We start from the raw sequence: 85,213 nt of genomic DNA on the forward strand, positions 1-85,213 counted from the left end.
TCCTTCCTGGTCACCGGGGCACCCCGGCCTACATCACCCCCGCCACGCCGCCCACCACCGGTGGATCAGGGCTCAGCGGGCCCGCGCTGCGCGGCGAGGACGCCCGGGTCGTCACGGCCGTCGCCGTCCAGGTCGGCACCGTCGTCGAGCGGGACCGCCTGCGCGAGAGCGCGCGCCAGACCCGGCGCGAGCGGGAGCTGACGAAGGTGCGCACCGCCCTGCTCGCCGCCGTCTCCCACGACCTGCGGACGCCCCTCGCCGGGGTCAAGGCGGGGGTCAGCGCCCTGCGCCTGGAGGACGTCGAGCTCGGCCCCGAGGACCAGGCGGCGCTGCTCGCCGACGTCGAGGCCTCCGCCGACCGGCTGCAGCAGCTCGTCGACGACCTGCTCGACATGAGCCGCCTCGACGCCGGCGCGCTGGCGCTGCGACGACGGCCGACGGCGCTCGACGAGCTCGTGCCCCGCGCCGCCTCCGGCCTGCCCGCGGAGCGGGATCCGGCTCGACGTGCCCGAGGACCTGCCGCTGCTCGACGTCGACGCGGGCCTCCTCGTGCGCGCCCTCGGCAACGTGCTCGAGAACGCCGTCCGGCACGCGCCGTCGTCCGCGCCGGTCGTCGTCACCGCCGGGCGGGCGGGCGGGCACCTCGTCGTCCGCGTCGTCGACCGCGGCCCCGGCGTGCCGGAGGACCAGGTGGACGCCGTCTTCACCGCCTTCCACCGCCTCGACGACAGCCGCAGCGAGGAGGGCAGCGGGCTCGGGCTCGCCGTCGCCCGCGGGTTCGTCGAGGCCCACGACGGCACCCTCGAGGCCGAGGGCACGCCCGGCGGCGGCCTCACCGTCGTGCTCCGGCTGCCCCTGACCACGGCCGCGCCGGGCCCCGCCGCCGACGCTGCGACGGTCGACGAGGCCCGTGCGCCCGCGGGGAGCGCCCCGTGACGCGCGCGCTCGTCGTCGAGGACGACCGCGCCCTCGCGCGCGCCCTGGCCATCACCCTGCGGGCGTCGGGGTACGAGGTCGTGACGGCGGCGACGGGCGCGGAGGGCGTGGCCGCGGCGGCTACCGCGCACCCGGACGTCGTCGTCCTCGACCTCGGCCTGCCGGACATGGACGGCCTCGACGTGCTCGCCGCCGTGCGGGGCTGGTCGGCCGTGCCCGTCCTCGTGCTCACCGCGCGCTCGACGGGCGACGACGCCGTCGAGGCGCTCGACGCCGGCGCCGACGACGTCGTCACCAAGCCCTTCGGGATGGACGTGCTGCTCGCCCGGCTGCGCGCCGCCGTGCGCCGCGGCCCGTCGGAGGTCGCCGAGCCGGTGGTGCGCACGGCCTCCTTCGACGTCGACCTCGCCCGACGGCTCGTCCTGCGCGACGGGGCGCCCGTGCGCCTGACGCCCACGGAGTGGCACCTGCTCGAGCTGCTGGCCCGCGCGCCGGGCCGCGTCGTCCCCCAGCAGCTGCTGCTCGCCGAGCTCCGCGGCCCGCACCTGCGGGGCGACGGGCACTACCTGCGGGTCTACGTCGCGCAGCTGCGCCGCAAGCTCGAGCGGGACCCGAGCCGGCCGCGGCACCTGCTCACCGAGCCGGGCGTGGGCTACCGGCTCGAGGTCTGAGCGGCGCCGAGCGCGACGGCGTCGTCCGTGCTCCTGGACGACGGGCCCGGCGCGGAGGTCGTGCGCTCGTCGAGCCAGCAGCCGAAGGCGGCGGCGTCGAGGGGGCGGCTGTGGAGGTAGCCCTGCGTCTCGTCGACGCCGAGGTCGTGGAGCGCCCGGAGCGTCGCGTCGTCCTCGACGCCCTCGGCGACCAGGCGCAGGCCGAGCCGGTGGGCGAGGTCGACGGTCGTGCGCACGATGGCGGCGGTCCGCTCCCGCCGGCCGAGGCGGGCGGTGAAGGCGCGGTCGAGCTTGAGCTCGGTGGCCGGCAGGTCGTCGAGGTAGCCCATGGACGCGTAGCCGGTGCCGTAGTCGTCGATGCTCAGCCCGACGCCCCGCTCGGCGAGGCGGCGGGCCGTCGGCAGGGCCCGCTCCGGGTCCCGCATGAGCATCGTCTCGGTGATCTCGAGCACGAGGTCGGACGCCGCGAGCGGGGTGCGGGCCAGCACCTCCTCGACGAGGGGCATGAGGCCGGGGTCGACGAGGACGCTCGTCGAGACGTTGACGGAGACCCGCAGGCGGTGGCCCCGCCGCGCCCACCCGGCCGCGTCCGCGGCCGCGCGGCGGAGCACGCGCGCCGTGAGAGCGCCCATAAGGCGGTGCTCCTCGGCGAGGTCGAGGAAGGCCGCCGGCGCCAGCAGGCCCCGGTCGGGGTGCCGCCAGCGCACCAGCGCCTCGGCGCCCACGACGACGCCGGACGCCGCCACCTGCGGCTGGTAGTGCACCACGAGCTCCCCGGCGCCCGCCGCGCCCGACAGCACCGCGCGCAGGCCCTCGAGGGTCTCCCGGCGCTCGCGGCGCTCGGCGTCGGCGGCCTCGTCGTAGACCCCCCACGCGCCCCTGGCGCCGTCCCGGGGCCCCCCGCCGTCGGGGGCGTCCCCCCGGCCCGCGCGCTTGGCGACGAACATCGCGGCGTCCGCGCGGCGCAGCAGCTCCTCGGCCGCGACGGACCGCCCGCTCGCGTCGGGCGTCGTCGCCACGCCGACGCTGGCGCCGACGGCCGGCCCTCCCGCGTCCGGTCCTGCCCCGGAGACCGACGCCGCTCCCACCGCGGCGACGACCGCGCGCGCGGCCTCGGAGGCCGCGCCGACGTCCGCGCCGGGCAGCAGGACGGCGAACTCGTCACCGCCGAGGCGCGCCACGAGGGCCGCGCGGGGCACCACGTCCCGCAGCGCCGTCGACGTGCGGCGCAGCAGCGCGTCACCCGCCGCGTGGCCGTGGCGGTCGTTGACCTCCTTGAACCGGTCCAGGTCCACGAGCAGCAGGCCCGCCCGCCGGCCGTCCCCGGCGGCGGCCAGCGCCCCGTCGAAGGCGCGGCGGTTCGCCAGACCGGTGAGGTCGTCGGTGAGCGCCTGCTGGCGGCTGCCCGCGAGCCGCACGACCTCGCGGATGACCACGAGGAGCTTGGCCCCCACGAGCAGGAGGGTCAGCAGCACGAGGCCGACGGCCGTCGGCCGCAGGGGCCGCACCTGGTCGAGCGCCAGGAGGGCGACGCAGAGGACGAGCGCGAGCACCGAGGTGACGACCGCGCCGAGGGTGTCGACGCGGGCGCCCGTGGGTCGGCCCGGCCGGGTGGCCGCGGCCGCGGCGGCGACGCCGAGGGCGACGAGCCGTCCGACGTCGACGCCCGCCCCGACGACCGGCCCGCCGACGACGCCCGCCACGTGCAGCGCGCCCGCGGCGTCGCTGGCGGCCAGGACGGCGAAGGCGAGCACCAGCATCGGCAGCCGCGGGTCCGCCCTCCAGCCGGAGAGCCCCCACGTGGAGGCGGCGAGGGCGACCAGGAGGAGGTCGAGCAGCGGGCGCGCCGTGAGCAGCACGGCGCCGAGCGGCTCCAGGCCCAGGGTGCGCCCCGCGGCGGGGACGAGGAACGCCCAGCTGGCCGCCGCCAGGAGGGAGGCGGCCGCGAGCACGTCGAGCCACGAGCTCGGCAGGATCCGGCTCACCCGCTGGCGCAGCAGCACGAGCTGGCCGGCGAGCAGCAGCGGGTAGCCGACGAGGCCGACGGCGAAGGCGCCGGGACGCTCCGCCAGGCCGCTCAGCCACACCTCGGGGGTGCGCTCGGGGGCGTAGTCGTCGACGAGCCACATGAGCGAGAGCTGGCCCGAGACGAGGACGGCCGCCCCCACGGCCAGCAGGACCCACGGCGCCCGGCCCGCCGGCTGGCGCCGCGCGGAGGCCGCGAGCACGACGAGGCCGACGACCGCGAGGACGGAGTAGGCGACGGAGCCGGCGAGCCCCCACCCCGCCGCGGCGAGCACCGACAGCAGCGCGACGACGCCCACGGCGGCCACGGCGGCCACCGCCCGGACGAGGCGCCGCGCGTCCCACACGGAGGCGGGGCTGATGGGGCGCACGGGACCTCCTCGGCACGTCGGGCACCGACCTTGAGCCCTCGGACCCCCGCAGGTGCCCCGGCCCTCGGACGGGGGCCCGCTCCTGGCACCGGCGGTGCGCCGGGCCAGAGCATCGGGCCGCATCTGCGGGCCGGGAGACCGGACCGGAGAGACCGGGCCGGACCGCTGGCACGGGCCCTCAGACGAGCACGCGCCCGCTGACGCCCACGACCGTGCCGCCGCCGACCCACACGTCCTCGCCCACGCGCTGCACGTGGACCCGGCCTCGGCGCCCCAGCGCCGTGCCCTGCGCGGCGGTGTAGGCCGCCGGCACCCGGCCGCTCGCCTGGAGCCACTGCGCCAGGCCGGCGTTGAGGCTGCCCGTCACCGGGTCCTCCGCGGCGACGGACGCCATCGCGAAGGCGCGGACCTCGACGGTCGCCGGACCGCCGTCGGGGTGGGGGCCGACGAGGCCGACGTCGAGGCCGTCGAGGGCCGACCAGTCGGGCCGCACCGCGAGGACGGCGTCGGCGTCGCGCAGGAGCAGCGACACCCAGCCGGGGCCGTTGTCGGTCCAGGCGGCGTCCACGACGTCGTCCGCCGACAGGCCGAGGCCGCGGTGGAGCCGGTCCAGCAGGTCAGCGTCCACAGGACCGCTGCGCACGAGCGGTGGGGCGGCGAAGGCCAGCCGCCCGGCGACGTCGGGGTCGCGCCGCACCCGGACGAGGCCGGCGCCGCACTCCTGCACGACGTGCTCGCCGCGCGGCCGCCCGCCCGCCTCGAGCCAGGCGCGCGCGGAGCCGAGCGTCGGGTGGCCGGCGAACGGCAGCTCGCGCGCGGCGGTGAAGATCCGCAGCCGGTAGTCGGCGGACGGGTCCTCCGGCGGGAGGAGGAAGGTCGTCTCGGAGAGGTTGGTCCACCGCGCGAAGCGCTGCATCGCCGCGTCGTCGAGGCCCGCGGCGTCGTGGACGACGGCGACGGGGTTGCCGAGCCCGGGCGCGGGCTCGTCGGTGAAGACGTCGACCTGGGTGAAGGGGCGCACGCCCCCAGCCTGCCCCCACCGGCCCCCTCCCGAGGGCGAGTCGTCGCCGGCTCGCCCTCCGCGGCCCCCTCACGAGGGCGAGTCGTCGCCGGCTCGCCCTCCCCGACCCCCTCACGAGGGCGAGTCGTCGCCGGCTCGCCCGGCGGCGTCCTCCCCGAGGGGGACGTGCAGAGCCGTACCGGGGGATGACGACGCCGGGCGGCCGCGCGCGGTCGGATGGGTCCTGCGCGGGCGAGGGGCCCGCGCCCCGACGAGGCACCCGGAGGACGCCGTGCGCGCAGCAGCCCCGAGCCGGACGACGGAGGCCCCGCCGGTCCGCGTGCACCTGCCGCCGGAGGGGCGGGGCCCCGCGATGGCCGCGTGCGTGCGGAGCATCCGGCTCGCCCTGGCGCGCGGCGGCGTCGTCGTCGACGTGCGCCCCGCGCGGGCGTGGCCGCCGGGGTCGCGCCTCGTGCTCGAGCACCTGCGCACCACGGCCGAGCGCCGGGGCCTGCCCTGGGAGGAGCGGCCGCTCGCCTGACGTCGCGGCGCGTCGGCCCCGGTCCCCACCTCGGCCCCTGCCCGGGTCGAGGGGTCAGTCGAGCGCGCGGCGCAGGAAGCCCTTGAGCCCCGTCGCCGTGAACAGCGCGAGGAAGCCGACGAGGGCCAGCGCGCACACCCAGGCGGGGATGTGCGGCGTCGACGGCAGCAGCGAGCCCCGCAGCCCCTCGGAGACGTAGGTCAGCGGGTTGAAGGCCGTGACGACCTGGAACCAGCGCAGCACGTCGAGCGAGGCCCACGGGTACTGCGAGGCGCCGGTGAAGAGCAGCGGCGTCAGGACGAGCGCGAAGACGATGTTGATCTTGCTCGGCGGCACGAGCGTGCCGAGGGGGAGGCCGGCCGCGGCCCCCGTGAGCGACCCGAGGACGACGAAGAGGACCACCCAGCCGAGCGCCTCGGTGCGCCAGGGGATGTCGCCGAGGATCCAGACGCCGAGCGGGAACATCGCCGCCGAGGCGACGAGGGCGCGCAGCGACGAGAAGACGATCTTCTCGAGCGCGACGGCGGTCGTCGGCGTCGGCGCGAGCAGCCGGTCCTCGATCTCCTTGCTGAAGGAGAAGTCGATGACGAGCGGGAGCGCCGTGTTCTGCAGCGCGGTGAGGAAGGCCGTCAGCGCGACGATGCCCGGGAAGAGCAGCGCGGCGTAGCCCTCCTGCAGGAAGCCCAGCGAGCCGAGCACCTGGCCGAAGACGAAGAGCAGGAAGACCGGCTGCAGCAGCACCTGCGCGAGGAAGGCGGGCAGCTCGCGCCACGTGACGAAGAGGTCGCGGCGCAGGATCGCCAGCGCCGGGGCGAGGTGGCCGACCGACCGCCGCGCGCCGTCGCCGTCCGGGCGCCGCTGCGCGCCGCCCTCGTCGGCGCGGAGGCCGTCGCTCGTCGTGCTGCTCACCGCAGCTCCCTTCCGGTCAGGCTGATGAAGACGTCCTCGAGGTCGGGCCGGCCGAGCCGGACGTCGGTGACGACGGCGCCGGTCGACGCCACGGCCTCGGCCACGGGCGCGAGCAGGGCCGCGGGGTCGCCCGCCACGGTGGCCCGCACGCGCGCCGCCGGTCGCTCCGCGGGCATCTCGTCGGTCCCGCGGACGCCGTCGACCCTCTCGAGGGCCTGCCGCACCGCTCCCGCGACGTCGTCCACCCCCTCGGGGGGCGTGACGACGACCTCGACGGTGCCGCCGTCGCTGTGCCGCGCGACGAGCGCCGCCGGGGTGTCGAGGTCGAGCAGGCGCCCGTGGTCGACGATGCCGACGCGGTCGCACAGCTCCTGCGCCTCGTCCATGTCGTGCGTCGTCAGCAGGACGGTGGTTCCGCGCTCGCGGAGGTCGCGCACCCGCTCCCACACGAAGAGCCGGGCCTGCGGGTCGAGGCCGGTGCTGGGCTCGTCGAGGAAGAGGACCTGCGGGTCGTGCATGAGCGCCCGGGCGATCATCAACCGCTGCGCCTGGCCCCCGGACACCTCGTCCACCTTCGAGTCCGCGCGCTCCCCGAGCCCGAAGCGCTCCAGCAGGTCGTCCGCCCGCCGGACCCGCTCGCCCTTCCCGACGCCGTGGTAGGCCGCGTGGAAGAGGAGGTTCTGCCGGGCCGTCAGCGACTGGTCGAGGTTGGGCCGCTGCGGCACGACGGCGAGCCGCGCCCGGGCCGCGGGCGGGTCCGCGGCGACGTCGGCGCCCGCCACGACGGCGCGGCCGCTCGTGGCGCGCACGCGCGTGGTGAGGACGCCGACGGTCGTCGTCTTGCCCGCCCCGTTGGGGCCGAGGAGGCCGAAGACCTCGCCGCGGCGGACCGCGAAGCTCACGCCGTCGACGGCGTTGCTGCCGCGCTTCGGGTAGCGCTTGACGAGGTCGACGACCTCGACGGCCGGGGCGGTGGAGGTCACGCGCCCCATCGTGGCCGCGGGCACCGGCCCTCGCAGCCCGGCGACCGGGGACGCGGAGCCGTGCGGATCCTCCTCTCCCGCACGGCTGCGCGTCCCCGGTCGGCGGCCTCAGCCGCGCCGGCGGACGACGACGAGCGTGTCGACGACCTCGCCGACCTGCCCCTCGGGGCCGGTCGCCTCCCGCACCGGGGCGTCGACGCGCACGGCCTCGAAGTGCTCCGGCGGCAGGGCGAGCCCGTCGAGCAGCTCCTGCGCCGTCGGGAAGTCGTGGCCGCCGTGCCAGCTCCACGACGGCGCCGAGCCGTGGTCGACGAGGACGAGGTGGCCCCCCGGCGCCAGGAGGCCAGCCGCCCGGCGGAGGACGGCGGCCCGGTCCCAGTCCACCGGCGACTGGAGGAAGAAGGCGCTCACGAGGTCGAAGGGCCCCTCGGGCAGCGAGCGCTCGAGGTCGTGCTGCTCCGTGGTGACCGCGACGCCGGCCGCCGCGGCCGCCTCGCGGGTGCGGGCGAGCGCCGTCGGCGCGACGTCGACCGACACCACCGCCCAGCCGCGCGCGGCCAGCCACACCGAGTCGCCGCCCTCCCCGCACCCGAGGTCGAGCGCCCGCCCGGGCGCCAGCGGCTCCGCCACCTCGACGAGCAGGGCGTTGGGCCGACCGCTCCAGATGCGGCCCCGGGCGACGTAGAAGCCCTCCCACCGCTCCTCGACGCCGAGCGCGTCGTCCTCGAGGACGGCGCGGCCGGCGTCGGTGGTGCCGGCCGCGCGATGCCCCTCGTCGTGGCCGTGCCCGTGCTGCCCGTGCTGCTGGTCCTGCTCACGCGCGCTCACGCCGGCACCCTCTCGCGGCCGGCCCCGAGGGCGCCGCGGTGGGCGGCGACCGCGACGGCCGTGTCGTCGTCGACGAGGTCCTTGGTGATCATCGATCCCGCGGTCATGCCGGCGCTCGCGGCGGTGAGCACCGGCGCCATGGGCGCGGTGACGTTGCCCGCCACCCAGACGCCGGGCACGGACGTGGCGCCCGTCGGGTCGGCCGGCACGTGCTCGCCGAGCACGAGCTCCCCCATGGCGAGCTCGGCGGTGGCCACGCCGAGGTCGGCGAGGAGCCCGCCGCGGGCGACGGCCAGCGACACGGTGACCAGCGCGTCGACGGCGACGGCGCGCCCGTCCGCCAGGCGCACGCCGCGGAGCGCGTCGTCCGCGACGTCCAGCGCCGCGACCTCGCCCTCGACGACCTCCACGCCCCGCGCGACGAGCTTCTCGGCCTGCTCGGCGGACGGCGCCGCGCCGGTGTGCTGCAGGAGCACCACCCGCTCGCTCCACCCGCGCCACATCAGCGCCTGGTCGGGGCCGTGCGCGTTGACGGACAGGACGCCGACGACGCGGTCGGCGACCTCCCGGCCGTGGCAGAACGGGCAGTGCAGGAGGTCGCGGCCCCAGCGCTCGGCGAGGCCCGGGAGGTCGGGGAGGACGTCCTCCACACCCGTCGTCACGAGCAGCCGGCGGGCGAGGACGCTGCGCCCGTCCTCCAGGCGGACGCGGAAGCGCGGCGCGCCGGGGCCGCCGTCCTCGAGGCGCTCGGCCGTGGCGGCCGTGCCCCGGACCACCTGGCCCCCGTACGCCTCGACCTCGGCCCGGCCGAGGGCCACGAGCTCGCGCGGGCCCGTGCCCTCGCGGCCCAGGTAGTTGTGCACGCCGTCGGCGGGCGCGTTGCGCGGCTCGCCGGCGTCGACGACGAGGGTGCTGCGCAGCGCCCGCGCCGTCGTCAGCGCCCCCGCGAGGCCGGCCGCACCGCCGCCGACCACGACGACGTCGTACTGCTCGCGCAGGTCCTCGCGCTCCCCCACGGGCTGCCCGCCCACGTCGCTCGTCCCGCTCACAGGTCCTCCTCGCGTCCGTGCGGCCGTCCTCCGACCGCGTCCCGGAGAGCGTGCGCGCGCGAGGGCCGGGTGGCAACGATCCTTGCCGGAACGGCAAGATGCGGGGTGTGGCCGACGACGACCTCTCCCCCGTGCTCGACGCCGTGGGCCCCCGCCTGCGGGCCCTGCGCCAGCGCCGCGACCGCACGCTCGCGGACCTGGCCGCGGAGACGGGCATCTCCGTCAGCACGCTCTCGCGCCTCGAGGCGGGGCAGCGCCGGCCCACGCTCGAGCTGCTCCTGCCGCTGGCGCGAGCGCACCAGGTGGCGCTGGACGACCTGGTCGACGCCCCCGAGACGGGTGACCCCCGCGTCCGTGCCCGCCCCGTCGAGCGCGGCGGCATGACCGTCGTCCCCCTCACGCGCCGCCCCGGGGGCATCCAGGCGATGAAGCTGCTGCTGCCGGTGGGCTACGGCGTCGGGGCCGAGCAGCGCACGCACGAGGGCTACGAGTGGCTCTACGTCCTCGACGGCCGGCTGCGCCTGCGGCTCGGGCTGCACGACATGGTGCTCGTGCCCGGCGAGGCGGCCGAGTTCGACACCCGGACGCCGCACGCCATGGCGAACGCGGGTGACGACGTCTGCGAGGCGCTCGGGCTCATGGGGCCGCAGGGCGAGCGCGCGCACCTGCGCGCCCGGCCGGCGCGCGCGAGGGGCGAGAGCTGAGGGACGGCCTCGGACGTGCGCGACGCTCGTGACCGGTGCTCGTGACGGGTGCTCGTGACCGGGCACGGGTCACCGGCGTCGGACGGGTCGTCCTCCCGGGTCAGCCGTCGCCCCGCGGCGCCCGCCCACCGGCCGTCGGCGGCACCGGGTCGGCGCCCAGACCCCCGGGGGCGGGCACCGCGGAGCCGTCCGCGGCCGGCGGGGCGCCGTCGAGCGGGTGCGCGAGCTCGTCGGCGCGCAGGCGGGCGAGGACGATCGCCGCCACGGCCAGCCCCGTCGGGGCCAGGCCGGCCACGAGGAACACGGGGGTGAGGCCGACCGCCGCGCTCACCGGGCCGGCGAGGGCCATGGAGACCGGCATGAGCGCCAGCGACACGAAGAAGTCGAGGCTCGAGACGCGTCCCAGCAGGGACGGCGGGACGCGGCGCTGCAGCAGCGTGCCCCAGATGACGGTGGCCGCCTGGAACGTCGCGCCGACGAGGGCGGCGCCCACGACCATCACCCCCACGCTCGTGGCGACGCCGAAGAGGGCCAGCGGGGCGCACCCGGCGCCCCACAGCAGGATCATCACGCTGAGGTACCGGCGCGGCAGGCGCCGCGAGGCGACGACGAGCGAGGCCACCGCGCCCGCGACGCCGAAGGCCGCCAGCACGAGGGCGTGGTCCTGCGGCCCGCCGCCGGCGCGGTCGCGGATGGCGAAGGGCGTGAGCACCTCCAGCGGTCCGATGACGAGCAGCACCATGACGCAGGCGAAGAGCAGGGTCGAGAGCAGCCACGGCGTGCGCCGCAGGTAGGCGAAGCCCTCGGCGACGTCGGCCAGCACCGCTCGTACGGCCGTGCGGCCGGAGGCCGCCGTCTCGACGGACCGGCCCGAGGCCGACGCCTCGGCGGCGAGGTCGCGGCGCAGCGGCGTGCTCGGCAGGCGGAGGAGGAGGCCGACCGCCCCCGCCGAGGCGACCGCCGCCGCCAGCAGGGCCGCCGACGGCGCGAAGGCGGCCACGAGGGCGCCCGCGAGCGCCGGCCCCCCGGCGTTGACGAGCAGCGGGCGCAGGAAGCCCTCGAGGCCGTTGGCCGGGAGCAGCTGCTCGGCCGGCAGCAGCGAGGGCAGGAGCGCCGAGTAGGCGGGGTAGTACAGGCCCTGGCCGACGCCGATGACCACCGAGGCGGCCACGAGGTGCGGCACCTCCACGAGCCCCGCGAGCGAGAGCGCGGCGGTGGCCGCGGTGGCGGCGAGCTCGGCCGCGGCGACGGCGAGGAGGATGCGGCGCTGGGGCACGCGGTCCGCGAGGACGCCGCCGAGCAGCGCGGTGGCGAGCATGCCGACGGCGAAGCCGGCGCTCACCGCCGAGACGGCCGTGGCGCCGCCGCCGAGCGCGATGACCTGCCAGACGACGGCGAGGGTCCACAGCCCGCCGGCCGCCAGGGCGCACACGAGGGCGCCCGCCAGCCAGCGGTAGGCGGGCACCCCCAGCGGCGCCAGCGCGCGGGGCAGCCCGCGCCCGACCGTCCTCACGTCGTCCCCGTCCTGCGCCCGAGCGTCGCGCGCGGGAGCAGTCGACCGTGGCGACGACCTCCGGAGCAAGCGGCTTCCCCGGCGACCTCCCCGCGGGGCGGTCGCCCGGGGCGGCCGGCGCGCGCCCTCCTGCGCCGCCGGCGCCTCAGCGCCGTCGCGGTCCGGGGACGGACGGGCGGCCGCCGGCGGGCCGGCCGCCGGACGCGGGCGGCTCGTCCGACGCGGGCAGGGCCGCCGCCGGGTGCGCGCCGCGGGCCGCGGGCCGCACGGCCGGCCCCGCCGTGGCCGTCGCCGTCGCCACGGCCGAGAGGGACGTCGACGGGACGGGCGGGGGCACGAGGTCGTCGGCGTGCCGGGCGGTGTCGCGACCCGCCGACTTGGCGGCGTAGAGCGCGGCGTCCGCGGCGGCGAGCAGCGCGGTGGCCGACAGGTCCGCGCCGAGGCCCGACCCGCCGCGCCCGAGGGTTCGCGCCCCCGCACCCGGGTGCCCTGCGCCGGGCCACGTCGCCGCCCCGACGCTGATGGTCACGCGGCCCCCGGCGCCCGGGCCGCCGTGCGGCAGCTGGGCGGCGCGGACGGCCTCCACGAGGCGCCGGGCCACGACGGTCGCGCCCGCGGCGTCGGTGTCGTCGAGCACGACGGCGAACTCCTCGCCGCCGTAGCGGGCCACGAGGTCCCCCCCGCGCTCGGCGGCGTCGGCGAGGACGTCGGCCACGCGGCGCAGGCACGCGTCGCCGGCGAGGTGGCCGTGCGTGTCGTTGTAGGTCTTGAAGTGGTCGACGTCGACCATGAGGACGGACAGCGGAGTCCCCCGCCGGGCGTGCGCGCTCCACTGGCGCGCGAGGTGGTCGTCGAGGCAGGGGCGGTTGGCGAGGCGGGTGAGCCCGTCGACGAGCAGCAGCCGCTGGAGCTCGGTGTTGGCCGCGGCGAGCTGGTCCTGGGCGGCGCGCCGGCTCGCGACCTCGCGCTCGAGGAGCGCCCCGCGCTCGCGCACCTGCTGGTGCGCCTCCTCGACGAGGCGCCGCCGGGCGCGGTCGGCCGTCACGTCGGCCATGACGACGACGGCGCCCAGCGCCGTCCCGTCGGCGCGGTGCAGCGCGCGCCCGGACACCGAGACCGTCCTCGCCGGCTGGCCCGCCGGGGCGATGACGATCTCGGCGCCCGCCACCTCGACGTCCTCGCGGAGGGCGCGCACGAGGGGGATCCGCTCGGCGACGAGCGGCGTCGTCCCGTCGGCCTCGAACAGCGCGTAGCGGTCGGCCAGCTGCTCAGGGTCGACGGCGGTGTCCACGTCCATCCCGTGCCACTGCCGCGCCGTGCGGTTGAAGAGGGTGAGCCGCCCGTCGGGGCCGCAGGCGACGACCGCGACGTCGACCGTGGCGAGGACGGCCTCGATGAGCTCCGAGCGCTCCTCGATGTCCTCGCTGCGCGCGGCGAGCTCGCCGATGACGAGCTCGGCGAGGTCGCGCTGCTCGTCGGCCTCCTGCGCGAGGCGGGCGCTGACCTGCGCCTCCCGGCGCCGCTCGAGCAGCGCCGTCACCGCGAGCGCGAGGTCCTCGAGCCGCGCCAGCTGCGGGGCCGTCAGGTGCCGCGGTTCGTCGTCGAAGACGCAGAGCGTGCCCAGCGGCGCGCCGCCGGCCGTCGGGACGAGCGGCACCGAGGCGTAGAGGCGGACGCGGGCCCAGCGACCGTCGACCCACGGGACGCCCGCGTAGTCGGGGTCGGCCGCGGCGTCGGGCACGTGCACCGTGCGCCTCTCGGCGATGCGGACGACGCACATCGAGTCGGCGACCGGCGTGACGCCGAGGACGGCCTCGTGCGCGGCGAGCTCGCACTGCTCGCTGCCGTCGAGGAGGTTGACCGACGCGGACGTCGCGCCGGTCACCGCGGCGGCCACGCGGACGAGCGCCGCGAGCTCGGGGTCGCCCGCGGCGGAGCGCCACGCCGCCGCGCTCGTCTCCCCCGGGGTCCTCGGCGCCGACGCCTCGGGGCGGCCGGGGGAGGAGCCGGGGGGACGGCTGGTCGCGAGCGGGAGCCCCGTGGGGGGCGCGGGCCGGCGTGCGTCGTCCATGGCCCGGGCATCGGCCGGGGGCCCGGCCAGCCGCACCGCGATGATCACCGCGGACGGGTCTCCTCGCCCGATCGGAGCAGCGGGACCACCGGACCGGCCCCGCGGCGGAGGGGCCGTCCGGGTGGGCGCGCCGCCGTCGCCCGGGAGGTGCTGGCGCGCAGGGCGACCGGCGCCGGTCCCGGCCGGGAGCGCCCCTCAGGCGCCCCAGAGGTCGGCGGGGAGCCCGTACAGGGCGACGTCCTCGCGCCCCCCGCGCAGCGGCATCGCGGCCGGCAGCACGCCGTCGAGGCGCAGCCCGAGACGCTCGGCGACGGCGCGGCTGCGCGTGTTGGCGACGACGCACCGCGCCTCCACGCGGCCGACGCCGCGGTCGCGCACGAGGTGGTCCACGAGCGCCCGGCAGGACCGGGTCACGACGCCGTGCCCCTGCGCGTCGGCCGCCACCCAGTACCCGAGCTCGGCCGTCCCCGTCCACGTGTCGACCGAGGCGCCCACCGCCCCGACGAGCCGACCGCGCCAGCGCACGGCGGTCGGGACGGCGCGGCCCTCGAGCCACGCCGCGAGCTGGGCGCGCGTGAAGGCGGTGAGGCCCTCGAGGGTCTGCTCGCCCTGCGCCCACGGCTCCCACGCCCGCAGGTGCTCGAGGTTCGCCCCGATCACCTCGGCGAGCGGCACCGCCGTCCACGCCTCGCGCAGGACGAGCTCGAGGTCGTCGTCGACGCGCAGGGCGAAGGCGGGCGCCGGCGGAGGACTCACCACGGGGCGCAGGATAGGACCACGCTGCCCCCGGGAGCCGCTGCGCGCGACGACGAGGGCAGCGGTGGACGCACGGCGCGGCGGACGGCGTCCACCGCTGCGACCCCACCACCCCGCTCCCTCCCCGCCGAGGCCTCACACGCCGACGAGCGCCGTCTCGCCGCTCCCGCGGAAGGTCCGCCGGTAGGCCTGCGGCGAGGTGCCGAGGCGCCGCGTGAAGTGCTGGCGCAGCGTCGTCGCCGCGCCGAAGCCGCACCGGCGGGCCACCTCCTCGACGGGGAGGTCGGTCGTCTCGAGGAGCTCCTGGGCGAGGGCCACCCGCTGCGCGAGGAGCCACGCGAGCGGCGTCGTCCCGGTGAGCACGCGGAAGTGGCGGGCGAAGCTGCGCGGGGACTGCAGCGCCCGGGCCGCGAGGCGCTCCACCGGGAGGGGCTCGTCGAGCCGCTCGGAGGCCCACACGAGGACGTCGCGGAGGCGCTGGCCGTCGTCCGGCGGCAGCGCCGGGCCCTCGACGAACTGCGCCTGGCCGCCCTCGCGGTGGGGCGGCACGACGAGGCGGCGCGCCACCGCCGCCGCCACGGCGGCGCCGTGCTCGCGCCGCAGGAGGTGCACGCACGTGTCGATCCCGGCCGCCGAGCCGGCGCTGGAGAAGAGCGGGTCGTCGTCGACGTAGAGCACGTCGCTGTCGACCCGCACGGCCGGGTACCGGCGCGCGAGGGCGTCCGCGTAGCGCCAGTGCGTCGCGAGCACCCGCCCGTCGGCCACGCCGGACGCGGCGACGACGAAGGCCCCGGTGCACTGGCTCATGACGCGGGCGCCCCGGGCGACGGCGTCCCGGAGCACCTGCCCGTACGCCTCCGGCGGGTCGACGTCGCCGTGCTCCCAGCCGAGGGCGATGACGAGGTCGGCGCGAGCGGCCCGCTCGAGGCCGTGCTCGACGTGCACCTCGAGCCCCGTGTCGGTGCGCACCCGCCCCGGGTGCTCGGTGACGACGGCGAAGTCGTACGTCGGCAGCCCCTCCGACCCGCGGTCGAACCCGAACACCTCCGACGCGACGCCCAGGCCGAAGGTGCCCACGCCGTCGTAGGCCAGGGCGACGACGTCCCTCAGCACGGCTGCGTCCCGCTCATCGTCCGAGGGTGCCACGAGCGTGGCAGGAAGTCATCGGTCGGCGTCGTTCCTGCCACTCGTCGTCCGCCGACGTGCCCGCGAGGCTCGTCGCACCAGCCAGCAGCCCACCACCCAGCAGCCCACCACCCAGCAACCGGGCGCTCGACGCGCCCCTCCCCCGGAGCCGGCCATGACGACGACCCCCTGCCCGACACGTCCCCTCGACCGCTCCCGCCCGCTCACGACCGGTCACCCGTCCGGCCCCGGCCGCGGGACCACGGGCGCGCCGCCCACCCTCCGCCAGCAGGACCTGGACGACCTCGCCGACGCCGCCGCCGGCGCCGAGGGCCACCTCGGCGCCGAGGTGCTCGCAGGGGCCGTCGCCCGGCTCGAGGCGCTGGCCGGGGCGCCGCTCGGCCCGGTGGCGGGCGAGCCGCTCGTCGTCCTCCAGCGGCGCGCCGGCCGGGCGCTGCGGCTGCTCGCCGGCCGTGCGCCCGCCGTCGACGCCGGGAGGCTGGCGGGCCTGGCGACCGACCTGCGCGAGCCCGCCGCCGCCCTGCTGCGCGCGTCGGCCGCCACCGGCTCGGCGGGGGGCCCGCGATGAGCGCGCTGGCCGCCGTCCTCGTCGTGGCGGGCGTCCTCGCCTGGGCCGTCGCGCTCGGGCGGCAGGCCCTGCCGCGCCCGCTGCGCTCGCCCCTCTGGCGCGGCACGGCGCGCGAGCTCGGACGCGACGCGGCCCGCGGCGGTCGCGAGCTCGTGCGGCTCCACTCCGGCCGCTGGCCGGACCGGTCTCCTCAGACGAAGCCGAGGCGCGCGAGCGGCTCGACGAGCTCGCGCTCCTCGTAGGCCAGGTGGCTGAGGAGCACGTCGGAGAGCAGGTCGACGGCGGCGCGCACCTCGGCGACCCCAGCCGGGCCGGGCGCGGCGACCGACGCGACGAGCGCCCGGTCCACCCGCTCGAGCACGTCGTGGATGGCGTGGTGCTCCTCCTCGAGCCGGTCCACGACCGGCCCGAGCCGCGGGTCCTGCGCGCGCAGGCGCGGGAACATCGACTGGTCCTCGATGGTGTGGTGCGTCGTCACCACGCGGCAGTAGCTCTGGCAGTACGTGCCGAGCGTCCAGGCGTTCTGGCGCAGCGTCATGGTGGCGATGTGGCTGCGCGCGACGCCGGGCGGCACGGAGCCCGCCGCCACCTGGTCCACGAGGTCGTGGAGCTCGGCGAGCTCCGAGCGCAGGTGGTCGTGGACGTCGACGAGGTGGCGCCCCTGCGTGGCCTCGTCCTCGGTGTAGGTGCGCCCGGCGTCCGGCTCGGGGCCGCGGGGGCGGGCCGCCTCGTCCCACACCCGCTCGGCGCTGCGGCGGACGCCGTCGTCCGGGGTCGGGACCACGGGCAGCCCGGGCGCCGCGAAGCCGGCGCTGGTCGCGGTGGCGGGTGTCCGCTCGGGCACGGGTCCTCCTGGTCCTGCCGTCCTCGGGCCGGAGGCGGCGCTCAGGTCCAGTACAGCAGCCGGGTGGCGGGCAGCCGCTCGGCCAGCGCGGACTCGAACCACGTCCGCAGCTCGGCCATCACCGGCGCCGGGTAGACGTGCTTGACCGCCCCGTACTTCCCGCGCTTCTGGCGCCGGGCGTCCTCGTCCATCTCCAGGGCGGTGCGCGGGTACCAGCCCTGCAGCACCTCCTTGCTGCGCGGGGTGAAGCGGTGGGTGATGAGCTCGGTGGTGAGGTCGAGGCCGGGGACGTCGGCGGTCGCCGCGGCCACGGCGTCGAGGAGGGCGCCGTACTGCTCGCGCCACCCCTCGACCGGCATGATCGGCGCCATCGTCAGGCCGACGGGGTAGCCGGCGAGCGCCAGCCGGCGCAGCGCGCCCACCCGCTCGGGCATCCGCGCGGTCCCGCCCTCGAAGCGCTGCACGCCGAGGGCGTTGACGGACAGGCGCACCCGCGTCCGCCCGCCGTGCGGGAGGCCCAGCAGCGGCTCGACGTCGTCGAACTTCGTCGTGAACCGCATCTGCACCGGGCCGCCGAAGTCGGTCGTCCCGACGTGCGTGATCGCCTGCGACAGCGAGCCGGTGACGTGCTCGAGCGCGAGCGGGTCGGTGTAGCAGGAGGTCTCGAACGTCGTGCCCTCGGCGCGGCGGTCCTCGCTCGCGCTCGTCACGCCGCCGGTGCCGACGAGCGGGGCCACGCCGTCGAGCACCTCCTCGAGGTTGGCGTAGACGCGGGTGATCGGCGGCCCGCCGAGGGAGCCGGCGAGGTAGCAGTACTGGCAGTGGGCCGGGCAGCCCTCGGCGAGGTCGACGCGCCAGTCGGCGCTCGGCGGGATCGGCTGCGGGCGCCGCTTGCTCGGCGGGGCCACGACGACGGCCAGCGTCTGCTTCGCGAGCGCGTACGTGGAGCGCTCGTCCTCGCCGCGCAGCGGCGGCAGCCGGTCGCCCTTCAGCAGCTCGACGTCCTGGACCCCGGCCGCCTCGACGCGCCGCAGGATCCGCTGCCCGTGGGGCAGCTCGGCCGCCGAGCGCGTCACCAGGACGCGCTTCGGCACCCAGCGCCGCGGCGCGCGCGGCGCGGGGGCGGCCAGGGGAGCGGTCACGGTCATACCGGCACAACACCCGCGACCTCGGCGACCATCCGACGAGGGGCGCCTCTCTGCCGCCGCCGGGGAGGACGAAGGCGGCCTCCGCGCAGCATCCGCGCCTCTGACCTGGAACGACGCCCGGGCGGGAGAGCTTCGTCCTCCTCGGCGGCGACCAACGCGGTCTCAGCCGGCGGCCTCCTCGCGCTCGACGTGCTGCACCGTGCGCTGCAGCAGGCACAGCTCGTTGCCCTCGGGGTCCGCGAGCACGACCCACGTGACGTCGTCGCCCTGCCCGACGTCGACGCGGCGGGCCCCGAGCGCCTCGAGCCGGGCCAGCTCCTCGGCCGTGGTCGACCCGTCGGCCCGCAGGTCGAGGTGCAGGCGGTTCTTCACCGTCTTGGCCTCGGGGACCCGCAGGACGTCGATCGTCAGCCCGGCGGCGGCGGCCCCGCCCGGCGGGCCGATGCTGATGCCGTCGGCGTCCTCGTCGACCTGCTGCCAGCCGAGGACGGCGCACCAGAAGTCGGCGACGGGGCGCGGGTCCACGGCGTCGAGGGCGATGGCGGCGATGCGGCTCGTCATGTCCGGCAGCATGGCCCCGCAGGCGCCGCTGCGGCGCCGTGCGCGACGACGGAGGTGCCCGCTGGTGGTCGAGGAGCTCGAGCCCCACGAGGAGGACACGGCCGAGGGGCCCGCGACCCCGGCGCAGGCGCCGGAGGACCCCCTGCTCAGCGCTCCCCCGACCCCCGCCCCGCTCGTGGGCACGTGGGAGGCGTCCGGCGAGGTGCTCGACGAGGACGGCGTGACGGTCGTCGGCGCCGTCACCGGGATCGACGTCTACCGGTGGCTCGGGCCGACCGTCGTCCACGAGGTCGACGTCGAGGTCGCCGGGCGGCGCACCCGGGCGCTCGAGGTCCTCGAGCCCTTCGACCCCGCGCTCGGCGCCTTCCCGACGCGGGCCTACGACGACGCGGGCGGCGTCGCGTCGTCGACGGCGTCCGTCGACGCGGGCGGCACGTGGGCCTTCCGGGCGCCGGGGGCGCGCGCCACCCTGCGCGTCGCCGAGGACGGCACCGCCATGAGCGCCGAGTGGGTCCGGGAGACGCCGGGCGGCGACGTCCCCTGGATGCGGCTGACCTGGCGTCGCACCTCCTGAGGCCCCACCCCCGCGCGGGCGCCGGGCCCGTCGGCCTCGGCACCGCCGGGGCTCGGGCCGTCAGCCCCCGAGCCCGGCGAGCAGCGAGAGCGCCAGCGCCGTCATGACGACGGCGATGAGCGCGTCGAGCACCCGCCAGGCCCCGGGCCGCGCGAAGAGCGGCCTCAGGAGGCGGGCCCCGAAGCCCAGGGCGAGGAACCAGGCGGCGCTCGCCGCGACCGCCCCGACGGCGAAGGACCACCGGTCGTCGCCGTGGGTGCCGGCGATGGAGCCGAGCAGCACGACCGTGTCGAGGTAGACGTGCGGGTTGAGCCACGTCAGGGCGAGCGCGGTGGTGAGCGCCCCGGCGAGGGTCCCGCGCTCGGGGGCGGTGCGGGCGTCGAGCGCCGCGTCGGCCAGGCGCACGGCCCGCCGCAGCGCGTGGGCGGCGTAGCCGAGGAGGAAGGCCGCGCCGCCGACGCGCACGACGACGAGCGCCCACTCGGCCTGCTGCACGAGCGCGCCGACGCCCGCGACGCCCGCGGTGATGAGGACGACGTCCGAGGCGGCGCAGACCGCGACGACGGCGCCGACGTGCTCCCCGCGAAGCCCCTGGCGCAGCACGAAGGCGTTCTGCGCGCCGATGGCGACGATGAGCGAGAGGCCGAGCCCGAGGCCGGCGAGCAGGGCGTGCGCGTCCACGGGCGCGACGCTAGGGGCCGCCCGTCCGCGCGGCCGCCCTCCCCGGTCCTCCGGCGCCGAGCTCGTCGCGCACCGGGCCGGCTCCACCCCGGCCCGGGCCGGGGACGTCAGGGGGCGAAGAGGTCACCCGACATCTGCCCGCCGCTGCTGGCGAGACTGACGACGAAGGCGACGATCACGCCGACGTAGGCGAGGACGACGAGCAGCAGGAGCGCGCCGAGGACGACGCCGGTGATCGCGAAGCCCTTGCCGCCCTCGCCGGTCCGCTTGATCTCCCGCAGCGCGAGGACGCCGAAGACGAGGCCGACGAGGGGCGCGGCGAAGCCGAGGCAGATGGCGACGATCGCCTTGCTGTTCGTCGCCGCGGTCGACGTCGGCGACGGACGGCCGCCGTAGGGCTCGGCCTGGCCGTACGGCGCGGGCTGCCCGTACGTGGGCTGCCCGTAGGGGGCCGGCTGCTGGCGGTACGGGTCGTCGCTCACGGGCTGCTCCTGCGTCGGTCGGTGGGACCGCAGCCTGCCGCGCGAGCGGGTCCGGCGCCCGCGGCACGCCCGGACGGGGCGCACGACCGCCCGTCCGGGTGCGAGCCCAGGGCGGTCCGAGGGCCGCACCCGACGACGGGCCGCTCAGCGGGCGAGGGAGGGGAAGCTCCACGCGATCGGCGTCCCGGCGGTCACGGTCCGGCCGCAGGGGAAGCTGGCGTTGACGCCGGACTGGCGCACGTTGTCGAGGCGCACCTCGAAGTGGAGGTGGCTGCCGTAGCTGTTGCCGGTGCTGCCGACGTAGCCGATGACCTGCCCCTCCTTCACGGTCTGGCCCGGCGTGACGGCGAGCTTGCTGAGGTGCGCGTAGATGGTGCGGTAGCGCGTGCCGTGGTGGAGACGGACGAAGATGCCGTAGCTGGCGGAGTCCGCCCGTGTCCCGGCGATGCTGACGACACCGCTGTCGGCGGCCCGCACGGGCGTGCCCGTGGCCGCCGCGATGTCGACCCCCCCGTGCGCCGCGCCCGAGGAGCAGTACTTCCCGATGACGCCCGTCACCCGGCCGGTCGTCGGGACGGACATGGCGCCGGTCTCGGCGTGCGCGGGGACGAGCGACGCCGTCGTGGCGACGACGACGGCCGCGGCCACGCCGGCGAGGCGTCCGAGCCCGCGACGCAGGCCACGGGCGGTGGTCGGGCGGGTGCTGGTGGTCGTCATCGGAAGGTCCCCCCGGTGGCTCGTGCGCCGGCGCCGCCGGTGCTCCGGGCGGCGCGCTCTCCCCGGGGGCATCGGCGCGGCCGCCGCCATCCTTGACGCCCAGGTCTCGACCCGGTCACACCCCGGTCTCGTCCGGGTCACGCGCCCTCGGGTGGGCGACGACGCGGCCGAGGGCGTCAGCCGCTGCGCAGCAGGCGTCGGCCCGGGCCGGTGGACCGGGCGAGCAGGCCCAGCACCCGGGTCGACGCCCCCGGCACGAGGCGCTCCAGCAGCGCGGGCAGCCGCGCCGACCAGCCGACGAGCAGGCGCGGGCGCCGCCGCTCGACGGCGCGCAGGACCTGCTCGGCGACGTCGGCCGGGTCCATCGTCAGCAGGCGCTGGAAGGACGCGCGCCCCGCCGCCACGTCCTCGGCGGACAGGCTCGCGGCGCCGCGGGCGTCCTGCGCGATGCGGGTGCGCACGCCCCCCGGCATGACGCACGTGACGCCGACCCCGTCGGGGCGCAGCTCGGCGCGGAGGGCCTCCGTGAAGCCGCGGACGGCGAACTTGCTCGTGGCGTAGGCGCTCTGGCCGGGCGGCGCGACGACGCCGAAGATGCTCGCCACCGTGACGACGTGCGAGCCCGGCTGCTCCCGCAGCGCCGGGAGCAGCGCGCAGACCACCTGGACCGTGGCCCGGAGGTTCACCTCGACGACCCACCAGAACTCCTCGAGCGTGAGGTGGCGGAACAGGCCGCCGAGGGCCACCCCGGCGTTGCTCACGACGAGGGTCACGCGCGGGTGGTCGGCGCGGACGGCGTCGAGCGCGCGCGCCGTCGCGTCGCGGTCGGCGAGGTCGACGACGTAGGTCCGCACCGCGAGGCGGGGGTGCGCCGCCCGCAGGGACGAGGCCACGCCCTCGAGCCGCTCGGCGTCCCGGTCGAGCAGCGCGAGGTGGCTGCCGCGCGCGGCCAGCGCCCGCGCGAGCGCCTCGCCGATGCCGCTGGCGGCACCGGTGACGACGGCCGTGCCGCCCTCGACGACGTAGGGGCGCACCGAGCCCACCTCCCTGGGAGCCGACGCCGCCCCGGCCGGGCGGCGAGATCGCATCCTGCCCGGCGCGTCGCGCCCCCGCGCCCCGGCGGCGGTCGCGGACGAGCCGGGCGGATCGGGACGAGACGCGTCTTGACGACGCCCCACGACCGTGGTCCCCTTCCGGGGCACGACCTGGAAATCGTTTTAGTCGCAGCGAGGGCGCTGCGCACGAGGAGGAGCTCCATGGGACGACGACGTCTGGGAGCCGGGGCCCTGGCCCTCGGCGTGCTCGCACCGCTCGGCGTGGTGCTGGCACCGACCGCCGGCGCGGAGCCGGCGACGGTCTACGAGACGGGCTTCGAGGACGGCCCGTCGGGCTGGTTCGGCCGCGGCACCGCCGAGGTCGAGGTCAGCACCGCGCAGGCCCGGACCGGGGAGGCCAGCCTGCTCACCACCGGCCGGACCCAGGCCTGGAACGGCCCGGCGCTCGACGCGCTGGGCCTCATGCCCGCCGGCACGTACGAGGTCGAGGCGTGGGTGCGCCTCGTCGACGGCAGCGGTGAGGACGCGGTCACGATGAGCGTCGCGCGCACCCCGCAGGGCGGCGACGCGGCGTTCGACTCGGTGGCCTACCAGGTCCCGGTGACCGACAGCGGCTGGACGCGGGTCGGCGGGACCTACGAGCACGGCACGCAGAACAGCCAGCTCGAGCTGTACCTGGAGAGCCCCGACGCCACGCAGGCGTACTACGTCGACGACGTGAGCATCGTCGGCGAGGCCGCGCCGCCGCCGGGCGACAGCACGCGCAGCGACCTGCGCACCGACTTCGAGGACGGCCTGCAGGGCTGGGGCCCGCGCGGGGACGCCCAGGTCGCCCTGTCCACCGACGACGCCCACGGCGGCAGCGCGAGCCTGCTGACGACGAACCGCCTGCAGAGCTGGCAGGGCCCGGCCCTCGACGTCACGAGCGCCCTGGCGATCGGCCAGCGCGTGCAGGTCTCGATGTGGGTGCGCCTCGCCCCGGGGCAGGAGCCGACGGGCCTGAGCGCGACCGTCCAGCGCGACCGCGGCACCGCCACGAGCTACGACGGCGTCGCCGGGGCCAGCGGCCAGGTCACGGCCGACGCCTGGACCGAGCTGCGGGGCACCTACACCCTCGGCGCGCCGGTCGACACGGCCACCCTCTACGTCGAGGGGACCGCCGGCGTCGACTTCTACCTCGACGACGTCGCGGTCGTCGGCGTCGAGGAGACGCCGATCCAGGACGTGCCGGCCCTCCAGGACATCCTGGCGGCCGACGGCATCGAGCACACCGGCGTCGCGATCGACCCGCGCGAGACGGTCGGCCGCCCCTCGGAGCTCCTCCAGAAGCACTACAGCGCCTTCACGCCGGAGAACGACGGCAAGCCCGCCGAGATCCAGCCCGTCGAGGGGCAGTTCACCTTCGGCGACCTCGACGCGCTGCTCGACTACGCCGACGCGACCGGCACCGACGTCTACTACCACGTGCTCGTCTGGCACTCCCAGACGCCGGACTGGTTCTTCCTCGACGGCGACCGGCCCCTCACGAGCAGCCCCGAGGACCAGGCGCTGCTGCGCTCGCGCATGGAGGCGCACATCCGGGCGATCTCCGAGCACGTCGCGGAGCGCTACCCCGACGGCGACAGCCCGATCTGGGCGATGGACGTCGTCAACGAGGTCATCAACGACGGGCCGAACGGCAACCCGCACGACATGCGGGACAGCCGCTGGTTCCAGGTGCTCGGCGAGGGCTTCGTCGACGAGGCCTTCCGCCTCGCCGACCAGTACTTCCCCGGGGTCGAGCTCTTCATCAACGACTACAACACCGAGATCCCGTCCAAGCGCGAGGACTACCTCTCGCTCGTCGCCGCGCTGCAGGAGCGGGGCGTGCCGGTCGACGGCGTCGGGCACCAGGCGCACGTCGACTTCGCCCGGCCCGTGGAGTGGCTCGACGACACCATGGACGCCGTCACCGCGCTCGACCCGTCGCTGCTGCAGGCGATCACCGAGCTCGACGTCAACTCCTCCACGGAGAACCGCGGGGCCGACGTCGGCAGCGGGGGCACGTACGTGCCCGTCACGGAGGACAGGGAGAAGGCGGCGGCCGAGCTCGGGTACTACTACCGCGACCTCTTCGCCATGCTGCGCACGCACAGCGACTCCCTGGCGTCGGTGACCTTCTGGGGCATCAGCAACGCGCGCAGCTGGCTGCGCACGTGGCCCGGCCCGCGCCCGTGGGAGCAGCCGCTGCCCTTCGACGACGACCTGCAGGTGCTCCCCGCCTACTGGGGGGTCGTCGACCCGTCGCAGCTGCCGCCGCGGCCCGAGGACTTCCTCCCGCCGCGCTTCGAGGGCCCGCAGACCGTCGAGGTCGTGGCCACCGACCCCGACGGCACGCCGGTGGACTACGCGCTGCCAGCCGTCCGCGACACCCGTGACGGCGTCGTCACCCCGACGTGCGCTCCGGCGCCCGGCTCGGTCTTCGCCCTCGGCATGACCGAGGTCACGTGCACGGCGAGCGACAGCGCGGGCAACACCACCCCGGCGACGACCTTCGACGTCGTCGTCACCGCCCCGCCGACCCAGGCGGAGCTCACGACGGAGCTGCGGCGCGACGAGGTCCGGGCGAAGGTCGGGCAGAAGCTCACCGTGCCCGCGTCGGTGGAGAACACCGGCGCCGGGACGCTCGTGGGCGGCTCCCTCGCCACGACGTGCGTGCAGACGAACACCGGCGAGGCCGGGGCCGGGGCGGCGTCGCTCGCGCCGGTCGACGGCACCGCGGACCGCGTCGGACGCCGCGACTACGGCGCCGGCCAGGGCACGGCGCTCGTCCTGCGGGGCACCGCGACGGCGCCCGGCGTCGTCGAGATGACCTGCACGACGACGATGGCCGACGACTGGGGCACCGACCTCGAGGCCTCGGCCGACCTCGTGGTGGAGGTCCGCCGCTGACGAGACGGCGCTGACGAGAAGGCGCTGAGGCACGACGACGGGGCCCGTCCCCTCCCGGTGGGAGGGGGCGGGCCCCGTCGTCCGTGCTGGTGCCGTGGCGCGGGGCGGCCTCAGCCGGTGACGAGCACCCGCACGTCCCACGGGCCGAGCTCGAGCGCGGCGCCCTCGGCGAGCGCCTGGCCGCCGAGCACGTCGGTCGCGGCCGCGGGCAGGTGCGCGCGCGCCGAGTCCCACGACCAGTTGTGGACGACGTGCACCCGCCGCCCGTCGGCGGCGGTGGCGCCCATGACCGTCACCGACGGCCCGCCGCCCCAGCGCCGGTCCTCCCGCGGCGCGGCGCCGTCGAGGCCGGCGCACCAGTCGAGCAGCGCCGCGCCGGTGGCGGCGTCGGGCACGGTGCCGACCGTCGTCACCCGCCCGGCGCCGTGCCGGTGGGTCACCACCGCGGGCCACCGGCCGAGCTGCGGGTGCTCGTAGCGCGCGAGCACCTCAGCACCCTCGACCACCAGCGCGTCGGCCCACGTCGTCGCCGCCGCGTCGGCGGGCCAGAGCGCGGGCGGCTCGCCGTCCGCCCAGCGCACGGGGACGGGCTCCCCGAGGTTGGTGGACTCCTGGTACGAGGTGCCCGCCGCGCCGACGAGACGGCTGGGCTTGACCTCGCGGCGCGCCCGCGCCAGCGGGTCGGCGTACCCCGTGCGCGGGCCCAGCACGAGGTGGCCGCCCGCCGCGGCGTAGGCCGCGAGCCAGTCCAGCAGCGCGTCCTCGGCCACGTAGAGCCCCGCGACGACGAGCACCGGCAGCTCGGCGACGACGTCCCCCGGCTCCCGCACCACGGCGCCGGCCTGCACGAGCTGCCGGTCGTGGACGACGCGCACGCCGAGACCGGCGTCGAACGCCGCACGGGACCACGGCCCGGTGAGCCGCTCGTAGGCGGTCTCGTCGGGCGGCGAGTGCCCGGCGCCGCGCGGGCCGTCGTGGGGCTGGAAGGCCAGGCCCCACTTCGACGGCACGGAGAAGAGGAGGCCGACCTGCGCGTCGGGCCGCAAGCCCGCCACGAGGGAGCCCGCCGTCCCGAGCTCGGCGCCGAGCTGCGCGAGCTGCTCGTAGACCCGCCCCGGCCGCTGGTCGTGGGGCAGCACGCCGCCCCAGTACGTCTCGGTGCCGGCGTGCAGCGTGTGCCAGTGCCAGTACTCGACCATCCGCGCGCCGCGGGCGACCATCGCCCACGCCACCTGGCGCCACTGCCCGTCCCACGCCGGGAAGTTCGTCGACGACCCGCCGATGGGCCCGGCGTTGGTCTCCGTGACGAGGAAGGGCGCCTGCTTCGAGGCCCACATCCGGTCGGCGCTGTGCACCACCGACCACGTGCCCGCCGTCGTCCAGCCCTGCGGCACCGGGTGGGCGGGCGCCGGGACGGCGAGGGCGTCCTGCATCGCGTAGTAGGGGTTGCCGGCGGCGACGTCGAGGGCGCGGTCGACCTCGTACTCGTCGACGGCGGGGCGCGTGTAGGACACGCACGTCGTCACCCACTGGTCGGGCCGGGCGATCTCGCGCACGAGCCCCGCCTGCCACGCGATGAAGTCGGTGGTCAGGCGGGCCTGGTGCGCGCGCCACGCCTGGTCGTACTGCGGCTGCGCGTTGCCCCGCGGCTCCCACAGGTCCGCCCACGTCGAGAGCCGGTGCGACCAGTACGTGAGGCCCCACGCGTCGTTGAGCGCCTCGACGGTGCCGTACGTGCGGCGCAGCTCGTCGACGAAGCCCTGCACCACCGAGCGGTTGGAGAAGAGGTGCAGCCCGGGCTCGTTGTCGACCTGGAAGCCCACGACGGCCGGGTGCGCCGCGTACCGGCCGACCACCGCGCGGATGACCCGCTCGGCGTGGAAGAGGAAGGCCGGGTGGGTGTAGTCGACCTCCTGGCGCGCGCCCCACGCCCGCGGGTGGCCCGTCTCGTCGACCGCTGCGACCTCGGGGTGCTTGCGCACGAGCCACATCGGGACGGCGTACGTCGGCGTGCCGAGGACGACGGAGATGCCGCGCTCGTGGGCGCCGTCCAGGGCCTCCTCGAGCCAGTCGAGGTCGAAGACGCCGTCCTCGGGCTCCCACGTCGACCACACCGACTCCCCCACCCGCACCACGGTGAAGCCCGCCTCGACCATGAGGTCGAGGTCGGTCTTCACGCGCGGCTCGGGCGTGTACTCCGGGTAGTAGGCAGCGCCGAAGAGGACGCGGTCGGGCAGGGGCAGCGCCCCCGCCGGCCGCTCCGGCGGCGCCGGCGGCGCACCGGGCGGGCGCGTCAGCGGGGCGTCGCCCCAGCTGCGCCCGACGTCGTCGGGCGGCGCGCTCCCCTCTCCTCGGCCCTCTGCTGCAGCGGGACTCATCCCTTGACACCTCCGGTGGCGAGCCCCGCCTGCCAGTACTTCTGGAGGTAGAGGAACGCGATGACGAGCGGCACGATCGAGACGAGCGAGCCGGTGATGACGCTCGAGAACAGGGCCTGCGCCCCCGAGCCGCCCGCGGCCGTCGACTGCCACTGGGCGAGCCCGACGGTGAGCGGGAACTTGCTGGGCGTGCTCAGCATGATCAGCGGCAGGAAGTAGTTGTTCCACGTCGCGACGAGCTGGAAGAGCAGCACGGTGATGAAGCCCGGGGCGAGCAGCCGCAGCGCCACGGTGAAGAAGATGCGCATCTCCCCCGCGCCGTCCACGCGCGCCGCCTCCATGAGCTCGGTCGGCACGGCGTCCGCCGCGTAGACCCGCATGAGGTAGACGCCGAAGGGGCTGACGAGGCTGGGGAGGATGACGGCCCACCGCGTGTTCGTGAGGTCGACCTCGGCGAACAGCAGGTACGTGGGGATCGCCAGCGCCGTCGTCGGCACCATGATCGCGCCGAGCACGACCGAGAAGAGCAGGGTGCCCGCCGGGAACGCGTACTTGGCGAAGGCGTACCCCGCGGCCGTCGCGAGGAAGGCCGCGCCGACGCCGGCCACGCCGGCGTACAGCGCCGTGTTGCCCATCCACGACCAGAACACGCCGCCCTGCGCGGTGAAGACGTCGCGGAGGTTGTCCACGAGGTTCAAGTCCGCGAACCACAGCCCGAAGGAGGAGAAGAGGTCCGCGTTGTCCTTCGTCGACGCGACCACCAACCAGTACAGCGGCAGGAGGAAGTACGGCAGCGTCAGCAGGACGAGCACGGTGAGCAGCGGGCTCTTGCGCCCGGTCGAGCCCTTGGGCCGCGGCCGCGGCTGCGGCTCGACCTCCTCGACGGTGGGCGCCGGCGTCGTCGCGGTCATGAGCGGGCCCTCCGCTGGCTCGTGAGCTGGACGACGTAGGAGACGACCGCGATGCCCGCCGCGAGGAGGAAGGCGACGGCCGCCGCGTAGTTGAGGTCCTGGCTCGTGAAGGCGAGGTTGTAGGCGTAGAGGTTCGGCGTGTAGGCGCTGTCGATGACGTTGGGCGCCAGCGTCTGGAGGAGGTTCGGCTCGTTGAACAGCTGGTAGGAGCCGATGACCGAGAAGATGACGGTGAGCAGGATCGCCGAGCGGATGGCCGGGATCTTGATCGACCAGGCGATGCGCAGCTCGCCGGCGCCGTCCATGCGCGCCGCCTCGTAGAGGTCAGCGGGCACCGCGCGCAGCGCGGCGAACATGATGATCATGTTGTAGCCGATGAACTCCCACGTGAGGATGTTCATCAGCGAGCCGAGCATCCAGCTCGAGGACAGGAACGGCGGCGCGGGCAGCTGCAGGCCCTCCGCGATCTGGGTGAAGGGGCCGAAGTCCGGGCCGTAGAGGTAGCCCCACATGAGCGTCGCGACGACGCTGGGCACGGCGTACGGCAGGAAGATCGACAGGCGCACGAACCGCTGCGCGTAGAGCCGGCCGGAGTCGAGGGCCAGGGCGAAGAGCAGGGCGAGGCCCAGCATGATCGGCACCTGGATGACGAGGAACAGGGTCACCCGCAGGACGCCCTCGCCGAAGGCCGAGTCGCCGAGCGCGCGGGCGTAGTTGGCGAGGCCGACGAAGCTCCGGCCGCCGACGAGCTGCTCGCGGAAGAGCGAGAGGTAGGCCGCGTAGACGAGAGGCACGACGAGCATCGCCGCGAAGACGACCATGAACGGCGCGACGAGCAGGTACGCCGCGCGGTGCTGGCGGCGGACGGCGGGGCTGTGCCCGCGGCGGCGGGGGCCGGCCCGGCCGGGGGCGGTGGCGCCCCCGGCCGGGCCGGTCGTGGTGGGGGCCGTCACTGGACCGTGAAGCCCTGCTGCTCGGCGTAGGAGGTGATGTCGTCCTCCCACGCGGCGAGGCCGGCCTCCATGTCGCCGCCCTCGGCGATCGCCGTGCCGAGGGTGTCGTTGAAGGAGTTGTAGACGTAGTCCATGAAGGGCAGCCAGCCGAAGTCGGTGTCGACCTCCGTGGTGAGCTCGCTGTAGAGCTGGTTCACCTGCTGGCCGCCGAAGAACTCCGGCGCCGCGTCCAGGAACTCCTCGTTCTCGAGCACGACGTCGTGCGGCACGAAGAGGAACTGGTCGAGCGCCATCGTCAGCGCCGGCTCCGGGTCGGTGTTGAACCACTTGGCGAGCTGGGCCGCGGCGATGGGGTTCTCCGTCGAGGACAGGACGGCGTCGGTCGAGCCGCCCCAGTTGCCGGTGGCGGTGTCGCCCTCCTCCCACGCCGGGAGCGGCGAGGCGCGCCACAGGCCCGAGGTGTTGCCGGCCGTGCCCTGGAGGAAGACCGGGCCCCAGGCCGCCGTCTGCCAGGAGGCGTACTTGCCGTTGGCGAGCCCCTGGTACCACTGGTCGTTGAAGTCGGCGTCGGTCGAGACGAGGTCCTCGTCGATGAGGCCCTGCCAGTAGTCGACGACCTCGGTGACCTCCGGGGTGTCGAGGTCGATCGTGACGGTCTGGTCGCCGTCGAAGCCGAACGGCTTGGCGCCGTTCTGCCAGAGCAGGCCCACGAACTGGCCCGGGTCGTTGCCCGGCATGTTCGTCAGGTAGGTGCCCGGCACGGCCTCCTTCATCGTGCGCGCCGCCTCCTCGAACTCCGCCCACGTGGTGGGGGCCTCGATGCCGGCCTGGTCGAGGAGGTCCTGGCGGTACAGCGAGCCCATCGGGCCGATGTCCTGCGGGATGCCGTAGACGGCGTCGCCCTCGGTGATCTGCTCCCACACCCACTCGGGGTAGGAGTCCTGGAGCTCGGAGGCGCCGTAGGGGCCCAGGTCGAGCAGGTCGCCGCCGAGGGTGAAGGACGGCAGGTACTGGTACTCGATCTGCACGACGTCGGGGGCGCCCTCGCCGGCCCGGATCGCCGTGCGCAGCTTCGTGTACTGGTCGAGGCCCTGGCCGGCGTTGACGAGGTTCACCGAGATCTCGGGGAAGGCCGCCTCGAACTGGTCGACCTCCTTCTGCGCGTCGGGCAGCCAGGTCCAGAACGTCAGCTCGGTCGGCGTCGACATCGCCTCGTCGATCTGCTCCTGGGTCACGGGCTCGACGTCCGAGCCGGCGTCGCCGCCACCACCGCCGCCGTCGCCCCCACCGCCGCAGGCGGACAGGACGAGGGCGGTCCCGGCGAGCGCCGCGGCGAGCGCGCGGCCGCGGGAGCGGGAGCGGAGGGGGGTGCGGGGTGCGGTCATGGTCGGGCGACTCCTTCGTCGTCGTGCTGCGGTCGTGCGGTCGTGCGGTCGTGCGGCCCGGCGCTGCCGGGCCCGGCTCGTCACGTCGGCGGGCGACCACCTCCGGCGGCGCGGGGGGCCGGGCCCGTGCTGCTGCGGACCCGGAGCTCCACCGGGACGACGTCGAGGCGCGGCTCGTCGCCGCCTCCCGCCGGCGCCTGGCCCTCGACGAGCTCGACGAGGCTCGCCACGGCCCGCTCGCCGACGAGGGCGAGGTCCTGGCGCACCGTCGTCAGCGGCACGGGCAGGTACTCCGACTCCGGCACGTCGTCGAAGCCGACGAGCGAGACGTCGTCCGGCACGGAGAGCCCCGCCTCGGCGAGAGCGCGCATCGCCCCCACGGCCATGTGGTCGTTGGCGGCGACGAGGGCGGTCACCCGCCCGGCCGGCTCGCGGGCGAGGAGGTCGCGCGTCGCCTCGTACCCCGAGCGGGCGCTCCAGTCGCCGCGCACCGGCTCCACGACGGGCAGGCCGCGGGCCTCGAGGGCCGCACGCCAGGTGCGCTCGCGCACCAGCGCGCTGCGCCACGTGGCCGGCCCGGCCAGGTGCCCGATGCACCGGTGCCCGAGGGCGACGAGGTGCTCGACCGCCTCCTCGACCCCGCCCACCTGGTCGGCGTCGACCGTCCAGGTGCGCTGGCCCTCGTGCGCGGAGCGGGCCGCGGCGACGACGGGCGTGCCGGCGAGCGGGCCGCGCAGGGCGCGGGTGTCGAAGTACGGCTCGACGAGGACGACGCCCTCGGCGCCGAGCTCGAGCGCCCGCTCGACGCCGCGGAGCACCTCGTCGGCCTCCCCGGTCGCGGTCGAGACGACGACGACGCCGTAGCCGCTCGCCTGCGCCGCCCGCTCGAGGCCCATGACGTGCTGGGAGACCCCGTAGAGGGCCGACCGGAGGCCCACGACGCCGATGACGTGCGTGCGGCCGCGGACGAGGGCGCGGGCGGCGGCGTTGCGGCGGTAGCCGAGCTCGTCGACGGCGCGGCGGACCCTCTCCCGCACCTCGGGGCGCACGTGCGCCGAGCCGTTGAGCACGCGCGAGACCGTCTTCTGGCTCACGCCCGCGACGCGCGCGACGTCAGTCATGACGACCACGGGGGCGCGTCGCTCGCCGGAGGGCGGGTCGTCGACCACCGCGGGAGCCGGGGCTCCGGGGTCGGTCGTCGTCATCGTGCCGCCTCGGGTTGACTGCGCTGTCAGGGCCGTGCGCGGACGACGGTAAGGAGGTGCTGACTGCGTAGTCAACGGGTGGGTGCGTCACACTCCGGTCACGGCTGCCGAGGGCCCGGAGCGCACCGGGGCGCATCGGAGGCAGACCGGGACGGAACCGGCCCGGGGGCCCGGGCGACCGAGGGTCGGAGCCCTCCTCGCGCCCGAGGACTCAGGCCCCCCGGCGTCCCTCCCGCACGGCGAGGGGCCGGGAGGCGCGGCGCACGCGCTCCTCCCACCACGGCGTGGTCACGAAGCCGCGCTTGGCGACGAGGACCTCCATGGCGGCCGCCCACCCGAGCACCCCGGGCAGCGGGGCCAGCACCTGCGTCGTGAAGGAGAAGAGGTCCTCGGTCGACTCGGCGATGACCTCGCACAGCAGCGAGCTGCCGTCGAGGGTCGCGGCCAGGTAGCGGACCGACCGGTAGGAGGCGAGGGCCGCGGCCACCTCGCCGAGCCGGGAGGGCGTGACGCTGATGCGCAGGAGCGTCTCCGACTCCAGCCCCAGCGCCGCGGCCGGGACGAGGGTGACGACGGCGACGCACCCGCCGAGCTGCAGGCGCTCGAGCCGGCGGCGCACCGTCGACTCGTTGAGGCCGAGCTCCTGGGCGAGCGCCCGGAAGCTCGCCCGCCCGTCCTCGCGCAGCAGCGCGAGCATGGCGCGGTCGGTGTCGTCGAAGTGGGCCGGCTGGCAGTACGGGTGCGTCGCGGCGCTGGCGGCGTCGCCCTCGCCGAGGAGCTGGCGCGACCAGTCGTGGGCCACCTTGTAGACGTGCAGCAGGAGGTCGCTGCGGCACCGCTCGACCCCCTCCAGGCGCTGGACGGCGTCGACGAGGTGCTCGAAGAGGGAGGCGCCCCGCGGGATGACGCACTCGGCGACGATGTCGTCCTCGCCCGTGACGAGCGCGAGGAAGCGCACCTCGGGCATCGCGGCGAGCTCCTCCATCGCCCGCACCTGCCGCCCCGGGCGGCACGTCACCCGGAGCACGAAGGACTCCGACGGGCCGTCCGCCCCCACCTCGGGCATGACGGCGACGCGGATGGCCCCGTCGGCGAAGAGGCGCTCCGCCCGCCGCGCCACCGTCGGCACGGACGTCCCGCACCGCTCGGCGACGGCCGTCCAGCTCGCCCGGCCGTCCAGCTGCAGGGCGCTGACGATGCGCCGGTCCAGCCCGTCGAGCGGCCGGACCTCGGCGGGCCCTCCGGCGGCCGGGTCCAGGCCCGTCACGGTCCCCGTCCCCGCGCCCGCCCCGGGTGCCCCCCCGCCGCTCCCCCCGTGCACGCCCACCTCAGCCGCGGCCCGCGGGCGCGCCGGCGCCGACGACCTCGTCGAGGAAGCCGCGGACGCACGCCGTCCACGCCTCCGCCTCCTCCACCTGCGGGCTGTGCCCGGACTCCTCGAAGACCACGAGACGAGCATGCGGGACGAGCCGGGCGATCGTCTCGCTGCACGCGACCGGGGTGATCCAGTCGTCGCGCCCCACCGTCACGAGCACGGGGCAGGTGATGGAGGGCAGCCGGTCCTTGAGGTCGTAGCGCGGCATGTTCTCCGTGAAGGCCCAGTTGTGGGTCTCGTAGCGGTAGTGGGTCGCCTCGACCTTCTCCTCGACCTTCGCGGGGTCGTAGACGTGGTCGTAGAGCGGCAGGATCTCGCGCCAGCAGTCCTTGAGGTCGTCGTCGTCGCGCGTGCGCCCGTCCATGATCCGGCCGAACTTCTCGAGGTCGAGGTCGACCCGCTGGGTCGCCAGCGCGTTGGCGCGCGCCATGTCCTCGTTCGCGTTGTCCGGCGAGGTGTCCCGCAGCACGAGGGCGAGGACGCGGTCGGGGTGGCGCACGGCGTACTCCATGGCCATGAAGCCCCCGTAGGAGCCGCCCGCGAGCACGACGCGCTCGGCGCCGACCCACTCCCGCAGCCCCTCGACGTCGGCCGCCCACTGCTCGTGCGTGAAGGGGCCCTTCCCCTCGCTGACGCCCGAACCGCGGGCGTCGTAGACGAGGACGCGGTAGGAGTCGGCCAGGCGGCCGAAGCTGGCCCGGGGCTCGGCCCGCGAGCCGAGGCCCGGGGCGCCGTGGCAGGCGATGACCACCGGGGCGCCCTCGGGGCCGAGCAGCTCGACCTCGAGCTCGTTGTCGTTGACGGTGACGCGCACGCTGTCTCCTTCGGTGGTGGCCGGCGGGCGGCCGGGACGTCAGCGCCCGACGACGAGGTCGTCGAGCGCCCGCGGGTAGGTGGTGAGGGGGCGGGCGCCGTCGGCGGTCACGAGCATCGAGTCGCTCGTGCGGTAGCCGGCGTGGCCGGGCACGTACAGGCCGGGCTCGTCGGACAGGACGAAGCCCTCCTCGACGACCGTCGGGTCGCCGTCCTCGAGCCACGGCGGCTCGTGCATGCCGACGCCGATGCCGTGGCCCTGCCGGTGCAGCAGGTGCTGGGAGAGGCCGGCCTCGTGGACGACGGCGAGGCACGCGGCGTTGACGTCGCAGCACCGCGCCCCCGGCCGCAGCGCCGCGGCGCCCGCCTCCCGGGCCCGGCGGACGACGTCGTGGAGGCGGCGCTGGCGCTCGTCGGGCTCGCCGAGGACGAAGGTGCGCTCCCCCTCGACGTACCGGCCGCCGACGCAGGCGCCGAGGGAGAGCATGAAGGTCTCGCCCCGGCGCAGGCGCCGGCCCGAGGGGCGGGCGTGCGGGTGGGCGCTGCCGGGGCCGGAGTAGACGAGCCCGCCGGCGAGGAAGCCGGACTCGACGACGTCGTCGTGCTCGGCGCGCATGGTGCCGCTGCCGACCGCGGTGACGTGCTCGGCCACCTCGGCCTCGGTGGGCAGCTCCCCGCCCGCGCCCGCGGCCTCCTCGACGAGCCGGCGGCCCGCCGCGAGCATGAGGTCGGTGATGCGGCCCGCCTCCGCGTGGAGGGCGACCTCCTCGGGCAGCTTGCGGTAGCGGGCGACCCGGACGGCGTCCGTGGCCGCGAGCTCGACGGCGGGCAGGGCCCGCCGCAGGGCGTCCCCGAGGGCGCCGAGGCGCTCCCACGACGTCGTCGGCGCGTGCCCGACGGGCCGACCGGCGCCCACCGCCGCGCGGGCGGCGGCGTCCTCACCGAGCACGTCGGCGAGCACGGAGAAGGGCGGGACGACGCCGGGGAACTCGGGGTAGTCCACGAGCTCGGCGGTCGCGCCCTGGCTGGCCGCGTGCTCGCGCTCGAGCACGGGCAGCAGGAGCACGCACCGGCCGTCGGCGCCCAGCCACACCGCGACGGGCCGCTCGCACGGGTGGTGCCAGAAGCCCGTGAGGTAGGCGACGTCCTCGGGGTCGTCGGTGACGACGCCCGCCAGGCCCGCCGCGACGACGCGCTCGACGACCCGCGCGCGGACCCGGGCGAGCACGTCCGGGCCCAGGCGCTGGGAGAACCGCGCCCCCTCGCCCGGCCCGCCCGCCGCACCGGTCGCGGGCGGCCCCGCCACGGCGCTCACCGGCGCACCCGCGAGCGCGGGTCGCGGGCGTCGTTGAAGGCGATCGAGGCCAGCGTCGCCGCGAGGACGAGCGCGAGGATCGCCAGCGACGGGAAGAGGGTGAGCCACCAGGCGCTCGACATGGCCCCGGCCTGCTGGGCCTCGAAGAGCACCCGGCCCCACGACCACGAGCGCGGGTCCCCCAGGCCGAGGAAGGCCAGCCCGGCGGCGGAGAGCACGGCGCGGGACGCGGTGAGGACGACGGAGACGACGACCACCGGGGTCACGGCCGGCAGGAGGTGCCGCGTGATGATCCACGTCGCCGACGGCGTGAGCAGCCGCGCGGCGTCCATGTAGGGCAGGCGGACGACCGTGAGCGCGAGCGAGCGCACCACGCGGGTCACCTCCGGCCACGAGAACGCCGCGATGACGAGGACGATCGTCGTCGTTCTCGGCCCCACGAGGGCCGCGACGAGGATCATCAGCGGCAGCACGGGCAGGGAGAGGACGAGGTCGACCACGAGCCCGACGAGGGCGTCGAGCCGCGGCCACCACGCTCCGGCCACGGCCACCGCCGTGCCGAGCACGATGGCGAGCGCCGAGGCGCCCGCCGCCACGAGCAGGCTCGAGCGGGAGCCCCAGACCACCTGGGCGAAGACGTCGCGGCCCAGGTTGTCGGTGCCGAACCAGTGCTGGGCCGACGGCGGCGCGAGCACGGAGGAGCCGGTGCCCGAGGGGTAGTCCGCGAGGACCGGCGCCAGCACGGCCACCGCGACGAGCACCCCGAGCACCCCGAGGGAGAGGACGCCGAGGGGCTGGCGCCGGAAGGCCCGCCAGGTGTCGCGGGCCGCCGAGCCGCCGGCGGCGACCTGCTCGACGTCGGCGGGCGCGCCGGGCACGGCCGCGGCCTGGGCCCCCGGCACCCCCTCGACGGTCGCCCCCTCGGCGGCCGGGTCGACGGACGGCTCCGACGGCTGCTGCGCCGACGGCCGGGTGGGCGCGGCCATCAGGTGCGCACCCGCGGGTCGAGGAGCCCGTAGACGAGGTCGGTGAGCAGGTTCGCGACGACGACCGTGACGGCGAGGAGCACGAAGGCGCCCTGGAGCACGGGGAAGTCGAGCTGCGTGACGGCCTCGTAGATCCCGCGGCCGACGCCCGGGTAGGCGTAGACGGTCTCGGTGAGCACGGCGCCTCCGACGAGGAAGCCCAGCTGGAGCCCGACGAGCGTCGTCGTCGGCAGGAGGGCGTTGCGGAGCGCGTGCTTCCACAGCACGCGCCGGTAGGGGATGCCGCCCGCGCGGGCGAGCGCGCAGTAGTCCTCGCCCAGCGCCTCGATGAGCGTCGAGCGGAGGGTGATGACGTAGGCGCCGAGCTGGACGAGCGCCAGCGACAGCGCGGGCAGGGCGAGGTGGCGCAGGACGCTGAGGTACCACTCGCCCCCGTAGACGTCCCGGTCGTAGGCGCCGCCGATGGGGAACCACCCGAGCTGCAGGCCGAGCACGTAGAGCAGCAGCACGCCGACGCTGGGCACGAAGAGCGACTGCCCCGTGACGCCGAGCCCCTGGACGAGGCGGTCGAGCCCGCTGCCGGCCCGCGCCGCCGCCAGGACCCCGAGGGGGATGCCCACGAGGACCGTGACGACGAGCGCGGCGCCGGTCAGCAGGAGCGTCCAGGGCAGCCGCTCGAGGAGCACCGAGCTGACGGGCTGGCCCTGGGTGAAGGAGGTGCCGAGGTCGCCCTGCACGAGCGCCAGGAGGTAGCGCCCGTACTGGACGACCAGGGGGTCCGCCAGGCCGTACCGCTCGAGCACGGCCGCCCGCGTCTCCTCCGTCATCGTCGGGCTCGCGATGGCGAGGGCCGGGTCCCCGGGCAGCAGGCGCAGGAGGAGGAAGGTCACGGTGACGGCGAACCACACCGTGACGAGTCCCCGGGCGAGCCGTCGGAGGGTGAAGGAGGCGAGCGCGGGCACGGCGGGTCCCCTCAGCCGGCGGTCGTGGCGTTCGCCAGCGACACGGGGTTGACGACCGACAGGAGCTCGCTGGGCTGGACCACGAACCCGGACCACTCGTCGCTGTGGGCGATGTAGAGGTTCTGCGTGTACATGATGTTGTCGTACACCTGGTCCTTGACGATCTCCGCGGCCTCCTGCATCACGGGCACCTGGTCGGCGACCTCGAGCTGGCGCCCCGCCTCCTCGACGAGGGCCGTGAGGTCCGGGTCGTCGACGTGGGTGTAGTTGATGACCCCGCCCGGCAGGTAGGACAGCCGGAAGTTCGTCACCGGGTCGTCCATGATCGCGAAGTTGCCGAGGTAGACGTCGTAGTCGCCCGCGTCCGTCGCGGCGAGGTAGGCGTTGCGCTCGCGCCCGTCGAGCTCGAGCGTGATGCCGGCCTCCGCCGCCTGCTCCTCCATGAGCTGGGCCGCCTGCGCCATCACCGGGTCGGTGAGGTTGTAGAGCAGCCGGAAGGACGTGTCGTCGACCCCGGCGGACGCCATGAGGTCGCGCGCCGCCTGCGGGTCGAAGGCGTACTCCTCGGCGTCCTCGGGCGCGAACTGCGACAGGACCGGGATGAGCGGGTTGCTGCCCGCCGACACGGCCTGCCCCTGCAGGACGACCTCGCGGATCGTGTCGTAGTCGACGGCGGCGGCCAGCGCCCGGCGCACGTCGACCTGCGCGAGCCGGGGCTCGTCCATGTTGTAGACGAGGTGGGCGTAGCCCAGCCCCGGCACCTCGGCGACCTCGATGCCGTCCGCCGACTGCAGCCGCTCCACCTGCGAGGGCGGCAGCGCGTTGGCGACGAGGTCGACCTCGCCGCTCTCGAGCGCCAGGAGCTCGGTGTTGACGTCCGGGTAGACCCGGAAGACGACCTCCGAGGCGTTCGGGGCGCCGTCGTCGGCCAGCGGGTAGTCCTCGACCCGCTCCATCGTGTAGCTCTGACCGCGCTGGACCTCGGTGAGGGCGTACGGGCCGGCGCTGACCCAGGAGCCGTCGGCCTGCGGGGCGTCGTTGGCGAAGTCGGCGAGGCTGCCCTCTGGCTCGAAGACGTGCTGCGGCACGACGACCGCCCAGAACCCGACCTCGGGCACGACGACGGCGTCCGGCTCCGACAGGTGCAGCTCGACGCGGGTGTCGCTGACGGCCTCGACGGACTCGACGGCGCCCATCTGCCCGAGCAGCGTGCCGGCGGGCTGGTCGTCGAGGACGCTCTGCAGCGTCCAGGCGACGTCCTCGGCGGTGATCGGCTCGCCGTCGCTCCACGACATGTCGTCGCGGATCTCGAAGTAGCCCGTCAGGTCGTCGGAGTAGCCCCAGTCGGTGGCGAGGGCCGCCTCCTTCTCCCCGTCCTCGTTGATGTGGAGCAGCCGCGGGTACATGAGGTCGGTGACCCAGGAGTCCGTGCGGCTGTTGCCGATGAGCGGGTTGAAGTTGACGACGTCGGTCGTCGTGGCGACGACCAGCGGGCCGACGCCGGAGCCGGTGGCGCCGCCGTCGCCCGACCCCTCGCCCTCGGGGGCGCTCGGGGCGCACGCGGTGAGCGCGAGCGCGGCGGCGGCGACGACCGCCGCGGCCGCCCGCGAGCCGCGGCTCACGCCCACACCTGCTCGAGGACGCGCAGGGTGTTGCCGCCGACGACCTTGCGGACCTCGTCGTCGGAGTACCCGTGCTGGACCAGCCAGCCGATGATGTTGCCCATGCCCTCGGCGGGGTTCTCGAGCCCGTCGACGTACTCCACGCGCGGGTGGTCGACGTGGCCGTGCGCCTGGCTGATGGAGAGGTTGGCGGTGAAGGCGTCGTGCAGGCCCACGTGGTCGCCGAAGAGCGTGTCGGGGCCGAAGCTCACGTGGTCGATGCCGACGAGGTCCACGCAGTAGGTGAAGTGGTCCATGACCGACTCGAGGCTGTGGCGCGGGTGGGCCTCGGACAGCGTCGTGTGCGGCGCCGCCTCGATGCCGATGACGCCGCCCCGCTCGGCGCACGCGCGGATGACCTCGTCGGGCTTCATGCGGTTGGTCGGCCACACGCTGCGGGCCCCGGCGTGGGTGATGAAGACGGGGACGCGGGAGCGCTCGATGGTGTCGAGGCTCGTGCGGTCGCCGGAGTGGGAGACGTCGATGGCGATGCCGAGCTTGTTCATGCGGTCGACGGCGCGGTCGCCGAAGTAGGTGAGGCCGCCGTCGCCGCGCTCCTTGAGCCCGCTGCCGAGCGTGTTCGCCTCGGAGTAGGCGATGCCCATCTGCCGGACGCCGAAGCCGTAGAGGACGTCGAGCCGGTCGACCTCGTTCTCGATCATCGTGGCCGCCTCGAGGGCGAAGACGTGCGCGATCCGGCCGGTCGCGTGGGCCTCCTCGATGTCCGCGAGGGTCTCGCCCTTGACGACGAAGTCCTGGTGCGCCAGGTCGGCCATGCGCACGCCGAGGTCGAACAGGACGTCCTGGTACTTCCACCCCGCGTCGCTGCTGATGCAGCAGGTGCCGTCCATCCCGTTGTCGAAGACGGCGGTGAGCCCGGAGCGGGACAGGCCCTCGTAGCCGGTGGGCTCCCGGCCCTGGCGGATGTGCTCGCGCAGCTGGCCCATGTCCTCGGGGAAGACCTGCACGTGCTCGTGCAGGGAGATGACCTTCTCCGTCTCGAGCAGCCGGCGGGCGCGCTCGGCCTGCTCGGTGGTGAGGTCGAGGCCGGTGTAGGCCGGGACGCGGCCCAGCTGGGCGGCGTAGGCGAACTCGCGGTAGTCGGTGCCGGGCTCCAGGTACTCGTAGGCGGTGTACCCGGTGTAGCGCTTGGCGGGGTCGAGCACGGGGCGGCTCCTCGGTCGAGGGTGGCGGAGTCGGAAGATGCCGGGTCGGAGGGCTCGGGGTCGGGAACCCGGGGCCGGAGGCCGGGGCGGGCGCCCGAGCGCCGTCGGACCGGCGGCGTCCACGACGCCGATCCGGTGGGTGCGGGAGTAGTCCGCCACGATCGGGCGTCCGCGTCAAGGGTCGCGACACGATCCGGCACGGGGCTGGACGCATCGTTACTTCCCGGCAACACTCGTCGTGCACGATGGCGTGCGCCGGTGCGGACGCCGCCACCCCCGACGGCGGCGTCCGCACCTGCCGGACCCCGCGCCAGCTCCGCTCCGGCCGCCCGGTCCACCACCCCCGCACGACCAGCCCCCGCCCCCCCCGACCCAGGAGCAGCCATGACGGCCACGGCAGCAGCGGCGCCGGCCGCGACCCGCACCGACGCGCCCCTCCTGCGGGTGCGCGGCCTGCGCGTGCAGGTCGACGGGCACGGCGCGGGCGCGGAGCCCGTCGAGCTCGTGCGCGGCGTCGACCTCGACGTCGAGCGCGGCGAGCTCGTCGCCCTCCTCGGGGAGTCGGGCTCCGGCAAGTCCGTCACCGCCCGCGCCGTCCTGGGGCTGGACGCCCCGGGCATGCGGCGGACGGCCGACGAGCTGAGCCTCGCCGGCCTCGACCTGCGCGGGCTGTCCGAGCGCGAGCTGCGGCCGCTGCGCGGGGCGCGGATGGCGCTCGTCGTGCAGGACGCGCTCTCGGCCCTCAACCCCGTCCTCACCGTGGGGGACCAGATCGGCGAGCTCGTGCGCGTCCACACGGGCGCCTCGCGCCGCGCCGCGCGGGCCCGCGCCGTCGAGCTGCTCGGCCTCGTGGGCATCCCCGGCGCCGCGCAGCGCGTGCGCGACCACCCCCACCAGTTCTCGGGCGGCATGCGCCAGCGGATCCTCATCGCCATGGCCGTCGCGCTGGAGCCCGAGCTCCTCGTCGCCGACGAGCCGACGACGGCCCTCGACGTCACCGTGCAGGCCCAGGTGCTCGAGCTGCTCGACGGCCTGCGGCGCGAGCTCGGCATGGGCGTGCTCCTCATCACCCACGACCTCGGCGTCGTCAGCGAGGTGGCCGACCGCGTCGCCGTCATGTACGCGGGCCGCGTCGTCGAGTCCGGGCACGCCGACGACGTCCTGCCGGCTCCGGCGCACCCCTACACGCGCGCCCTGCTTGCCTCCGTGCCGCAGCCGGCCCGGGCGGCCGGGGGGCTCGCCACCATCCCGGGCTCGCCCCCCGTGCCGGCGCAGACGTTCCCCGGCTGCGCCTTCCACCCGCGCTGCGCGTGGGCCGTGGACCGCTGCGCGACCGAGGTTCCCGCGCCCCGGGCGCCCGGCCCGCCGCCGCCCACGGGGATGCCCCGGACGAGCGCGTGCCTGCGGGCCGAGGAGGTGCTCCGTGGCCGCTGACACGACGACGGGGACCGGGGCCGGCACCAGCACGGGGGCCGGGCCCGACGACGGCGCGCTGCTGCGCGCGCGGGGGCTCGTGCGCCGCTACCCCGCGGGGCGGGCGGGCCTGCGCCGCCGGAGCGTCTCGGCCGTCGACGGCGTCGACCTCGACCTGCGGGCCGGCGAGGTCCTCGGCGTCGTGGGCGAGTCCGGCTGCGGCAAGTCCACGCTCGCGCGGACGCTCGTCGGCCTCGAGCGCCCCGACGCCGGGACCCTCGCCTACCGCGGCACCGACGTGACGCGGATGCGGCGGGCCGAGCACGCCGTCATGCGCCGCGGCGTCCAGATGGTCTTCCAGGACCCGTACGCCTCCCTGGACCCGCGGATGACGGTGGAGCAGGTGGTGGCCGAGCCGCTCGCCGCCGCCCGCACCGGCACCCGGGCGGACCGCCGCCGGCGCGCCGGGGAGCTGCTCGAGCTCGTCGGGCTCTCGGCCGGGATGCTGGGCCGCTACCCCCACCAGTTCTCCGGCGGGCAGCGCCAGCGCATCGGCATCGCCCGCGGCCTGGCCCTCGAGCCGTCCGTCCTCGTCTGCGACGAGCCCGTCTCGGCGCTCGACGTCTCCGTGCAGGCCCAGGTGGTCAACCTCCTGGGGCGGCTGCGCGACGAGCTGGGGCTGGCGGTCGTCTTCATCGCCCACGACCTCTCGGTCGTGCGCCACGTCGCCGACCGGGTCGCCGTCATGTACCTCGGGCGCGTCGCCGAGGTCGGCGCGGCCGACCGGGTCTTCGACGCCCCCGCCCACCCCTACACGCGGGCGCTGCTGTCGGCCTCGCCGTCGGTCGACCGCGCCCAGCGGGGCCGCCTCGGGCGGCGCGAGGTGCTGCGCGGGGAGCCGCCCTCGCCGGCCGACCCGCCGAGCGGCTGCCGCTTCCGCACCCGCTGCGCGCTCGCCGTCGACAGGTGCGCGCACGAGCAGCCGCTGCTGCGCCTCGCCGCGGGGGACGACCCCGCGCGCACCGTCGCCTGCCACCGCGCGGAGGAGGTGCTCACCGGCTGACCGCGGCCGGGCGCCCCGCCTGCCGGCCGGCCCGGGACGGCGCCGGGCGACCTCGGGGTGGCGCCGCCGCACCGCCCCGGACCTGCCCCATGCTTGAAGGGTGGACGAGCGCTACCTGCCCATCGAGGAGCACGGCGTCATCGGCGACCTGCGCACGGTCGCGCTCGTCGGCACCGACGGCACGATCGACTGGTACTGCCCGTCGCGCTTCGACGCGCCGTCGCTGTTCGCCTCGCTGCTCGACGCCGACCGCGGAGGGTCCTTCCGCCTCTCCGCCCGCGCGGGCGCCCGACCCAAGCAGCTCTACCTGCCCGACACGAACATCCTGCTGACGCGCTACCTCACGCGGGACTCGGTCGGCGAGGTCGTCGACTTCATGGTCCCCGAGACCAGCGACGTCGCTGCCGCCCGCGACCTCGTCGTCCGGCGCGCGAGCGCGGTGCGCGGCATGACGACCTTCGACCTCGTGTGCCGCCCGGCCTTCGACTACGGCCGCGTGCCGCACGAGGTGCGGCTCGTCGACGACATCGGCGCGGTCTTCAGCTCCTCGGCCGGAGACTTCGTCCTGCGGACGTCGGCGCCCCTGCGCGTCACGGACGACGGGCGCGGCGTCGAGGCCGTCTTCGCCGTCGAGGAGGGCGAGCAGGTCGACGTCGTCCTCGAGTGGCGCGGCGTCGTGCGCCCCCTCGCGCTGCACGAGACCGACGACCTCTTCACGCGCACGAGCGACTACTGGCAGCGCTGGGTCTCCGGCTCGCGCTACCGGGGGCGCTGGCGCGAGATGGTCCAGCGCTCGGCGCTGACGCTCAAGCTGCTCGTCTACCACCCCACCGGCGCCCTCGTCGCGGCCCCGACGACGTCGCTGCCCGAGCAGCTCGGCGGCGCGCGCAACTGGGACTACCGCTACGCCTGGCTGCGGGACGCCGCCTTCACGGTCTACGGCCTCATGCGCCTGGGCTTCCTCGACGAGGCCGCGGCGTTCATGGACTGGATCAAGGAGCGGTGCGAGGCGGCGTCGCTCGAGCACGACGTCATGATCATGTACGGGGTCGACGGCAGCGAGGACCTGCCCGAGACGGTGCTCGAGCACTTCGAGGGCTACCGCGGCTCGCGGCCCGTGCGCATCGGCAACTCGGCCGTGACCCAGCGCCAGCTGGACGTCTACGGCGAGGTCATGGACTCCGTCTACCTCTACAACCGCCAGGTCCCCATCAGCTACGACCTGTGGACGACCCTCGGGCACCGCCTCGACTGGCTCGCCGAGCACTGGCAGGAGCCCGACGAGGGCGTGTGGGAGGTCCGCGGCCCCCGCCAGCGCTTCACGTACTCGGCGCTCATGACGTGGGTGGCCTACGACCGCGCCCTGCGCGTCGCGCGCGACCGCGGCCTCCCGGCGCCGACGGAGAAGTGGCGGAAGATCGCCAACAAGGCGCACCGGTTCGTGCAGGAGGAGTGCTGGGACCCCGACCTCGGGGCCTACGCCATGCACCCGGGCAGCCGGCTGCTCGACGCCTCCGTGCTCGTCATGCCGCTCGTGAAGTTCGCCGGGCCGACCGACCCGCGCTTCCTGTCGACGCTCGACCGCATCGGCGACGAGCTCGTCGCCGACTCCCTCGTGTACCGGTACGCCATCACCGGGCACGACGGGCTCGACGACGACGAGGGCACCTTCAACCTCTGCTCGTTCTGGTACGTCGAGGCGCTGACGCGCGCCGGCCGCCTCAAGGAGGCGCGCATCGTCTTCGAGAAGATGCTCACCTACTCCAACCACCTCGGGCTCTACGCCGAGGAGATCGGCCCGTCGGGCGAGGCGCTCGGCAACTTCCCGCAGGCTTTCACCCACCTCGCGCTCATCTCCGCCGCGGTCAACCTCGACGCCGCGCTCGACCGGCAGCGGGAGCGCTGACCGCGTGGCACCGCCGCCGGACGCCACCGACCGCACCACGGCGCCGGCCGTCCCGGTGCCCCCGCGGGGCACCCGCTGGGTGGGGACGAGCTGGAAGATGACCAAGACCCGGGCCGAGGGCCTGGCGTGGGCGCGCGGGCTCGTCGACGGCCTGGCCGCGCGCGGGCGCGCGGCCGACGCCGCGGCGGCGCCGGGCGCGCCGCAGGTCTTCGTCGTCCCGCCCGCGACGGCGCTGCCGGAGGTGTCCACGCTGCTCGCCGAGCGCGCCCCGCACGTGCTCGTCGGGGCGCAGGACGCCCACTGGGAGGACGCCGGGGCCTGGACGGGCGAGCTGTCCGTGCCGCAGGTGGCGGACGCGGGCGCCCGCCTCGTCGAGGTGGGCCACTCCGAGCGCCGCGAGCACTTCGGGGACACCGACGAGCGCGTCGCGCTCAAGGTCCGCGCGGTCCTGCGGCACGGCCTCGTGCCCCTGCTCTGCGTCGGGGAGACCACAGCGGTGCGCTCCTCGGGGCGGCACGCCGCGCACGTCGCCGACCAGGTGCGCAGCGCCCTCGACGCGCTCGAGCCGTCGGCCGCCGCCCGGGTCGTCGTCGCCTACGAGCCCGTGTGGGCCATCGGCGCCGGCGGTCGGCGGGCGGAGCCCGAGGAGGTCGCGGAGGTCGTCGAGCCGCTCGTCGCCGAGCTCGGCGACCGGGTGGCCGGCGTGCTCTTCGGCGGCTCGGTCGACGTCGGCGGCGCACCGGACCTGCTGTCGGTCCCGGGCGTCGACGGGCTCTTCGTCGGCCGCGCGGCGTGGGACGTCGAGGGCTTCCTGCGCCTCGTCGACGTCGTCACCGGCACCGCCGGCCGCTGAGGCGTCGTCCGGGCAGGCCCCGCGCGAGCCGGCGTCACCCGAGAAGGGCGGCCAGGCCGACCATGACGGGGACGGAGACCAGCGTGGTCGTCGAGATGGCGTCGCGCGCCGTGAGCAGCGCGCCGCCCGGGCCGGGGCCGGCGTCGTAGCGGGCCGCGACGACGAAGATGTTCTGGGCCGCCGGCAGCGCCGAGATGACGGCCGCGGCGAGGACGTCGCCCGGCGCCAGGCCCAGGACGGGCCCGGCCACGAGCAGGGCGACGCCGGGCTGCACGAGCGTCTTGAGCACCGTGATGACCGCCAGCTCGGGCGCCGACGTGCCGCGCCCGGGCAGCGGGCCGAGGCGCAGCGAGACCCCGAAGGCCAGGAGCATCGTCGGCACGGCCATGTCGGCCACGAGGCCCAGCGGAGCGCCCAGGGCGACGGGCAGGCGCAGCCCCGTGAGGTTGAGGGCGAGGCCGACGAGCGCGCCGACGGTGATGGGGTTGCGCAGCGGCGTCGTGAGGAGGCGGAGCACCGAGGGACGCCGCTCGGCGGCGGCGCGGTCGAGCAGGGCGAGCGCCAGGGGCTGCAGGACGAGCATCTGCAGCAGCAGCACGGGCGCCATGAGTGCGGCGTCGCCGAGGACGTACGCCGCCACCGGCAGGCCGAGGTTGCCCGCGTTGACGTACCCCGTGCACAGGACGCCGACGACGCCACCGGCGAGGTCGCGGCGGAAGACCCAGCGGGCGAGGCAGGCGTACGTGGTCGTCGTGACGAGCACCGCCGCGGCGATCGCGGCGACGTACCCGGTGAAGAGCCGCGAGACGTCGGCGTCGGCGAGGACGACCACCATGAGCGCGGGGCTCGCGACCGTGAAGGCCACGCGGGACAGGACGCGCTGCCCTCCCTCGTCGACGACGCGCAGGTGCGCCACGAGGGCGCCCGCGGCGATGACGAGCAGGATGGTCGCGAAGCCGTCGACGACGCCCTGCACCCGTGCTCCCCCGCTCGACGGCCGACCCGGTCGGGGAGCCTAGGGGCGCACCGGCGGCCGGTCTGGGAGGGTCGCCACCGGGGACGACCCGTCCGCACCCAGGTGGCCCCGCCCGCACGCCCGCCCGCCCGCCCGCCCGACGCACCGGAGGCACCGTGGCCCTGCAGCAGGCACGCACCACCCCGACCGGCCCCGAGGACTGGCCCATCGCCGCCGCGATGATCCAGTACCCGGGCACGCTGCCCGACGGCACCTCGGTGCAGGACCAGAGCGCCGAGGAGTGGGCGCTCGCGCTCGGCGACGTCGCCGACGCGGGCTTCGACTGCGTCGACCCGACGGAGTCCTGGCTCCGCATCGGCGACCTCAGCCCCGAGCGGCTGCAGGAGTTCACCGACGTCGTCGCCGACCTCGGCCTGCGCGTGCCGGCCGTGTCCTCGGCCCGCCGCAGCCCGGTGGACCCCGAGCACGGCGAGGAGCACATGGCGACCCTGCACCGCGGCATCGACGCCGCGGCCGCCGTGGGCGCCGAGGTCTTCAACGTCGGCTTCTTCCGGGCGCTCCTGCCCGCCCAGCAGCGCGCGCTGTGGTTCTGGACCGCGCAGGGCCCCGTGGACGCCGGGCCGGACGAGGACCCCGAGACCTACCGCCTCGCCGTCGACCGGGTGCGCGAGCTCGGCCGCCACGCGGCGGAGAACGGCCTCGTCCTGTCCCTGGAGATGTACGAGGACACCTACGTCGGCACCGCCGACGGCGCCGTCCGCCTCGTCACCGACGTCGACCTGCCCGAGGTGGGCCTCAACCCCGACCTCGGCAACCTCCAGCGCCTCCACCGGCCGGTCGAGCGCTGGACCGAGATGGCGGCGAAGGTGCTGCCGCACACGAACTTCTGGCACGCGAAGAACTACCTGCGCACCGAGGACGAGACCACCGGCGCCATCAGCACCGCCCCGGCGCCGCTCGAGACCGGCGTCATGAGCTACCGGCAGATGCTGGCCGACGCCGTCGCGCTCGGCTTCCGCGGCCCCATCACGTGCGAGCACTACGGCGGTGACGGCCTGTCGGTCAGCGCCCGCAACCGCGACTACCTGCGCGGGCTCCTCGGCACGCGGCGCATCCGGGGGATGCTCGCGGGAGGCTGAGCCCGCTCTCCCGGTCTGCACGACGGGTGAGGCGGCGTGTGAGGCGCAGCAGCACCACCGGAGCCCGGGACGACGACGCGGGGGCGCCGTCTCCAGCGTCGCCCGGCCCGCTGGGCGACGTCTGCGCCGCCTGACGCCCGACACCTGACGCCTCGCGCCCGACGCCGCAGGAGTCGGCCGGGCGGTAGCCGTGGGTCCGCCGAGCCGGCCGCAGCGACGTCCCGACGCGCCGGGCCGTTCACCCGCTCAGGTGAACGGCCTGGCGTGCCGATGCGCCCGGTATGAGCCGTGCCACCCGCTCCTCCGTCGCGTCCGCGCCGTCGCGGCGGCCGTGCACCTTCTCCCCGCTCCTCGTCGCGCCGGGCGACGAGGAGCGGTGGGCCGTGGGCCGGTCATGTCCCGATCTCGCCCTCCCGCCCGTCGAGGCCCTGGCCCCGCTCGAGGCGCCCGAGACCCGGGCCCTCCTCCCGGAGGTGGCGCACCGTGCGGTGCCCCCGGAAGGGCCAGCGACCGGGTGCCCCACGGGCGGGCCGTCCGCGAGCGCGCCGTCCACGGGCGAGAGTCCCGCGCCGGTGCCCTCGCCGCGCCGGCCCGAGCCGGCCGCCACCGCTCCCGCGGCGGAGCCCGACGGCGGCCCGCGCCCCTTCGGCGCCCCCGGCACGCGCGAGCAGCGTCGCGACCCGGAGCTGCGCCGCGCCTTCGGCGCCCTCCTGCGCGACCTCACGGGCTCGGAGATTCTCACCCAGCAGGCCGTCACCCTCCTGCGCTCGGTCGTCGACCGCTCCACCGCGGGCTCCGGGACGGCGCCCGACGAGGACGCCGTCGCCGCCACCGCGCTGCTCGAGGACCTCGGCCGCGACCTCGCCGCCGCCCAGGCCCGGCTCGAGGAGGCCGAGGCCGCGCACCAGGAGGAGCAGCTCGAGCGCGCCCTCGCCGAGCAGGCGCGCCTGGAGGCCGAGCGCCGCCTGCGCGAGCTCCAGCGGCGCGTCCAGCGCAGCGGCGTCGAGATCGACGCCTGGTCCACCGCGCCCGCCGACGAGGACGAGGCCGTGCCCGCGACGACGGCCGAGCTGCTGGAGCGGCTCGCGGCCGGCCGCCTCGCGCGCGTCGTCTTCACCGGCGACCCGGCCCGGGCGCTCGAGCTCGACGACGTCGTCCACACGGGCCTGCACGTGCAGCGCACCTGGGAGGCCCTGCTGGCGCTGCGCGACTACGCCGCGGCGAAGGCCGACGGGTCCGTGGACAGCGACGTGCAGGGCTACCTCGAGCGCACGCCCGACGGGATGTGCTCGTGGCCCGCCGGCCGGCACGCGCGCGGCGAGAGCTCGACCGTCCAGAACGACCCGCGCCTGCGGGCGCCGCGGCTGCTGCCCGTGCCGGTGGAGGTCGACCCCTCCGGGCGCGCGCCGATGTGGGCTCACATGAAGCTCCTCAGCCTCGGCCAGACCAGCCCCCGCCTGCACTACCTCGACGACACCCGCCGCACCGGCCGGGTCTACGTCGGGTACGTCGGGCGCCACCTGCCCAACACCCAGACCAGCTGACCCGGGGCGCACCGCCCGAGGTGGCGGCACGAGGACGGCGTAGAGGCCGTCCTCGTGCAGCCCCCTGCCCCTCGTCGACCGGCGCCGGCGCCTCGGAGCCGATCCGCCGGCCGGCCCCTCAGGGGCGGGCCGGCGGGTGCGCCGCCGCGCGCCCCCCGCGCGCCGCGGCGGCGAGGACGACGGCGGCGGGCACGAGCAGCGCCGCCCCGAGGACGTTGACGGCCTCGAAGCCGCCGAGCGCGAGCACCGGCCCGGCGAGGGCGGCCGCGAGCGCACCCGCGTAGCTCATGCCCGCGTCCGCGGCCCCCTGGAGGGGCAGGCGCACCGGGTCGGGCGTCGCGGCGAGCAGCGACGACGCGGAGATCGTCGCCGCCGACCAGCCGAGCCCCAGCAGCACGAGCGCCGCGGCCGTCAGGGCGTGGCCCCCGCCCGCCAGGGCGCTGACGAGGCCGAGCGCGGTCGCGGCGCCGAGGACGGCGACGCCGAGCGCCGCCGTCCGGCGGACGCCCCAGGCGTCGGCGAGCCACCCGAAGAGCGGGCTGAGGACGTACATGCCGGCGATGTGCACGCTGATCACGAGGCCGACGACCTGCAGGGACGCGCCCTCGTGCCGCATCGACAGCGGCGTCATCGTCATGACCATGACCATCACGCCGTGCGCCGTCGCCAGGAGCAGGAGCCCGGCGCGCGCCGCCGGGTCGCCCGCCGCCCACCGCAGCGCGGCCCGGGCGCCGACCACCGCCGACCTGCCGGTGGGGCGCCCCCTGGCGTCCGCCTCCACGACCGGCGCCTGCGCCCCCGCGGCGGTCACGGCCGGGGCCGTCGGCGCGCCCGCCGCCGGAGGTGCCCCGGGGGCGGGCGCTCCGGGGGCGTGCGGCGCGTCCGGCCGAGCCCGGTAGGCGACGGCGACGACGAGCGCCGCGAGCGCGAACGCAGCCCCGGAGAAGAGGTAGGGGCCCGCCAGCGCGGGCAGCCCCAGCGCCTCGCCGAGCCGGCCGCCCGCCGGCGCGAGGTTGGGCCCGGCGACCGACCCCACGGTCGTCGCCCACACGACGACGGCGATGGTGCGCCCCCGCCGGCGCGCGGGCACGCCGTCGGCCGCGGCGTAGCGCGACTGCAGCCCGGCCGCCTGCGCGACGCCGAAGAGCGCCAGCCCCGCGACGAGCAGGAGCAGCGACGCCGTCGCCGCGCCGACGAGGACGCCCGCCGTCCCCACGCACGCGACGCCGTAGCCCACGGGCAGCGACCAGCGGCGCCCGCGCCGCGCCGCCAGCCGCGCCAGGGGCACGGCCGCGACGGCGGCGCCGAGGACGCCGACGGCCTGCCCGAGCCCGGCCGCGCCCGTGCCCGCGAGCTGCTCCACGAGCAGCGAGCCCACCGCGATGCCCGACGCGACGCCGACGCCGCCGAGGAGGTTGGTCGCGACGAGCGACCCGACGCGGCCGCCCTCGCCGACCGGTCCGCCGCTCGCCGCCGGCGTCGCCCCGGTCGCCCGTCCGGCCTCCACGTCCTCGGTCATGGTCGGATGCTCCCGCACGTCCGCCCGCGCGCACCGGAGGTCGACCGTGACGAGCCCCGCCCCTCCCGACGCCCGGCGCGGCGTCGACGACCTCACCCTCGAGGAGCTGCGCGCCCGCGGCGGGCTGAAGTGGACGCTCTTCCCCGACGCGATCGGCGCCTTCGTCGCCGAGGGCGACCACGGCACGGCGCCCGCGGTGACCCGGGCGCTGCACGAGGCCGTCGACGCCGGGGCGCTCGGCTACCTCACGCCGGCCCGCCAGCGGGCGATGGCGGAGGCGTGCGCGGCGTGGACGGCGTCCCGCTACGGCTGGGAGGTGCCGCCCGAGCGCGTGCGACCGCTGGGCGACGTCCTCGCCGGGCTGCAGGCCGCCGTCGAGCACTTCTCGCGGCCCGGGTCGGCCGTCGTCGTGCCGACGCCCGCCTACATGCCCTTCCTCACGCTGCCGCGGGCGCTGGGCCGCGAGCACGTCGAGCTGCCGATGGCCCGCGACGACGGCCGCTGGGTCTACGACCTCGACGCGCTCGACGCCGTCCTCGCCGCCGGCGCCGGCCTGCTCGTGCTGTGCAACCCGCACAACCCCGTCGGCCGCGTCCTCGAGCGCGCGGAGATGACGGCGATCACCGAGGTCGTCGAGCGCCACGGCGCCCGGGTGTTCTCCGACGAGATCCACGCCCCGCTCGTCTTCTCCCGTCACCGGCACGTGCCCTACGCGTCGACGTCGGAGGCGGCCGCCCGCCACACCGTGACGGCGACGTCCGCGTCGAAGGCGTGGAACCTGCCGGGCCTCAAGTGCGCGCAGCTGCTGCTGTCGGGCGGCGCGGACGCCGAGCGCTGGGAGGAGGTCGGCGCCGTCCTCGAGCACGGCGCCTCGACGCCCGGCGTGCTCGCGGCCACGGCCGCCTACGCCGAGGGCGGGGCGTGGCTCGACGAGGTGCTCGCCCACCTCGAGGGGACGCGCGACCTCCTCGCGGACCTCGTCGCGGAGCACCTGCCGGGCGTCGTCATGGCGCCCGTCGAGGGCACCTACCTGGCGCTGCTCGACTGCCGCGCGCTCGACCTGGGGCCCTCGCCCGCGGCCTTCTTCCGCGAGCGCGCCGGCGTCGCGCTCACCGACGGCGCCGCGTGCGGCCGGGCCGCCGAGGGCTCCGTCCGGCTCACCTTCGCGATGCCCCGGCCGCTGCTCGAGCGGGCCGTGCGGCAGATGGGCGAGGCCGTCCGCCGGCGCTGAGGCCGGCAGGTGCGGAGCCGCGGCCGACGGGGCACTGACCGACGGGGCCCTGACCGACGGGGCCCTGACCGACGGGGGCCCTGACCGACGGACGGCGGGGCGCCTCACCCGCCGTCGGCCACCACCACGCGGACCCCGGCGTCGGCCAGCGCCCTCGCGAGGGGGTGCTCGGGCGCGCGGTCGGTGACGAGCACGTCGACCCGCTCGAGGTCCAGGAGCCGCTGCGGGCCGGTCCGGCCGTGCTTGGAGGCGTCCGCGACGACGACGACGCGGCGGGCGGCGCCCGCGAGGGTCCGCCCGATGTCGGCCTCGCCGGCGTCCGCCGTCGTCGCGCCGAAGCGGGCGTCGACGCCCTCGACGCCCAGCACGGCGACGTCGAGGACGACCTCCTCGAGGGACCGGCGGGCGGCGGGGCCCGACAGCTCCAGAGAGCGGGGGCGGACGGTCCCGCCCGACATCACGACCCGCGCGTGGGGGCGCGCCGCCACCTCGACGGCGATGTTCAGCGCGTTGGTGACGATGGTGAAGCCGCGGCTGCCGTCGGCGGGCGCGAGGTGGTCGGCGCGGGCGAGCTCGCGGGCCACCTCCGTCGTCGTCGTGCCCCCGTTGAGGCCGACGACGTCGCCGACGGCCACGAGCCCGACGGCCGCGCGGGCGACGGCCTCCTTGGCCTCCGCGTGGACCGACGCCTTGTCGGCGAGGGGTCGCTCGTAGCCGCTGCTCGCCAGCACCGACGCCCCGCCGTGGGTGCGCACGACGAGGCGCTGCTGCGCCAGCGCGTCGAGGTCGCGCCGGGCCGTGGCGTCCGAGGTGCCCAGCTCCTCGCGGACCTGCGCGACGGTGACGTGACCGTCGCGCGACAGCAGGTCGAGGATGCGCGCGAGCCGCTGCTGCCTCACGGCCGACCGCCCGCGCCCGGCTCCCCGGCCCCCGCAGCGGTGCGCTGCGCGGCCACGGTCTCGTGCAGGCGCTCGACCACCTCGGCGGGCACCCGGCCCCCGGGCCCGGCCCGCTGCGCCAGCGCGGCGACGGCCGCGCCGACCACGCCGTCGCGGGCGGGCCGGACGTCGGCGCCGTCGAGCGCCGCCCGCAGCGCCGCCGTCCGCGGCCGTCCCGGCGCGAGCAGGCCGTGGTGGAGGGCGCTGCCGCCCAGCACCAGCGGGGCGTCCTCGGCGCCCGCACGGACGGCGGCGACCAGGCGCGCGAGGTCGTCCTGGGCGCCGTCGACGACGCCGCGCGCGACCTCGTCGTCCGGGCCGGCCGCGAAGGCGAGGGGCGCGAAGCGGGCCAGCGCCACGGGGCGGCCGGCGTAGACGACGTCCATGAGCTCCTGCAGCGCGCGCGGCCGCCCCTCGAGCTCCTCGTCGGTCGCAGCGCCCGCCGGGCCGCCGTCGGAGGACGTCCCTCCGCGCCCGCTCCCGCCGCGCCCACCGCCGTCGCGCCCGGCGCCGTCCAGCCCCGCCGCGTCGACGACGAGGGGGGTCAGCGCCGTGGGCGGGCCGGTGCCCTCGAGCTCCGCGACGACCGCCCGCGCCACGGCGTGGCCCAGCGCGAAGCCCGAGCCGCCGTCGCCGAGCAGCCAGCCGCACCCGCCGACGGCGCGGGCGACGCGGCCCTCGCGGACCACGGCGCCGACCGACCCGGTGCCGGCGACGACCGCGCAGCCCGTCGGCTCGGCGGAGCCCGAGAAGTACATCGCGAGGATGTCCGGCCCCGTCCGGAGCCGGCCCGGCTCCCCCGCGTAGCCCAGGGCGGCCGCCAGCGCGCCGGGGTCGAGGAGGCGGCGGTTGCCCGCCATGGCCACGAGGACGTCGCCCACCTCGTCGGCGGCGCGGCCGGCGCGGCGCAGCGCGAGCGCGGCCGTGCCGCCCAGCGACGCCAGCGCGGCCTCCGCGCCCGCGGACGTCGGGTTGCCCGCCGGCCCGGTGGCCCAGCCCCGGCAGATGCCGTCGGGCTCGAGGACGACGACGCGGGTGCTCGTGCCGCCGGCGTCGGCCGCCAGCACGAGCGGACGGTCCCCCGGTGCCTGGGCCGGACCGCTCGTCACCGGTGGCCCGCCGGGTCCGCGCCGGCCGCCCGAGGGCGGGGGACGGCGCGCCGGGCCGACGGCCGGACGGCCCGGACGGCGAGGTCCTCGTCGAGCAGCACGAGGTCGGCCGCCCTCCCCGGCTCGAGGGTCCCGAGCACGTCCCCGAGGCCCAGCGCGCGGGCCGGGACGGCCGTCGCCGCGGCGACGAGCGCGGGCAGCGGCAGGCCCGCCGCCGCCCCCGTGCGCAGGGCCCGCGCGAGCGTGAGCGTCGAGCCCGCGAGGGTGTCGGTGCCCTCGAGCACCGCCCGCCCGCCCTCGACGACGACGTCGAGCCCGCCGAGCCGGTAGCGGCCGTCCTCCCCGGCGGCCGCGGACATGGCGTCCGAGACGAGGGCGACCCGGCCGGGCGCCGCCCGCAGGAGGAGCGAGGCCACGGAGGGGTGCACGTGCTCGCCGTCGAGGATGAGCTCGAGGACGACCCGGTCGTCGGCGCACGCCGCCGCCACCGGCCCGGGCGCCCGGTGGTGCAGCCCCGGCATCGCGTTGAAGGCGTGCGTGAGCAGGCGGGCCCCCGCGGCGAAGGCCGCCGCCGCCTCGTCGTGCGAGGCCTCGGTGTGGCCCACGGCGACGACGACGCCGGCCGCGGCGAACGCGCGCGCCGCCTCGGCCGCGCCGTCGCGGCGCGGGTCGAGGGTGACCTGCCGGAGGGTGCCGCGGGCCGCGCGCAGCAGGTGCTGCACGGCGGACGGCGTCGGGTCGACGAGCGCGTCGGCGCTGTGCGCGCCCTTGCGCTCGACGGCGAGGAAGGGCCCCTCGAGGTGGCTGCCGAGCAGGTGGGTGTGGTCCTCGACGAGGTCCGCGACCCCGGCGAGCCGCTCGGCCAGCACGTCGACGTCGTCGGCGACGAAGCTGGCGACCCGCCGCGTCGTCCCGTGCGCGAGGTGCGCGGCGCCCGCGGCGAGGACGGCGTCCGGGCCCTCCTCGTGCGCGCGCCCGCCGCCGCCGTGGGTGTGGACGTCGACCATGCCCGCCACGAGGAGGGCGCCGTCCGCGTCCAGCACCTCGGCGCAGTCCGCGTGCCCTCGCCACCCGTCGCCGGTGCCCCGCGCGACGACGGCGCCGCCCCGAACCGCGACCCACGTGCCCGGGTGGCGGCCCGCGGCGTCGACGAGCTCGGCGCCGTGCACGACGAGGTCCTCGACGGGCGGTCCCACCACGGGGGCGCCGCCCGTGGTCGCCGGTGCGTCCTCTCCCGGGCTCACCGCGCCCCCGCCGGGACCGGCCGCGGGCGCCGCGGCCCCGACGACCGCTCGGTGAGGCCCGACGCGGCGGCCGGGTCGAGCAGGACGAGGACGTCCTCGAAGGTCCGCAGCGCGGAGGCGGGGCACTCCGCGGACACCTCCCCCTCGATCGCGGCCCGCACCGCGTCGGCCTTGCCCTCCCCCTGGGCGATGAGCACGTGGCGGCGCGCCCGCGCGATGGTCGCGACGCCCTGCGTGACGGCGCGCCGGGGCACGTCCTCGGGGCGGTCGAAGAAGCGCGCGTTGTCGGCGACCGTGCGCTCCGTGAGCTCGACGACGCGCGTGCGCGAGGAGAACGGCGACCCGGGCTCGTTGAACCCGATGTGACCGGTCGCCCCGATCCCGAGGAGCTGCACGTCGACGCCCCGCTCCTCCAGCGCCCTCTCGTAGGCGGCGCACGCGGCGTCGAGGTCCTCCGCCCGGCCGTCGGGGACGTGCACGCGGGAGGGGGCGAGCCCCAGGGGCTCCCGCACCTCGCGGTCGACCACCGCGGCGTAGGACTGCGGGTGCCCGGGCGGCAGGCCCACGTACTCGTCGAGGGCGAAGACCTCGACGCCGTCCCAGCGCGCGCCCGCCGCGGCCAGCTCGGCGTAGACCTGCTGCGGCGAGGAGCCGGTGGCCACGCCGAGGGCCCGCAGCCGGCCCGCCGCCAGCTCGTCGAGGACGACGCTCGCCGCGCGCCGGCCGATCTCCTCGGAGGTGGCGAGCACCTCCACCTCGAGCCTCACTTGACGCTCCCCTGGGCCACCGAGCCCTGGAGCCGGCGCTGGAAGACGAGGTAGACGACGAGCACGGGCACGATCGTCGTCACGGCGCCCGCGAAGAGGGCCCCGAAGTCGACGGAGTAGCCGGCCTGCGAGGCGAAGGACGCCATGCCCTGGGTCAGCACGTAGTTCTCCTGGTCGGAGTTGAGCACGACGGGCAGGAGGAACTGGTTCCACAGCCCGACGAAGTTGAGGATCGCGACGGCCGCCATGCCCGGCCGGGCCATGGGCAGCATCACCTGGAAGAAGGTCCGCCACTCGCTGGCGCCGTCGATGGAGGCCGCCTCCGCCACCTCGCCCGGCAGGTCCTCGAAGAAGGACAGCAGGAAGAAGACGGTGAAGGGGTAGGCGTAGGCCGTGTAGGCCAGCACGAGCCCGGGCAGGGTGTTGAGCAGGCTCGCCTGCTGGAGGATGAAGAACAGCGGCACGACCGCGAGGAAGACGGGGAAGGTCAGCCCCGCGACGACGAGCGTGCGCACCGCGCCGCGCCCCGGGAAGGCGAAGCGGGCCAGCACGTAGGCGGACATGGAGCCGAGCAGCATCGTCAGCGCCAGCGCCCCGGCGACGACGAGCACCGAGTTGAGGAAGTACCGGCCGATGCCGGCGAGCGTCCACGCGTTGACGTAGTTCTCGACGTGCAGGGAGCTCGGCAGGGCGAAGGGCGAGGCGAAGATCTCCTGGGTCGTCTTGAAGGACGACATGAGGGTCCACAGCAGCGGCGCCAGGACGAGGACGGTCCACACGACGAGGACGGCCTGGGACGCGCCGCCCACGACCTTGTCGGCGCGGCCGCCGCTGCGCCGCCCGTCGGTGCGGGGGGCGACGTCGGTGCGCGCACCGCGGTCGGCGACGGCGCTCATGCGCGAGCACCCCCTCGGACGCCGAGCAGCCGGGCCACCCCGAACACAGCCCCCACGAAGAGGAGCGTGACGACGGCGAGCACGACCCCCATGGCGCAGGCGAGCCCGAACTGCCCCTGGGAGAAGGCCGTCGAGAAGATCTGCTGCGTCACGACGAGGGTCGAGCTGTCCGGGCCGCCGTTGGGGTTGAGGGCCTGCAGGTAGACGAAGGCGTCGAGGGCGAGGATGCCCATGTAGACGTACGCCGTCCGCACGCTGCCGGCGATGCCCGGCAGCGCGATGCTCAGCGCCGAGCGCACCCGCCCCGCGCCGTCGAGGCGGGCGGCCTCGAAGAGCTCGGGATCGATCCCCTGGATCGACGCGACGAACAGCACCATGTAGAAGCCGACGAAGGCCCACACGATGACGGCGATCGTCGCGGCCATGGCCGTGTCGACGTCGCCCAGCCACGGGAAGTCCGTGAACCGGTCGAGTCCCACGCCGGTGAGGACGCCGTTGAGCAGCCCGCCGGAGGGGTCGTAGACCTGCGCCCAGATGATGCCGATGACGATCGCCGGGACGACGTAGGGGAAGAAGGACACGACCCGGTAGAACGCCGTCCCTCGCAGCCCCTTCACCGAGCCCGCCGTCGAGCCGCCGAAGGTGAGGAGGCACGCGAGCGCGAAGCTGGCCACCATGACCAGGGCGGGCACGACGACGAGCAGCGTGAGGCTGTTGCCGAGCGCGGTGAGGAAGCGGGCGTCGCCCGCGAGCCGCGCGTAGTTGCCGAGGCCCACGAAGGGCTGCTCCGCGCTGAAGCCCGTCCACGCGGTGAGCGAGTAGTACGTCGCCTGCGTGAAGGGGTAGAGCACCATGACGACGTAGAAGGCGAACGGCAGCCCCAGGAACACGACCATGAGGCTGGTCCGGTCCAGACCGCCCCGACGACGACGAGCCGGTCTCCTGCCGCCGCGGGCGGCACCCGCCGGCGGGCTCCCGGCGGCGGGCACCGCCGCCGTCGTCGGGCCGGTCTGCGTCATCAGCTGACCTCGACCTTGACGACCGAGTCGTCCTCACGGATGCGGTCGAACATCGCCTGCATGCCCTGGGCCAGCGTCGCCGCGTCGGAGTCCCCGGACAGGAAGCTGTTCCAGAGGCCGTTGACCTCCTGCGTCATGCCGTAGGTCTGGACGAAGTTGTAGTTGAAGGTGTCCGTGCCGGCGGCGTCGAGCATCGCCACCTGCGCGGCGAGCGCCGAGGAGCCGAAGGCGTCGTCGGGGATGGTGCCCGCGACGATGGTCGACGCCAGCTTGGTGCGCGCGAACTCGGTCGCCGTCTCCGGGCTGAGCATGACGCGCAGCACCTCCTTGCCGCCGGCGGGGTTCTGGCCCTGCGAGGGGACGACGAAGGGCTCGTTCGGCGTGTTGTTGATGGCCGCGTACGGCAGCGCCGAGCCGCTCGTCACCGTGGGCGTCGGCGCGCCGGTCATCTGGAAGCCCTCGGCCGTCGCGTCGGCCATCTCGTTCTCGATCCAGGAGCCCGAGGGGTAGAGGAGGGCCTCCTGCGCCTGGCTCCACTGGGCCTGGGCCTGGGTGAACTGCGTGCCCGCGCCGCCGGGGCGCATGTAGCCGCGGGAGACGACCTGCTCCATCGCCGCGAGCACCCCGGTGATCGCCTCGCCGCTCCACGCGTCGGGCTGGAGGTTGGCCATCTGCAGCCGGACGTCGTCGCCGCCCTCCTTGATGGCCGAGTCGAGCGCCATCGTCAGGTAGTACGACGCGGCCTCGCGGCCCCAGGTGAAGAGGTACTTGCCCTGCTCCTGGGCGGCGGCGCCGAGCGCGAGCGCCTCGTCCCAGGTCTGGGGCGCGGTCCAGCCGTTCTCCTCGAAGAGCGACTCGGAGTACCAGAGCGCGTAGACGGTGAGCACGTAGTTGAGGGCGGCGAGCTTGCCGTCGTACATGCCGACGCCGAGCACGTTGGGGTAGAGCGTGTCCGCGATGGTCGTGCCCTCGGTGTTGGGCGCCTGCACGACCTCGGTGAGGTCCTCGAGCTGGGCGGCGATGGTCGACAGCCCGATCGCGTTGGCGCCGTTGTTGTCGAGCAGGTCCGGCGGGGTGCCGCCGACGAAGCGCGGCTGCATCTGCTGGGCGATCTGGGTGGAGCCGACGACGTCGACGGTGACGTCGTCGAGCTGCTCCTGCACGATGGCGGCGGCGAAGGAGGCGTAGTCGGTGCCGTAGCCGCCGTCGAAGACGACGGCCTCGACGGTCGTGCCGGCCGCGACGCCGAAGGGGTTGGCGTCGCTGACCTCGCCGGTCGCGCCACCGCCACCGCCGCCACCGGTGTCGGGACCGCTGCCCGAGGCGGCGCACGAGGCCAGGCTCAGGCCGAAGGGGGTGACGACGGCGCCCGCTGTGACGGCCTTGAGGAAGGCGCGGCGCTGCAGGGGGGTGCGGCTGCTCTCGAGAGGGCTCATGGGTTCCTTCGTCCGGGGAGGTGGGGGAGGTCGCTGAGGGTGGGTGCACGGGAGGTCAGGCGCCGCGGCGGATGCGGTCGCCGTAGCGGTTCTCGAGCTCGTGGTTGTGGTCGTCGCCGCCGGGCACGTTCGCGGACACGTAGAGGGGCGCCTCCTGCCCGCGCTCGGTGAGCCGCTGCGTCGCGCCGACCGTCAGGAGCTGGGCGACGTACGCCGACGTGAGGGAGGAGACGGCGCCGACGGCGATGTCGCCGACGGACGTGAGCGTGGCGTCGCCGTAGGGCGCGAGGTTGTCGACGACGACGTCGGCGACCTCCGACAGGCGCTTGCCGCTCGGGTGCTTGGGCCGGACCGCGGCGGTGTGCTCGAGGCTGGTGACGGCGATGACGCGGTGGCCGTGCTCCTTGGCGAGGAGGGCGAGCCCCACGACGGAGCCGTTGACGCCCGAGTTCGACGCGATGACGAAGAGGTCGCCGTCCTGGCGCGGGACGGTCGCCCAGAGGTCGTCGGCGATGGCGGGGTCGCGCTCGAGCGGCGGTCGGCCGTAGAGCTCCTCGACGTCGTGGTCCCCGAGGAGCACCGCGTCGCGCAGGGCCACGCGGTTGGTGGGGATGAGCCCGCCGGCGCGGCCGGCGACCTCCATGGCGAAGGCCTCGGAGTGCCCGGTGCCGAAGGCGTGCACGACGCCGCCCGCTCCCACGCAGTCGGCGACGAGGGCGATGGCCTCGTCGAGGCCTCCCGCGTCCGCCAGGTCGGTGAGGCGCTGCAGCCGGCCGAGCACCTCGTGCTCGTACTCGCGGACCCAGTGCCGCGAGGAGTCGCCGGCCCGGTCGGCCCTCGGGCCGGCGCCGGTCTGGTCGGAGGAGATGGACGTCACGGGCAGGTCCCTTCGTCGCGGCGGGCGGCGCGCCGCTGCGCCGAGTGAGCGAATGTGAGCGATTCGATCAGGCGGCGACACTAGAGCAGATCGGTCGCTCACGACAGGGGTCCGGCGCGGATCGTGCGCACGACCTGCAGGCGACGCTCCCGTGACGACCCGTGGGCGGCCCCGCGCCGACTCCTTCCGCGTCGCACACGGGCTCCGGCGGTTGCGACCCGGCCGCGGCCCGACCCCCGTCCCCGCGCCTGCCATGGTCGACCGCAGCGACGAGCGGGCGGACGGGCGCTCCGCCGCTGCTAGCGTCCGCGCGTGCCGGAGGACCGCGCCGCCGCGCCCCTCGCCCGACCGACGCACCTGCGCCCCGACGCGCTGGCCAACCGGTGGCGCGTCCTCGCCGCGGCCGCCCGGCAGCTGGACGGCCCCGAGGGCCTCGCCATGAACGCTCTGGCCCGTGAGGCGGGCGTCGGCGTCGGCACCGTGTACCGCCACTTCCCCACCCGCCAGGTGCTCCTCGAGGCGCTCGGCGCCGAGGGCCTCGAGGGCCTCGTGGCGGCCGCCGAGCGCGCCGCGGACGGGGACGGCGGCGAGGACGCGCTGGCGCAGCTGCTGCGTGCGGGACTTCGCCGCCAGCTCGCCGACCCCGCTCTCGCGACCGTCCTCGCCGAGCCGACGGCCGCCTGCACGGACACCGCCGCGCAGCTCGAGCGGCTCCGCGGGGCGCTGGAGGCCGCGCTCGCCCACGGGCGCGCCACCGGGCGGGTCCGGGAGGACGTCGACGCCGACGACGTCCGGCGCCTGCTCTGCGGCCTCGCCCGCGCGGTGGACGCCGGGCCGGGCCGGGCGTCGCCGTCCGCGCGCTACGTCGACGTCGTGCTGCAGGGGCTGCGGCCGCCGGCGCCCTGAGGGGCGCACGGGGCTCGGCCGCGACGTCAGAGCAGCAGCGCGAGCAGCACCTGCTCCGCCATGAGCACGACCGTCCCCGCGCCGGTCGCCGCGGCGACGACGCCGAGCACGAGAGCCCCGAGGTGCCGGACCCGGTGCCGCCGCAGGAGGACGAGCGCGAGGGCGCCCATCAGCGCGGTGAGCACCGCCACCGCGAGGAGGAGCGGCCACAGCCACGTCACGAGCACCCAGGCGACGGCGGCGGCGAGGCCGAGGAGCAGCGAGGCGACCGACAGGCCGATGCTCTCCCAGGCGACGTCGGCGGCCGCGCCGCGCCGGCGCGAGCGCCCGGGGGCCTCCTCCTCGTCCCAGCCGACGCCCCACCCGTCGCCCCGACCGGCACCCGCCCCGCCCGCTCGCGTCGCCCGACCTCCACGCACCACCACGCGCCGCCTCCGCCCCTCGCCCGCACTCCCGCGCCACCGGCCCGCGGACCGTAGGCAGCCCCGCGCGGCGCCGTCCGGCGTCGTCCACAGCCCCCGTCGCGGGCACCCGCTCGGCCCGTCGGCGCGGCGTGCCAGCATCCGCGGGTGAGCAGCGGCGCGCCGGGCCTCTTCGGGCAGGGGTCCCTCGAGCTGGACCTCGAGGGCCAGCTCGAGCTGAGCCTCGCGGAGGAGCCGTCGGCGGCGTCGAGCGTCGACCAGGCGCGGCAGTCCGTCGACGACCTGGTCCGCGGCGCCCAGCGGTACCGGACGGCGTCGCAGTACGCCGACCTCCTGCGCGCCGTCGGCTCCTCCCGCCACCTGTCGCCCCTCAACGCCGTGCTCGTCGACGTGCAGCGGCCGGGCGCGACGCACGTGCTGACGGCCGCGCGCTGGCGCGAGCGCTACCGGCGGGTCGTGCGCGCCGACGCCCAGCCCCTCGTCGTCCTCGCCCCGCGCGGGCCGGTGACGTTCGTCTTCGACGTCAGCGGCACGGAGCCGCTCGAGGGCGCACCCCCGCTCCCCCTCGAGGTCACCGACCCCGGCGCCGTCGTGGTCGGCGCCGGCGAGCGCGACGTCACCGCGCGGCTCGACCGCCTCGTCGACAACCTCGTCGGCCTGGGCGTGGGCGTGCGCAGCGGGCGCCTCGACTCCCGGCAGGCCGGTTCGGTGCGCGCCGTCCCCGACGGCCGCCCGCTGCGCCGCGAGCGCGTCGCCCGCGGGGGGCGCCAGCAGACGGTCGTCGAGCGGGTGCCGCTGCGCTACGAGGTCGTCCTCGCCGACGGGCTCGCGCCACGCCGGCGCCTCGTCGCCCTCCTCCACGCGGCCGCGCACGTGCTGTGCGGGCACCTCGGCACGCCCGACCCGCTGTGGTGGCCCGACCGCAGCGGCGTCGAGCACGACGTCGAGGAGTGGGAGGCCGAGTCGGTCGCCCACCTCGTGGCCCGCCGCGCCGACTCCTCGGTCGAGCTGCCCCCCTCCCTGCGGGAGCACCTCGAGGCCGGTCTCCAACCGCCGCTCTTCAGCCTGGAGCGTCTGGCGCGAGCCACCGGGGACCTGGAGGCGTACGGCACCCGGCGCTTCCGGACCGCCGAGCTGGGCCGCGCCCGCCCGACGACGTAGCCCCGGGCCACGTAGCGTCGGGGCCCCGACGAGGAGGTGGCCCCGTGTCCCGCGCCCCGCTGACCGCGACCCTGCCCGCTCCCGCCCTGGTCCCCGCTCGCCCTGGTCCCGCTCGCCCTGGCCGCCGGCTGCGCGCAGGCACCGGCGGACGGCGGCCCCACGCCCACCCCGGCGCCCACGGCCACCTCGACCGCCCCGGCGTCCGAGCCGGTGACCGAGGAGCCCGTCGCGGGGGCGCCCTCGCCCGCGGAGCTGGTGCCCGTGCTGGGCGAGCCGGCGACGGATGAGGACGACCTCCCCACGATCGAGGGGCGCCCCGTCGACGACGGGCTCGCGGCCGGTTCCGCCCGCCGCCTCGGCGCGACGGAGCGGGCCGAGTACTGGGTCGCCCTCGACGACGAGGGAGGTGTCTGCCTCCTGCTCGCCCTCGCCCCCGGCGACGACGCGGTGAGCCGGTCGTGCGGGCCCGTCGAGCGCTTCGGCCGTCACGGCACCTGGGTCGGGGCGACGAGCCAGACGCAGTCGGCGATCGGTCTGCTCGTGCCCGACGGGTTCGACCTCGACGACGCCACTCGCGATGACGACTGGGTCCTCATCGAGCCGAACCTCGCGGTCCCCGCCGACGAGGTGCCTTGAGAGGACCGACCGTCCGCCGCGTGCGCACGCCGGACAGCGCGGCGTCTCGCCTCAGGCGAGCAGCGCTCCGACGTCGAGGACGAGGCCCGGCCACCCCGGCGCACCGCCACGGTCGGTGACCACCCCGACCTGCCGGTAGGCGCCGTCCTCGAGCAGGTACATCCGCAGGCTCGGCTCCGAGGGGTCGAGCACCCAGTACTGCGGCAGCCCCGCGCGCGCGTACTTCGACGTCTTGCGCACCAGGTCGTCCCCGCGGTTCGTCGACAGCACCTCGACGCACAGCAGCGGCGTCCCGGTGAAGCGCACCTGCTCGGCGGTCACCGGGTGGACCATGACGTCCGGCGCCCACTCGTCGGCACCGGGCTTCCAGCCCCACGCGGTGACGACGGCGTGCCCCGCGGGCAGGTGCTGCTCCAGGAGCCCCGCGAGCCGCCGCGCGGCGTTCTGGTGCTGCCGGCTGGGGAAGGGCGTCACGACGAGGCACCCGTCGACGTACTCACCGCGGGCGTCGTCTCCCAGCGCGGCGTACTGGTCCCAGCTCATCGGCCGCTCCTCGGGGAGCCGACGACGGGCCGCCTCGGCCGTCATGGGCCGAGGCTAGCCAGCCGGAGGACCGCCGTCCCCACCTCACGCCCACGGCGACGTGCCGAAGAGCTCCTGCACGCGGCGCGCGTCGCGCCACGGCAGCTCCCACGGCCACAGACCGGCGTGGTCCGGCCAGACCAGCTGCAGCGCCGGCACGAGGCCCGCGTGCCCCGGCGTCGCGAAGACCTCCTGCGCGGTGACGAGCCGCTGCGGGCGGCGCACGCGGACCACGCGCCACACGTCGTCGTGGCCGAGGTCCACCTCGGTGCCCGCGGTGATGCGGTTCCCGGACCGCACGTGGTCGACGACCGCGTGCAGCACCCCGCACGCCACGTCCGGGTCGAGCCCGCTGACGAGGACCTCGGGATGACCGTCCTCCCGCGTCAGTCCGATCGTGTACGAGAACGAGGGGCCGGTCGTGTCCGCCTCGACGCTCTGGTGCGACCACCCGTGCTCCTCGACCCGGCGCAGGTGCATCGCCAGCACCTCGTCGAGCGTCCACCCGTCGCACACCAGGCACACCGCCGGTCTCCCCTCGTCCACCGTCCCGTGGCCAGGACGCTAGGGACGGCGGAGGGAGGGCTCTGCGTCTCGCGGTCAGGCGGTGGACGACCGCCGCGACGGCCCACCTGTGCGCACCGACGTGACACGTCGCCGGGCGCCTCAGCGCGCGGCCACCGCCACGCTGCGCCGCCCGGTCAGCAGGCTGACGACGACGAGGGAGACGACGGAGACGGGCAGCGACACGATGACGGCGTTGACGTCCGACGACAGCCCCGCGGTCTCCCAGCCGACCGTCGTCACGGTGGCGAGCACCATCGAGGTCAGCGCGCCTGCGGCCGTCGCCCGGGGCCAGAAGAGGACGGCGAAGACGGCCGGCGCGATGGCGACCCCGTACACCGTGTAGGCGTACACCTGCAGGGCCAGCACCGACGGGAAGAACTGCCCGAGGACGTAGGCGAGCACCGCGATGCCGAGCACCGACAGACGGTGGACGCCGAGGCGGCGCCGGTCCGACGGCTCGGTGCGGGCGAAGCGCGCGTAGAGGTCGTAGACGACGTTGCCCGCGCTGGAGAGCAGGAAGGACGAGCCGGTGGTGACGATGAAGGCGAAGGCCCCAGCGAGGATGAGGCCGCCGACGACGGCGGGCGTGTAGCCCTCCGCCGCCAGCGACAGCACGGCCGTGTCCGGCTCGATGTCCGGCAGCAGGAAGGACGACGCCGACGCGAGCAGCGCCACCGGCACCGTCACGAGGAAGCTGCCGAAGAAGAAGCCCGCCGTCGAGCTGCGGGCCGTGCCCGCGTCTCGGGCGGCCGCGAGCCGCTGGTACATGTTCTGGTCGGCCAGGATGAGCAGGAAGAGCGGCAGGAAGTAGCCGAGCAGCTGCAGCGGGGTCAAGCCGCCGCTGAGAGTCGTCAACGGCGCGGCGAGGGAGTCGGCGTACGTCCCGAGGCCCCCGACGTCCTGGACGCCTGCTCGTCCGCGGGGGGCGGGTGCTCGACACGGGGACGGGCGCCTACACGGGCGCGTCGTGCGTGCTCATCGAGGACGGCCGCATCACGGCCGTCGGAGGCGACGAGGTGAGCGCCCCCGAGGGCGCCGAGGTCGTCGACGCCGGGGGCCGCACGGTCATGCCGGGCCTCGTCGACGCCCACGTCCACGTGACGGCGGCGACGGCGGACCTCTCCTCGCAGGCCGAGTGGTCGCCCGCCTACGTCACCGCCCACGCCGGCCGGATCATGGCCGGGATGCTCGAGCGGGGCTTCACGAGCGTCCGCGACGTCGGCGGGGCCGACCACGGGCTCGCGGCCGCCGTCGAGGAGGGGCTGCTCCCCGGTCCGCGCCTCTTCTTCGGCGGGAAGGCGCTGAGCCAGACCGGGGGCCACGGGGACGGACGCACCCCCGGCCGCACCGCGCCGCTCGACACCTCCTGCAGCTCGGGGCTGGCGCGCGTCGTCGACGGGCCCGACGCCTTCCGCCTGGCGGCCCGCGAGCAGCTGCGCACCGGCGCGCACCACATCAAGATCATGCTGTCGGGCGGGGTCGCCTCGCCGACGGACCGCATCGACTCGACGCAGAGCTCCGACGACGAGATCCGCGCCGTCGTCGAGGAGACGGCGGCGCAGAACCGCTACGTCACCGGCCACGCCTACACGGCGCGGTCGGTCAAGCGGGCGCTGCGCCTCGGCGTCCGGGGCATCGAGCACGGGAACCTCGTCGACGACGAGTGCCTCGAGCTCTTCGTCGAGCACGGGGCCTTCCTCGTCCCGACGCTCGTGACCTACCAGCACCTCGCCAGCGAGGGCGCCGAGCACGGGCTGCCCCCGGCGAGCGTCGCCAAGGTCGCCACCGTGCTCGCGGCCGGCCTCGACGCCCTCGACCGGGCCACGCGCGCCGGCGTCGACGTCGTCCTCGGCACCGACCTGCTCGGCGGGATGCACCCGCACCAGAGCGAGGAGATCGCCATCCGCGCGCAGGTGCAGACCCCGGCGCAGGTGCTCGCGTCGGCGACGACGACGGCCGCGCGCCTCCTGCAGCGCGAGGGCGAGATCGGCGTGCTCGCGCCCGGCGCGCTCGGCGACCTGCTCGTCGTCGAGGGCGACCCGCTCGACGACGTCACGGTGCTGGCCCGCCCCGCCGAGAGCGTGCGGGTCGTCGTCAAGGACGGGCGCGTGGTGCATCGGGTGGGTTGAGCCGGCTGCACCCGCACCGGCCTCGAGACCACCGTCCGTCCGTGGACGGGCGGTGGTCCTCAGCCCCGGCCGTCCAGCGCGGCCGAGAGGTCGGTCGCCGCGAAGTCGTCGCCCTTGAACAGCAGCGCCTCCCCGCTGACGGCCGCGAGCGCGTAGGTGAAGCAGTCACCGAGGTTCAACCCCGCCGCGTGTCCGCTCCCCTTGCCGTAGTCGCGGTACGCCCGTCGCGCCAGCACGGCCTGCTCGGCGTCGAAGGGCTCCACCTCGACGCCCAGCACGTCCAGCAGCTCGTCGAGGCGACGGCTCAGCACGGGGTCACGGCGGGTGTCCACGACGATCGTGAGCTCGACGAGCGTCGCGGCGGACATGCGCAACCGGTCCGCGCCCTCCATCGCGGCGAGGTGGCGGTGCGCGTCCTCCTCGCCCCGCAGGACGGCGACGACCGCGGACGTGTCGACGATCACCGGGGCAGCCCCAGCTCGTCGTAGAGGCGGTCCACCGGGTCGCCCTCGTCGGCCCCCCACCGGGCGGCCGCGTCGTCGGCGATGCGCTGCAGGCGGACCCTGCGCTCCTCGCGCGCGCTCCCCTCGGACCGCACCGCGTCGAGCCTCGCGACCAGCGCTGCGGTCACCGCTGTCGTGACCGTCTCCCCTGTCGCCCGCGCGAGCTCGCGCGCGAGCCGCTCGGTCTCCTGGTTCTTGATGCTGAGGGCCATGGCACCAAGGTACCTGCGGTCATGCACCGAGGTACCTGGCGCTGGGCGAACACTCCTGAGGCGGCAGCGTCCGCCGCGCCTCGGCGCCGCTCCGGTTGACACCCCCTCCCCACCGGACGACCGTGCGCCCGGGGACGCCGCTTTCCGGGCCAACCCCCACGAGGTGCCCGGGATCGACGGCGACGGGGGACGACATGTCAGCGACGACCAGCGAGGTCGGCCAGCGGGTGCGGCGCATGGACGCCGAGCAGCTGCCGGCCGGCAAGCACGAGCTGCACGGGCCGGGGCACTTCGCCGGCCTCTACTCGGCGGAGAACATCGCGGGGACGGAGTTCGTCTTCGGCGCGACCTTCGTCATCCTCGGCGCGTCCTTCGTCGACGTCCTCATCGGCCTGGCCGTCGGCAACGCGCTCGCCGTCCTCAGCTTCCGCTTCCTCACCGCGCCCATCGCGGTGCAGACGCGGATGAGCGTCTACACGTACCTGAGCCGCATCGCCGGCGGCGTGACGACGAAGCTCTTCAACGGCGTCAACGCGCTCATCTTCGCCATCATCTCGGCGGCCATGATCACCGTGTCGGCGACGGCGTTCCGCATCGTCCTGGACTTCCCTGCGCAGGAGCAGGCGTACCCGACGAGCGTCGGCTTCATCGTGCTCGCCGTCGTCTTCGGCTCCGTGGCGGTGCTCGTGGCCGCCTTCGGCTTCAACGCCCTCGCGGAGTTCGCGAGCACCTGCGGCCCCTGGCTCGTCGTCATGTTCGCCACCGGGGGCATGGCGCTCATCCCGGCGGTGACGCAGGAGGTCACCGGCTCCACCGTCCTCGGCGGCTGGGGCGACTTCATCACGGTCGGCGAGAGCTCGATCTTCACCGGCCAGACCCCCGACGGCGCCGCCGGCATCAGCCTGCTGGGGATCATCGGCTACAGCTGGGCGGCCAACTCCTTCGCGCACACCGGCCTCGTCGACATGTCGCTCCTGCGCTACGCGAGGAAGAGCTCGTACGGCTACACGTCAGCCACCGGCATGTTCCTCGGGCACTACATGGCGTGGGTCGCGGCCGGCTTCATGGGCGCGGCCGCCGCGGCGATCGTGCAGACGAGCATCACGGTCATCGAGCCCGGCCAGGTGGCCTTCCAGGCGCTCGGCTACGCCGGCCTCGCGGTCGTCGTCGTCGGCGGCTGGACGACGGCGAACGCCAACCTCTACCGCGCCGGTCTCGCCGGCCAGGGCGTCTTCCCGCGCTTCACCCGCAAGAAGATGACGCTCATCATCGGCGTCGTCGTCCTCGTCGCGAGCGTCTTCCCGTTCGTCTACCGGGGCTACCTCAACCTCGTGACGTACGCGGGCATCACCCTCGTCCCGGTCGGCGGCATCCTCTTCGCCGAGCACTACCTGCTGCGCCGCTTCGGCATGACGCGGTACTGGGCGCGCTACAAGGGCGTCACCAACGCGCCCGCGCTGCTCGCCTGGGGCATCACGCTCGGGCTGGCGGCGGCGGCCGTGGCGACCGGCCTCATGCCCGTCTACTTCGCCTTCGTGCCGGCCTTCCTGCTGAGCATGGTCCTGTACGTCCTCTTCGCCAGGGCGATGGGCGCGGCGCAGCGCTACCCCGAGGGCGAGGAGGCTGACCGGGTCCTCGCCGAGGAGGTCGAGGCGCTCCACGCCGAGCAGGCCGAGGCCGCCCCGACCGACGTCGACACGACCGACCGCCGCCCGCTGACCCGCGCGCTGCTCGTCGTCTGGCTCGTCGACCTCGCCGTCATCTTCGTCATGGGTCTCGTCGTCCTCTTCGCGAGCCCGGACGTCGACACCTACGAGGCCAACCGCACCGCCTTCTGGTGGGTCGCGGCCGTCGGCACGGTCGTCTACTTCGTGGCGGCCTACTCCCGGCTGCGGTTGCGCAAGGCGCACGCCGCCCGGGTGCTCGCCGAGCACGGCGTCGACGACCCGCAGGGGCGCGCCGCGCAGACGGCGTGAGGCCGCCGCACGGAGGAGGCTCGTGCCCGTGACCTCTCCCGCGCTGCTCCCCCGCCCGCAGCACCTCGTCGTCGGCGACGGCGAGCTCGTCCTCGACGCCGGCACCCGCGTCGCCGCTCCGGACGAGCTCTCCGACGTCCTCGCGCTGCTGCAGGCGGCCCTGCGCCCCGCGACGGGCCTCCCCCTGCGCGAGGGCGGTGACGACGCCGCCATCCGCCTCGAGCTCGACGCCGACCTCGGCCCGGAGGCCTTCACGCTCAGCACGGGCCCGGACGGCGCGCTCGTGCGCGGCGGGGACCGCGCCGGGGTCTTCTACGGCTGCCAGGCGCTGCTGCAGCTGCTGCCCCCGGCCGTCCACCGGCGGGCGCCCGTCGCCGGGCAGCGGTGGGCGCTGCCCGCCGTCGAGGTGCGCGACGCCCCCCGCTTCGCCTGGCGCGGGGTGATGCTCGACGTCGCGCGGCACCTCATGCCGAAGCACGACGTGCTCCGCTTCATCGACCTCATGGCGATGCACCGCCTCAACACGCTGCACTGGCACCTCACCGAGGACCAGGGCTGGCGCCTCGAGATCAAGAAGTACCCGCGCCTCACCGAGGTCGGGGCCTGGCGCCGCGAGAGCCAGGTCGGCGCGGCGGAGGACTCCCCGTCCGACGGGCGCCCGCACGGCGGCTCCTACACGCAGGACGACGTCCGCGAGGTCGTCGCCTACGCGGCGGCGCGGGGCATCACCGTCGTCCCCGAGATCGAGACGCCGGGGCACGTCCGGGCCGCACTGGCCGCCTACCCCGAGCTCGGCGTCACGGGCGAGCAGCGCGACGTCTCCACCCGCTGGGGCATCGACCCCAACGTTCTCAACATGGAGGAGACGACGGTCCGCTTCTTCACCGACGTCCTCGACGAGGTGATGGAGCTCTTCCCCTCGACCGTCATCGGCATCGGCGGTGACGAGTGCCCGCGCGACCAGTGGCGCACCGACCCGCGCACCCAGGAGCGCATGCGCGAGCTGGGCGTGGAGCGCGAGGCCGACCTGCAGACGTGGTTCATGCGCCGCCTCGACGACCACCTCACCGCGCGCGGGCGCCGGTCCTTCGGGTGGGACGAGATCCTCGAGGGCGAGCTGGCGCCGACGGCGACCGTCGCCTCGTGGCGCGGCATGGCCGGCGCGGTGACGGCGGCGCGCCGCGGGCACGACGTCGTCGCGTGCCCCGACGACCTCGTCTACCTCGACTACCGCCAGTCCGAGCTGCCCAACGAGCCGATCCCCGTGGCGACGCCGCTGACGGTCGAGGACGTCTACACCAACTTCGAGCCTGTGCCGCCGCAGCTGTCGCCCGACGAGGCGCGCCACGTGCTCGGCGGCCAGGCGAACGTCTGGACCGAGCACGCCGACTCCCCGCGCACCGTCGACTACCTCGTCTTCCCGCGCCTGTGCGCCGTCGCCGAGGTGCTGTGGGCCGACGGCGAGCGCGACCTCGACGACTTCCAGCGGCGCCTGGGCGCGCACCTGGAGCGGCTCGACGCCGTCGGCGTCGAGTACCGCCGCGCCTCGGGCCCGCTGCCGTGGCAGGAGCGTCCCGGCGTCGTCGGACGACCGTCGACACGCGAGGAGCGGGCGGCGCACATGGCCGAGCTGACCAGGAGCATCACGGACGGCTGAGCCGTGCATCCCCGCCGGCTCGCCTGTGGACGACCTCAGCGGAGCTGAGCGGAGCGCTCCTAGCGTCGGAGGACGGGCGTCGCGAGGCGCCACCGACGCAGGGAGGCCGCATGGACGTCGTCGCCCCACCTCAGGGACCGCCCGGTCCGGCCCTCCGAAGCCTTCCCGCTCCGTCCGAGGCGCTGCCTCGCCGGTCGGGTCGCGGCCGTGGCTGGGCCGTCGCCGCCCTGGTCACAGGTCTGGTCGCCGTCCTCGTCGCGGCGCTCGGGGCGCTCGTCCCCTTCGCCCTCCTCCCGGCGCCGCTCGCAGGGCTCCTCGGCACGGTCGCGCTGGCGACGGCCGTCGTCGCGCTCGTCCGCTCCCGGACGCTCGACGTGGTCCTCCTGGCCGCGGCGAGCGCTGCCTGCACCGCCACGGCAGGTCTGCTGTCCGTCGCCGCGCTGCTGCTCCCCCTCGGCCTCTCCGCCGCCGACGACCCGGTCAGGGCCGCGGGCGCCACGCCCACCGCCGAGCGGATCCCCGACGACGTCCTCGCCGGCTTCCGTGCCGACGCCCTCCCCCTCGGGCACCGGACGACGCTCGACGGCCAGCAGGTCGCCGTCGTCGCCGTGCTGACCGAGCGCGCCGAGGTCGACGTCCGGCTCGCCGGGCTGAGGCAGCTCGCCGACGAGGTCGCGGGGCTCGAGGACGTCGCGCTCGTCGAGCTCGAGGCGCCCGTCGACGGCGGCGGCTGGGCACCTCTCGTGGACAGCGGCGGCGTCGCCCTCGTCACCCCAGACGGCGACCCCTACGGCCCCCTGTCCACCGGGGGCTACCTCGGCTACGAGGTCGACACCCCCGTCGAGCTCGACCGCAGCGGCCTGCCGCGGGGGCGGGTCGTCATCGCCTTCTCCCTGCCGCCCGAGCTGGTGCGGGGCAGCACCGTCGTCGTCCTGTCGCCGGCGTGGACTGACGTGGCCACGTGGGCGGTGCCGTAAGGGTGAGGCGCCCGCGCCACGGCCGGTCAGGGGGCCGCCCGGCTCAGCCCCACGGGTCGGCGATGCCCGCGTACAGCGTCTCGAGGTACTCGCCGATGCCCTCCTCCCCGCCCTCGCGGCCGAGCCCCGACTGCTTGACGCCGCCGAAGGGCGCCGCCGGGTTGGAGATGACGCCGGTGTTGAGGCCGAGCATCCCGGTCTCGAGCCGCTCGACCAGGCGCAGCGACCGCGCCGTCGAGCCGGTGTAGGCGTACGCGACCAGACCGTACTCGGTGTCGTTGGCGAGCGCGACGGCCTCGTCCTCGGTCTCGAAGGTCACGACCGGCGCGACGGGGCCGAAGATCTCCTCGGCCAGCAGGCGCGACCCGAGGGGCACGTCGGCCAGCACCGTCGGGGCGTAGAAGTATCCGGGCCCCTCGACGCGCGAGCCGCCGGTCAGGACGCGCGCGCCGCGGGAGACGGCGTCGTCGACGAGGTCGGCGACCTTCGACCGCCCCTTCTCGTCGATCAGCGGCCCCACCTGCGCGCCGCTCTCCGTCCCGCGCGAGACGTGCACGGCGCCGACCCGCTCGGCCAGCCGTCGCGAGAAGTCCTCCGCCACCGCCGCGTGCACGTAGAAGCGGTTGGCCGAGGTGCAGGCCTCGCCGCCGTTGCGCAGCTTGGCGAGCATCGCCCCCTCCACGGCGGCGTCGAGGTCGGCGTCCTCGAAGACGAGGAACGGCGCGTTGCCGCCCAGCTCCATCGACGTCCGCAGCACGCCGTCCGCCGCCTGCTTCAGCAGCTGCTTGCCCACCGCCGTCGAGCCCGTTAAGGAGAGCTTGCGCAGCCGCGGGTCGGCGATGAGCGGCCCGGTGACCTCCCCGGCCCGCGTGCACGGCACGACGTTGACGACGCCGTCGGGCACGCCCGCGTCCTGCAGCACCTTCGCGAAGAGCAGGGACGTCAGCGGGGTCTCCGCCGCGGGCTTGAGCACCACGGTGCAGCCGGCGGCGAGCGCCGGCCCGATCTTGCGGGTGGCCATGGCCAGCGGGAAGTTCCACGGCGTGATGAGCAGGCACGGACCGACGGGCTTCCTCACCACGAGGATCCGCTGCTTGCCGTCCGGCGCGGGCAGGTACCGCCCGGCCACGTGCGCCGCCTGCTCCGACGCCCAGCGGAGGAACTCGGCGCCGTAGGTCACCTCGCCGCGCGACTCGGCGAGCGACTTGCCCATCTCGAGCGTCATGAGCAGCGCGAGGTCCTCGGTGCGGGCGACGACGGCGTCGAAGGCCCTGCGCAGCACCTCGGCCCGCTCGCGAGGCGCCGTCCTCCCCCACGCCGCCTGGGCGGCGACCGCGGCGTCGAGCGCGGCCGCGCCGTCCTCGACGCTCGCGTCGGCGACGGTGGTGAGGACGGCCCCCGTGGACGGGTCCTCGACGGCGAACCGCTCGCCCGAGGAGGCCGGCACCCACCGGCCGCCGACGAGGAGGTCGGTGGGGACGCCGGCGAGCAGCTCGGCCTCGCGGGCGGCCTGCTCCGGCGGCACGGAGCGCGCCGACGCCGTGCCCGCGGTCACGCCGCACCCCCGGCCTCGGTGCCGGCCCGATCGTCGGCCCCGTCGTCAGTCTTGTCGTCAGCCCCGCCGTCGTCGGGCGGGTCGAAGACGATGACCTGGCGGATCGCCGCGCCCTCGGCGAGGGAGTCCATCGCGGCGTTGACGTCCTCCAGCCGCGTCCGCGAGGAGATGAGCGCCTCGACGGGCAGCCGCCCCTCGCGCCACATCTGCGCGTAGGCCGGGATGTCGCGGGCCGGCACGGCCGACCCGAGGTAGCTGCCGACGATGGTGCGCGCCTCGGCGGTGATGCCGAGCGGCTTGATGGTCGCCTCGGCGGTCGGCGCGGGCAGCCCCACCGTCACGGTCGTGCCGCCGACGCCGGTCAGCGCGACCGCGGTCTCGAAGGCGCGCGCGTTGCCGGCGGCCTCCACGACGACGGGCGCCTTGAGGCCCGCCTCGAGGGCCTCGGCCGGCGACATCGCCTGCGACGCGCCCAGCTCGAGCGCGCGGGAGAGCTTCTCGGGCACCGCGTCCACCCCGATGACCGGGCCGCGGCCGAGCGAGACGGCGGTGATGAGCGCCGCCATCCCGACCCCGCCGAGCCCCACGACGACGACGGTGTCGCCGTCCCCGGGCCGCCCGGCGTTGAGGACGGCGCCGCCGCCGGTGAGCACCGCGCAGCCGAGCACGGCGGCTACCTCGGGCGGGACGTCGTCGTCGACGGCCACGACGGACCGGCGGTCGACGACGGCGTGCGTCGCGAACCCGGAGACGCCGAGGTGGTGGTGGACGGCGTCGCCTTCCCCGACGGCGTCGTCCCCCACGCCGAGCGGTGCGGTCGCGTGCAGCCGCCGCCCGCCGGCCAGCAGCTCGCCGGCGTTGTTGGACGCCGAGCCGCGCGTGCAGGGCAGCCGTCCGTCGGTGCGGCACCCGTCGCACTCGCCGCAGCGGGGCAGGAACGCCATGACGACGCGCTGGCCGACGGCGAGGTCGTCGACCTCCGCGCCGACGCGCTCGACCCGTCCGGCGGCCTCGTGGCCGAGGAGCATCGGCACGGGGCGCACGCGGTTGCCGTCGACGACCGAGAGGTCGGAGTGGCAGACGCCGGCCGCCTCGATGCGCACGAGCACCTCGGTGGGGCCCGGGTCGTCGAGCTCGAGCTCGACGACGGAGATCGGCCGGGAGTCACGGTAGGGGCGCTCGTCGCCGATGCGCTCGAGCACCGCGCCGCGGATCCTCATGACGCCGACCGTCCGGGCGCTGCCGTCCGTCCCGGTGCCGTCCGTCCCGGCGCCGCCGTCGGTGCGGCCGCCTCGGCGGCGCGGACCTCGGCGATGACGGCCTTCGGGTCGTCCCCGGCGCGCAGCGGGCGGCTCGCGAAGACGCCCTCGTGGGCGAGCACCGGACGCCGGTCGCCCGCCAGCTCGGGGTGCTTCTCCTCCAGGCGCTCCCGCGCCACGGCCGCCTTCCGCCAGTGCGCCACGGTCTCGCGGTCCCCGCGCCGGACGCCCTCCCAGCTGCGGGGCATCTGCTCGCGCGACACCCCGGTGGACGCGCGGCCGCCGACGTTGAGGCGGCTCGGCCGACGGCGCGACGCGGACCCGCAGGCCGGGCACGCCGGGTCCGGCGACGTCATCGACGGCAGCCCGGCCTCGAAGCGGTGGCCGGCGCCGCAGAGGAAGTCGTGGAGCACCATCAGCGGTACACCCCCTCGGGGGCGTAGCGGAGGCCCTTCGCCTGCTCGGCGTCGTGGCCGAAGATGACCTCGGCGCCGGTCTTCTCGGCGATGCCGCGGAGCTTCTCGACGCTCTCGAGCCAGCGCAGGTTGTCCCAGACGATGGCGGCGCCGACGGCCGGCGGCCCCCACGAGTCGCTGAGGTACACGGCGTCGGAGGTGAAGAGCTTGGTGCCCTCCTCCGGCAGGTCGACCTTGAGCGACATCGTCCCCCAGGTGTGACCGGGGGTCTCGATGACGGAGACGCCCGGCAGGATGTCGACGTCGCCGCTGACGGTCTCGAAGTCCAGCCCCTGGTAGTCGCCGACGATGTGCGCGCCGGCGCTGTAGCCGTCGATCTTCCGGGCGCCCTCGAGCTCCTTGTCGTTGACGATGATCCGCGTCTTGCCGTTCGCGAAGTCCCGCGCGTTGGCCGCGTGGTCGAAGTGCAGGTGGCTCAGCACGAGGATGTCGATGTCCTCGGGCGCCAGCTCCAGCTCGGCGAGCGAGGAGTCGAGGTAGCCGGGCCCGTCGATCGCCTCGCGGACGGGGAAGAAGTCGTGGAAGCCGGTGGGCGCCCACCGCTCCTGCCAGTCGCGCGGCACGCCCGTGTCCCACAGCACCCGGCCCTCAGGGTGCTCGATGAGGACGGCGTGGGTCGGGCAGTCGCCCCAGACGACGGGGTCGTCCTTGTGGTGGCGGTCGCGAATGGTGCGGCCGCCCTTGAGCAGCAGCCATGTCAGGTCGGTCTCCATCACCCCGGTGGAGAGCACGTGGAGCTTCATGTCGGGGGCGTTGCCGGTCATGTCGGACCCCTGTCTCAAGCCTGCGCCCCCGCGGCGCCCGTGCCTCGACGTCGTCGCGAGGGGCGCCGCCCCGTCGCGGCGCGCGCCCAGACTGGGTCGGCCGGGACGGTGACGGCCATGGGCGTCGCTGACACACTGCGGCCCCCCGGGTGTGGCCCGCCCACACCCCGCCGACGGAGGTGAGGGCGTGCCCGACGACGGCAGCACGGCGCCGGGCGGCACCGACGTGGGCGGCGCCCGGGCGGGCGTCGCGGACGTGGGCAGCTTCGCGGCGCCGTCGCCCGAGGCGCTGCTGCGCGCCGTCCACGACGCGGCCACCGACCTCGCCAGCGTCCGCGACCGGGGCGTCATCCTCCAGGCGCTCGTGCGCCGCACCCGCGCCCTGCTCGGCGCCGACATGGCCTACCTGTCGCTCAACGACCTCGCGGCGGGCGAGACGTGGATCCACGTCACCGACGGCGTGCGCACGCGCGCCTACGCCGAGATCCGCATGCCGCTGGGCACGGGCATCCTCGGCGCGGTGGCCGCGGGCGGCACGTCGGTGCACACCGACGACTACCTCGCCGACACCGACCTCAACCACCTCACCCACATCGACGACGTCGTCGCCGGCGAGGGGGTGCGCGCCATCAGCGGGGAGCCGCTGCGGGTCGACGGGCACCTCGTGGGCGCGCTGCTCGTCGCCCACCGCACGCCGGTCGTGATGCCGCCGGAGGGGCTGGCGGCGCTGCGGCTGCTGGCGCTGCAGGCCGCCGTCGCGCTGGAGCAGACGCGCCGCGCCGCGGAGATCGCCGAGCTGCGCGCCCTGGCCGACGGCACCCGGCACGAGGCGGGCCGCCGCGCCCGGGAGGCCGCGGACGCCGCCGCCCTGCTGGCCCTGGACGCCCGGCTGCTGGCCGCCGTCGAGACGGGCGGGGGCTGCCGCGCCGTCCTCGCGCAGCTGGCGGCCGAGCTGAGGGCCCCGGTGGCCCTGCTCGACGCGCAGGGCGAGGTGCGGGCGGCCTCGTCGGCGCTCCCGGGCACCGGTGACCTGACCGGCGGCGCCTGCCTCGTCGAGCGGGACCGGGGCCGCCTCGTCACCCCGGCGACCGGCGAGCGCGTCGACCCGGTGCTGGCGCGCGGTGCGCTGGCCGTGGGCCTGGCGCTGCAGGTCGAGCACGAGCTGGCCGAGGCCGCGGACCGCTCCGTCTCCACGCTGCTCGAGGACCTCCTCGGCGACCACCTCGACGACGGGCCCGACGGCGACCGCGCCGCCCGCCGCGAGGTCGCCGAGGCCCGGGCGCTGAGCCACGGCGTGGACCTGCGTGCGCCGGCGACGTCGCTCGTCGTGCTCGTCCCGGCGGCCGAGCGCCAGCGCGGCGTCGCGGCGCTGCGACCGCTCGTCGCGCGCGGCGGCCTGGTGTCGGTGCACGCCGGCCACGTCTGCCTGCTGTGCCCGACGGGCGGCCGCGCCTCCGACGGCGCCCTCGCCGACCGGGCGGTGGAGGCGCTGGCGACGTCCGGCGTCCCGGCCCTCGTGGGCAGCGCCGCGTCCGCCGGGCGCGGCGCCGGGCCGCTGCAGCGCGCGCACGCCGAGGCCGCCCAGGCCGCCCGCGCCGCGCAGGTCCTCGGGTGGCGCCGCGGCCACGCCGACCGCGCGCGCCTCGGCCTCGCCGGGTTGCTGCTCGGCGGCCACGACGAGCAGGTGGTCGACGCGCTCGTCGAGCAGCAGCTCGGGCCGGCCCTCGCCTACGACGCCGCCCACGGCACCTGCCTCGTCGAGACGGCGACCGCCGTCCTCGAGGAGGGCTCGCGGACCGCCGCCGCCGCGCGGCTCTTCGTCCACGTCAACACGGTGCGCCAGCGCGCCGAGCGCCTGACCGAGCTGCTCGGCGAGGGATGGGACGTGCCGCCCCGGAGCCTCGATGTGCACGCCGCGCTGCGGCTGCACGTGCTGAGGCAGGCGGCCGCGGGCCAGTAGCTCCGTGCCCTCGTCGGAGCTGCCGGTCCAGGGAGGCGCCGACGTCGACGCCGCGCGCCTGGTCTCAGCGCCCCGTCAGCACCTCCACGACGGCGTCCGCGACGAAGCGGCGGCCACGCCCCTGACCCGGTGACTCACGAAGGACGCCGAGCTCGACGAGACGAGCGACGGCGGTGTTGGTGGCCTGGTAGGTCCGACCCGTGGCCTCGCTGAGCCGAGCGACACGGACGAAGGGGGCGGCGACGAGACCGCGGGCGATGGTCTCCGCGAGACCGCTGAGGCCGGCGTCGGACACGCGGCGCAGGTAGTCCTGCTCCACGTCCAGGAGGTCGTGCACCCTCCGAGCCGTGTCGAGCGCAGACGCCTCCAGGCCAGTGGCGAAGAAGTGCACCCATGCGTTCCAGTCACCGGTCGCACTGACCTCGGCGAGGTGCTCCTGGTAGTCGCGCCGGCGCGCCTCGAACCACGGTGACACGCTCAGCAGCGGCTCGTGGATGATACGGGCGCGCATCAGGTGGAGGACGACGAGCAGCCGACCGAGGCGGCCGTTGCCGTCGTTGAAGGGGTGAAGGGTCTCGAACTGGTAGTGCCCCATGGCGGCGGCGACGACGGGGTCCCGGTCGAGGTCCGGCAGCTCCATCCACCGGACCAGGTCGTGCACCGAGGCCTCCAGCGCCGCTCCCTGGGGCATCGGCACGAAGCGCGAAGCCTCCAGGCCTGCGTCACGCCCCCCGATGGCGACCGGCACGCGGCGGACCCTCCCAGCGTCGTCCGTGTCCGCCGCGGTTCCTCGCACGAGCGTCCGGTGCAGCTGGCAGACGAGCCCGACCGTGAGGGGGCGCCCCTCACCCACCCATGCGAAGGCCTGCTCGGCCGCGTCCACGTAGTTGAGCACCTCGGCGAGCTCCGCCGACGTCCCACCGGTCCCCCACTCCGCTTCGAGCACGTCCTCGAGCGGCGCGAAGGTCCCTTCGAGCGCGGACGTGCTCTGGGCCTCGCGACGGAGGGTCGGCCGCCTGAGCAAGGCTGGCTCCGGCATCTGCCGCCCCGCTTGCTCGAGGCGACCCAGAGCGTGTCCAGCGCGCGCGACGGCGCGCCATGCAGCACCCCCGAGCGGGGGCTCGGCTGCGAGCGGGTCAGCGACGTAGGCCCAGTGCTCGTACGGACGGCGCGTGCGCCCGTCGACGCCGGCGAGACGGACGACGTGCCCGAGCGGGCTCGCCTTGAAGCGCGCGACGTCCATAACTTCAAGCCTGCTCCCTAGTCACTTGAACTTCGACGGGCGAATGTCAAGCGGGCTGCACACCCACCTCTCCACTTCTCCTCCCCCATGGGAAGGCTCGCCTTTGGCAGGCCGTGCTCGCCCGCTGGATCCCTCACCGCCCGTCGGGAGGTGCCATCACGTCTGCACGAGGTCGACGCCCGCGTCGAGCTCCTCCCACGGCCAACGGCCGTGGTCGTCCCGCCAGACCACCTGGAGGAGAGGGAGCGGTGGACCGTCCTCGGCGTACATCGCCTGGAGGATCACGGCGCACTCCGGGTGGCTGACCGGCTCGAAGCGCATCAGGACGCGTCCGAGGTCGTCGAGCTGGTCGCCAGCGTCGAAGTGCTCACCCGCGAGGACCCTGCGTGCGAGGCGGTCCACCAGCAGGTAGGAGAGGGCGACCGGCGCCCCGGAGACCAGGAGGTCGCGTTGGCCGTCCTGGCGGCTCAGGCCGACGGTGTAGGTGAGCGGGTAGCCGCTCGTACCGCCGGTGGTGTGAACGATCGAGAAGCCGTCGGCATCCACCTCCTGGCGGTGCTCCTCGACGATGTCCGAGAGGTCGATCGGGCACAGCTCGCACATGGTTCCTCCTCGTCGCCGACGCTCGTCGCCGTCTGCGAGCTCGCGACGCTACGCACGGACGCCCTGGCGAGCGGGCTGAGGCCGGGGACCTGTGGACTAGCTCTGCCGACGGACCGAGGTGGGCTGCGGTCGGACACGCCCATGAAGGAGCGAGGGGCGACCACGGCGTGGGTCACGGACGCGGGAGTCCTGACGACACGCCTTCGGCACTCGTCGGCGTCAACGCTCGTAGAGCGCGCGGATCCGCCGCAGCCGCTCGACGACGCGCTGGGTGTCGAGCTCAGGACGCGGATCGGGGTGGTCCAGCATCGCCCGGAGCGTGCGCACGAGCTCGCCGGCCACCTCCGGCGAGAAGGTGGACCCGGCGTCCAGCACCCCCGTCGCGCCGCTCAGCTCGGCGACCAGGCGCAGGCGCCCGCTCGCCGGCATCGGTCGACCGTCCTCCGAGGGACCCACCTCGAGGCTGGCGTCGTCGTGCCGCAGCCGGAGGTAGACCGCCTCGCCGGTCGGCCTCCACCAGCCGTAGCCCTGCTCCGGGCACATGCCGCCGTACTCGACGAACTCGATCTCCTCCGTGGCGCCGTTGACCGCGGCGAGGAGAGCCGCCGCTTGCCTCTCCCGTTCGGCGACCTCCTCGGGCGTGGGGGGCGGGAGCCGCTCCCACAGACGCCGAGCGGCGTCCGCGCGTGGTGCCGAGGTGGCCTCGCCCGGTGCGCCGTCCTCGACGTCGTCCACGACCCCTCCCCTCCTCGACGAGCGCCTGCGTCGGGCCTCCCGGCCGTGCGCGCTCAGCGGTCGAGGCGAGCATGACCGCCCCGCCCACGGCGGTCCAGCACGTATCGGCGGCGCCGCCCCGCGCCCGTGGAGCCGACGCCCTCAGCCGCCCGACGCCCCGCCCCGCGGCCCGTCGTCGTAGGTGTCCATCGCCCGCCACGCGCGCTGCACGCCCTGGAGGGCGGCGCGCGTCTGCTCGGGGCGGCTCGCCTGCATGCCGGCGAGCAGCCCGTAGACGACAGCGGTGATGGCCGTCACCGACTGGAAGAAGGACACGCCCTCGCTCGGCACGATGAGCGGGACGTCCGAGACCTGCGCGACCGGCCCGCGCTCGAGGTCGCTGATCGACACCACACGCGCGCCGCCCGCGCGGGCGGCGCGCGCGGCGGCGAGCAGCTCGCGCATGGGGCGCCACGGGTTGACGAGGAGGACGACGTCGCCCGGCCCCAGCGCCGAGACGGCGGTCGCCAGGTGCGGCCCGCCCCGTGACTCCAGCTGCGCCCGGTAGCCCATCGTCGCGGCGAGGTGGGCGAAGACCGTCGCGGGCCCGGCGAAGGACCCCTGGCCCAGGACGAGCAGGTGCTCGGCCTCCCCCAGCGCCGCCACCGCGCGCTCGGCGTCGTCGCGGTCGACCGTCTCGAGCGCGAGCCGCAGGTTCTCCATGTCGTGGCGGACGGCGTCGTGGACGACCCCGTCGGTCTCCCGGTGGTGCTGCTCGAGCGTCTGCTCCGTGGAGATCTCCAGCAGGTAGCGCGCCCGCAGCTCGTGCTGCAGCGTCGGCCACCCGCGGAATCCGAGGCGCTGGGCGCAGCGGACGACCGTGCTCTTGTCGACGCCGGCGCGCGCGGCGATGGCCGCGACGTCGGAGTACGACGCCAGCTGCTGGTTGCGCTTCACCGTCTCGAACACGCGCTCCTGCGCCGGCGAGAGCCCCGTCGACGGGCGCAGGCCGTCGAGCCACGTGCTGATCACGCCGTCACCGCCCCCCTCGCCCCGACGGACGACGTCGACCCGAACTGTAGGAGCCGCAGCGGGACCCGTCGATCCGCGCCGTCCGGCCCGGGCCGACCGGCCGACACCTCGTGGACGCGATCCTGCAACGACCATTGCCAGCGGGTCGAGGTGCACTTACGTTTGCCGACCATCACGGCCGGGCGCACCACGGGTCCGGCCCGCACCGACGGACGACGCGAGAGCAGGACACGTGGACACCACCCCTCCCGACGGGGCCGCCCCGGCGGACCTCCCCAGCGACGGCTCGGGCGCCGAGCGGCGCGTCGCCGTCGTCGGCCTCGGCGCGATGGGCGGCGCCATGGCGGCGACGCTGCACCGGGCCGGCTGGGCGGTCACCGGCTACGACCCGTCGCCCGACGCCCGGGCGCGCGCGGCCGACGCCGGCGTCGCGACGGCCGAACGGCTCGAGGACGTAGCGGGCACGCCCTTCGCCGTCCTCTCCCTGCCGTCGGCGCGCGTCGTCGAGCAGACGGTTCCCGTGCTGCTGGAGCGCGAGGGCACCCGCGTCGTCCTCGACACGACGACGTCGGAGCCCGCCACGAGCGAGGCCATGGCCGCGGCCGCCCGCGAGCGCGGCGCCGTCTTCGTCGACGCTCCCGTCTCCGGCGGCGCGAGCGGCGCCGCGACCGGGGCGCTGAGCGCCTTCGTCGGCGGCACCGCCGACGACGTCCGCGCCGCCGAGCCGCTGCTCGCCGCGCTGACCGGCGGGCAGTACGCCGTCGTCGGCGGCACGGGCGCCGGCAACGTCGTCAAGCTCCTCAACAACGTGCTGTGCGCGACCAACCTCATCGCCGTCGGCGAGGCGATGGACGTCGCCGCCGCCCACGGCCTCGACCTCGCCACGGTCGCCCAGGCCGTCAGCGGCGCGTCGGGCGGCAGCGCCGTCACGGCGAACGCCCTCCCGCGCTGGGTGCTCTCGGGCACCTTCGACTCCGGCTTCGCCCTCGGCCTCATGGCCCGCGACGTGGGCCTCGCCCTCGACGTCGCCGCCGCCCGCGGCGCGAAGCCCTCGCTGCTCGCCGCGACGCACGACGCCTGGCAGCGCGCCCTCGCCGAGCGCGGCCCCGCCGCCGACTTCACCGAGGCCCCGGCCACCGCTGCGACCGCGACCACCGCCCTCGCGCCGGCGGACCCCACCGCGCGCTCCACGACCAGCAGCGAGGACGACCGATGACGACGACCACCCGGCAGTCCGACGCCCCCGCCCCCGGCGCGCCGCCCGCTCCCCCGGCCGGCCCCGACGCCCACCGCCGCAGCGGCGCCGCGACGGCGTCCGCCGTCCTCGCCGCGTCGCTGCCCACGGGCCTCGGCTCCTTCGTCGACGGGCGCGTCGTCCCCGGCACGGGCGACGTCGTCGAGCTCGTCACGCCCGCGACCGGCGAGGTCTTCACCTCCTACCGCGACGCCGGGCCCGACGTCCTCGACCGGCTGCTCGCCTCCTCCACCGAGGGCGCGCGCACGTGGGGCGCCACCGACCCCTTCGCGCTGGCCGCGACGCTGCGCGAGGTCTCCCGCCTCGTCGCCGCGCACGCCGAGGAGCTCGCCGTCCTGTAGTCGGCCACCACGGGCAAGCCGCTGCGCGACGCCCGCGCCGAGGCCGCCCGCGTCGCCGAGATGTTCGGCTTCTACGCCGGGTGGGCCGACAAGGTCTCCGGCGACACCCTGCCCGTCCCCGGCGACTGGCTCACCTACACGCGCCGGGTGCCGTGGGGCGTCGTCACCGCGGTGACGCCGTGGAACGCGCCCGTCTTCACCGCCGGCTGGAACTCCTCGGCGCCGCTGGCGGCGGGCAACGCCGTCGTCCTCAAGCCCAGCGAGTTCACGCCGGCCACCACGGTGCGCCTCGCGCAGCTGGCGCACGAGGCCGGGCTGCCGGCCGGGGTGCTCAACGTCGCCGTCGGCCTCGGCGCCACCACCGGCCAGGCCGTGACGACGGACCCGCGCGTCGGCAAGGTGAGCTTCGTCGGCTCGGTGCCCACGGGACGCGCCGTCGGGACGGCGTGCGCCGCCGCCGGCATCCCCACCGTGCTCGAGCTCGGCGGCAAGAGCGCGACCCTCGTCTTCGCCGACGCCGACCTCGACCGGGCCGCCGACGGCGCCGTCGCCGCGATCTTCGCGGCCGCCGGCCAGTCGTGCGTCGCGGGCTCGCGACTGCTCGTCGAGCGCCCGGTGCACGCCGCGCTGCTCGAGAAGGTCGTCGAGCGCGCCGGGCGGCTGCGCCTCGGGGACCCGCTCGACCCCGCGACCGAGGTCGGGCCCATCGTCACGGCCGGCCAGCACGCCCGCGTCCGGGCGCTGCTCGAGCTCGGCCTGACCGACGGCGCGACCCGCGCGACCCCCCTCGTCGAGACGCCGGCGGGCGACCTCGCCGGCGGCCACTGGGTCGCGCCCACGGTGCTCGACGGCGTCACGCCCGCCAACGCGCTGGAGTCGACCGAGGTCTTCGGTCCCGTCCTCGGCGTCGACGCCTTCGACACCGAGGAGGAGGCCGTCGCCCGCGCCAACGCGACCGGCTTCGGCCTGGCCGGCTCGGTGTGGACGAACGACGTCTCGCGGGCGCACCGCGTCGCCGCGGGCGTGCGGGCGGGGACCTTCTGGGTCAACGCCTGCAAGACCATCCACGTCGCCGTGCCGTTCGGCGGCTTCGGCGACTCCGGCCACGGGCGCTCGTCCGGGCCCGGCGTCCTCGACGAGTACACCCAGCTCAAGGCCGTGTGGGTGCCGGTGCAGCCCGTCGGCGCCCCGTTCCCCTCGCTCGGCTACTGACCCGTCCCCATCCCCGCGCCCCGCCCACACCCCCGGAGGACCCGCATGGACAGGCCAGCAGACCTCGTGGCGGCGTGGCGGCTCCTGGCCGTCGCGCTGGTCATCGTGGTCCTCTCCCAGCTCCTCGGCATCCGCCGCATCGAGGTGGGGATCGGCACCATCCTGCTGCTGCCCCTGCTCTACGCCTTCCTCGCGGGGCTGGTGCTCAACCCGAGCATCACCGGCCGGGTCGGGAAGGTCCTGGGGCGCCGTGAGGTGCGGCTGGCGTCACCGCTCATCATCGTGGCGATCCTGCCCTTCATCGCCCGCTTCGGGACGACGATCGGCCCCGACATCGAGGCGGTCATCGCCGCCGGGCCCGCGCTGCTGCTGCAGGAGCTCGGCAACCTCGGGACGATCGTCCTGGCCTTCCCCGTCGCCGTGTACCTGCTGAAGCTGCGGCGGGAGGCCATCGGGGCGACGTTCTCCGTCGCCCGCGAGCCGAGCCTCGCGATCATCGCCGACCGCTATGGCCTGCGCGGCCCCGAGGGCGCCGGCGTCCTCGCCGTCTACGTCGTCGGCACGCTCGTCGGCACCATCGTCTTCTCGGTCATGGCGAGCTTCGTCGCCTCGCTCGACGTCCTCGACCCCCGGGCGCTCGCCATGGCCTGCGGCGTCGGCAGCGGCTCGATGATGGCCGCCTGCAGCGGCGCCCTCGCGGCCACGCTGCCGGAGATGGAGGACACCATCCTGGCCTTCGCCGGCACGAGCAACCTCCTCACCTACGCGACGGGCATGTACGTGACGCTCTTCGTCGCCCTGCCGCTCGTCGAGTGGATGTACCGCAAGGCCCACCCCGAGGACACCCGCGCTGCGGCGACGCCGGCGGCCACCAGCGACGAGGAGGGCGCCCGATGAGTTGCCCTGTGTCAAGCCGCCGTGTGGTGGGGCTGGTTGAGGAGGCGTTGCAGGGCTCGGTGCTGGGTGG

78 protein-coding genes and 2 pseudogenes are annotated in these 85,213 nt (G+C 76.3%); 27 read left to right on the forward strand and 53 right to left on the reverse strand.

Annotated features, from left to right (window positions below):
• Nucleotides 1–206 precede the first annotated feature (206 nt).
• The 3 genes and pseudogenes from Q0789_RS16750 to Q0789_RS12660 all read left to right on the forward strand — a co-directional run.
• A pseudogene (locus Q0789_RS16750) lies at nt 207–401 on the forward strand (histidine kinase dimerization/phospho-acceptor domain-containing protein); the annotation flags it as partial.
• Between the two features lie 103 nt (nt 402–504).
• Entirely contained in the window at nt 505–936 is a 432-nt protein-coding gene (locus Q0789_RS12655; protein ID WP_298805739.1) for an ATP-binding protein, read from the forward strand.
• The gene (locus tag Q0789_RS12660; RefSeq protein WP_298805740.1) at nt 933–1,607 is read left to right on the forward strand and encodes a response regulator; all 675 of its coding nucleotides are present in this window, start codon (nt 933–935) and stop codon (nt 1,605–1,607) included. Before Q0789_RS12655 ends, Q0789_RS12660 begins: the two co-directional genes overlap by 4 nt.
• On the opposite strand, the gene Q0789_RS12665 is transcribed toward Q0789_RS12660, so the two are convergent.
• Together Q0789_RS12665 and Q0789_RS12670 are read right to left on the reverse strand one after the other, a co-directional pair.
• Nucleotides 1,589–4,003, reverse strand: coding sequence for a bifunctional diguanylate cyclase/phosphodiesterase (locus Q0789_RS12665; RefSeq protein ID WP_298805742.1), 2,415 nt, complete (start codon nt 4,001–4,003; stop codon nt 1,589–1,591). The genes Q0789_RS12660 and Q0789_RS12665 overlap by 19 nt on opposite strands.
• A gap of 178 nt (nt 4,004–4,181) precedes the next feature.
• Nucleotides 4,182–5,024, reverse strand: coding sequence for a PhzF family phenazine biosynthesis protein (locus tag Q0789_RS12670; RefSeq protein ID WP_298805744.1), 843 nt, complete (start codon nt 5,022–5,024; stop codon nt 4,182–4,184).
• Nucleotides 5,025–5,295: 271 nt separating this feature from the next.
• Here Q0789_RS12670 and Q0789_RS12675 point away from each other — a divergent pair, with 271 nt between their 5' ends.
• A complete protein-coding gene (locus Q0789_RS12675) occupies nt 5,296–5,544 on the forward strand; it encodes a hypothetical protein (RefSeq protein ID WP_298805746.1) in 249 nt (82 codons plus the stop codon).
• Between the two features lie 54 nt (nt 5,545–5,598).
• Here the strand turns inward: Q0789_RS12675 and Q0789_RS12680 are convergent, their stop codons facing one another.
• The 4 genes from Q0789_RS12680 to Q0789_RS12695 all read right to left on the reverse strand — a co-directional run bounded on the left by Q0789_RS12680 (nt 5,599) and on the right by Q0789_RS12695 (nt 9,313).
• Nucleotides 5,599–6,348: an ABC transporter permease gene (locus Q0789_RS12680; protein WP_366917734.1), complete on the reverse strand. Its 750-nt coding sequence runs from the start codon at nt 6,346–6,348 to the stop codon at nt 5,599–5,601.
• Between the two features lie 101 nt (nt 6,349–6,449).
• Nucleotides 6,450–7,436, reverse strand: coding sequence for an ABC transporter ATP-binding protein (locus Q0789_RS12685; RefSeq protein ID WP_298805750.1), 987 nt, complete (start codon nt 7,434–7,436; stop codon nt 6,450–6,452).
• Between the two features lie 108 nt (nt 7,437–7,544).
• Complete coding sequence (locus Q0789_RS12690) at nt 7,545–8,264, reverse strand: methyltransferase domain-containing protein (protein WP_298805753.1); 720 nt, start codon at nt 8,262–8,264, stop codon at nt 7,545–7,547.
• On the reverse strand, nt 8,261–9,313 hold the full coding sequence (locus Q0789_RS12695; protein ID WP_298805755.1) for an NAD(P)/FAD-dependent oxidoreductase: 1,053 nt from the start codon (nt 9,311–9,313) through the stop codon (nt 8,261–8,263). Before Q0789_RS12695 ends, Q0789_RS12690 begins: the two co-directional genes overlap by 4 nt.
• A gap of 98 nt (nt 9,314–9,411) precedes the next feature.
• On the opposite strand from Q0789_RS12695, the gene Q0789_RS12700 reads away from it, so the two are divergent.
• Nucleotides 9,412–10,017, forward strand: coding sequence for an XRE family transcriptional regulator (locus Q0789_RS12700; protein ID WP_366917732.1), 606 nt, complete (start codon nt 9,412–9,414; stop codon nt 10,015–10,017).
• 100 nt (nt 10,018–10,117) lie between these two features.
• On the opposite strand, the gene Q0789_RS12705 is transcribed toward Q0789_RS12700, so the two are convergent.
• From Q0789_RS12705 to Q0789_RS12720, 4 genes are all read right to left on the reverse strand, one after another.
• Nucleotides 10,118–11,530, reverse strand: coding sequence for an MFS transporter (locus tag Q0789_RS12705; protein WP_298805759.1), 1,413 nt, complete (start codon nt 11,528–11,530; stop codon nt 10,118–10,120).
• Nucleotides 11,531–11,675: 145 nt separating this feature from the next.
• Nucleotides 11,676–13,601: a diguanylate cyclase gene (locus Q0789_RS12710; RefSeq protein ID WP_298805761.1), complete on the reverse strand. Its 1,926-nt coding sequence runs from the start codon at nt 13,599–13,601 to the stop codon at nt 11,676–11,678.
• Between the two features lie 195 nt (nt 13,602–13,796).
• The gene (locus Q0789_RS12715) at nt 13,797–14,360 is read right to left on the reverse strand and encodes a GNAT family protein (protein ID WP_298805763.1); all 564 of its coding nucleotides are present in this window, start codon (nt 14,358–14,360) and stop codon (nt 13,797–13,799) included.
• A gap of 132 nt (nt 14,361–14,492) precedes the next feature.
• Entirely contained in the window at nt 14,493–15,470 is a 978-nt protein-coding gene (locus Q0789_RS12720; RefSeq protein ID WP_298805765.1) for a helix-turn-helix domain-containing protein, read from the reverse strand.
• A gap of 187 nt (nt 15,471–15,657) precedes the next feature.
• Between Q0789_RS12720 and Q0789_RS12725 the strand changes: the two genes are divergently transcribed.
• Together Q0789_RS12725 and Q0789_RS12730 are read left to right on the forward strand one after the other, a co-directional pair.
• The gene (locus tag Q0789_RS12725; RefSeq protein WP_298805767.1) at nt 15,658–16,071 is read left to right on the forward strand and encodes a hypothetical protein; all 414 of its coding nucleotides are present in this window, start codon (nt 15,658–15,660) and stop codon (nt 16,069–16,071) included.
• On the forward strand, nt 16,068–16,313 hold the full coding sequence (locus Q0789_RS12730; RefSeq protein WP_298805769.1) for a hypothetical protein: 246 nt from the start codon (nt 16,068–16,070) through the stop codon (nt 16,311–16,313). Before Q0789_RS12725 ends, Q0789_RS12730 begins: the two co-directional genes overlap by 4 nt.
• Here the strand turns inward: Q0789_RS12730 and Q0789_RS12735 are convergent.
• The 3 genes from Q0789_RS12735 to Q0789_RS12745 all read right to left on the reverse strand — a co-directional run bounded on the left by Q0789_RS12735 (nt 16,262) and on the right by Q0789_RS12745 (nt 18,624).
• Nucleotides 16,262–16,915: a hemerythrin domain-containing protein gene (locus tag Q0789_RS12735; protein ID WP_298805771.1), complete on the reverse strand. Its 654-nt coding sequence runs from the start codon at nt 16,913–16,915 to the stop codon at nt 16,262–16,264. The two genes, Q0789_RS12730 and Q0789_RS12735, sit on opposite strands and share 52 nt — an antisense overlap.
• Before the next feature lie 41 nt (nt 16,916–16,956).
• Nucleotides 16,957–18,063: a spore photoproduct lyase family protein gene (locus Q0789_RS12740; RefSeq protein WP_298805772.1), complete on the reverse strand. Its 1,107-nt coding sequence runs from the start codon at nt 18,061–18,063 to the stop codon at nt 16,957–16,959.
• A gap of 162 nt (nt 18,064–18,225) precedes the next feature.
• Nucleotides 18,226–18,624 (reverse strand): VOC family protein, encoded by a 399-nt coding sequence (locus Q0789_RS12745; protein WP_298805774.1) that lies wholly within the window; start codon nt 18,622–18,624, stop codon nt 18,226–18,228.
• A gap of 64 nt (nt 18,625–18,688) precedes the next feature.
• Between Q0789_RS12745 and Q0789_RS12750 the strand changes: the two genes are divergently transcribed.
• The gene (locus tag Q0789_RS12750; protein WP_298805776.1) at nt 18,689–19,198 is read left to right on the forward strand and encodes a hypothetical protein; all 510 of its coding nucleotides are present in this window, start codon (nt 18,689–18,691) and stop codon (nt 19,196–19,198) included.
• A gap of 60 nt (nt 19,199–19,258) precedes the next feature.
• Here Q0789_RS12750 and Q0789_RS12755 read toward each other — a convergent pair whose 3' ends face one another.
• From Q0789_RS12755 to Q0789_RS12770, 4 genes are all read right to left on the reverse strand, one after another.
• Nucleotides 19,259–19,879 carry a LysE family transporter gene (locus Q0789_RS12755; protein WP_298805778.1) on the reverse strand — a complete coding sequence of 207 codons (621 nt, stop codon included), beginning with the start codon at nt 19,877–19,879 and terminating at the stop codon, nt 19,259–19,261.
• Between the two features lie 107 nt (nt 19,880–19,986).
• Nucleotides 19,987–20,361: a DUF4190 domain-containing protein gene (locus tag Q0789_RS12760; RefSeq protein WP_298805780.1), complete on the reverse strand. Its 375-nt coding sequence runs from the start codon at nt 20,359–20,361 to the stop codon at nt 19,987–19,989.
• A 144-nt stretch (nt 20,362–20,505) separates the two neighbouring features.
• Nucleotides 20,506–21,078, reverse strand: coding sequence for a M23 family metallopeptidase (locus Q0789_RS12765; RefSeq protein WP_298805782.1), 573 nt, complete (start codon nt 21,076–21,078; stop codon nt 20,506–20,508).
• Between the two features lie 176 nt (nt 21,079–21,254).
• On the reverse strand, nt 21,255–22,112 hold the full coding sequence (locus Q0789_RS12770; protein ID WP_298805784.1) for an SDR family oxidoreductase: 858 nt from the start codon (nt 22,110–22,112) through the stop codon (nt 21,255–21,257).
• 222 nt (nt 22,113–22,334) lie between these two features.
• Here Q0789_RS12770 and Q0789_RS12775 point away from each other — a divergent pair, with 222 nt between their 5' ends.
• Complete coding sequence (locus tag Q0789_RS12775; RefSeq protein ID WP_298805787.1) at nt 22,335–25,064, forward strand: endo-1,4-beta-xylanase; 2,730 nt, start codon at nt 22,335–22,337, stop codon at nt 25,062–25,064.
• A gap of 110 nt (nt 25,065–25,174) precedes the next feature.
• On the opposite strand, the gene Q0789_RS12780 is transcribed toward Q0789_RS12775, so the two are convergent.
• The 12 genes from Q0789_RS12780 to Q0789_RS12835 form a co-directional block, all read right to left on the reverse strand.
• On the reverse strand, nt 25,175–27,442 hold the full coding sequence (locus tag Q0789_RS12780; protein ID WP_298805789.1) for a beta-galactosidase: 2,268 nt from the start codon (nt 27,440–27,442) through the stop codon (nt 25,175–25,177).
• Nucleotides 27,439–28,353, reverse strand: coding sequence for a carbohydrate ABC transporter permease (locus tag Q0789_RS12785; RefSeq protein WP_298805791.1), 915 nt, complete (start codon nt 28,351–28,353; stop codon nt 27,439–27,441). Before Q0789_RS12785 ends, Q0789_RS12780 begins: the two co-directional genes overlap by 4 nt.
• On the reverse strand, nt 28,350–29,174 hold the full coding sequence (locus Q0789_RS12790) for a sugar ABC transporter permease (protein ID WP_366917735.1): 825 nt from the start codon (nt 29,172–29,174) through the stop codon (nt 28,350–28,352). The genes Q0789_RS12785 and Q0789_RS12790 overlap by 4 nt, the downstream gene beginning before the upstream one ends.
• A 128-nt stretch (nt 29,175–29,302) precedes the next feature.
• Nucleotides 29,303–30,691, reverse strand: a complete 1,389-nt coding sequence (locus Q0789_RS12795; protein ID WP_298805794.1) for an ABC transporter substrate-binding protein — start codon at nt 30,689–30,691, stop codon at nt 29,303–29,305.
• An 80-nt stretch (nt 30,692–30,771) separates the two neighbouring features.
• Entirely contained in the window at nt 30,772–31,896 is a 1,125-nt protein-coding gene (locus Q0789_RS12800) for a LacI family DNA-binding transcriptional regulator (RefSeq protein WP_298805796.1), read from the reverse strand.
• Nucleotides 31,897–32,107: 211 nt separating this feature from the next.
• Entirely contained in the window at nt 32,108–33,163 is a 1,056-nt protein-coding gene (locus Q0789_RS12805; protein WP_298805798.1) for an Lrp/AsnC family transcriptional regulator, read from the reverse strand.
• A 61-nt stretch (nt 33,164–33,224) separates the two neighbouring features.
• Nucleotides 33,225–34,085, reverse strand: coding sequence for an alpha/beta hydrolase (locus tag Q0789_RS12810; RefSeq protein WP_298805800.1), 861 nt, complete (start codon nt 34,083–34,085; stop codon nt 33,225–33,227).
• Between the two features lie 39 nt (nt 34,086–34,124).
• Nucleotides 34,125–35,399 (reverse strand): Xaa-Pro peptidase family protein, encoded by a 1,275-nt coding sequence (locus tag Q0789_RS12815; RefSeq protein ID WP_298805802.1) that lies wholly within the window; start codon nt 35,397–35,399, stop codon nt 34,125–34,127.
• Entirely contained in the window at nt 35,396–36,385 is a 990-nt protein-coding gene (locus tag Q0789_RS12820; protein ID WP_298805804.1) for an ABC transporter permease, read from the reverse strand. Before Q0789_RS12820 ends, Q0789_RS12815 begins: the two co-directional genes overlap by 4 nt.
• Nucleotides 36,385–37,347, reverse strand: coding sequence for an ABC transporter permease (locus Q0789_RS12825; protein ID WP_298805806.1), 963 nt, complete (start codon nt 37,345–37,347; stop codon nt 36,385–36,387). Before Q0789_RS12825 ends, Q0789_RS12820 begins: the two co-directional genes overlap by 1 nt.
• Before the next feature lie 11 nt (nt 37,348–37,358).
• Complete coding sequence (locus Q0789_RS12830; RefSeq protein WP_298805808.1) at nt 37,359–38,969, reverse strand: ABC transporter substrate-binding protein; 1,611 nt, start codon at nt 38,967–38,969, stop codon at nt 37,359–37,361.
• A complete protein-coding gene (locus Q0789_RS12835) occupies nt 38,966–40,174 on the reverse strand; it encodes a membrane dipeptidase (RefSeq protein WP_298805810.1) in 1,209 nt (402 codons plus the stop codon). Before Q0789_RS12835 ends, Q0789_RS12830 begins: the two co-directional genes overlap by 4 nt.
• A 384-nt stretch (nt 40,175–40,558) precedes the next feature.
• On the opposite strand from Q0789_RS12835, the gene Q0789_RS12840 reads away from it, so the two are divergent.
• The 4 genes from Q0789_RS12840 to Q0789_RS12855 all read left to right on the forward strand — a co-directional run bounded on the left by Q0789_RS12840 (nt 40,559) and on the right by Q0789_RS12855 (nt 45,409).
• Nucleotides 40,559–41,608 carry an ABC transporter ATP-binding protein gene (locus tag Q0789_RS12840; RefSeq protein ID WP_298805812.1) on the forward strand — a complete coding sequence of 350 codons (1,050 nt, stop codon included), beginning with the start codon at nt 40,559–40,561 and terminating at the stop codon, nt 41,606–41,608.
• A 58-nt stretch (nt 41,609–41,666) separates the two neighbouring features.
• Entirely contained in the window at nt 41,667–42,650 is a 984-nt protein-coding gene (locus tag Q0789_RS12845; protein ID WP_366917736.1) for an oligopeptide/dipeptide ABC transporter ATP-binding protein, read from the forward strand.
• Between the two features lie 100 nt (nt 42,651–42,750).
• A complete protein-coding gene (locus tag Q0789_RS12850; protein WP_298805816.1) occupies nt 42,751–44,556 on the forward strand; it encodes a glycoside hydrolase family 15 protein in 1,806 nt (601 codons plus the stop codon).
• A 4-nt stretch (nt 44,557–44,560) separates the two neighbouring features.
• Entirely contained in the window at nt 44,561–45,409 is an 849-nt protein-coding gene (locus tag Q0789_RS12855; protein ID WP_298805818.1) for a triose-phosphate isomerase, read from the forward strand.
• A gap of 34 nt (nt 45,410–45,443) precedes the next feature.
• Here the strand turns inward: Q0789_RS12855 and Q0789_RS12860 are convergent, their stop codons facing one another.
• On the reverse strand, nt 45,444–46,385 hold the full coding sequence (locus Q0789_RS12860; RefSeq protein WP_298805820.1) for an AEC family transporter: 942 nt from the start codon (nt 46,383–46,385) through the stop codon (nt 45,444–45,446).
• A 218-nt stretch (nt 46,386–46,603) separates the two neighbouring features.
• Here Q0789_RS12860 and Q0789_RS12865 point away from each other — a divergent pair, with 218 nt between their 5' ends.
• Together Q0789_RS12865 and Q0789_RS12870 are read left to right on the forward strand one after the other, a co-directional pair.
• Nucleotides 46,604–47,524 (forward strand): sugar phosphate isomerase/epimerase family protein, encoded by a 921-nt coding sequence (locus Q0789_RS12865; RefSeq protein ID WP_366917737.1) that lies wholly within the window; start codon nt 46,604–46,606, stop codon nt 47,522–47,524.
• A gap of 281 nt (nt 47,525–47,805) precedes the next feature.
• Entirely contained in the window at nt 47,806–49,068 is a 1,263-nt protein-coding gene (locus Q0789_RS12870; RefSeq protein ID WP_298805824.1) for a hypothetical protein, read from the forward strand.
• Between the two features lie 118 nt (nt 49,069–49,186).
• On the opposite strand, the gene Q0789_RS12875 is transcribed toward Q0789_RS12870, so the two are convergent.
• A complete protein-coding gene (locus Q0789_RS12875) occupies nt 49,187–50,587 on the reverse strand; it encodes an MFS transporter (RefSeq protein WP_298805826.1) in 1,401 nt (466 codons plus the stop codon).
• Nucleotides 50,588–50,633: 46 nt separating this feature from the next.
• On the opposite strand from Q0789_RS12875, the gene Q0789_RS12880 reads away from it, so the two are divergent.
• Nucleotides 50,634–51,818, forward strand: coding sequence for an aminotransferase class I/II-fold pyridoxal phosphate-dependent enzyme (locus Q0789_RS12880; protein WP_298805827.1), 1,185 nt, complete (start codon nt 50,634–50,636; stop codon nt 51,816–51,818).
• Nucleotides 51,819–51,922: 104 nt separating this feature from the next.
• On the opposite strand, the gene Q0789_RS12885 is transcribed toward Q0789_RS12880, so the two are convergent.
• From Q0789_RS12885 to Q0789_RS12920, 8 genes are read right to left on the reverse strand one after another with little or no spacing between them, the layout of a single operon-like run.
• Complete coding sequence (locus tag Q0789_RS12885; protein ID WP_298805829.1) at nt 51,923–52,717, reverse strand: DeoR/GlpR family DNA-binding transcription regulator; 795 nt, start codon at nt 52,715–52,717, stop codon at nt 51,923–51,925.
• Nucleotides 52,714–53,823: an N-acetylglucosamine kinase gene (locus tag Q0789_RS12890; protein WP_298805831.1), complete on the reverse strand. Its 1,110-nt coding sequence runs from the start codon at nt 53,821–53,823 to the stop codon at nt 52,714–52,716. The genes Q0789_RS12885 and Q0789_RS12890 overlap by 4 nt, the downstream gene beginning before the upstream one ends.
• Nucleotides 53,824–53,861: 38 nt before the next feature.
• Complete coding sequence (locus Q0789_RS12895; RefSeq protein WP_298805832.1) at nt 53,862–55,109, reverse strand: amidohydrolase family protein; 1,248 nt, start codon at nt 55,107–55,109, stop codon at nt 53,862–53,864.
• Entirely contained in the window at nt 55,106–55,837 is a 732-nt protein-coding gene (locus Q0789_RS12900; protein ID WP_366917738.1) for a glucosamine-6-phosphate deaminase, read from the reverse strand. The genes Q0789_RS12895 and Q0789_RS12900 overlap by 4 nt, the downstream gene beginning before the upstream one ends.
• Nucleotides 55,838–55,872: 35 nt before the next feature.
• On the reverse strand, nt 55,873–56,772 hold the full coding sequence (locus Q0789_RS12905; protein WP_298805837.1) for a carbohydrate ABC transporter permease: 900 nt from the start codon (nt 56,770–56,772) through the stop codon (nt 55,873–55,875).
• Nucleotides 56,769–57,791, reverse strand: a complete 1,023-nt coding sequence (locus Q0789_RS12910; protein ID WP_298805839.1) for a carbohydrate ABC transporter permease — start codon at nt 57,789–57,791, stop codon at nt 56,769–56,771. The genes Q0789_RS12905 and Q0789_RS12910 overlap by 4 nt, the downstream gene beginning before the upstream one ends.
• Complete coding sequence (ngcE, locus tag Q0789_RS12915) at nt 57,791–59,227, reverse strand: N-acetylglucosamine/diacetylchitobiose ABC transporter substrate-binding protein (protein ID WP_298805841.1); 1,437 nt, start codon at nt 59,225–59,227, stop codon at nt 57,791–57,793. The genes Q0789_RS12910 and ngcE overlap by 1 nt, the downstream gene beginning before the upstream one ends.
• A gap of 55 nt (nt 59,228–59,282) precedes the next feature.
• Nucleotides 59,283–60,104 carry an SIS domain-containing protein gene (locus tag Q0789_RS12920; RefSeq protein ID WP_298805843.1) on the reverse strand — a complete coding sequence of 274 codons (822 nt, stop codon included), beginning with the start codon at nt 60,102–60,104 and terminating at the stop codon, nt 59,283–59,285.
• A 312-nt stretch (nt 60,105–60,416) separates the two neighbouring features.
• On the opposite strand from Q0789_RS12920, the gene Q0789_RS12925 reads away from it, so the two are divergent.
• Nucleotides 60,417–61,010: a TetR/AcrR family transcriptional regulator gene (locus Q0789_RS12925; RefSeq protein WP_298805845.1), complete on the forward strand. Its 594-nt coding sequence runs from the start codon at nt 60,417–60,419 to the stop codon at nt 61,008–61,010.
• A gap of 26 nt (nt 61,011–61,036) precedes the next feature.
• On the opposite strand, the gene Q0789_RS12930 is transcribed toward Q0789_RS12925, so the two are convergent.
• Entirely contained in the window at nt 61,037–61,435 is a 399-nt protein-coding gene (locus Q0789_RS12930) for a hypothetical protein (protein WP_298805848.1), read from the reverse strand.
• Between the two features lie 144 nt (nt 61,436–61,579).
• On the opposite strand from Q0789_RS12930, the gene Q0789_RS12935 reads away from it, so the two are divergent.
• Together Q0789_RS12935 and Q0789_RS12940 are read left to right on the forward strand one after the other, a co-directional pair.
• A complete protein-coding gene (locus Q0789_RS12935) occupies nt 61,580–62,593 on the forward strand; it encodes a hypothetical protein (protein WP_298805850.1) in 1,014 nt (337 codons plus the stop codon).
• Between the two features lie 210 nt (nt 62,594–62,803).
• A complete protein-coding gene (locus Q0789_RS12940; protein ID WP_298805852.1) occupies nt 62,804–63,229 on the forward strand; it encodes a hypothetical protein in 426 nt (141 codons plus the stop codon).
• A 51-nt stretch (nt 63,230–63,280) separates the two neighbouring features.
• Here the strand turns inward: Q0789_RS12940 and Q0789_RS12945 are convergent, their stop codons facing one another.
• The 3 genes from Q0789_RS12945 to Q0789_RS12955 form a co-directional block, all read right to left on the reverse strand.
• On the reverse strand, nt 63,281–63,817 hold the full coding sequence (locus Q0789_RS12945; RefSeq protein WP_298805855.1) for a Uma2 family endonuclease: 537 nt from the start codon (nt 63,815–63,817) through the stop codon (nt 63,281–63,283).
• A gap of 39 nt (nt 63,818–63,856) precedes the next feature.
• A complete protein-coding gene (locus Q0789_RS12950; protein ID WP_298805857.1) occupies nt 63,857–64,336 on the reverse strand; it encodes a DUF4262 domain-containing protein in 480 nt (159 codons plus the stop codon).
• Between the two features lie 141 nt (nt 64,337–64,477).
• Nucleotides 64,478–65,212: a hypothetical protein gene (locus Q0789_RS12955; protein WP_298805859.1), complete on the reverse strand. Its 735-nt coding sequence runs from the start codon at nt 65,210–65,212 to the stop codon at nt 64,478–64,480.
• 95 nt (nt 65,213–65,307) lie between these two features.
• Between Q0789_RS12955 and Q0789_RS12960 the strand changes: the two genes are divergently transcribed.
• A complete protein-coding gene (locus Q0789_RS12960) occupies nt 65,308–66,507 on the forward strand; it encodes an amidohydrolase family protein (protein ID WP_298805861.1) in 1,200 nt (399 codons plus the stop codon).
• A gap of 59 nt (nt 66,508–66,566) precedes the next feature.
• Here Q0789_RS12960 and Q0789_RS12965 read toward each other — a convergent pair whose 3' ends face one another.
• Together Q0789_RS12965 and Q0789_RS12970 are read right to left on the reverse strand one after the other, a co-directional pair.
• The gene (locus tag Q0789_RS12965; RefSeq protein ID WP_298805863.1) at nt 66,567–66,971 is read right to left on the reverse strand and encodes a type II toxin-antitoxin system VapC family toxin; all 405 of its coding nucleotides are present in this window, start codon (nt 66,969–66,971) and stop codon (nt 66,567–66,569) included.
• Nucleotides 66,968–67,222, reverse strand: a complete 255-nt coding sequence (locus tag Q0789_RS12970) for a type II toxin-antitoxin system VapB family antitoxin (RefSeq protein ID WP_298805865.1) — start codon at nt 67,220–67,222, stop codon at nt 66,968–66,970. The genes Q0789_RS12965 and Q0789_RS12970 overlap by 4 nt, the downstream gene beginning before the upstream one ends.
• Before the next feature lie 194 nt (nt 67,223–67,416).
• On the opposite strand from Q0789_RS12970, the gene Q0789_RS12975 reads away from it, so the two are divergent.
• From Q0789_RS12975 to Q0789_RS12985, 3 genes are all read left to right on the forward strand, one after another.
• Nucleotides 67,417–69,198, forward strand: a complete 1,782-nt coding sequence (locus tag Q0789_RS12975) for a hypothetical protein (RefSeq protein ID WP_298805867.1) — start codon at nt 67,417–67,419, stop codon at nt 69,196–69,198.
• A gap of 22 nt (nt 69,199–69,220) precedes the next feature.
• Nucleotides 69,221–70,855, forward strand: a complete 1,635-nt coding sequence (locus tag Q0789_RS12980) for a beta-N-acetylhexosaminidase (protein WP_366917733.1) — start codon at nt 69,221–69,223, stop codon at nt 70,853–70,855.
• Between the two features lie 110 nt (nt 70,856–70,965).
• Complete coding sequence (locus tag Q0789_RS12985; RefSeq protein ID WP_298805871.1) at nt 70,966–71,832, forward strand: hypothetical protein; 867 nt, start codon at nt 70,966–70,968, stop codon at nt 71,830–71,832.
• Nucleotides 71,833–71,875: 43 nt separating this feature from the next.
• On the opposite strand, the gene Q0789_RS12990 is transcribed toward Q0789_RS12985, so the two are convergent.
• From Q0789_RS12990 to Q0789_RS13005, 4 genes are read right to left on the reverse strand one after another with little or no spacing between them, the layout of a single operon-like run.
• Entirely contained in the window at nt 71,876–73,387 is a 1,512-nt protein-coding gene (locus tag Q0789_RS12990; RefSeq protein WP_298805873.1) for an NAD-dependent succinate-semialdehyde dehydrogenase, read from the reverse strand.
• Nucleotides 73,384–74,607 carry an alcohol dehydrogenase catalytic domain-containing protein gene (locus Q0789_RS12995; protein ID WP_298805874.1) on the reverse strand — a complete coding sequence of 408 codons (1,224 nt, stop codon included), beginning with the start codon at nt 74,605–74,607 and terminating at the stop codon, nt 73,384–73,386. The genes Q0789_RS12990 and Q0789_RS12995 overlap by 4 nt, the downstream gene beginning before the upstream one ends.
• Nucleotides 74,604–75,062 (reverse strand): zinc ribbon domain-containing protein, encoded by a 459-nt coding sequence (locus tag Q0789_RS13000; RefSeq protein ID WP_298805876.1) that lies wholly within the window; start codon nt 75,060–75,062, stop codon nt 74,604–74,606. Before Q0789_RS13000 ends, Q0789_RS12995 begins: the two co-directional genes overlap by 4 nt.
• Nucleotides 75,062–75,886: an N-acyl homoserine lactonase family protein gene (locus Q0789_RS13005; RefSeq protein ID WP_298805878.1), complete on the reverse strand. Its 825-nt coding sequence runs from the start codon at nt 75,884–75,886 to the stop codon at nt 75,062–75,064. The genes Q0789_RS13000 and Q0789_RS13005 overlap by 1 nt, the downstream gene beginning before the upstream one ends.
• 187 nt (nt 75,887–76,073) lie before the next feature.
• Between Q0789_RS13005 and Q0789_RS13010 the strand changes: the two genes are divergently transcribed.
• Nucleotides 76,074–77,846: a GAF domain-containing protein gene (locus Q0789_RS13010; protein WP_298805882.1), complete on the forward strand. Its 1,773-nt coding sequence runs from the start codon at nt 76,074–76,076 to the stop codon at nt 77,844–77,846.
• Nucleotides 77,847–77,910: 64 nt separating this feature from the next.
• Here Q0789_RS13010 and Q0789_RS13015 read toward each other — a convergent pair whose 3' ends face one another.
• The 4 genes from Q0789_RS13015 to Q0789_RS13030 form a co-directional block, all read right to left on the reverse strand.
• Nucleotides 77,911–79,089 carry a Fic/DOC family N-terminal domain-containing protein gene (locus tag Q0789_RS13015; RefSeq protein WP_298805884.1) on the reverse strand — a complete coding sequence of 393 codons (1,179 nt, stop codon included), beginning with the start codon at nt 79,087–79,089 and terminating at the stop codon, nt 77,911–77,913.
• 156 nt (nt 79,090–79,245) lie between these two features.
• Nucleotides 79,246–79,692 carry a DUF4262 domain-containing protein gene (locus Q0789_RS13020; protein WP_298805886.1) on the reverse strand — a complete coding sequence of 149 codons (447 nt, stop codon included), beginning with the start codon at nt 79,690–79,692 and terminating at the stop codon, nt 79,246–79,248.
• A 219-nt stretch (nt 79,693–79,911) separates the two neighbouring features.
• Nucleotides 79,912–80,427, reverse strand: a complete 516-nt coding sequence (locus Q0789_RS13025; RefSeq protein ID WP_298805888.1) for a hypothetical protein — start codon at nt 80,425–80,427, stop codon at nt 79,912–79,914.
• Nucleotides 80,428–80,568: 141 nt separating this feature from the next.
• The gene (locus tag Q0789_RS13030) at nt 80,569–81,438 is read right to left on the reverse strand and encodes a MurR/RpiR family transcriptional regulator (protein ID WP_298805890.1); all 870 of its coding nucleotides are present in this window, start codon (nt 81,436–81,438) and stop codon (nt 80,569–80,571) included.
• A gap of 232 nt (nt 81,439–81,670) precedes the next feature.
• Here Q0789_RS13030 and Q0789_RS13035 point away from each other — a divergent pair, with 232 nt between their 5' ends.
• From Q0789_RS13035 to Q0789_RS13050, 3 genes and pseudogenes are all read left to right on the forward strand, one after another.
• A complete protein-coding gene (locus Q0789_RS13035) occupies nt 81,671–82,654 on the forward strand; it encodes an NAD(P)-dependent oxidoreductase (RefSeq protein ID WP_298805892.1) in 984 nt (327 codons plus the stop codon).
• 119 nt (nt 82,655–82,773) lie between these two features.
• Nucleotides 82,774–84,246, forward strand: a pseudogene (locus Q0789_RS13045) (aldehyde dehydrogenase family protein).
• 45 nt (nt 84,247–84,291) lie between these two features.
• Nucleotides 84,292–85,143: a DUF3100 domain-containing protein gene (locus tag Q0789_RS13050; protein WP_298805896.1), complete on the forward strand. Its 852-nt coding sequence runs from the start codon at nt 84,292–84,294 to the stop codon at nt 85,141–85,143.
• Nucleotides 85,144–85,213: the final 70 nt, after the last annotated feature.

Source organism: uncultured Pseudokineococcus sp. (assembly GCF_947499845.1).
In the GTDB taxonomy this organism is placed as follows: domain Bacteria; phylum Actinomycetota; class Actinomycetes; order Actinomycetales; family Quadrisphaeraceae; genus Pseudokineococcus.

Coding starts and splice junctions, on each gene's coding strand:
- Q0789_RS12700 (WP_366917732.1), top strand. CDS start 9,412: ATGCGGGGTGTGGCCGACGACGACCTCTCCCCCGTGCTCGACGCCGTG.
- Q0789_RS12710 (WP_298805761.1), bottom strand. CDS start 13,601: ATGGACGACGCACGCCGGCCCGCGCCCCCCACGGGGCTCCCGCTCGCG.
- Q0789_RS12725 (WP_298805767.1), top strand. CDS start 15,658: ATGACGACGACCCCCTGCCCGACACGTCCCCTCGACCGCTCCCGCCCG.
- Q0789_RS12730 (WP_298805769.1), top strand. CDS start 16,068: ATGAGCGCGCTGGCCGCCGTCCTCGTCGTGGCGGGCGTCCTCGCCTGG.
- Q0789_RS12740 (WP_298805772.1), bottom strand. CDS start 18,063: ATGACCGTGACCGCTCCCCTGGCCGCCCCCGCGCCGCGCGCGCCGCGG.
- Q0789_RS12745 (WP_298805774.1), bottom strand. CDS start 18,624: ATGACGAGCCGCATCGCCGCCATCGCCCTCGACGCCGTGGACCCGCGC.
- Q0789_RS12765 (WP_298805782.1), bottom strand. CDS start 21,078: ATGACGACCACCAGCACCCGCCCGACCACCGCCCGTGGCCTGCGTCGC.
- Q0789_RS12775 (WP_298805787.1), top strand. CDS start 22,335: ATGGGACGACGACGTCTGGGAGCCGGGGCCCTGGCCCTCGGCGTGCTC.
- Q0789_RS12780 (WP_298805789.1), bottom strand. CDS start 27,442: ATGAGTCCCGCTGCAGCAGAGGGCCGAGGAGAGGGGAGCGCGCCGCCC.
- Q0789_RS12785 (WP_298805791.1), bottom strand. CDS start 28,353: ATGACCGCGACGACGCCGGCGCCCACCGTCGAGGAGGTCGAGCCGCAG.
- Q0789_RS12790 (WP_366917735.1), bottom strand. CDS start 29,174: ATGGTCGTCTTCGCGGCGATGCTCGTCGTGCCTCTCGTCTACGCGGCC.
- Q0789_RS12795 (WP_298805794.1), bottom strand. CDS start 30,691: ATGACCGCACCCCGCACCCCCCTCCGCTCCCGCTCCCGCGGCCGCGCG.
- Q0789_RS12800 (WP_298805796.1), bottom strand. CDS start 31,896: ATGACGACGACCGACCCCGGAGCCCCGGCTCCCGCGGTGGTCGACGAC.
- Q0789_RS12820 (WP_298805804.1), bottom strand. CDS start 36,385: ATGGCCGCGCCCACCCGGCCGTCGGCGCAGCAGCCGTCGGAGCCGTCC.
- Q0789_RS12840 (WP_298805812.1), top strand. CDS start 40,559: ATGACGGCCACGGCAGCAGCGGCGCCGGCCGCGACCCGCACCGACGCG.
- Q0789_RS12865 (WP_366917737.1), top strand. CDS start 46,604: ATGATCCAGTACCCGGGCACGCTGCCCGACGGCACCTCGGTGCAGGAC.
- Q0789_RS12870 (WP_298805824.1), top strand. CDS start 47,806: ATGAGCCGTGCCACCCGCTCCTCCGTCGCGTCCGCGCCGTCGCGGCGG.
- Q0789_RS12875 (WP_298805826.1), bottom strand. CDS start 50,587: ATGACCGAGGACGTGGAGGCCGGACGGGCGACCGGGGCGACGCCGGCG.
- Q0789_RS12905 (WP_298805837.1), bottom strand. CDS start 56,772: ATGAGCGCCGTCGCCGACCGCGGTGCGCGCACCGACGTCGCCCCCCGC.
- Q0789_RS12910 (WP_298805839.1), bottom strand. CDS start 57,791: ATGACGCAGACCGGCCCGACGACGGCGGCGGTGCCCGCCGCCGGGAGC.
- ngcE (WP_298805841.1), bottom strand. CDS start 59,227: ATGAGCCCTCTCGAGAGCAGCCGCACCCCCCTGCAGCGCCGCGCCTTC.
- Q0789_RS12945 (WP_298805855.1), bottom strand. CDS start 63,817: ATGACGGCCGAGGCGGCCCGTCGTCGGCTCCCCGAGGAGCGGCCGATG.
- Q0789_RS12970 (WP_298805865.1), bottom strand. CDS start 67,222: ATGGCCCTCAGCATCAAGAACCAGGAGACCGAGCGGCTCGCGCGCGAG.
- Q0789_RS12975 (WP_298805867.1), top strand. CDS start 67,417: ATGTCAGCGACGACCAGCGAGGTCGGCCAGCGGGTGCGGCGCATGGAC.
- Q0789_RS12985 (WP_298805871.1), top strand. CDS start 70,966: ATGGACGTCGTCGCCCCACCTCAGGGACCGCCCGGTCCGGCCCTCCGA.
- Q0789_RS12995 (WP_298805874.1), bottom strand. CDS start 74,607: ATGAGGATCCGCGGCGCGGTGCTCGAGCGCATCGGCGACGAGCGCCCC.
- Q0789_RS13000 (WP_298805876.1), bottom strand. CDS start 75,062: ATGGTGCTCCACGACTTCCTCTGCGGCGCCGGCCACCGCTTCGAGGCC.
- Q0789_RS13005 (WP_298805878.1), bottom strand. CDS start 75,886: ATGACCGGCAACGCCCCCGACATGAAGCTCCACGTGCTCTCCACCGGG.
- Q0789_RS13015 (WP_298805884.1), bottom strand. CDS start 79,089: ATGGACGTCGCGCGCTTCAAGGCGAGCCCGCTCGGGCACGTCGTCCGT.
- Q0789_RS13020 (WP_298805886.1), bottom strand. CDS start 79,692: ATGTGCGAGCTGTGCCCGATCGACCTCTCGGACATCGTCGAGGAGCAC.
- Q0789_RS13050 (WP_298805896.1), top strand. CDS start 84,292: ATGGACAGGCCAGCAGACCTCGTGGCGGCGTGGCGGCTCCTGGCCGTC.